63 protein-coding genes and 3 pseudogenes (1 of these 66 cut by a window edge) are annotated in these 88,089 nt (G+C 71.7%); 30 read left to right on the top strand and 36 right to left on the bottom strand.

Annotated elements, in window-relative coordinates; genetic code table 11:
• The 4 genes from IE325_RS27720 to IE325_RS46260 form a co-directional block, all read right to left on the bottom strand.
• Window positions 1–641 carry the 5' portion of a sigma-70 family RNA polymerase sigma factor gene (locus IE325_RS27720; RefSeq protein ID WP_190072803.1) on the bottom strand. 313 nt of this gene lie to the left of the window's left edge, so the window shows 641 of its 954 coding nt (coding positions 1–641); its start codon is at window positions 639–641; its stop codon lies beyond the left edge, outside the window.
• A 10-nt stretch (window positions 642–651) separates the two neighbouring features.
• Window positions 652–1,860, bottom strand: coding sequence for an NAD(P)/FAD-dependent oxidoreductase (locus IE325_RS27725; protein WP_190072804.1), 1,209 nt, complete (start codon window positions 1,858–1,860; stop codon window positions 652–654).
• A gap of 101 nt (window positions 1,861–1,961) precedes the next feature.
• The gene (locus IE325_RS46255; protein ID WP_229912075.1) at window positions 1,962–2,606 is read right to left on the bottom strand and encodes a hypothetical protein; all 645 of its coding nucleotides are present in this window, start codon (window positions 2,604–2,606) and stop codon (window positions 1,962–1,964) included.
• A 208-nt stretch (window positions 2,607–2,814) separates the two neighbouring features.
• Complete coding sequence (locus tag IE325_RS46260; protein ID WP_229912076.1) at window positions 2,815–3,147, bottom strand: DUF4158 domain-containing protein; 333 nt, start codon at window positions 3,145–3,147, stop codon at window positions 2,815–2,817.
• 121 nt (window positions 3,148–3,268) lie between these two features.
• On the opposite strand from IE325_RS46260, the pseudogene IE325_RS27735 reads away from it, so the two are divergent.
• Window positions 3,269–3,541 (top strand): annotated as a pseudogene (locus tag IE325_RS27735) (TauD/TfdA dioxygenase family protein); the annotation flags it as partial.
• A gap of 12 nt (window positions 3,542–3,553) precedes the next feature.
• Here the strand turns inward: IE325_RS27735 and IE325_RS27740 are convergent.
• Window positions 3,554–4,432 carry an alpha/beta fold hydrolase gene (locus IE325_RS27740; RefSeq protein WP_190072805.1) on the bottom strand — a complete coding sequence of 293 codons (879 nt, stop codon included), beginning with the start codon at window positions 4,430–4,432 and terminating at the stop codon, window positions 3,554–3,556.
• A 182-nt stretch (window positions 4,433–4,614) separates the two neighbouring features.
• Between IE325_RS27740 and IE325_RS27745 the strand changes: the two genes are divergently transcribed.
• Complete coding sequence (locus tag IE325_RS27745; protein WP_190072806.1) at window positions 4,615–6,048, top strand: glycoside hydrolase family 43 protein; 1,434 nt, start codon at window positions 4,615–4,617, stop codon at window positions 6,046–6,048.
• A gap of 114 nt (window positions 6,049–6,162) precedes the next feature.
• Here IE325_RS27745 and IE325_RS27750 read toward each other — a convergent pair whose 3' ends face one another.
• Genes IE325_RS27750 through IE325_RS27765 form a run of 4 tightly spaced genes read right to left on the bottom strand, consistent with a single transcriptional unit; the run spans window position 6,163 to window position 9,699 of the window.
• The gene (locus tag IE325_RS27750; protein ID WP_190072807.1) at window positions 6,163–7,002 is read right to left on the bottom strand and encodes an SDR family oxidoreductase; all 840 of its coding nucleotides are present in this window, start codon (window positions 7,000–7,002) and stop codon (window positions 6,163–6,165) included.
• Between the two features lie 28 nt (window positions 7,003–7,030).
• Window positions 7,031–8,221, bottom strand: a complete 1,191-nt coding sequence (locus tag IE325_RS27755; RefSeq protein WP_190072808.1) for an NAD(P)/FAD-dependent oxidoreductase — start codon at window positions 8,219–8,221, stop codon at window positions 7,031–7,033.
• A complete protein-coding gene (locus IE325_RS27760) occupies window positions 8,218–8,415 on the bottom strand; it encodes a ferredoxin (RefSeq protein ID WP_190072874.1) in 198 nt (65 codons plus the stop codon). Before IE325_RS27760 ends, IE325_RS27755 begins: the two co-directional genes overlap by 4 nt.
• Window positions 8,416–8,457: 42 nt before the next feature.
• A complete protein-coding gene (locus tag IE325_RS27765) occupies window positions 8,458–9,699 on the bottom strand; it encodes a cytochrome P450 (protein ID WP_190072809.1) in 1,242 nt (413 codons plus the stop codon).
• Between the two features lie 368 nt (window positions 9,700–10,067).
• Here IE325_RS27765 and IE325_RS46265 point away from each other — a divergent pair, with 368 nt between their 5' ends.
• From IE325_RS46265 to IE325_RS27780, 3 genes are all read left to right on the top strand, one after another.
• The gene (locus IE325_RS46265; RefSeq protein WP_229912077.1) at window positions 10,068–10,487 is read left to right on the top strand and encodes a hypothetical protein; all 420 of its coding nucleotides are present in this window, start codon (window positions 10,068–10,070) and stop codon (window positions 10,485–10,487) included.
• A gap of 94 nt (window positions 10,488–10,581) precedes the next feature.
• On the top strand, window positions 10,582–12,540 hold the full coding sequence (locus tag IE325_RS27775; RefSeq protein ID WP_190072810.1) for an AfsR/SARP family transcriptional regulator: 1,959 nt from the start codon (window positions 10,582–10,584) through the stop codon (window positions 12,538–12,540).
• A 168-nt stretch (window positions 12,541–12,708) separates the two neighbouring features.
• Window positions 12,709–24,312: a non-ribosomal peptide synthetase/type I polyketide synthase gene (locus tag IE325_RS27780; RefSeq protein WP_190072811.1), complete on the top strand. Its 11,604-nt coding sequence runs from the start codon at window positions 12,709–12,711 to the stop codon at window positions 24,310–24,312.
• On the opposite strand, the gene IE325_RS27785 is transcribed toward IE325_RS27780, so the two are convergent.
• The 3 genes from IE325_RS27785 to IE325_RS27795 form a co-directional block, all read right to left on the bottom strand.
• A complete protein-coding gene (locus tag IE325_RS27785; protein WP_190072812.1) occupies window positions 24,257–25,288 on the bottom strand; it encodes an LLM class flavin-dependent oxidoreductase in 1,032 nt (343 codons plus the stop codon). The genes IE325_RS27780 and IE325_RS27785 overlap by 56 nt on opposite strands.
• 91 nt (window positions 25,289–25,379) lie before the next feature.
• Window positions 25,380–26,882 carry a metallophosphoesterase family protein gene (locus tag IE325_RS27790; protein WP_190072813.1) on the bottom strand — a complete coding sequence of 501 codons (1,503 nt, stop codon included), beginning with the start codon at window positions 26,880–26,882 and terminating at the stop codon, window positions 25,380–25,382.
• A gap of 85 nt (window positions 26,883–26,967) precedes the next feature.
• A complete protein-coding gene (locus IE325_RS27795) occupies window positions 26,968–27,822 on the bottom strand; it encodes an MHYT domain-containing protein (RefSeq protein WP_190072814.1) in 855 nt (284 codons plus the stop codon).
• A gap of 243 nt (window positions 27,823–28,065) precedes the next feature.
• On the opposite strand from IE325_RS27795, the gene IE325_RS27800 reads away from it, so the two are divergent.
• Window positions 28,066–28,947, top strand: a complete 882-nt coding sequence (locus IE325_RS27800; RefSeq protein ID WP_190072815.1) for an arginase family protein — start codon at window positions 28,066–28,068, stop codon at window positions 28,945–28,947.
• Between the two features lie 101 nt (window positions 28,948–29,048).
• Entirely contained in the window at window positions 29,049–30,029 is a 981-nt protein-coding gene (locus IE325_RS27805) for an alpha/beta fold hydrolase (protein WP_190072816.1), read from the top strand.
• Window positions 30,030–30,035: 6 nt separating this feature from the next.
• Here IE325_RS27805 and IE325_RS27810 read toward each other — a convergent pair whose 3' ends face one another.
• Window positions 30,036–31,244: an MFS transporter gene (locus IE325_RS27810; protein WP_229912078.1), complete on the bottom strand. Its 1,209-nt coding sequence runs from the start codon at window positions 31,242–31,244 to the stop codon at window positions 30,036–30,038.
• Window positions 31,245–31,246: 2 nt separating this feature from the next.
• The gene (locus tag IE325_RS27815) at window positions 31,247–32,047 is read right to left on the bottom strand and encodes a DUF899 domain-containing protein (RefSeq protein ID WP_190072818.1); all 801 of its coding nucleotides are present in this window, start codon (window positions 32,045–32,047) and stop codon (window positions 31,247–31,249) included.
• Between the two features lie 166 nt (window positions 32,048–32,213).
• On the opposite strand from IE325_RS27815, the gene IE325_RS27820 reads away from it, so the two are divergent.
• Window positions 32,214–33,434, top strand: coding sequence for an MFS transporter (locus IE325_RS27820; protein ID WP_190072819.1), 1,221 nt, complete (start codon window positions 32,214–32,216; stop codon window positions 33,432–33,434).
• A 38-nt stretch (window positions 33,435–33,472) separates the two neighbouring features.
• Here the strand turns inward: IE325_RS27820 and IE325_RS27825 are convergent, their stop codons facing one another.
• The gene (locus IE325_RS27825) at window positions 33,473–34,360 is read right to left on the bottom strand and encodes an oxidoreductase (protein ID WP_190072820.1); all 888 of its coding nucleotides are present in this window, start codon (window positions 34,358–34,360) and stop codon (window positions 33,473–33,475) included.
• Between the two features lie 136 nt (window positions 34,361–34,496).
• Between IE325_RS27825 and IE325_RS27830 the strand changes: the two genes are divergently transcribed.
• The gene (locus IE325_RS27830) at window positions 34,497–35,351 is read left to right on the top strand and encodes a helix-turn-helix transcriptional regulator (protein WP_190072821.1); all 855 of its coding nucleotides are present in this window, start codon (window positions 34,497–34,499) and stop codon (window positions 35,349–35,351) included.
• Between the two features lie 18 nt (window positions 35,352–35,369).
• Here the strand turns inward: IE325_RS27830 and IE325_RS27835 are convergent, their stop codons facing one another.
• Entirely contained in the window at window positions 35,370–36,320 is a 951-nt protein-coding gene (locus IE325_RS27835) for a phosphotransferase (RefSeq protein ID WP_190072822.1), read from the bottom strand.
• Window positions 36,321–36,363: 43 nt separating this feature from the next.
• Between IE325_RS27835 and IE325_RS27840 the strand changes: the two genes are divergently transcribed.
• Entirely contained in the window at window positions 36,364–36,798 is a 435-nt protein-coding gene (locus IE325_RS27840) for a GNAT family N-acetyltransferase (RefSeq protein WP_190072823.1), read from the top strand.
• Window positions 36,799–36,837: 39 nt separating this feature from the next.
• On the opposite strand, the gene IE325_RS27845 is transcribed toward IE325_RS27840, so the two are convergent.
• Complete coding sequence (locus tag IE325_RS27845) at window positions 36,838–37,593, bottom strand: dienelactone hydrolase family protein (protein ID WP_190072824.1); 756 nt, start codon at window positions 37,591–37,593, stop codon at window positions 36,838–36,840.
• Window positions 37,594–37,718: 125 nt separating this feature from the next.
• A complete protein-coding gene (locus tag IE325_RS27850) occupies window positions 37,719–38,339 on the bottom strand; it encodes an L-threonylcarbamoyladenylate synthase (RefSeq protein ID WP_190072825.1) in 621 nt (206 codons plus the stop codon).
• Window positions 38,340–38,461: 122 nt separating this feature from the next.
• Between IE325_RS27850 and IE325_RS27855 the strand changes: the two genes are divergently transcribed.
• Window positions 38,462–39,994, top strand: a complete 1,533-nt coding sequence (locus IE325_RS27855) for a helix-turn-helix domain-containing protein (protein ID WP_190072826.1) — start codon at window positions 38,462–38,464, stop codon at window positions 39,992–39,994.
• Between the two features lie 124 nt (window positions 39,995–40,118).
• Here IE325_RS27855 and IE325_RS27860 read toward each other — a convergent pair whose 3' ends face one another.
• The 6 genes from IE325_RS27860 to IE325_RS27885 are packed head-to-tail and all read right to left on the bottom strand — an operon-like array spanning window position 40,119 to window position 45,467.
• Window positions 40,119–41,351: a cytochrome P450 family protein gene (locus tag IE325_RS27860; RefSeq protein ID WP_190072827.1), complete on the bottom strand. Its 1,233-nt coding sequence runs from the start codon at window positions 41,349–41,351 to the stop codon at window positions 40,119–40,121.
• Window positions 41,348–42,589: a cytochrome P450 family protein gene (locus IE325_RS27865; protein ID WP_190072828.1), complete on the bottom strand. Its 1,242-nt coding sequence runs from the start codon at window positions 42,587–42,589 to the stop codon at window positions 41,348–41,350. The genes IE325_RS27860 and IE325_RS27865 overlap by 4 nt, the downstream gene beginning before the upstream one ends.
• On the bottom strand, window positions 42,586–43,230 hold the full coding sequence (locus tag IE325_RS27870) for a GTP-binding protein (protein ID WP_190072829.1): 645 nt from the start codon (window positions 43,228–43,230) through the stop codon (window positions 42,586–42,588). The genes IE325_RS27865 and IE325_RS27870 overlap by 4 nt, the downstream gene beginning before the upstream one ends.
• On the bottom strand, window positions 43,199–43,564 hold the full coding sequence (locus IE325_RS27875; protein ID WP_190072830.1) for a DUF742 domain-containing protein: 366 nt from the start codon (window positions 43,562–43,564) through the stop codon (window positions 43,199–43,201). The genes IE325_RS27870 and IE325_RS27875 overlap by 32 nt, the downstream gene beginning before the upstream one ends.
• Window positions 43,561–43,983 (bottom strand): roadblock/LC7 domain-containing protein, encoded by a 423-nt coding sequence (locus IE325_RS27880; protein WP_190072831.1) that lies wholly within the window; start codon window positions 43,981–43,983, stop codon window positions 43,561–43,563. The genes IE325_RS27875 and IE325_RS27880 overlap by 4 nt, the downstream gene beginning before the upstream one ends.
• Window positions 43,980–45,467 (bottom strand): ATP-binding protein, encoded by a 1,488-nt coding sequence (locus IE325_RS27885; RefSeq protein WP_190072832.1) that lies wholly within the window; start codon window positions 45,465–45,467, stop codon window positions 43,980–43,982. The genes IE325_RS27880 and IE325_RS27885 overlap by 4 nt, the downstream gene beginning before the upstream one ends.
• 478 nt (window positions 45,468–45,945) lie before the next feature.
• Between IE325_RS27885 and IE325_RS27890 the strand changes: the two genes are divergently transcribed.
• The 7 genes from IE325_RS27890 to IE325_RS27920 all read left to right on the top strand — a co-directional run bounded on the left by IE325_RS27890 (window position 45,946) and on the right by IE325_RS27920 (window position 66,724).
• The gene (locus tag IE325_RS27890) at window positions 45,946–47,661 is read left to right on the top strand and encodes a fatty acyl-AMP ligase (protein ID WP_190072833.1); all 1,716 of its coding nucleotides are present in this window, start codon (window positions 45,946–45,948) and stop codon (window positions 47,659–47,661) included.
• 110 nt (window positions 47,662–47,771) lie between these two features.
• On the top strand, window positions 47,772–61,307 hold the full coding sequence (locus tag IE325_RS27895; RefSeq protein ID WP_190072834.1) for a type I polyketide synthase: 13,536 nt from the start codon (window positions 47,772–47,774) through the stop codon (window positions 61,305–61,307).
• A 54-nt stretch (window positions 61,308–61,361) separates the two neighbouring features.
• Window positions 61,362–63,689 (top strand): thioester reductase domain-containing protein, encoded by a 2,328-nt coding sequence (locus IE325_RS27900; RefSeq protein ID WP_190072835.1) that lies wholly within the window; start codon window positions 61,362–61,364, stop codon window positions 63,687–63,689.
• A complete protein-coding gene (locus IE325_RS27905; RefSeq protein WP_190072836.1) occupies window positions 63,686–64,816 on the top strand; it encodes an alpha/beta hydrolase in 1,131 nt (376 codons plus the stop codon). Before IE325_RS27900 ends, IE325_RS27905 begins: the two co-directional genes overlap by 4 nt.
• Before the next feature lie 63 nt (window positions 64,817–64,879).
• On the top strand, window positions 64,880–65,653 hold the full coding sequence (locus IE325_RS27910) for an alpha/beta fold hydrolase (RefSeq protein ID WP_190072837.1): 774 nt from the start codon (window positions 64,880–64,882) through the stop codon (window positions 65,651–65,653).
• A 77-nt stretch (window positions 65,654–65,730) separates the two neighbouring features.
• On the top strand, window positions 65,731–66,093 hold the full coding sequence (locus IE325_RS27915) for an ArsR/SmtB family transcription factor (RefSeq protein ID WP_190072838.1): 363 nt from the start codon (window positions 65,731–65,733) through the stop codon (window positions 66,091–66,093).
• On the top strand, window positions 66,086–66,724 hold the full coding sequence (locus tag IE325_RS27920; protein ID WP_190072839.1) for an SRPBCC family protein: 639 nt from the start codon (window positions 66,086–66,088) through the stop codon (window positions 66,722–66,724). The genes IE325_RS27915 and IE325_RS27920 overlap by 8 nt, the downstream gene beginning before the upstream one ends.
• Before the next feature lie 21 nt (window positions 66,725–66,745).
• Here IE325_RS27920 and IE325_RS27925 read toward each other — a convergent pair whose 3' ends face one another.
• Together IE325_RS27925 and IE325_RS27930 are read right to left on the bottom strand one after the other, a co-directional pair.
• Window positions 66,746–67,405, bottom strand: coding sequence for a response regulator transcription factor (locus IE325_RS27925; RefSeq protein ID WP_190072840.1), 660 nt, complete (start codon window positions 67,403–67,405; stop codon window positions 66,746–66,748).
• Window positions 67,402–68,589, bottom strand: coding sequence for a sensor histidine kinase (locus IE325_RS27930; protein ID WP_190072841.1), 1,188 nt, complete (start codon window positions 68,587–68,589; stop codon window positions 67,402–67,404). Before IE325_RS27930 ends, IE325_RS27925 begins: the two co-directional genes overlap by 4 nt.
• Window positions 68,590–68,717: 128 nt before the next feature.
• On the opposite strand from IE325_RS27930, the gene IE325_RS27935 reads away from it, so the two are divergent.
• Window positions 68,718–69,314, top strand: coding sequence for a DUF308 domain-containing protein (locus tag IE325_RS27935; RefSeq protein WP_190072842.1), 597 nt, complete (start codon window positions 68,718–68,720; stop codon window positions 69,312–69,314).
• Between the two features lie 236 nt (window positions 69,315–69,550).
• Window positions 69,551–70,685, top strand: a pseudogene (locus IE325_RS27940) (glycoside hydrolase family 10 protein).
• Window positions 70,686–70,744: 59 nt separating this feature from the next.
• On the opposite strand, the gene IE325_RS27945 reads toward IE325_RS27940, so the two are convergent.
• On the bottom strand, window positions 70,745–71,434 hold the full coding sequence (locus tag IE325_RS27945) for a lipoprotein (protein ID WP_190072843.1): 690 nt from the start codon (window positions 71,432–71,434) through the stop codon (window positions 70,745–70,747).
• 91 nt (window positions 71,435–71,525) lie between these two features.
• Between IE325_RS27945 and IE325_RS27950 the strand changes: the two genes are divergently transcribed.
• On the top strand, window positions 71,526–72,317 hold the full coding sequence (locus IE325_RS27950; RefSeq protein WP_190072844.1) for a maleylpyruvate isomerase family mycothiol-dependent enzyme: 792 nt from the start codon (window positions 71,526–71,528) through the stop codon (window positions 72,315–72,317).
• Window positions 72,318–72,348: 31 nt separating this feature from the next.
• Here the strand turns inward: IE325_RS27950 and IE325_RS27955 are convergent, their stop codons facing one another.
• The gene (locus tag IE325_RS27955; RefSeq protein WP_190072845.1) at window positions 72,349–72,975 is read right to left on the bottom strand and encodes an NADPH-dependent F420 reductase; all 627 of its coding nucleotides are present in this window, start codon (window positions 72,973–72,975) and stop codon (window positions 72,349–72,351) included.
• A 214-nt stretch (window positions 72,976–73,189) separates the two neighbouring features.
• Between IE325_RS27955 and IE325_RS27960 the strand changes: the two genes are divergently transcribed.
• Window positions 73,190–73,825 carry a class I SAM-dependent methyltransferase gene (locus tag IE325_RS27960; RefSeq protein ID WP_190072846.1) on the top strand — a complete coding sequence of 212 codons (636 nt, stop codon included), beginning with the start codon at window positions 73,190–73,192 and terminating at the stop codon, window positions 73,823–73,825.
• Window positions 73,826–74,561: 736 nt separating this feature from the next.
• Here IE325_RS27960 and IE325_RS27965 read toward each other — a convergent pair.
• On the bottom strand, window positions 74,562–74,768 hold the full coding sequence (locus IE325_RS27965; RefSeq protein ID WP_229912079.1) for an ester cyclase: 207 nt from the start codon (window positions 74,766–74,768) through the stop codon (window positions 74,562–74,564).
• 319 nt (window positions 74,769–75,087) lie between these two features.
• Window positions 75,088–75,303, bottom strand: a complete 216-nt coding sequence (locus IE325_RS27970) for a hypothetical protein (protein WP_190072847.1) — start codon at window positions 75,301–75,303, stop codon at window positions 75,088–75,090.
• A gap of 155 nt (window positions 75,304–75,458) precedes the next feature.
• Between IE325_RS27970 and IE325_RS27975 the strand changes: the two genes are divergently transcribed.
• A complete protein-coding gene (locus IE325_RS27975; RefSeq protein WP_268256375.1) occupies window positions 75,459–76,163 on the top strand; it encodes a helix-turn-helix transcriptional regulator in 705 nt (234 codons plus the stop codon).
• Window positions 76,164–76,853: 690 nt separating this feature from the next.
• On the opposite strand, the gene IE325_RS27980 is transcribed toward IE325_RS27975, so the two are convergent.
• Window positions 76,854–77,474: a TetR/AcrR family transcriptional regulator gene (locus IE325_RS27980; RefSeq protein ID WP_190072848.1), complete on the bottom strand. Its 621-nt coding sequence runs from the start codon at window positions 77,472–77,474 to the stop codon at window positions 76,854–76,856.
• A 401-nt stretch (window positions 77,475–77,875) separates the two neighbouring features.
• Here IE325_RS27980 and IE325_RS27985 point away from each other — a divergent pair, with 401 nt between their 5' ends.
• From IE325_RS27985 to IE325_RS27995, 3 genes are all read left to right on the top strand, one after another.
• Window positions 77,876–78,676 (top strand): SDR family oxidoreductase, encoded by an 801-nt coding sequence (locus tag IE325_RS27985; RefSeq protein ID WP_190072849.1) that lies wholly within the window; start codon window positions 77,876–77,878, stop codon window positions 78,674–78,676.
• Window positions 78,677–79,163: 487 nt separating this feature from the next.
• The gene (locus IE325_RS27990) at window positions 79,164–80,039 is read left to right on the top strand and encodes an IS5 family transposase (RefSeq protein WP_190072850.1); all 876 of its coding nucleotides are present in this window, start codon (window positions 79,164–79,166) and stop codon (window positions 80,037–80,039) included.
• 146 nt (window positions 80,040–80,185) lie between these two features.
• Entirely contained in the window at window positions 80,186–81,517 is a 1,332-nt protein-coding gene (locus IE325_RS27995) for a lanthionine synthetase LanC family protein (protein ID WP_229912081.1), read from the top strand.
• Window positions 81,518–81,537: 20 nt separating this feature from the next.
• On the opposite strand, the pseudogene IE325_RS46270 reads toward IE325_RS27995, so the two are convergent.
• Both IE325_RS46270 and IE325_RS28000 read right to left on the bottom strand, forming a co-directional pair.
• Window positions 81,538–81,780: pseudogene (locus IE325_RS46270) on the bottom strand (hypothetical protein); the annotation flags it as partial.
• A 40-nt stretch (window positions 81,781–81,820) separates the two neighbouring features.
• A complete protein-coding gene (locus IE325_RS28000) occupies window positions 81,821–82,036 on the bottom strand; it encodes a hypothetical protein (protein WP_190072851.1) in 216 nt (71 codons plus the stop codon).
• Window positions 82,037–82,376: 340 nt separating this feature from the next.
• On the opposite strand from IE325_RS28000, the gene IE325_RS46700 reads away from it, so the two are divergent.
• Together IE325_RS46700 and IE325_RS28010 are read left to right on the top strand one after the other, a co-directional pair.
• Window positions 82,377–82,508, top strand: coding sequence for a hypothetical protein (locus IE325_RS46700; protein WP_268256374.1), 132 nt, complete (start codon window positions 82,377–82,379; stop codon window positions 82,506–82,508).
• A gap of 52 nt (window positions 82,509–82,560) precedes the next feature.
• The gene (locus IE325_RS28010) at window positions 82,561–82,719 is read left to right on the top strand and encodes a hypothetical protein (RefSeq protein ID WP_190072852.1); all 159 of its coding nucleotides are present in this window, start codon (window positions 82,561–82,563) and stop codon (window positions 82,717–82,719) included.
• Window positions 82,720–83,494: 775 nt separating this feature from the next.
• Here IE325_RS28010 and IE325_RS28015 read toward each other — a convergent pair.
• Together IE325_RS28015 and IE325_RS28020 are read right to left on the bottom strand one after the other, a co-directional pair.
• On the bottom strand, window positions 83,495–84,241 hold the full coding sequence (locus IE325_RS28015; protein WP_190072853.1) for an ABC transporter permease: 747 nt from the start codon (window positions 84,239–84,241) through the stop codon (window positions 83,495–83,497).
• Window positions 84,242–84,259: 18 nt separating this feature from the next.
• Window positions 84,260–85,012 (bottom strand): ABC transporter ATP-binding protein, encoded by a 753-nt coding sequence (locus tag IE325_RS28020; RefSeq protein WP_190072854.1) that lies wholly within the window; start codon window positions 85,010–85,012, stop codon window positions 84,260–84,262.
• A 262-nt stretch (window positions 85,013–85,274) separates the two neighbouring features.
• On the opposite strand from IE325_RS28020, the gene IE325_RS28025 reads away from it, so the two are divergent.
• Window positions 85,275–86,501, top strand: coding sequence for a sensor histidine kinase (locus IE325_RS28025; RefSeq protein WP_190072855.1), 1,227 nt, complete (start codon window positions 85,275–85,277; stop codon window positions 86,499–86,501).
• Window positions 86,498–87,172: a response regulator transcription factor gene (locus IE325_RS28030; protein WP_190072856.1), complete on the top strand. Its 675-nt coding sequence runs from the start codon at window positions 86,498–86,500 to the stop codon at window positions 87,170–87,172. Before IE325_RS28025 ends, IE325_RS28030 begins: the two co-directional genes overlap by 4 nt.
• A 465-nt stretch (window positions 87,173–87,637) precedes the next feature.
• Here IE325_RS28030 and IE325_RS28035 read toward each other — a convergent pair.
• A partial coding sequence (locus IE325_RS28035) for a DNA-directed RNA polymerase subunit alpha C-terminal domain-containing protein (protein ID WP_308437687.1) occupies window positions 87,638–88,089 on the bottom strand: 452 nt, incomplete at its 5' end.

An 88,089-nucleotide genomic window follows, 5' to 3' on the forward strand; every position in this document is an offset into this window, starting at 1 on the left:
GCGCCGTCGGAGATCGCGGTCGCGTCGTCGGTGAGCAGTGCCACCAGCCGTTCGGTGCGGCCCGAGGCGGCGGCGGTGAGGAACTCCTCGACGATCCTGCGGGCGGATGCCGGGTCGACCTCCCCGCCGCGGCGGCGTGCGGTGGTGATGCGGTGCCGGGCCCGGTGGAGGTGCTGCTGGCTTGCGGGCTCGGTGATGTCGAGGATCTCGGCGATCTCGGCGTGGCTGTGGGAGAACGCCTCGCGCAGGACGTAGACGGCCCGCTCGATTGGTGACAGGCGCTCCATGAGCGTCAGCACGGCCAGGGAGACCGATTCGCGCTGCTCGAACGTGTCGGCCGGGCCGAGCATCGGGTCGCCGTCGAGGAGCGGTTCGGGCAGCCAGGCGCCGACGGCGCGTTCGCGGCGGGCCTGTGCCGAGCGGAGCCGGTCCAGGCACAGGTTGGTGACGACCTTGGTCAGCCATGCCTCCGGCGCCCTGATGAGCTGCCGGTCGGCGGCCTGCCAGTGCAGGAACGCGTCCTGCACGGCGTCTTCGGCGTCGGCGGCCGAGCCCAGCAGCCGGTACGCCAGCGAGGCCAGCCGGTTCCGGCTGGCCTCGAACCGACTGATGTCGAAGCGATCAGTGGCGGTGCTGTCCACGCGGACCACCCTAGGCGGCCACGCGAGGCGCCTTCGCGGCGGACCCGTCAGGCGCGGCGGCCAGGCGGTGCTTGCGCCTGGGCAGGCCGACGGTGGGGTGCTGGGCGCCCCACAGCCCGCCCCTGGTGAGTCGCTCCTTGATCCACGCAGGCTTCCGGCCGCCCTTGTACGTCGGCTTTGCCTGCCCTTCGTCGTCGACCTTCTGCAGGATCGCGTCCCGCCGCCCGAGGGTGATGTAGTTGTGCGTGTAGACCAGCTTGGTGCGCGCGATCTTGCGGCCGGTCAGGCGTCCCAATATCGCCTCGACGGCCTGCCGGCCGGTGTCGCCGCACGAACCGCAGGACATCGGCATCGGCCGGCCGTTGTCGCGGACGGCGTGGGCGCTGTCGCCGATGGCGTAGATGTCCGGGTGCGAGACCGATCGCATGGTGCGGTCGACGACGATTCGGCCGTTCTCGGTGACCTCCAGGCCGGCGGTGGCGGCGATGGGGTTGACCGCGAATCCGGCCGTCCACACGGTTGCGTCGGACGCCAGGGCGGTGCCGTCGGCGCACAGCACCCGCCCCGCTTCGACGGCTTCGACGGTGGTGTGCTCCAGGACGGTGATGCCCAGCCGGTCGCAGGCCCGGCGCAGGTGGCCGCGGGCGCCGGCGGAGAGCCGGGCGCCCAGCTCGCCCCGGGCGATCAGTGCAACCGACAGGCCGGGCCTGGCTTCGGCGATCTCGGTGGCGGATTCGATGCCGGTCAACCCGTCGCCGACAACCAGCACATTCCCGCCTGCGCCGGGGTTGTCAAGGCTGTCCAGGCGCTCGCGCAGGCGCAGCGCCGAGGGCCGGGAGGCGACATCGAAGGCGTACTCGGCCGCCCCGGGAACGCCGCGGACGTCGCCGTGGCTGCCGAGCGCGTAGACCAGCGTGTCGTAGCCGAGTTCACCGCCGCCGTCGGGGTCGGCCACGGCGACGACCCGGTTCTCGGGATCGACGGCGGTGACACGGGCCAGGCGCAGCCGTATCCCCGTGCCCGCGAAGACGTCGGCAAGCTTCGGAGCCTCGATCTCCCGGCCGGCCGCGAGCTGGTGCAGCCGCATGCGCTGGACGAAGTCCGGTACGGCGTTGACCACGGTGATCTCGGTGTCCGCAGGGGACAGTCGGCGGGCCAGGATCCCGGCCGTGTAGGACCCGGCGTAGCCGGCGCCGAGGACGACGATGCGGTGCCTCATGTGTTGCTCCTGTCTGTTCGCTTCCTCTTGGTGACTTGAGCGGAACAGCACCCCGATTGCTGACAGGAACTAGGTGTGACACGGGTCACAATATGGCAGGTTCATTGTGAGGCCGGCTGGGGGCCGGGCGCCCGATCGATGAAGTCCGGAAGTCCCTTCAGCAGCTTCATCGCGTCCATCACCGGCCGGTAGGCGGTGTTGTTGCACTTGAAGCCCAGGGTGTTCAGCAGCGGCGGCAGCATCTGCCGGTAGTACGAGCTGTACGACGACCGGAGCGTGGTGCGGACCTTGGCCTTGAAAACCTTCTCGTTCGCCTTCGCCTCGGCCACCAGCTCGCGCAGCGTCTTCTCCCCGACCACCGGGAACACGGCCCGGCGTACGACCTCGTCGGGCTTGTCGACGGCGGCCGGCGCCAGCTTGAAGAGGATGCCCTCTTTGCCGCGGACCTTCTTCAACTCGGCGGTGAGCTGGTTCTCCACCCGCCGCTCGGCGCGTGCGTTGATCTTGTGGACCAGAGCGACCAGCAGGTCGACCAGGGCGTCAGTGGGATACATCTTGATCGCCCGTGCCCGCCAGGCGGCCACCAGCTTCTCCGAGCAGTCCGTGAACAGCCCGTCGGCAAGCCCGAGGTCGCGCACGTCATTGAGCTTGGTGATCTCCGTCAACAGGGAGTCCAAGCCGACCGTGCCCGGGTCGCGCTTGAGCGCGGCCAGCAGGGCGGTACCCGCCTGGTTGTCCTCGGCCACCAGGGACAGCAGCCGAGCCGTACCCGCCCGGCCGAGGCGGCCGATCGTGCGGGCGCAGAACGTCTTCTCCCACTTGCCGCGCCGCGACGAGGACCTTCTCGACCCGGGTCCGGCCCGGCGGCTCGATCTTCCGGGCCCGGCACTCGACCAGCAGTGCCTCTCGCTGCCGGTCCTGCACCAGCTCGACCGGACAGACCTCCACGGCCAGTCACTCGGCCAGCGCCGTCTCGTCCGCGACCGTCGAGGGCCGGAAGCCCAGGGCCTCACGGATCTGCTCGCGGTGGTACTCGGCAGTCCGGCCGACCAGCGTGTACTTCGTGAAGTCGGTGGCCGGGACCTTCACCAGATCGGCGACGTACTCCACCGCGGCCGGCGGGACCTCCTCCAGCACATCGGGGAACCGGCCTTCCAGCTCGAAGAACTTCGCCAAGAGGCTGAAGCCGAGCCGGATCGTCCCGCTCTTGTTCGCCACCAGGTCCCAGTCGCCGTCTACCAGCGTCCAGTTCGCCAACAGCTCTTCTGGCGACCACTCTTGCCGCACGCCCGCCCCTTTGACCTCGATCACTCGATCAGACCAACGGCGACGTTCAAGACGGGGAAACGAGGCTCGTCCGGCTACCGCGACCTACTTTGCGGCTGGTGTCTGAGCTAGGACTCCAGGGCGGATCGCCGACCTCGCGCGGGCCGAAAGCGCGGCGATCCCGGAGATGCTGTTGACGCAGGCCGTGCGCCCCGAGTGCACGGTCCGCTTCCGCTGGGAGCCCGGGAGCGTCGCCTTCTGGGGCAACCGGGCCACCATCCACCTCGCCCCCGCCGACACCGCCCATCTCGACTTCCCCCGGACCATGCACCGGGTGATGCTCGCCGGGGACGTGCCGGTGGGGATGGACGGCAAGGCGTCGGAGGTGATCGTCGGGAGCGAGCCGGGGCGCTGATAGGAACGGAGCTCAGCGGGCCAGCAGTTCCCGCAGCGCCTTCGCGATGTCGTCCGGCGCCTCCTCGGCCATGAAGTGGCCGCAGGTCACCGTGGTGTGCCGGAGATCGGGCGCCCAGGCACCCCACAGCGCCGCCGCGTCGAAGCCGAGGGCCGCGCCCCAGTCCTGCTGGAGCACACCGACCGGCATCCGCAGCGTGCGCCCCGCGTCCCGGTCGGCCCGGTCGTGCTCGATGTCGATGCCGGCGGAGGCCCGGTAGTCGGCGACGATCGAGGGCACCGCCTCGCGGCAGGCCGCCAGGTAGGCCGCGCGGACCTCGTCCGGGACGGCCTCCCGGTCGGTCGTCCAGATGTCGAGGAAATGGCCGAAGAACGCGTCCGGCGCGGCACTGATCATGCGTTCCGGCAGGCCGGGCGGCTGCGCCATCAGATAGAGGTGGAAGCCGACCGAGGCCGTGACGCCCCGCATCACGTCCCACATGTCGAGGGTCGGCAGGACGTCCAGACACGCCAGGTGCGTCACCGCGTCGGGATGGTCGAGCGCGGCCCGGAACGCCACCAGGGCCCCGCGGTCGTGCCCGGCGAGGGCGAAGCGCTCATGGCCGAGCGCACCGGCCAGGGCCACGATGTCCGCGGCCATGGTCCGCTTGGCGTACACGGCGCCATCGGTCTCGGCGGGCTTGTCGCTGGCGCCGTAGCCGCGCAGGTCCGGGCAGATCACCGTGTGGTCGGCGGCGAGATCGACGGCCACATGGCGCCACATCAGATGGGTCTGCGGGAAACCGTGCAACAGCACGACGGGCGAGCCCGAACCGCCGACGGCCGCGTGCAGTGACACGCCGTCGGCGACCGGGACGCTGTGGTGATCGAAGCCGGGGATGACGGGAGGCATGGCTCCGCTCCTTGGATGTTCGTCGGGGGGTTGGGGCAACGCCTCGATCCTCCAGGGCGCGGATGAGCAGTGGATGAGCGGCGGGTCGGGGCCGTTCCTCTTGACACCCCCTCACACCCCTTCTAACGTCTGGTCGAATTTGCGAACGCCGTCCTGTATTTCGAACAGACAGGAACCCGCACATGCCCGCGCTTCTCTCGCGGCTGGCGGCGATATGCGCCGCCGCCTGCCTGCTCTTCACCTCCCAAGTCCTGGCCACGCCTCAACCGGCCGCTGCCGCCGAGCCGGGCTATCTGATGGTGCACTTCACCGGGGAGGGGTCGACCAACCAGCAGATGTACCTCTCGCACAGCCAGGACGGCGTGCACTGGAACGACCTCGACGGCGGCGGCATGGTCCTGCGCTCCACGGTGGGCACACGCGGGGTGCGTGACCCCGCCCTCGTCCGTGCCCCGGAGGGCGGCAAGTACTGGATCGTCGCGACCGACCTGTGCATCGGTTGCGGACAGTCCTGGGGCGACGCCCAGAACAACGGCAGCCGCAATCTGGTGGTGTGGGAGTCCACGGACCTGGTCACCTGGTCCCAGCCGTGGCTGCTGAACGTCGCGGGCGACATCCCCGACGGGCGCAACGCGTGGGCGCCCGAGGCGATCTGGGACCCGGCGACGAAGGACTACGTCCTGTACTGGGCGACGAACGCGACCCTCGACGGCGTGCTGAAGCACCGCATCTACTACGCGCGTACGTCCGACTTCCGCACGGTCACCACCCCGCAGCTGTACATAGACCGCCCCGGCACCCAGGGCATCATCGACACCCAGATCATCGAGACGCCGGCCGGCGTCTCCGACTACCGCTATGTCCGGGCCTCCGGCGACGGGCAGATCACGCTCGAAGGCAGCGACTCGATCCTGGGGACGTGGACCCGCCTCGGCGACCTCTCCGGCATCGGCCTCACCGGCTCGCAGGTCGAGGGCCCGATGTGGATGAAGTTCAACGGCCGTGACGAATGGGCCCTCTACCTCGACCAGTACGCCTCCGGCGGCGGCTACATGCCGGTCCTGACCACCGACCCGTCCGATCCCGCCGCCTACCGGAAGCAGACGGCGGGCAGTTACGACATGGGCGGCACCAAGAAGCGCCACGGCTGGATCCTCAACCTGACGGCCGCCGAGGAGAGCCGGGTGCTGGCGCGCTGGCCGGGCACCGTGGTCAACCGGCTCCAGTCGTACAACTTCCAGGACCGGTATGTGCGGCACGCCAATTTCGACGTGCGCATCGATCCGGGTGTCAGCCCGGCCGAGGACTCGGGATTCCGGCTGCGGACCGGCCTGGCCGGCTCCGGCACCGTCTCCTTCGAGTCGGTCAACTTCCCCGGGTACTTCCTGCGGCACGCCGGATTCGACCTCCAGCTCGTCCACAACGACGGCACCGGTCAGTTCGCCGCGGACGCGAGTTTCCGTAAGGTGGCTGGGCTCGCTGACTCGGCGTGGTCGTCGTTCCAGCCGTACAACTTCCCGGATCGGTACATCAGGCACTACGGGTTTCAGCTGCGGCTGGATCCGATCACGACGGAGGCGGGGCGTGGGGATGCCACGTTTCGTGTGACGAGCTGACATGACCGTTGGCGGCTGCGGGTGAGTGGGGGCTGGTCGCGCAGTTCCCCGCGCCCCTGAAAGAAGGGCACTGCAGCGGGCGGCCCTTCACAACCCGCAGCCGCGATCACCACCTCACCCACGCCGCATATGCCGCCTGATCCACGCCGCCTGACCGCCATCCACCAGCAGATCCGTTCCGGTGATGTACTGCGCCTGCGGCCCCGTCAGGAACGCCGCCGCGTCGGCGATCTCGCCCGGTGTGCCGGGGCGCTCCGCCCCGCAGGCGTCGAGCATCTGGAGCATGTGGTCGCCGGAGGCGCCGTCGGCCTCCGCCTTGGCCATGGCGGTGGCGATGACGCCCGGGCTGATGGAGTTGACGCGGGCCCCGCGCTCGTTCCAGGCGAGTGCGGCGGCCTGGACCCGCACCAGGTTGGCGCGTTTGGCGAGCATGTACGCGGCGATGGAGTCGTCCCCGAGGGCGGCGACCGCCGTCAGGCCGAGCAGTTCCTCCGCGGGAGCCGACGCGAACGCGGCCTCGTCCTCGGGGCCGATCCGCGCCATGTGGCCGGCCACGCTGGCGACGCAGACCAGCGAGGTGCCGCGGACGGCCACCTTCTCGAACGCCTCGATCACATACACCGTGCCGAGCAGATCGACGTCGAGGATCGTGCGCACCGACGCCGTCGCCGCGGACACGCCCGCGGTGTGCACTACGGCGGTGAGACGTCCCGCGTCGGCCGCGGTGCGGGCCAGCTCCTCGACCGACGCGCGGTCGGAGACATCGGTCGGCACGCCGCGCGCGTCATATCCCTCGGCGCGCAACGCTTCGACGGCACGGTCGAGCGGCTCACGGAAGGCGTCGGCGAGGATCAGGGTCCGCCCGCTGCCCAGCCGCCGCGCCACCGCGGTCCCCATGCCGCCGGCGCCGGTGACGACGACCACGTCACGCGCGTCGTCCGTACGGTTCTGCATGAACAACCTCCTTGTGATCGACTCGGGGTCAGGCCACCTCGGTGGCCGTGTTCTCGGGCCGCACCGCTTCCCGCCAGGTCGCCCCGCCGGCGATGGCCTGCCGCCAGGCACGGATCGCCTTGGGCGGCATGCCGACGGAGAGGACACCGGTCAGCCGCTGACCGGTGCGGTACGCGGCGAGGAACCGGCGATCCGCCAAGTCGCCCTCCACCACGGCGACTTCGTCGTGGCCGCGCAGATAGCCGTACGCCTGGACCTTCATGTCGTACTGGTCCGACCAGAAGTACGGCACCGGCGCGAACGGCCTGCGGGCCTCCGGCGCGGCGAGCAGGTTGCGGGCGGCCGCCATGCCCTGCTCGGCGGCGTTCGTACGGTGCTCGATCCGCATCGCCACCCCGAACAACGGGTTGTGCCAGCGGGCGACGTCACCGGCCGCGTACACGCCCTGGGCGACCTCGCAGTACTGGTCGCAGACCACCCCGTCGCCCACCGCGAGCCCGCTGTCCGTCAGCCACTCGGTGTTGGGGAGCGAACCGATGGCGACCAGGATCTCGTCGGCCTCCACCAACTCGCCGTCGGCCAGCCGCACCCCGTCCTCCGTCACCTCGGCGACGGTGACCCCGGTACGCAGGTTCACCCCGTGGTCGAGGTGGGCCTGGGACAGCACCCGGCCGACCTCGGTGCCGACGGCGTGGGCCAGCGGGACGGGCGCCGGTTCGAGCAGGGTCACCTCGCAGCCCAGGCGCCAGGCCACGGCGGCGGCCTCGGCCCCGAGGAACCCGGCGCCCACCACGACCAGGCGTCTGCCCGGACTCAGCCGGTCGCGCAGGGCGAGCGCGTCGTCCAGGCTGCGCAGGACGTGCGCACCCTCCCCGGGCAGCCGACGCGGTCGTACCCCGGTGGCCAGGATCAGCCCGTCGTACGGCACCCCCGAGCCATTGGCCAGACGTACCGTACGGTCCGTCACGTCCAGCCCGGTCGCCGCGAGCCCCAGCCGCAGATCGAGGTTGAGGGCGTCGAGGTCCGCGTAGGCGCGCAGGGGCAGTTGCTGGGTGCTCCACTCGCCGGAAAGGATCTGCTTCGACAGCGGAGGACGGTCGTATGGCGCGTGCGGCTCGTCTCCGACGAGGGTGAGCGTGCCGTCGTAGCCCTCCCGGCGCAGGGTCTCGGCCGCCGCGAGTCCGGCGGCCGAGGCACCCACGACCACGATGCGCCTCACTGGTCGACCAGCCGGATCGCCGCGGCCGGGCAGATGGCCACCGCCTCGCGCACTTCGTCGAGCAGTTCGTCGCCGGGGTGCTCCTCCAGGAGGATCGCCACGCCGTCGTCGTCCCGCTGGTCGAAGACATCAGGGGCGGCCATCACGCACTGCCCCGATGCCACGCACTTCGGTACGTCCAGTTCCACACGCATGCTCATCACCATTACCTCGGTTCTCTTCGTGGGGGGCGTGGGTCACCAGGCCACGGGCATGCCGTGCACGCCGTAGGTGGTGCCGGTGTGGTCGAACTCCAGGTCCTCGATCGCCGCGTCCAGGCGCAGCGTGGGGATACGGCGGTAGAGGGTGCCGTAGACGACCTGGAGTTCGAGGCGGGCCAGGTTCTGGCCGAGGCACTGGTGGGGGCCGTAGCCGAACGCCTGGTGGATCCGGGCCGGGCGGGTGAGGTCGAGGCGTTCGGCCTCGGGGAACACCTCGGGGTCCCAGTTCGCGGCATGCAGGTCGAAGATCATGCCGTCGCCCTTGCGGATGACGACGTCGCCGATCTCGATGTCGTCCTTGGCGACCCGGCGCACCCCGGTCTGCACGATGGTCAGGTAGCGCAGCACCTCGTCCACAGCGTTGGCGATGACCTTCGGGTCGTCGGTCTCGCGCAACAGGGCCAACTGGTCGGGGTGTTGGAGCAGGGCGAGGGTGCCGAGGCTGATCATCGTGGCGGTGGTCTCATGGCCGGCGATCAGCATCGCCACGCCCATGGAGACGGCCTCGGCGTGCGTCATCTCGCCGGCCTGGACCCGTCCGGCCATCTCCGACAGCACGTCCTTGCCGGGGGTGGCCGTCTTCTGCCGGATCAGGTTGTCCAGGTACGCGACCAGTTCACCGCTGGCCCTCCGGGCATCCTCCGGCGCCGCCGAGCCGTCCAGCACCAGGCTGCTGCTGCGCTGGAAGAAGTCGTGGTCGTCGTACGGCACGCCGAGCAGCTCGGCGATCACCAGCGACGGCACCGGCAGCGCGAACGCCTTGAGCAGATCGGTCGGGTTGGGACCGGCCAGCATCTCGTCGATCAGGTCGTCGACGATCTTCTGGATCGGCGCCCGCATCTTCTCGATCCGCTTGACGACGAACGGCCCGTTCACGGTCCGCCGCAGCCGCGTGTGCTCCGGCGCGTCCGTGTTGGTGATCAGCCGCGGGGTCACCGGCGCGATCTCCGCGCGGTGCGCGTTCACATACGGGAAGCCGGGGTTGAGGTCGTCGTCGCTGACCCGGGAGTCGGGCAGCAGGGCACGCTGGTCGGCGTGGCGGGTGATGAGCCAGGGGGTGCTGCCGTTCCAGATCTTCACCTTCGTGATCGGTTTCCCGGCGCGCAGCGCCTGCGCGGTGGGGGCGGGGGCCAGCGGGCACCCGGCCGCCCGCGGCAGCGGATACTCCGGCAGCGGCTCGGTCGCGCCGGTGACAGGGCAGGACAAGGCATCGGACATGGCATCTCCTCGATGAGGTGGGGGTCCGGAGACACGGCGGTCGAAACGCTCGACCACCAGCAGGGAAGCGGAGCGGGCTGACAACTTCGGGCCAGCACCCTGACAGCAACCTGACGTGACGCAGGTCATACGCCGAGATGGGCGACCTGGGCGGTATGCCCAGCCCCGCAGGGAAGCGGTGAACTTCCTGCCGCCAACGATCCCGTCAACGGCCCTTCCGCCACGAGGGAGCACACTCCCGAACGCGGGTGTAGCTTGCTCCACCATCGGTTCGGGAGTGCGCTCCCTCGTGACGCCGTACGGGCGACGGGATCGTGGACGGCGGAGATCACGAGAGCCGTCGAGCTCCCCGTACCGAAGGAATCCTCATGACGTCGAAATCGCCTCTGGCCATCGTGAAGTCGTTCGTCGCCGGTCTGCTGCTCTGGTCGTTCTTCGCCGCCGGCCTGGCCGCGAGCATGGGGGCCGGTGCGGTCCTGGACGGCACGGAGAAGAACGCGGCGACGTTCGCCGGTGTCGCCGTCGCGCTGGTGACCGGCGCGCGCATCACTAAGAAGCCGAGGATCAAGGCGTTTCTGTCGACGCGGCCGGTGCTGTGGTTCCTGTTCCTGTTCAACGGCGCCGTGGCGGTGGCCTCGTACTTCGCCATGGACGGTGCCAAGGGCATCGCGACCGCGGCCGGCATGGGTTTGGTCGCCCTGGGAGCGGCCGGCGGCCTCGTGGCCGGCCGCCGCCAGCCGGTCGGCGGGGCCGAGCGGGCGACGGCTGCTGGTGGGTCGACCACATGATCGGTCGGCGGCGCGGCGGACTATCGTGAATCACCGCGGACCGCGCATTCCGTCGGTGGCGGTTGACCCGCGACGGTGGAGGGCGGTGACAGACATGAGCCCTGGCTTCGGGGTGCTCGGGCCGGTGACGGCCTGGGACGCGGACGGCGACCCGATCGCCCTCAAAGGGCCGCGACACCGCTCGGTGCTGGCCCGGCTGATCGTCGCCCGGGGCCGCGTCGTACCCGTCTCGCGCCTGGTCGACGACCTCTGGTCGGACCCGCCCGCCGACGCCGTGGGCGCGGTGCGCACCTTCGTTGCCGCCCTGCGTCGCGCCCTGGAACCCGAACGGCCGCCCCGCACCCCGGCCCGGCTGCTGGTCACCGAGGGCCCGGGCTACGCCCTGCGTGCCACGCCGGACGCGGTCGACGCCTGGCGGTTCGAGCGGACGGTCGCCGACGCCGCGACGCTGCCGCCGAAGGAGGCGACCGTACGGCTGGAGGAGGCGCTCGGGCTGTGGCGCGGCCCCGCCTACGCGGAGTTCGCGGAGCAGCCGTGGGCCCGCGCCGAGAGCCGCCGCCTGGCCGAGCTGCGCCTGCACGCCGTGGAACTGCGCGCCGAGGCCCTGCTCGACCTTGACCTGGCCGAGCGCGCGGCGGCCGACCTGGAGGCCCACGCGGCCGAGCACCCGTGGCGTGAGAACGCCTGGCGTCTGCTTGCCCTCGCCCTGTACCGCACGGGTCGGCAGGCCGACGCGCTGGAGGTGCTGCGCCGTGCGCGGACGCTGCTGGCCGACCGGCTCGGCATCGACCCCGGACCCGGCCTGCGCGCCCTGGAGGGGGACATCCTCCAGCAGTCCGACCACCTCGCCCGCACGCCCGCCCACCCCGCCGGCCGGGTCTGGGAGCAGGTCGCAGCCGCCTACGACCGCGCCGTCGCCCCCGACGCCCGCGCCCGCCTGGAGTCCACGACCGGACTGCTGCGCAACCTCGCGCTGACCGGCGGCAGCGGACTGCCCGCCGCCCGCGAGCACCGGGTCGCCGCCGTGGCGGCCGCCGAGGAACTGGGCGATCCCGCACTGACCGCCCGGGTGATCGGCGCCTACGACGTCCCCGCGATCTGGACCCGCCTCGACGACCCGGAACAGACCGCGCAGGTCGTCGCGGCGGCCGAGCGCACCCTTGCCGCCCTGCCCGGCGAGGGCCACGACGCGGACCGGGCCCGGCTGCTCGCCACCATCGCCCTGGAGTCGCGCGGCACCCGGCTCGCCCGGGGCCCGCAGGCCGCCCGCCTCGCCGAGGAGATCGCCCGCCGCCTGGACGATCCGGCGCTGCTCGCGTTCGCCCTCAACGCGTCCTTCATGCAGTGCTTCCACCGCACCGGGCTGGCCCCGCGCCGGGACGCGATCGGTGCCGAGCTGATCGCGCTCGCCGCCCGGCACGGCCTGTCCACGTTCGAGATCCTCGGCCACCTCGTCCGCCTCCAGGCCCGCAGCGCCCTCGGCGACTTCACCACCGCCGACCACCACGCGGTCGCCGCCGACGCACTCGCCGCACGGCACGAACGCCCGCTCGTGGGCGTGTTCACCGGCTGGTACGCCGCGCTACGGCTGGACGCCGCCGGCCGGGCACCCGTGACCGAGGTGGAGGCGGCCTACCGCGACGCCGCCGCTCTGCTCGACGGCGCGGGCATGCCCGGCCTCGCCCACGGCCTGCCGCCGCTCGCCCTGCTGTGCCTGCGTGTCCGGCACGCCCGGCCCCTCGACTTCGACGCCCCCACCGACTGGGGCCCGTACGCCCCTTGGGCACGCCCCCTGCTCCTGCTCGACCAGAGCCGCCGGAGCGAGGCCCTCGACGCCCTCCACACGACGCCCGAACCACCCCGCGACCTCCTCCACGAAGCCCTGTGGTGTCTGACCGCCCGAGCGGCGACGGCCCTCGGCGACCGGCGGACCATGGAACGCGCCTACACCGCCCTCCTCCCCGCGGCGCACGAACTGGCGGGCGCGGGAAGCGGATTGCTCACCCTGGGACCGGTCTCGGCCCACCTGGCGGTGCATCCAGCAGGGCACTGACCGGATCACGGACCACGAACACCTGGCCGACCGGTCTCCTCACCAGTGAACCCATGGACGAGACTCGTCGTCGTACAGGTGAATGATCGACAACGCTCCTGCCGGGTACCCGACGTCGGCAGGGCGCGCCCGCGAGCCCCTCGCCGCGTGCGACGAGGAAGGAAGCACATGCCGACTGCCGGGCCCCGTACCGCCGACACGCTCCTCGACCTACTGCTCCACGCGGCCGAGGACACCCCCGGCCAGGTCGTCGTCCATGTCCGGGGCGACGGCGGCGAGCACCCGGTGACCTTCGCCGAACTGCGTGACGACGCCCTGCGCGTGGCGGGCGGCCTGCACGCGGCGGGACTTCGGCCCGGCACCCCTGTCCCCGTCCTCGCGGCTCTCGGCGAGGACTTCCAGCCGATGTTCTGGGGAGCGCTCGCGGCAGGTCTGGTGCCCGTGCCGCTGGCCCCCGAGGCACGCCGGGTGGCACCGGTGTGGGAGTTCCTCGGCAGGCCCGCCGTCCTCGTCGACGACGCCACCGAGGAACTCCTCCGCGAACTCCCGGAAGCGGTACGGGCCCTGCGGCTGGGCGAGTTGCGGACGGCCCGCCCGTTGCCCGCGCCGCTCCGCCGGGCGCCACAGGATCTGGCGTTCGTGCAGTTCTCCTCCGGCAGCACCGGCGACCCCAAGGGCGTGGAACTCACCCACGAGGCCGTCCTCGCCAACCTCCGCCAGATCCGCGCCGCGATGGCCATCACGTCCGACGACGTCGTGGCCACCTGGATGCCGTACTTCCACGACATGGGCCTGATAGGCACCCATCTGGTCCCCATGGCCGCCGGACTGAAGCAGATACGGCTGGAACCCCTCAGCTTCGCCAAGCGCCCCGCCCTGTGGCTGGAGTCGGTGGCACGGCACGGGGCGACCCTGCTGTCCGCCGCGAACTTCGCGCTCGCCCTCGCGGTACGGCGCGTGCCGGACAGCACCTGGACCGGCCTCGACCTCAGCCGCGTACGCCTGATGTTGGTCGGCGCCGAGCCCATCGCCCCGCGCGTGTGGCGGGAGTTCACCGCGAAGGCGGCACCGGCCGGGCTCGACGCCACCGCCATGCTTCCCGTGTACGGACTGGCCGAGGCCACCCTCGCGGTGACCGTGCCACCGCTCGGGGAGGTCGCCGCGCCCCTGTGCCTGGACCGCGGGGCGCTGAGCCGAGGCCGGGCCGTCGCCGCCGAACCCGGCCCGGACGCCGTCGAGTTCATGGACCTGGGCCGTCCCGTCCCCGACTGCGAGATCAGGATCACCGGCACCTCCGGCGAGCCGCTCCGCGACCGGCGGGTCGGCCATGTCGAGGTACGCGGTCCTCAACTGGCCCGCGGCTATCACCGCACCCCGGAATCGGCCACGTTCGCCGAAGGATGGCTGCGCACCGGCGACCTGGGCTTCCTCAGCGAGGGCCGGCTGTGTGTCTCCGGCCGGCACAAGGACGTCGTGTTCGTCGGCGGCCGTACCTTCCACGCAGCCGACTTGGAGGAGACCGCCGCCGCGACGCCGGGGCTGCCCAAGGGGACGGTGGCGGCCATCGGGTCCACTGACCCCGACACCGGCAGCGACCGGGTGGTGATCTTCGTACAGTGGGCGCGGCCAGCCCTCGCCACCGCGGTCGCGGTGCTGGACGCGGCGGCGGCCCGGGTCCGCGAGGCGTTGGGGCACGACGACGTACGGGTGCTGCCCCTGCCGCCCGGCGCGTTTCCCCGGACCACCAGCGGCAAGCTGCGGCGTGCGCTGATGCGCGAGCGGTTCGAGGCGGGCGCCTACGCGGCCGTCGAGGAACGGGCGGCGACCGCCCGGCGGGAACGGCGGCGTCCGCAGGGGGAGGCGCCGCCTGCGCGACGGTACATCGAGGACACGATCCGGGGGGCCTGGGCCAGGGCACTTGACCTCTCCCCGCAGGCCATCCAACGGGACGACCGGTTCTTCGCCCTCGGCGGCTCCTCGCTGAAGGCGATGGCGGTGCTGGGCGGGATCGAGGACGCCTTCTCCGTCACCGTGGAGCCGCGGGTGCTGCGCGACCACGACACGGTGGCCGCGCTGGCCGGGCATGTGCTGGCCCTGCTCGGCGATGCCGGCGGAGCGTCGGACCGCGAGGGAGAGGGTGCCCCGGCACCCGCTCATGGGCCGGTGGCCGTTCTCGGCATGGCCTGCCGCTTCCCCGGCGCCGAGACCCCCGAGGCCTTCTGGGACCTGCTCGTCTCCGGACGCGACACGGTGACGGCCGTACCGGAAAACCGATGGGAGGACGGCCACGGCCTCTTCGGGTCCTTCCTCCCCGACCCCGCGGACTTCGACCCCGCCCCCTTCGGCATGGACGACGAGGAGGCCCGCGCCACCGATCCGCAGGCAAGGATCTTCCTGGAGCTCGCCCACGAGGCCCTGGAGCGCGCCGGATACGCGGGGGCGCGCCGCGGCGGCCGCAGGGTCGGAGTGTTCGCCGCCGTCGGCGACAGCGGATACCGCGAGATCCTGGCCTCGGCCACCGACGGCGACCTGGCCGCCCACCCCGGCGCCCTCACCGGCAACCTGCCCAACCTGATCGCCGCCCGCCTCTCCCAGACACTCGACCTCAACGGCCCCGCCCTCGCCGTGGACACCGCCTGCTCCTCGGCGCTCGTCGCCCTCCACCTGGCACGGCAGAGCCTGCACAGCGGCGAGTGCGACATCGCCGTGGTCGGCGGCGTCCAGCTCGCCCTCACCCCGACCGGCCACCGCCTCCTCGCCCGTGCCGGCGCACTCTCCCCGACGGGCGCCGGCCGTCCCTTCGGCGCCACCGCCGACGGAATCGTCCCCGGCGAGGGCGGAGCGGCCCTCGTCCTGGCCCGCCTCGACGACGCACAGCGGGACGACGATCCGGTACTCGCCGTCGTTCGGGGCACGGCCGTCAACAACGACGGGCGTTCGCTGAGCCTGCTCGCCCCCAACCCGCGCACCCAGCGCGAGGTCATCACCAGGGCCTACGGCGAGTGCGGCATCGACCCCGACACGGTGTCGTACGTCGAGGCGCACGGAACCGGCACCCCGGTCGGCGACCCCATCGAGGCCCAGTCGCTCGGGCACGCCTTCCCGCCCCGCACGGACGGGCGGCCACGCCTCCTCGGCTCGGTCAAGGCCAACATCGGCCACCTGCTCAACGCCGCCGGCATGCCGGGCCTGGTCAAGACGGTCCTGGCGCTCCAGCACCGGCAGCTCCCGCCCTCCCCGCACACCACCCCGCCCGCGCCCTACCTGGAACGCGTCGCCCCCGGCTTCCGACTCGTCACCGAGCAGCAGACATGGCGGACCCCAGGACCCCTGACCGCGGGCGTCAACGCCTTCGGCTTCGGCGGCACCAACGCACACGCCGTCCTCCAGGAGACACCCGGACCAACGGTCTCCCCGGCGCCGGCCGCCGAAGGCCCGCACCTGCTCACGCTCTCCGCGCACAGCGCCGACGCCCTGCGCGCCGCCGCGGCCGACCTCGCCGCCCATGTGCGCGCACACCCGGAGCTGACGGAGGCGGACCTCTGCGCCACCGTCAACACCGCCCGGGACGACGGACGTCACCGCCTCGCCGTGGTCGCCGACGGAGACCTCGCGGACCGCCTCCACGCCGCGGACCTCACGGTGGCCCGGTCCCGGCCCCGCACGGTGTTCCTGTTGCCGGGCCAGGGCGCCCAGCGACCCGGCCAAGGGCGCGCCCTGTACCGGTCGGCTCCGGTGTTCCGCGAGGTCCTGGATGAGGCGTCGTCGCTGACGGGGCCCGTGCTCGGGCGCTCGCTCGCCGAGTGGTGCCTCGATCCCCGTGTGGATCCAGGTGAGTTGGCGAGGACGGAGGTGGCCCAGCCGCTGCTCGTCGCGTTCGGGGTCGGCCTGGCCCGGCAGTTGGCGCAGTGGGGTGTGTCCGCCGACGCGGTCGCCGGGCACAGTGTGGGGGAGATCGCGGCGGCCTGTGTCGCCGGTTCGCTGAGTCTGGCCGAGGCGGTCGGGTTCGCCGCGGAGCGTGGGCGGCTGGTGGGGGAGCTGGCGCCGCCCGGAGCGATGGCCGCGGTGAGCGGGGACGAGGACACCGTCGCCGACTTCGCCGGCGCGGTGAGCGTCGCCGCCGTCAACGGGCCCCGGCAGGTGGTGATCTCGGGCACCGAGGACGCCGTCGAGCACGCTCTCGCGGAACTGACGGCACGCGGTGTGGCCACGCGCCGGCTGCGGGTCTCCCACGCCTTCCACTCGCCGCTGCTGGAGCCGGTCCTCGCCCCGCTGGCGGACGCCGCGAAGACACTCACCGTGAAACCGGCGTCCGTACCGCTGCTCAGCACGGTCACGGCCGACTGGCAGCCCGATCTCACGCCCGGCCACTGGCGACGGCACGCGGTCGAACCGGTGCGGTTCGGGGCGGTGATGATGCGGCTCCTCGACGACGGCTACGACACGTTCGTCGAGCTCGGACCGGGAAACACCCTGAGCGGCGCGGTTCGCGCGGTGGCCGGCGGGCACGGCGCCCCCGATGTAGCGGTGCTGTCGACGGGACTCTCCTCGGCGGCAGGGCCTGACACGGCTTCCCGTGCCCTGCTGGAGACGGCCGGGCGGCTCTGGGTACGCGGAACGGCCCTGGACCGTACGGCCCCGGCCGCCGGGCGGCCGAGGGTGCCGGTGCCGACGTACCCCTATCGGCGGACCCGGTACTGGCCGGGCGGCACGGGCGCGATGGTGCGGCGGCTCGACTGGCGGGACACGCCTCTGACGACCGGCGACGGGCCCGGCGTGGTGCGGCTGCTAGGCGGCGACCGGGCGCTCGGGCGGGCGCTGGCCGAGCGGCTCGCCGTCCGTGGAGTGACGGTCCTGACCGACGACACCGCCGATGGACGGTCCGCGGACACCGTGGTGTGGCTGGCCGGAGACGAGGTCCCGCAGGACCCCATCGCCGCCACGAAGGCCACAGTCACCGCCCTGCGCCACACCCTCGACCTGCTCCCCGCCGACTGCTCCCGCCTGCTGGTCGTCACCGAGGACGCCTACGTCACCGGCACACCGCCGGAGCGGACGAACCCGGCGCAGGCACTCCTGCACGGATTCACCCTGGCGCTCGGCGAGGAGCACCCCGGGCTCGCCGCCCGCGCCGTCGACCTGTCGGGCGGCGACACGCTCGCGGTCCAAGTCGACGCCCTGGAAGGGGAGTTGTACGCGGCTCACGACCCCGGCGTCGTCGCTCGGCGGTCCGGGCGCAGGCTCAGCCGTACGCCTGCGGAGGCCCCGGCGGCGCTCGCCGAACTGCCGCCGGACGGCACCTACCTGATCACCGGCGGTGCCGGAGGGCTCGGTTCCGCACTCGCCCGGGACCTCGCCGGGCGCGGCGCGTGCGAGCTGATCCTGACCGGACGCTCCGCGACCGTGCCCGACGCACTGCTCGCCGAACTCCGTGCCCGGGGCGCGCGAGCCGTCTACCACGCGGCCGACGTGTCCGACGAGGCCGCCGTCGACGCGCTGTTCGCCGAACTGCCCCCGCTGGACGGGCTCTTCCACGCCGCCGGCAAGGTCCGGCCCGGCACGCTCCGCGCCAAGAGCGACGCGGAGATCGAGCAGGTGCTCGCCCCGAAGGTACGCGGCACGCTGCTGCTCGCGGAGGCGCTGCGGCGGCACGGCCAGGAACCGGCCGTGTGTGTCGCCTTCTCCTCCGTCTCCTCGGTCCTGCCCGGCCTCGCGGGCGCCCTCGGCGACTACGCGGCGGCCAACGCCTTCCTGGACGCCTTCGCCGCCGCAGAACGCGCGGCGGGCCGGCCCTGGCAGGCGATCGGGTTCGGACCCGTGGCCGACGCGGGGATGGCCGCTGGGGCACGACTGCATGCGACCGGCCCCATGACGACGCGGGACGCCATCGAGGCACTGCGGACGGCCGTCGCCACCGGAGCCGCCCACCTGCTCGTGACCACGCCGGACACGGCCGCCCACCCGGTCACCCGACACACCGCGCCCGCCCCCTCCCACACCACCGAGCTCATACGCCGCCTCCTCGCCGAAGCCCTCCACCGCGCACCGAAGACCATCGGCGACGACGAGCAATTCCTCAGCCTCGGCCTGGACTCCCTCACCGCCGTCGACCTCGCACGCCGCCTGGAGTCGGAAGTCGGGCTCCCGCTCCCCGCCACGCTGCTCTTCGAGTACCGCACGGTCGGCGAACTGGCCGCCCACCTCGGAACCCAGAGCAGCACTCCGGCACCCCTCACGAGCCCAGCTCACCAGACCCTCCTCACCCCCCTCCAACTCGCCTTCCTCACCACCGAAGCCCTCCACGAAGGCATCACCGCCTACGGCTACCTACGCCAGACCATCCGCGGCCCCCTCGACCCGGACCTCCTCGGCCGCGCCCTCGCCCAACTGGCCGCCCGCCACCCCATGCTGCGCCTGCGGATCACCGACGACGCCACGCCCGCGCACCAATACACGGCCCCCGCCGGGCCGACCGGCACCGCGCCCAGCTGGTTCGAGGTGCATGAGCCGGACGAGACCGCCCCATCCCTCTCCGACCTGGAACAGCGGCTGTACAACCGCCCGTTCGACCTGACCGCCGAGGATCCGATCCGCGCCGTCCTGGTCCGCAACCTCGAAGACGCCCACCTCCTCCTCGTCGTCCACCACAGCGCGGCCGACGGCTTCAGCCTCAAGGTGCTGTGCGAGGAACTCTGGTCGCTCTATACGGCCCTCGCCCATAGCCGCCCCGACGAACTCCCGCCCCCGCGCACCGAGTTCGCCCACTACGCGCATCACCTCACGGCCGAGCGCCGGTCCCCGGCCTTCACCCGGGACCAGCGGTACTGGCGCGACCGCGTCGCCGGGCGCAGGCCCGCGCCACTGCCGTACGACGGCGACCCGCAGGCCCTCCCGACGCCGCCGCTCACCCACCGTCAGTCGACCCTCGACGCCTCGCTCACCGCCACGCTGCGGGAGCTGGCCGCCCGGCACGAAGTCTCCCTCTTCCATCTGCTCCTCGCCGTGTACGGCCGCTGCCTCGCCCGCTGGGGCGGACAGCGGGACGTCGCCGTGAACGTCGCACGGGCCCGGCGTGAGGCACCGCTGCCCGGCATCGACCGGCTCGTCGGTCCGCTCGCCGACACGCTCCCCGTGTTCGTCACCGTCGACCCGGACGAACCCGTGACCGCCCTCGCCCAGCGGCTGCGGCACATCTGGCGCGAGGCCGAGTCCCACGCCACGCTCACCAGCCCCGACATCGCCGCGCTGCTGCCCGCCACCGGCCCGGCGCCGCGCACTGTCGCCCCGGCCGGGTTCAGCTTCGCCCGCTTCCCCGTGAGCCACGGCAGGGACTGGCCGGTCAGCGTGACCCCGACCGCGGCGGCCACCGCCTCCGCGGCGACCAGGCTCGGGCTGCTGTGCTGGGAGTCGGACGACGCCCTGCACTTCTCCTGGAACCACCCCGCGCACCTCTTCCGCCCCGAGACCGTCGAGCGCCTCGCGGGGGAGTACGTGCGAGAACTGCGGGCGGCGGTCGGGGAGTCCGATCCTCCCGCACGGGCACATGACGGCGACGAGGGCATCGTCGCCCGCCTGACCGCCCGCTTCCGCGCGACCCCGGCCGCCATCGCCGTCCACACCGACCACACCACTGTCACGTACGCCGAGCTCGACACCGCCTCCGCCGCCCTGGCGGCCCGCCTGCGCGCGAGCGGTGTACGCCCAGGCGATCTGGTCGGCCTGCTCACCGATCCCGGCGCGGACACGGTCGTAGGCGTGGTGGGCATCCTGCGGTCCGGCGCCGGCTGGGTACCGATGGACCCGACCCACCCCGTGCCCCGGCTGCGCGACCAGGTGACCCGCACCGGCGTCCGCGTCGTGGTCTGCCACACGCCGACCCACGAAACCGCCACCGCGCTGGACGGCACCACATCGGTCATGGCCGACGACAGCTCCCCGGCCGCACCGACCCCGGCCGAGCACCCGTCCCCCGACGCCACCGCCTACGTCATCTTCACCTCGGGTTCCACCGGCCGCCCCAAGGCCGTCCCCATCACCCACCGCTCCATGCTCAACTACCTCGACTGGTCACTCAGCACCTTCGGTTACCGCCCTGGAGACCGCCTCGTACAGACCGCGTCCGTCTGCTTCGACGCCTCCGTACGCCAGCTGCTGGCACCCCTGCTGGCCGGCGCCACCGTCCACACCCTCACCCGGGACCTACTACGCGACCCGGACGCACTCCTGGACAGGATCGTCAACGACCGGATCACGGTGTGGAGTTCGGTGCCGACGCTGTGGGAGCGGCTGCTGACCGCCGCCGAAACCCGGGCGACACCGCCCGACCTGTCGGCCCTGCGCTGGGTGCACGTCGGCGGTGAGGCGCTGCCCGCCGCGCACGTGCGCCGTTGGTTCGACCTGCTCGACGCCTGCGGGGGAGCGGCGGAGCACAGGATCTCCAACCTGTACGGGCCGACCGAGGCCACCATCAACGCGACCTGCCACATCATCCACACCCGCCCCGCCGACGACGTACGACACCTGCCCATAGGCCGACCCATCGCCGGTACCGAACTCGCCGTCGTCACCGAGGACGGACGCACCTGCGCTCCCGGCGAGGCCGGTGAACTGCTCATCGCCGGAACGGGGTTGACCCCGGGCTACCTCGGCGAACCCCGCCTCACCGCCGAGGCCTTCCTCGAACGCGACGGCCGCCGCTGGTACCGCAGCGGTGACCGGGTCCGTCGAACCCCGGACGGCGTACTGGAGTTCCTCGGCCGCCTCGACGACCAGGTCAAGGTCCGCGGCCACCGAGTGGAACTCGGCGAGGTCGAGGCCGCGCTCCTCACCCACCCCGACGTCGCCCGTGCCGCAGTACTGCTCGTCGACGGCCGCCTGGTCGCGTACGTCGAGCCCCGGACCGGAGCGGCCGAGCCGGACACGCGCGAGATCCGGGCCTTCCTGTCCCGCGTGCTGCCGCCGTACATGCTGCCCGGACGCATCCGCACCCTCCCGTCCATCCCCCTTACCGGCACAGGCAAGATCGACCGCAACCGGCTGGCACAGGAGACGGCAGCCGATGGCGAGGCACCGGAGCGGCCTGCCCCCGAACCCGCCACCTCGACCGAGCACATCGTGGCCCGCATCTGGTCGGCCCTGCTGGACACGCCCGACATCGCCCGCGACGACGACTTCTTCGCACTCGGCGGCGACTCCATCCTCGTACTCGAACTCTTCGCCCGCCTGCGCGAGGAACTGCCCGCAGTCCCACGCCCGACCACCGTCTACACCCACTCCACCCTCCGCGCGCTCGCGGCGGCGCTCGACACAGCCGTCGTGACCCCCGCACCACAAGCGGTCCCGATGCGTTCCGCGGACCCCTACCCCCTCACCCCCTCCCAACGGGGCTTCCTGCTCGCCGAGACCATCGACCCCGGCGCGGGCTCCGGTTGGCTCGCCCGGTTCCGTCTGACCGGGCCGCTGCGCCTCGACGTCCTCCAGCGGGCTGTCGACGTGCTCGTGGCCCGGCATCCGATGCTGCGCACCGTCTTCCCCGCGGGCGCCCGGCCGCCCGTGCAACAGGAGCTGCCGGACACCTTGCGCCTGCCCGTACAGACGGAGACCCTCGCCGACCCCGGCCTACTGGAGCAGCGCATCGCCGAGGAGGCGCGGCGCCAACTGGAGCCCTGGGCCTGGCCGTTGCTCCGGCTACGGGTGTTCACCCTGGCGCCCGCCGAGCACGTCCTCGTCGTGCACGCCCACCACCTCATCGGCGACGGCTACAGCGCCGCCCTCCTCACCAGGGAACTGCTCACCGCCTACGACCACCTCGACCGAGGTCTGCCCCACGGCCTGTCCCCGCTCGACGGCACGTTCCGGGACCACGTCACCCAGTCCGCCGTACGGCCACGCCCGCACGGCCCCGAGGCCGAGGAGTACCGCACCCGCCTGGGCGCGCCCTACACGCCGCCCGTGCTGCGTCGCCCGGCCACCGGGCAGCCGGGTTTCCACACCGCCGGGTTCACCCTGGACGCCGCCACGACCGGCGGGTTGCGCGCCCTCGCCCGTGCGGCGCACCGCACCCTGTACGCCCCCCTGCTCACCGCCTACTACCGCGCCCTCGCCGAACTCACCGGGCAGCGCGACCTGATGCTCGGGCTCGCCGTCACCGGACGCGAGGAGTCGACGGTGGACGCGCCTCGGGTGTTCGGCCCGTTCGCGGAGGCGGTGACGTTGCGTCTCACTGCGCCGGACGGCGTGGCCTTCGATGACGACTTGCGGCGGCTGGCCGCCGAGGTGGATCTGGCCAGGGCCGAAGGCCCCACCGATGTACGTACGGCGGCCGGACTGCCGTGTCACGCGCAGTTCTTCTTCACCTTCCTCGACTTCACCTCCCTGGGCTCCGAGACGGTCGGCGGTCTGTCCCTGCACGCCGACGACTCCTCCCTCGCTCCGCCACCGTTGGGTACGGATGTGTTCCTGGCCGTACGGCCGTCGGCGGACGGTAAGGGCCTGCGCGTCACTGTCCGGGCCTCGGCGGCTGCGCTCACCGCCGATGAGGTGACCGGGTTCGCCGAGGACATGCGGAGGCAGCTGGGCGATGCCGTACGCGGTCCCGGCCGCCGTCGGCGCCCGCAGCTCGACGCCGCGCTTGTCGGATACCTGCCCGCGCCCCAGCACCTCGCCGCCCTCGCCGGGCTCCCGCACGACACGCCCGGCCTCGGCCGCGAGGAGATCCGTGCGCTGCTCTTCCCGGACGGCCGCGCCAGGCTGCTCGAAGAGACCGACACCCCGCTCGGGAACTCCGGCTTCGTCGCCCTCCCGCTCTTCGCCGACGAACTCGCCCCGGCCGTCGACCTGGCGGCCCGCACCGCCCGCGCCGTCGAGCACGGCGCCGCACTGGGCGCGCGCTGCGTCTCGCTCGCGGGCATGATCCCGTCGCTGACCGGCTACGGCTATGACGTCCTGCGCGAGACCACGACCGGAGCGGCGATCACCACCGGACACGCGTCGACGACCGTCGCCGTGGTGAAGACCGTGCAGGCGGCGCTCACCGCGACCGGCCGCCGTCTCGAGGACCTGTCCCTCGCCGTCGTCGGCTGCGGCTCGATCGGCACCTCGTCGCTACGGCTGCTGCTGGCGACGTCCCCCGGCCCACCTGCCGAACTGCTGCTGTGCGACCTGCCCGGCAGCACCGGGCGCCTCGAAGCACAGGCGGCGGAGCACCCCGGGATACGGGTTCAGGTCGTCGAGTCGGGGCGTACGCTGCCCGCCGCCGTCTACGCCGCCGACGTGATCGTCACCGCCGTCAGCGGTGCGACGAATCTGCTGGACATCGACCGGCTGCGCCCCGGCACGATCGTGGTCGACGACTCCTTCCCGCACTGCTTCGACACCGCCCGCGCCCTGGACCGGATGGGCAGCCACCAGGACGTCCTGGTCGTCGGGGGCGGCCTGCTGGCCCTCGGCTCCACCAGGACCCGCCTCGCTGAGGACCTGCCGGCCGCGGCGAGCGCGGGCTTCGCCCTGCGGCCCGGTATCGAGGGCACCATGGCCTCGTGCCGACTGGAGTCACTGCTCCACGCGCACATCAACACGCCCGAACTACCCCTGATCCACGGCCTGGTGGACCTGCCCCGAGCCCTCGCGCACTGGGACGTGGCCGAAGCGGCGGGGGTGCGACCCGCACCGCTCCACCTGCTCGACCGCGTCCTCACCGACCGCGACGGGCTGCCGCTCAGGCCGCCGAACGCCACCCCAGCGCCGGACCCAGACGGGCCGCGATGTCGGTGAGGATCTGCACATAGTCCTCGTGCTCAAACGTGAACGGCAGCGCGAACGCCACCTCGTCCACCTCGCGGAACGCGGCGTGGGCGTGGAGGCGTTCGGCGATCTCCGCCGAGGTGCCGACGAGGTCCGGCGCGAACATCAGCCTTGCCGGACCCTGCGGTGACAGGGTGCGCGGGGTGCGCTTGGCGGCGTACTCCTCGTACTTCGCGCGCTGTTCGGGCGTCGCGGAGTCCGTGGGGATGACGACGAGGCCCTGGGAGACCCGGGCGTTCTCGCCGTCGGGGTGACGGTCGCGGAAGGCGCGGATGTGGGAGAGCTGGACCTGCGCGAAGTCCACAGCCACCTCATCAGACCCTTCCGCCTTGACGACGCTGCTGGTCAGGAAGTTCATCCCGTGCTCACCGGCCCACCGGGCGGAGGCCAGGCTGCCGCCGCCGTACCACATACGGCCGCCCAGGCCGGGGGAGTGCGGCTGCACCCGGTCCGAGAACACTTCAAAGCCCTCGACCCCGCTGAAGTCCGTGGCCGGCTTGCCCCGTACGAGGTCGAGGAGTCGCCGCACCCGCTCGTAACCGAAGTCCTCGACGTCGGCAGTGTCGGGGTAGAGGGCCTCCTTGACGCGGTCGTAGTGCATCGGCGGGCCCACGCTCACGCCCGGGTTGAGACGGCCGCCGGACAGCAGGTCGACCGTCGCCAGGTCCTCCGCGAGGCGCAGTGGGTTCTCCCAGCCGAGCGGGATGACCGCGGTGCCGAATTCGATACGGCTGGTGCGCTGCGAGGCCGCGGCCAGGACGGCTACGGGGGAGGAGATGCCGTACTGCAGATGACGGTGGCGGAGCCACGCGCTGTCGAAGCCGAGGCGTTCGCCCAGTTCGATGATCTCCAGCGTGGACTCGTGGCCCCGGCGTGGATCCGCCTCGTCGAAGAGGCCGATGGTGAGGAATCCCAGCTTGCGCAGCGGGCGTGAGGTCGGCGACATGGACTCTCCATCGTTGAACTTTCAATGGGCCTGTCCTGGTGCCAACTCGATCACGGCCCGAGGTGTTCCCCACCCCCACCCCCGCCCACGTTCACTTCAAGGGGATCGTCACCTCGTCCTCCACCGGCGGGTCCAGTTCCTGGGCACGGCTACCCGTCGCGGCGTAGCAGCGCAGGCGGACCGTCTCCGGGGTGACGTCCAGGCGGAGGAACTGCTTGAAGAACGGCGGACTGTACGTCGCCGAGCTCGGGGAGAAGAGCGAGGTGTAGATCTTGCGCACCGGGAGCCGGAAGCGCTTGGCCCGGTCGGGGCGGCGGCCGGTGCCCAGCAGGCCCGCGACCAGGCGGGTGCGCCAGGTGATGCGGGCGTCCTGGGGCGCGGCACGGCCCGGCTGGTACTGCAGCCGCTCGGCGATCACGGCCGTCGCCTCGGCCTCGCTGAGGGTGAAGAAGCGGCGCAGCCACAGTCGGCGGCCGTAGAGCTTGCTGTAGAAGGCCAGGGAGTCGCCGCGCAGCGGATAGCAGCGGAACTCCTTCTCGGTGACGTTCGCGATGTCGACCCGGGGGATGGTGTGGGTGGCGTGCATGAAGGCACCGCCGCCGCCCGAGACCACGTACTGGATGGTGCGGCCGTCGACCTGGACCGGGTAGCGCTGGTAGTTGTGGATGTCGCCGCCTATCGCCGCGACGTAGTGGTGCGCCGGGTCGCGGACTATCTCGTCGACGGTGCCGCCGCCCTCGATGGTGCAGGGGTGGTGCTCGCCGTCGACGTAGAGGGGCGAGCCGGTGATGAGGATCTTCGGGCGCGGGTTCTGCGAGACCTCGCGCAGCCATGCGCCTTGTTCGGCGTCGATGGTGCCGAGCAGTCCGGTGTCGATGCCTATGATCCGCACCGGCCCGGCGTCGATCGCCCAGTACGGTCCCGGCTGGACGGTCTGTTGGGCGGCGGTCGACCTCAACTGCCGTGCCTGGTCCAGACGTTGTCCGTCACCCTTGCGCGGCCGGTGCCACAGCAGCTGCCGCAGCCAGGCCCGGCTGAGGACGCGTGGCGCGGGCTCCGGTGCGAGGGGCGGGGCGTCGTCGCAGAAGACGCGCATGAACGCGCCGAGATCCTCGTACCAGTCGTGGTTGCCCGGTATCGCGTATATGGGCGCCCGATAGTCCTGGTACGGGCGGAAGAACTTGCTGCCGTAGTCGTCGGCGCTGCCCACCGGATAGATCACATCGCTGGCGAGGACGGCGAAGCTGGTGTCCTGGCCTGTCTTCAAAAGGCCCGGCACGACGGAGTACTGAGGGTCGTCGCCCTCGCCGGTGTCGCCGATGACCAGGAACGAGAACCGGTCGGGGTCCTCGCGCCGGATCACCTTGTCGGCGGGGGCGCCGGCGGCCGTGCGCTGAGCGACCCAGCGGCTTCGGGTGCGGCCCGTGGGGTCCCCGAACCAGCCCGCCAGCACACCATTGCGCGCGGCCCACAGCATCCGGGGGTCGAGCCAGGAGATCTTCTCGACCTTGCTCGGCATCAGCCCTTTGTAGCTGCCGAGTTCGGCGGCGCCCCAGCCGGCGCCTTCGGCGGTATCGCGTGAGGAGTCAGACACTTGTGCACCGTAACAATGATCTAGAGAACGCCGAGAGGGGGTGCGGGAGTACGGCGCGTCGGCGCACCCCCGCCCCCTCTTCCGGTCACCGCCTGCGAGCGTATGTCTTGCGGCGTGGCGGCTGTGCCCCGAACTCCGAGTCGGGGTGGGGCTGTTGGGCCGGGACGCCGCCCGGTCCCGGTTCGGTCTCTCCACGCCGCTCGACGTCGCCGAGGACGAGGAGCGGGTCGAACATCACGACCACTCCGGCCAGTACCAGGAAGATGACCGGCCCCAGCAGCATCGGCAGCAGCAGTGAGCTGGGCGAGTCGCCGGCCCACGAGGCGCCCGTCGCGCCGTGCAGATGGACACTGACGGCCGCCATGCCCGTGTAGTGCATCCCGGAGACCGCCACCCCCATGATCAGACTCGCACCGAGGCTGGTCAGGAAACCGCGGATGGTCACCGCCGCCCACAGCGCGGCCGTCGCGGCGACGATCGCGATCAGTACGGACAGCCCCACGGTGAGCACGTCGTACTCGATTTCGCCGTCGAGGCGCAGCGCCGCCATCCCCAGGTAGTGCATCGCCGCCACCCCTAGGCCGGTGATGACGCCCGCGCAGGTCAGCGCGCCCCGTCCGGCGCCGCGATAGCCGACGATGAACACGCCGATGCCGACCACGACGATCGCCACGGCGAGACTGAGGACGGTCAGCCCCGTGTCGTACCGGATCCGGGTCTCCTCGACCTGGAATCCGATCATGGCGATGAAGTGCATCGTCCAGATGCCGCAGCCGATCGACGCGGCGCCGAGCGCCAGCCAGCCCGGCTTCCACGACTGTCCGCCGGGCAGCGAGCGCACGATGCACCGCAGCCCCAACGCCCCTCCCAGGCAGGCCATCAGATAGGCCGCCAGCGGGGTCACCGCACCATAGCGGAACCCGTCAACCGTCCCTTGCATATGCCAACTCCCCCCAGAGTCATGGCCAGTTGTCGAGCAAGGTGTACGGGGCAAGAGAGCGTAAAGCAAGCGTTTACCGCCGGTAGCCGTTGAAGTCTGTATTACGGGGAGTCGGCTCCGGTCAGGGAGGGGTGAGATTCGGCCAGAGGGGGACCGGGGGCGGGTGGGCGTGCTAAGGGCACGAGTGGTGTCGGCCCGGTGGATGTGGCATACATGGACAGTGGTGGTGGAAAGGGGCCGGACATGCGGCAGCTCGCGGTCATCGAGGCGCCGTCCGTGCTCGGTCTGCGGCCGTCCGGGGTCGAGGAGCTGCCCCGGGCTCTGCTGGAGGCAGGGCTGCTCGAAGGTCTCGACGCGGTACGGGCCGGCCGCATCGAGCCCCCACCGTATGACGCGACACGCGACGCCACCAGCGGTGTTCTCAACCCGCACGGCATCGCGGAGTACTCCGTCCGGCTGGCCGACGTCGTCGGCGACGTCCTCGACGGCGGACGCTTCCCGGTCGTCCTCGGCGGCGACTGCACGATCCTGCTCGGCAACCTCCTCGCCCTGCGCCGCCGCGGCCGCCCCGGTCTGCTGTTCCTCGACGGCCACACCGACTTCTACCAGCCCTCGGCCGAACCGAATGGTGAAGCGGCCTCCATGGAACTCGCCCTGGCCACCGGGCGCGGCCCTCGGCTGCTCACCGACCTGGAGGGCCGCGGCCCCCTGCTGCGGGACGAGGACGTCGTGGCCCTCGGCTTCCGCGACACGGACGAATCGACCGAGGCCGGAATGCAGCCCCTGCCGACCGCGCTGCACGCGATCGACCTCGACGGCGTGCGCGCGGCCGGAGCGGACACGGCCGCACGCCGGGCCCTCGAGCGGCTGACCGCCGGTGCGAGCGACGGGTTCTGGGTGCACCTTGACGTCGATGTCCTGGACGACGCCGTCATGCCGGCCGTGGACTATCGGCAGCCGGGTGGGCTGAGCTGGGGGGAGCTGGAGAGTGTGCTGGTCACGGCACTGGGGGAGCCGGGGGCTGTGGGGTTTGACGTCACGATCTTCAACCCGCGGCTCGACCCCGACGGCAGGATCGCGGGGCAGCTTGCGGAGTGTCTGCGGCGGGCGCTGGCGGGATCTTGAGGAGACGGTCCCAGCGGCCTTTGCCGAACTGGCAAAGAAGCTCGCGACCCCTCTCCCGGCCAACGCAGGATGACGAAACCCGCGCAATCACGGAGGGAAACATGCCGTACACCGAGGTCATCCACCGCCTGGTCCCCACCCCCGCCGGCCGACTCCACCTCGCCGAACAGGGCACCGGCCCCCTGGTCCTCCTCGTGCACGGTTTCCCCGAGTGCTGGTACTCATGGCGCCACCAGCTCCCCGCCCTCGCGGCGGCCGGATACCGCGCCGTCGCCATCGACGTGCGCGGATACGGCCGCTCCTCCAGGCCCGACGCGCTCGACTCGTACCGGATGCTGGAGCTGGTCGCGGACAACGTGGCCGTCGTGGACGCCCTCGGCGAACGGTCCGCGGTCGTCGTGGGCCACGACTGGGGCGCGAACATCGCCGCCACCTCGGCACTGCTGCGTCCCGACGTGTTCCGCGCGGTCGGACTGCTGAGCGTGCCCTACACCCCGCCCGGCGGGCCGAAACCGAGCGAGGTGTTCGCGGGCATGGGCGGCCCGGAGGAGTTCTACGTCCCCTACTTCCAGCGGCCCGGCCGGGCCGAGGCCGAGATCGAGCCCGACGTCAGGGGCTGGCTCGCGGGCTTCTACGCCGCCCTGTCCGCCGATACCATGCCGGACGCCGACGCCCCCGACCCGCACTTCGTCACCCCCGGCGGCACACTGCGCGACCGGTTCCCCGCCGGCCGGCTGCCCGGCTGGCTCGACGAGGCCGACCTGGACGTCTACGCGGGGGAGTTCGAACGCACCGGAATGACCGGGGCCCTCAACCGCTACCGGAACATGGACCGCGACTGGGCCGACCTGGCCGACCACACCGGCGTCCCCCTCACCCAGCCGTCGCTCTTCCTCGGCGGCGCCCTCGACGCCTCCACCACATGGCTGTCCGACGCGATCGAGGCCTACCCGACGACCCTGCCCGGCCTGCGCTCCTCGCACATCCTCGACGGCTGCGGCCACTGGATCCAGCAGGAACGCCCCCAGGACACCAACCGACTGCTCACGGAGTGGCTCGCCGCGCTGCCAGGAGCCGTATAGCCGCGGTCACGCCCGCACCGGCACCGGCCGCCGGAGCAGATACCCGGCGGCCGTCAGGACCAGGACCGTCATACAGGCTATGAACACCAGCCCCGCCCCCTCCAGACCGATCGGACCAGTCAGCACCCCGACCCCGACGACCGGCAGGGAGATCCCGCCGTACGCCACCACGAACAGCGTCGAGATCACGGCCGCCCGCTGGTCCGCGGGGGACGCCTCGGCCACCGCGGACAGCGCCGCGCGGAACGACAGCCCCTGACCGCTCCCGCCGACGACCGCGCTCGCCACCACCAGCGCCAGCAGATCCCACCACAGCGCACCGGCGAGCAGCGCCAGGCCGACGAGGAGCGCCGCGCAGCCCAGCGGCAGCGACCGGCTCACCCCGACCCGTCCGACGGCCAGTTGCCCGGCGGTCGAGGCGAAGAAGGCCAGCGCGACGACCAGGCCGCTGACGGCGTGGTTGCGTTCGTCCAGGGACTCCGCGAGGAATGCCGGGCTGACCGAGGTGAACACACCGAACAGGGCGAACCCCACGAACGAGGCGGTCGCCGCCGGCCCGAACACGGACCGCACCTGCGGCGGCAGGCTGGGCCTCTGCGGCCGCACGCTGCCCGCCGGCCGCCGCTCCCGCACGGTCTCCGGGAGCCACAGCACCACCGCGACCGAGCAGGCCACCAGGGCCAGATGCACCACGAACGGCAGATACAGCGGCCAGGGAGCGTACTGCGCCAGCACCCCGGCGAGCAGCGGCCCACACCCCAGGCCGCCCATGTTGGCGGCGGTCGCCACGAACGTGGCCCGGGCGGCACCACCACGCGGCGCCAGCTCCATGACATACGCCGTGGCCGCCCCCGTGATCAGCCCCGCCGACAGCCCCGACAGCAGCCGCCCCACATACAGCCAACCGAGCGCCGTCGCGCCCAGGAAGCAGACGGCGCTCGCGGCCGCGAAGCCCAGCGCCGACAGGACCACCGGCCGCCGGCCCACGGTGTCCGAGGCGTTGCCCGTGAGCAGCAGCACAGCGATGACCGCGAAGGCGTAGACGGCGTACACCACTGTGACCGTCAGCTCGGAGAACCCGAACTTGTCCTGGTAGTGGCCGTACAGCGGAGTCGGCAGCGTGGTGCCGGCCATGCACACGGCGAACACCGCCCCCGCGAGCAGACACGCTCGCCACCCGTCGACCGCCCCTCCCGCGCGGTTCCGCCCAACCACCGTCAGACGTCGTACTCGTCGGGCAGCCGCATCCCGGGCCCGCCGACATTCAGGCCCAGCGGACGCGCCCGGCCCTTCGGCTCCTCCCACGCCTCCTGACGGCCCAGCGCGGTGAGATCGAGATACGGATAGCCGTTGTGGAACTCCTCGATCCCGCGCCCGTACGTGGAGTACGTGTGGAAGACGTCGTCCCCGACCCGCAGGAACGCGCTGATCCCCGGATAGTCGCCGCGCATCCACTCCTCCCACGGCGTCCCGACCTCGGCCAGTTCCTCCGCACTGCGCTGGTCGATCTCGACGGGGGCGACACGTTCGTCGACGGTGGCGTGGAAGTCGTAGTTGAAGTCGCTGCCGGCCGAGGAGTACCAGGGGAACGTCCAGCCCATGCGCTCGCGGTACGCCGCGAGCTTCGCGTACGGCGCCCGGGTCACCGCGACCAGGGACGTGTTGCGGGCATGCAGCTGGCGCAGCCTCACCGGGATCTGGTCGGCCGCCGACGAGCAACTGGGGCAGCCCGTGTCACGGGGATGCTCGGTGCCGTCGTCGTCGATGTCGTACGTCCACATGAAGTGGTGCATCACGAGCTGCGGGCGCCCCTCGAACAGGTCGGGCAGCGAGACCCGCCCGTCCGGCCCCTCGAAGGTGTACGGCTTGTCGACGCGGACCATCGGCAGCCGCCGCCGCTCGGCGTTGACCCGGTCGCGTGCCCGGGTGACCTCCTTCTCCTTGGCCAGGAGTTCCCTGCGGGCGGCCCGCCACTCCTCGCGCGACACCACGTCCGGCAGGTTCTCCATCGAAGTCATCCGAATGCTCCCTACGGTCTGGTGCTGCCGGCGGGCGGTCAGGACACGCCTACAAGCTTGCGCCCACCGCTCCAGGGCCGCACATGGGCGACCCGGCGCGGTTCGTCCAAGCGTCGCCGGTCTTTGTCCATGGGCCCGGTGCACGGCCGCGAGTGACTGTGGACCCATGAGCGAAATCGGCGCGCGCGACACGGACTTCCCCGCCCGCGAGTACCCACCCGAACGGCGACGGACACCGGCCGGTCTGATCGCGCTCGCCCTCGGCGGCTTCGGCATCGGGCTGACCGAGTTCCTGATCGCCGGGCTGCTGCCACAGGTGGCGAGGAGCTTCGCGGTGTCCGAGGCGGCGGCCGGCCGGCTGATCTCCGGCTACGCGCTGAGCGTCGCGATCGGCGCCATCGCCCTGACCGCGGCGACGACACGCCTGCCCCACAAGGTGACCCTGGTCGGCCTGCTGGCGCTGTTCGTCATCGGCAACCTGCTGTCCGCCGTCGCCCCCGGCTATGCGGTGATGATGCTGGGCCGGATCGTCGCGGCGCTGTGCCACGGCTCGTTCTTCGGCATCGGCTCGCTGGTCGCGCGCTCCCTCGTCGCCCCGGAGCGCAAGTCCCGCGCGGTGGCCGTCATGTTCGCCGGGCTGACCGTCGCCAATGTGCTGGGCGTGCCGTTCGGCGCGTGGGTCGGCGAGCGCTGGGGCTGGCGGGCGGCGTTCTGGGCGGTCACCGCGATCGGGGTGCTGGCGCTGGCGGGAATCGTCGCCCTCGTCCCCGGCCCGACGCGGTTGCCGGCGTCGCCGCCGAGTGGCGTACGGGCCCAGCTCCGCACGTTCCGCTCCACCCAGGTCTGGCTCACACTGACGGCCACCGCGCTCGGCTACGGCGGCATGTTCGGCGCCTTCACCTACATCGCCTACACATTCACCGAGGTCGGCGGCTTCTCTGCGACGGACGTCCCCTGGTTGCTGATGGTGTACGGCATGGGCCTCGTCGTCGGCAACGCGATCGGCGGACGCGCGGCCGACCACGACCGCGACCGCGCCCTCGTCCTCTCCCTCCTCGGACTCGCCCTCGTCCTGGCCGCGTTCGGACTGCTGGCCCACAACGCCGTCGCGTCGGTGGCCCTGACGTTCCTGATGGGCGTCACCGGCTTCGCCGCCGTACCCGGCCTCATCACCCGCGTCACGGACGCCGCCCACGGAGCCGCCCTGGCCGCCGGCGCCAACGTCTCCGCGTCCAACATCGGCAACGCCCTCGGCGCCTGGCTCGGCGGCACGGCCCTCACCACGGGCCTCGGCTACACCGCACCCCTCCACGTCGGCGCCGGTCTCGCCCTGGCGGCGGTGGCGGTCATGGGCGTGGCGGCATGTCGGGAGAGGGCCGCTCCGTGAGCCTGACCGCAGCCGGTCGATGGCAGGACACGTCGGCCTCACGGACGCGCCGTCACTCCACGCCCCCCGATCCCGTCCAGCTCGGCGACCGCGTCCTCGGGCAGCTCCAGCGCGGCGCCCGCGATGTTCTCGCGCAGGTGCCGCACCGAGGACGTGCCCGGGATGAGCAGCAGGTTCGGTGAGCGCTGCAGCAGCCAGGCGAGGGCCACGGACATCGGCGTGGTGTCCAGCCGCGCGGCGACCTTGTCCAGGGCGTCCGACTGCAGGGGCGACATGCCGCCCAGCGGCCAGTACGGCACATAGGCGATGCCCTGCCGCGCCGTGCTGTCGAGCAGCGCGTCGTCCTGGCGGTTGGCGATGTTGTAGAAGTTCTGGACGCACACGACGGGAGCGATGGCCTGGGCCTCGGCGAGCTGGTCCGCGTCGACCGTGCTCAGCCCGAGATGGCGGATCAGCCCCTGCTCGCGCAGCTCGGCCAGCGCACCGAACTGCTCCGCGATGGAGCCCGGTTCCGGCGAGTCGAAGCCGCCGACGCGCAGATTCACCACGTCCAGCGTGTCGAGACCGAGCCGCCCCAGATTGTCGTGGACCTGCTGCACGAGTTCGGCCGGGGTACGTGCCGGCAGCCACCCGCCCCGCTCGTCGCGACGGGCACCGACCTTGGTGACGATGTGCAGGCCCTCCGGATACGGCGCGAGCGCCTCACGGATGATCTCGTTGGTGACGTACGGACCGTAGAAGTCGGAGGTGTCGATGTGCCGCACACCCGACTCCACGGCCGTGCGCAGTACGGCGACGGCGGCCGCGCGGTCCTCGGGCGGGCCGAAGACGCCCGGCCCGGCCAGCTGCATGGCGCCGTAGCCGAACCGGGGGAGGGCGAGGTCGCCCATGCGGTAGGTGCCGCCGGGAAGCTCGTTGCCTGTCATGGTTCCCTTCCGCTCGCCGGTGTGTCCGGGAGCAGCTCCGACGCTAGGCAGACCGGGCGGAGACAGCGTGGGCCCCGGTCATCCTGGGGGCGACAGGACCAGGCACGCCACGCCGCCGGCTCGTAGCATCGACGACATGAGCAGGCCGAACGCGCTGGGGGAGTATCTGCGGGCCCGCCGTGAGCTGACCGACCCGGCGGACGTGGGGCTCCCGGTGGTGGGCGTACGCCGCACACCGGGGCTGCGCCGCGAGGAGGTCGCGACCCTCGCCGGTGTCAGCGCCGACTACTACCTGCGCCTGGAGCAGGGCCGGGACCGCAACCCGTCCCCGCAGGTGCTGGAGGCGCTGGCCCGGGTGTTCCGGCTGGACGAGGCCGCCACACAGCACCTGTTGAGCCTGTCCACGGCCCGCCCGGCCCCGGCTCGGAGGCCGCGCCGCGAGGTGGTGCCGGTGGGCATCCGACAGCTTCTCGACGCGATCGGCCTGCCGGCGTTCGTGGAGAACCGCATGTTCACCGTGCTCGCCGCGAACCCGCTGGCCACCGCCGTGTCACCCAGTATCAGGCCCGGGATCAACCGGCTGCACTCGATCTTCCTCGACCCCGCCGCGCGGGACCTCTACCCGGACTGGGAGCAGGCGGTACGGGCCCTGGTCGCCGGGTTCCGTACGTCCGTGGGCAGCGACGTCGACGACCCGAGGATCGTCCAGCTCGTCGGCGAGCTGTCGCTGGCCAGCGACACCTTCCGGCGACTGTGGGCCAGGCACGACGTCAGCGCACTCGCCGGAGGCACGATGCGGGTGAACCACCCGAAGGTCGGCATGCTGGAACTGCGCCGCGAGAAACTCCCCATCACCGACTCGGGCGGCCAGATCCTTGCGATCTATCACGCCGAGCCCGGCTCGGCCACGGCCCGCGCGCTCGACGCACTGCTTCCACCGACGTCCGGCGAGACACACCGCGGGACGGCACCGGACACGGGAAGCGCGTGAGGCCGGCCCCTCTTTGGGTCAGCCGGCCAGTCCTCCGGCGAACGCGGTCGTCCTCCACTGCTCGATGGTCGGCGTCAAGTACCCCCGCAGCGCGGGCAGTTGAGGTACGAGCGTCAGGGCGGCGATGATCCGCAGCATTCCCACCGCGTTCACGAACCTCAGGACGTCCTCGTCCAGCGGCCTCATGCCATTTGCGCGAGCCTGCTGGTCGTAGGCGGCTTCGAGCTCGGGCCCGAGCTGCGCCAGGTCCCACTCGACGGGCCCCAGCGTGACCAGCTCGAAGTCGGAGTAGAGGTCCCCGTCCACGCCGGAGAAGACGTTCGCGGGCGGCGAGTCGCCGTGGATGGGCTGGAGGTCGATGTGCGGGAACCGTTCCTCGAAGGTCGCGCGTGAGCGCACCAGCGGCGCCAGGACCTGCCACTCTCGGCGTGCGCGGTCCAGGTCCGCCGGATCGACGAGATCGGGACTCTCCGCGAGCGTGGCCAGGCCTTCCTCGATGAACTCCGGCTCGACCGCGGACAGGAACGACAGCTCACCCGGGTAGGTGCGCAGCGCCGCGTGCAGATCGGCGGTGATCGCCGCGTTCGCCGCGTAGTCCGTCCGCTTGTCCCGGTCCTCCTCGACGAACTGCCAGAACGTCATCGAGAACCCGTCACGCCGAACCGGCTCCGCCGGCACGAGCGGGCTCGGCGGGATCACCGGAACACCCTGACCCGCGAGCCACCGCGCCACGTCCAGCTCCGCCCGCTGACGGTGCGCCAGGGAGTCGAGGCTCACATGCCGCGACAGCACGGTGGGGATCCGGGCCACCACCGGCGAGGGCGCGAGATGGACGACGACGGAGAACAGCTCGTACAGCACCCGGGCATCGGTCACGGTGAGCCCGAGCTCCCGCCCCGCCGCGACGGCCGCCTCGGCAGCGGCGGCGGTGCGGCGGGCGATGTCCTGGGGCGTCAGTATCTCGGTCACGATTCGATCATCGCATCCACACCGGCGAGGTAGCGTGCCGATCGTGGATTCCTGGGACATACGCCCGGCCTCGTCGACGGACGTGGACGCGGTGGCCGAGCTGCGCGCCGTGGTCCTGCGCGCGGACCTGGAACGGCTCGGACGGTACGACGCACAGCGCGTGCGGCAGCGGCTGCGCGACGGATTCGACCCGGCGCACACCTGGGTGATCAAGGTGAACGGCACCTTCGCGGGCTGCGTCGCCCTGCGCCCGGCCGAGGACGGCCACTGGCTGGAGCACTTCTACCTGGCACCCCATCTCCAGGGCAGCGGCATCGGCACGGCCGTGCTGCGCGAACTGCTGGCGCGTTGCGAGCGCGGCGGCGTCCCCGTCCGGTTGAACGTGCTGCAGGGCAGCCCGGCTCGACGGCTGTACGAACGGCACGGGTTCACGGTCGAGAACGAGGACCCGGTGGACGTGTTCATGGTGCGCCCCTGAGCCCCTGCCGCGAACCCGTGCCGACCGCCGGCGCCGCGCTCAGAAGGTCCGCTTCAGCAGATCCAGCAGCGCCGCCCAGTGCCGCTCGGCCGCGGCCTCGTCGTACGCCGAGGTGTCGGCCTGCGTGTAACCGTGCTGGGCGCCCTCGTACACCTCGTACCGATGGCGCACCCCGGCCGCGGTGAGGGCGGCGGCGAGACGCTCCATCTGCTCCGGCGGCATCGACTGGTCGGCGTCGGCGTGCCCGAAGTACAGCTCCGCGGTGATGTGTTCGGCGACCAGGTGCGGGCTGTCCGGCGCGTCCGTGGCCAGCTGACCGCCGTGGAAGCCGGCCGCGGCGGCCACCCGGTCCGGGTAGGCGCCGGCGGTGCGCAGCGCGAGCCGGGTGCCCATGCAGTAGCCGGTGAGGGCGACCGGACCGTCCGCGATCTCGGGCCGCTCGGCCATCCAGCGCAGATAGGCACCGGCGTCCCGCACCACGAGCTCCGGCGTCAGGGCCTGTATGGCCGGGACGATGCTCTCGAACAGCTCCGGGCGCGCGGCGGGGTCGATGAACTCGGGCAGTTCGAAGACCGGGCTGCGCCCTTGACGGTAGAAGACGTTCGGCACCAGGACCGTGTAGCCGGCTGCCGCGAGCCGGTCGGCCATCGACCGCAGGTGCGGACGCAGACCGAAGGCGTCCTGGTAGAGAAGGACACCCGGCCGGGGCCGGCCGTCGTCCGGCCGGGCCAGGTACGCGTCCGCGACACCGTCCTCGGTGGGGATGTCGACGTCTGTTCCCTGTACGGAGGTCATGGGGGGTGCCTCTCTGCGCGGTCCACGGCGAACAGGTCTCGCGGACCCGGCGGAACCGGGTCCGCGCACATGCTTTCATGCACCAACCAACGTGCCCCGGCACCCCCTTGCGCTTGGGGTCCGCTTTACTCGAACCGGGACGTGTCGCCCGCCCCCTCGCGCACGACCTCGGCCTCCCCGGACGAGAAGTCGATCACCGTCGTGGGCTCGGTGCCGCAGTCGCCGGAATCCACCACCGCGTCCAGCACATGATCGAGACGGTCCTTGATCTCCCAGCCCTGGGTCATCGGCTCCTCCTCGTCCGGCAGCAGGAGAGTGCTGGAAAGCAGCGGCTCGCCGAGCTCCGTGAGCAGGGCCTGGGTGACGACATGGTCGGGGATGCGCACACCGACCGTCTTCTTCTTCGGATGCTGCAGCATGCGCGGCACCTCCCTCGTCGCGGGCAGGATGAACGTGTAGCTGCCGGGTGTCGACGCCTTGATCGCCCGGAACACGTCGTTGTCGATCCGCACGAACTGGCCGAGCTGCGCGAAGTCCTGGCAGACGAGGGTGAAGTGATGCCGGTCGTCCAGACGGCGAATGGTCCGGATCCGGTCGATGCCGTCACGGCTGCCCAGCCGGCAGCCCAGCGCATAGCAGGAGTCCGTCGGATACGCGATCAGCGCACCCGAGCGGACGCTCTCGGCGACCTGGGCGATGGTGCGCGGCTGAGGGTTGTCGGGGTGCACGTCGAAGTACTTCGCCATTCGCCGAGCCTATGCCCTGCACACCCGGGCCGGCGTTCGCCCACCCCGTGACTCATGGACTCGTGAGGTAACGTCCCCGGTCGGTACGCTGTGAATAAGTGCAGGACGAGGTGAACGCCGAAGTGGCTGGCAGAGAGGACGGCAACCGTCAGGCCGGGGTGGGCGGCGCCGACGGCTCGGACTGGGCGCAGGAGTTGCTGGATCACCTACGGCCGAACGGGCGGGACGTCCGCCGGGTCGTCGCCTGGCTCGCGGACGCCGTGCAGGGCATCGTCTCGCTCCAGGACGACACGGGCAGACTCCTCGCCGGCACTCGGCCACCGCTGGACGACCATCTCGTCGCGGGAGTCGCCGCGGGCCGTATCGCCTCCGCCGCCTGGGAGGGCGGGGGCCGCCATCTGCGCCTGGTGCGGGTGTCGTATGCGAACCCCGCCGCGGCGGGGGTCCTCGCGGTGTCGCGCGAGACGCCCTTCGACCGGCGCGCCTCCGACATCGTCACGCACACCGTCCAGGTCATCGAACTCCTGCTGAAGGCGGGCGAGACGACCGCCGCCGGACTCCGGCTCGAACAGGCCACCTCCGATCTGCGGCTGGCGATCCTGCAACTGCTCATGGTGGAGGACACCGTCTCGGCACGCCGCGTCGCCGCGGGACTGTGGCCGGGCCTGCTCGATACCGACAGCGCCTGGGTCCATGTCGTCGAGGGCAACGCCGAGGAACGCGACCGGCTGGCCGGGGAATGCATCGACGTCACCGGCGAGCGGGCGCTGGTCGTGCTCTGCCCGGCGGTGGACGAACACGTCATCGTCGTGACGCCCGGCGAGATGGAGGCCCGGGAACTCAGGACCCTCATAGGCCGGCGCCCCCGCACCTTCATCGGCGGCAGCGCCCGCCACAGCCTGGCCCGCACCGCCACCGCCTACGGACAGGCCGTCAGCGCCCTCGCCGTCGCCCACTTCCGGCCCGACAAGGCCGCGGTGTACGCCGAACGCACCCACCCCGAGCGGCTCATCGACCCCAAAGCTCTACGCGAGTGGACCGACCGGCTGCTGCGCCCCCTCGACACCCTGCCGCACCACACCCGCGCCGAACTGCTCGCCACCACCCGCCTCGGCCTGGAGTTCACCGCGGTCAGCGCCGCCAAGGTCCTCGGCGTCAGCCGCAACACCGTCCGCGCTCGCATGGAACGCGTCGAAACCCTCCTCGGCACGGACTTCACCGACCTGACCGCCCGAGCCGTGGTGCACCTCGCGCTCAACATCCAGGTGAGCCTGGCCGGCACATCCGCCGACAGCGGTCCTACGCACCCGGCGGCCGTGCCGCTGCGGGAGCTGATCGCCGGGCCCGCCATGCGCACCTGGGCGCGGGACGTCCTCGCCCGCCTCGACCAGGACACCCGGGACCTGCGCCGCACCCTGCGGACCTGGATCGCCGAGGGCGGCAACGCCGAACGGACGGCGCAGACCCTCGGCGTCCACGCCCAGACCGTCCGCGAACACGTCCGCAGCGCGGAACCCGTCCTCGAACGCCAGCTCCTGGCCGGCGGCAGCGATCTGTACGAGGTCGTCCTGGCCCATCTCGCCCTCGGTGATCTGGACGAGCCCGCGCTGCACCGGGCGAAACCGGGCCATCCGGACTCACCTGTGCACGGGTGAGTGCTCTCGGCGCCACAGTGGGCATCGACGCGATACCCAAGGCCCGTGTCGCAGACGTAAATTCGACTCTCCGCGGGGACACGACCGGAACGGGGGACCGGTCGGGTCCCCGCGCCGTGTGTGGTCAGCCGCGCAGCAGTACCGGGATCTCCTGCCAGCCGAACGCGATGAAAGACGGCACCTGACGCAGCTCCTCCGCGCCGGCGGCCAGCCGCAGCTCGGGGAAGCGGTCGAAGAGGGCGGGCAGCGCGGTCAGGGCCTCGACGCGGGCCAGCGGCGCGCCGATGCACCGGTGCACCCCGATGCCGAAGGCAAGATGGTCGTCCGCCCCGCGCGACGCGTCGAAGGTGTCCGCGTCGGGCCCGTAGTGGGCGGGATCCACCCCCGCCGCTGCGAACGTCGTGATGATGGCGTCACCGGCCGCGATCGTCACGCCACCGACCTCGATGTCGCTGACGGCGAACCGCAGCGGCAGCGCCGCGATCGACGGATGCACCCGCAGCGTCTCGTCGATCACCGCGTCCCAGCCGATCTCCCCGGACCGTACGGCGGCCAGCTGCTCGGGGTGGCTCAGCAGGGCCACGACCGCGTTGCCGATGAGATTGACGGTCGTCTCGAACCCGGCGCCGATCACCAGCAGCAGGGTGTACAGCAACTCCTCGTCGCTGAGCCGGTCGCCGTCCTCGTCCCGCACCCGGATCAGCTCGGTGGTCAGATCGTCCCCGGGATGCTCGGCACGGTGCGCGATCAGGGCCGGCAGCACCGTGCCGATCTGTTGCTGCACGAACGCCGCGTGCTCCGGACTCGGGTCGGAGGTGTCCATGATCGCGGCGATGAGGGTCCCGGTCGCCTCCCGCAACTCCTCGGGCACACCGAACAGTTCGCAGATCATCCGCATCGGCAGGGGATGGGCGAGACCGGCCTTCAGATCGACCTTGGACTCGCCCCGGTCGAGGGCGTCGAGCAGCTCCGCGGTGATCGCCTCCACCCGTGGCCGCATCAGCTCCGTGCGCCGCTGGGTGAAGCTCGGCGCGACCAGCTTGCGCAGCCGGGTGTGGTCGGGGCCGTACGTCGAGAGCATATTGACCACGCCGACCCAGCCCAGGATCCAGCCCCACGAGGGGTGTTCGCCGATCTCGGGCCACAGCCGCCAGTGCTGCCGCGGATCCTTGCTGACCCGGGGATCGAGGATCAGGTTCTTGAGCGTGTCGTAGTCCGTGGGCGCCCACGCGGGGATGCCGCCCGGCAGGTCCACGGGCACGATCGGGCCGGCGGCGCGCAGTCGGGCGCTCTCGCCGGGGATGTCGGCGCCGAACGGGTCGAGGGCGAAGCGGTCGGTGCGGTCGGACACGGTCACGAGGGAACTCCTGGCTGGTCGGGGGTGCTGGAGCTGAACCGGACGGGCAGCGAGGTCAGCGAGCGGTGGAAGGGGCCGGGCCGCCAGGTCAGGCTCGCCCGGGGCAGCATCGGCTCCAGGTCGGGCAGCCACTGGGTGAGCCGCTCGATCGCCTCGGTGACGATCAGCAGCGTGTGCTGGCGCACCGGGCAGGCGTGCGGGCCGGCCGACCAGGACAGATGCGAGGCGTCCCGGGGATGCCGGCCGCCGGTGACCTCCTTCTCCGCGAAGTGCGCCAGCGCCCCGTACGAGATCACCACCGGCACCGCCGCCCTGATCCAGGTGCCGTGGAAGGACACCGGGCCGCGCGCGTAGTGGATGCCGTAGTTCGCCAGCGGCGTCTCGTGGTGCAGCACCTCCACCACCGCGTCCGTCACGGGGCGGGCGCCGCTGGTGAGAGTGGAGTAGTACAGCGGGTTGCCGAGGATGCGGGACAGGGCGTTCGACACCAGGTTGGCGGTCGGCTCGTGCCCGGCGCCCAGGGTGAGGAACACCTGCCAGGTGACCTCCTCGGGGGTGAGCCCGGCCGGGTGGTCGAGGAGCCGGCTCGGCAGGTCGTCGCCCCGCTGCTCGGTCTTGGCCGCGATCAGCTCCAGCACATAGCCGCCGAACTCGGCCTCGCCCTCGGCCGCCTCGGCGCCGCCCTCCATCATCTTGCCCAGCGCGGAGTTCAGCCGGTCGCTCTGGCTGTCCGGCAGCCCGAACAGGCTGTTGAACACCAGCGCCATCAGCGGCCGGGCGAACTCGGAGACCAGATCGGCCTCGCCCTTCGGCCGGATCCGGTCCACCAGCACCCGCACCGCCCGGTGCACCCGCGCCCGCAGGTCGTGCGGTTCGATCCGGTCGAAGGTGTCGATCAGCGTGGTGCGGTACCGGACATGGGCCGCGCCGTCGGCGAACAGCGTGTTGGGTCGCCAGCGCATCATGCCCAGGACCGGCGAGTCGTCGGCGACCGTGGCCTCCCACGGCCGCGGGTCGTGCGAGAAGGAGTCGGTGTCGTGCAGCAGATCCAGCGCCGCCCGCCGGTCGGTGACGACATACGCCGGCACGCCAGGCGCCAACTCCGCCCAGCCGACAGGCCCTTGGGCGCGCAGGGTGTCGTAGTAGGGGAACGGGTCGAGGGCGAAGCCGTCCTCCCACAGACGTACGGGCGCCGTGCGGGAGAAGTCCTGCCTCGCTTCTCGGGAGTGGGTGGTCATCCGGTCACCGGCCCTCGGTTCTCAGGAGTCTGACGGTCAATCAGATGCTGGACCAGCGCGAGCAGCGCGTCGACGGACGAGTCCGCGTCCCGCGCGTCACACGTCACCATCGGGGTGCCCGCCTCCAGGTCCAGGGCGGCGCGCAACTGCGCCTCGGTGTGATGCCGGGGCGCGTCCGGAAACGCGTTGAAGGCGACCGCGTACGGCAGCCCCGACTCCTCCACCAGCCCCAGAACGTCGAACGAGGCGTCGATACGTCGGCTGTCGACCAGCACGAGCGCCCCGAGCGCGCCGTAGGCGATGTCGTCCCACAGCGCCCGGAACCGCTCCTGCCCGGGTGTGCCGAACAGATACAGCACGACCCCGCCCGGCAGGCTGATCCGGCCGAAGTCGACGGCGACGGTCGTCGTCGCCTTGTCCCGTACCCCGGCCAGATCGTCCAGCGGGGCGGACGCCTCGCTGATCGGTTCCTCGGTGTGCAGCGGACGGATCTCGGAGACGGAGCCGATCAGGGTCGTCTTGCCCACGCCGAACGGGCCGGCGACGAGGATCTTGACCAGGTCGCGGGCGGTGTCGGGCAGGTGGACGTCCACGGTCGCGGTCGCGGTGTCACCGGGGGTGCTTGAGGGCGCGAAGGCCATCGGCCACTCTCTTCAGCAGGTCGGGGTCGAAGCGGTCGGCGGTCGGGATCGGCGCTCTGGACGCCGCCAGGTCCCGGTCGATGAGCTCGCCCGCCAGGACCCGTACGGCGGACACCGGCAACCGCAGCAGCGCCGCCGCCTCCACGACCGTGAGCGAACCGTCGTCCAGGGCGTCCAGCAGGGCGAGTTGGGCCGCCGGAAGACCGGTCGGAGCGGGTGCGCCGGTGCTCCTGAGCACCGACAGCCGCTCCAGCTGGGGCCGACTGGGCCGGGCCACGCCGCCGGTCGACAGATACGCGGGAACCAGGGGGCGGCCGCCACGGCGGCCGGTCATGCCGACGCGCCGCCGTCGCCGCCTCGGGGCGCGGCGACCATCGCCTTCTCGCCCAGCCGCGCCACCTGCGAGTGCACCCGGTGCGCCAGCAGATCCAGACGGACTTCCTCGTCCCCGTACGCGGCCACACAAGTGCCGTGGTCCGTGGGCACGATCAGTACGTACCCGTGGTCCGACTCGATGACGACCTGGCGCACCTCGGCCCGCTCCCGGTCGGCGAACGCGGCCGCCGCCGTACGGCACGCCGCCTGCACGGTGCTGGTGATCGCCGCGACCCGCTCGGCCGAGGGCCGGGTCAGCGCGTCCGTGTACCCGGTCACCAGCCCGTCCCGCGTGAGCAGCACGGCGGCCACCACATGCGGCACTTGCAGGATCGGTTCGAGCACCCAGGCCGTGTCTCCCGTGTCGCGGCTGGTCATCGAGCCGTTCCCCCTTCATGGTCGTGATCATGGTCGGTGTGATCGGTCTCCCGCACACCATCCGATACGGCGCCGAGGGCGTCGATGCTCACGTCGCCCCCGTCGGCCGCCGAGCGGGCCGCGGCGGTACCGGCCTGCAACGCACCAAGCGCGGCGGCGGCCCGCTCCGGACGGCGGTCCTCGGGAATCGGCTCGGGCTCGGCGGGCGTGGCGGGCGTCGCGGTGGGCCGTGGCCGACGCCGACGCTGCGGCAGACCGCCGGTGTCGGGCGGGGCGTGATGTCCGGACGCGGTGTCGGAGGCGTCGTCGTGCTCGGCGCCGTATCCGTGGGCGGTGGGAGATGCGCCGGGGGACTCGGTGCCGGCCTCGCCGGACCCCTCCTTCCGAGAGGCTCGGTCGTCCCGGTCGGCCGGACGCGTGGAACGCGCCGCGCTCGCCGCCGGCGGTCGCTCCTCCGGGTCGATACGGCTCAGCAACTGGCTGTCGACCCGCAGCACCGCCCGCACCCCGCCGTACGGCGACGGCGAGGACAGGTCGACGCCCAGATCGAACTGCCGGGTCAGCTGCCCGATCGCGGCGAGCCCCATGCGCGGCGGATCGCCCAGCTCGGTCAGGAGAATCGGCTCGGATCCCGCCACCAGCCGCTGTGCGCGGGCGCGTTCCTCCTGGGTCATGCCCAGTCCCGCGTCGTCCACCGTGACGCAGACCCCGTGATGGACGTGCTCCAGATTCACCACGACGTCGGTGTCGGGCGCGGAGTGCCGCAGCGCGTTGTCGAGGAGCTCGGCGACGATGATCGCGACCGGCTCGACGGCGTGGGACACCAGCGCGGTGCCCGCCGTGAGGTGGTTGTGGATCCGGATCCGGTGGTAGCCGGCGAGCCGCGCCTGGCCGCCGGTCACCGCGTCCACCAGGTGCGACTCCTCACGGGCGAGCCCCACCCAGGCCCCGCACACCACGGCGGCGACCTGCGCCCGACGCAGCGACTGCTCGTTCTCGTGGTCGAGCCGGAACAGCGTCTGCGTCAACTCCGGGTCGTCGTACTTCTGTTGGAGCCCGCGCAAGGCGTCCTGGAGCCGGTACAGGGCCGCCTGGATCTCGCGGGTCGCCCCGCGCATGCCCGCCTGTGCGGCGGCGTCGATCCGGGTGCGCTGCGCGGCCAGTTCGACGCGCATCCCGTTCAGCACCTGCTCCAGCGCCGGGCCCAGCGGCGACTCCGCGATCCGGGGACTCAGCGGGCCCGGAACGGTCACATGGGAATGCGTCATCTGCTGGGCGGCGGCCGGGATCCGCCGGGCCGCGAGATGCTCGATCTCGGCGGTGAACCCCCGTGCCGCGCCGTCGAGTTGCCGACGCAGCGCGGCGATCTCGGCCCGCTGGCGCGCCTGTTGCCGCTGTGCGCGCAGCAGTCCGGCTCCCAACGCCAGTGCGGACACCATGCCGACGGCGAGACCGCCGGTGGCCAGGTCCGGTAATTCGATCATCGAATCGGTTTCCAGAGGTCGGTTCGGGGCGGTCGGGCAGAGCTGGCTCCGAGGGCCGTCGAGGCGCCGGTCGGCGGGCCGCTCGCAGCACAGTACACACCGTCATCGACCGATCTCGCACGGTCGACGGACAGTTCGCTTCGAAAGTGAAGGGACTCTGCTCGCTTCTGCGTCAACTGTCTGAAATGGGGTGCCGGCTGCCGGACCCCTGCTTCGTCGCCCCGCAATGGACACGTAGGGTTTACATTCGTTCGGGCTGTCGAACCGGTGGGGTTGCTATGGTGCTACTCGCCGGTAGCAAACTGGACGGGGGATGCCGGGAGTTGGTGCGTCAGCGCCATGACTCCTCGGCGGGGGGTCGGGCAAGGGGGCCGGGCCGATCGAGCGGTCAGCACGCGATTTTCGCGGCCGACGACCCGCATCTGATCCTCGAACTCCAGTTCGTCATTCAACGATGCAGACAGGTGAGACTCGCAACATGGTTCGATCCCTGGTCGATCTGCTCTCCCAGCACGCCGCCCACCACCCCGACCGAACCGCCTACCGCTACCTCGTCACCGGCGACTGCGACGGCGAGATCCAGGAGATGACCTACGGCCGGCTCGCCACCCGGTCCCGGGCCGTCGCCGCCTGGCTCCAGGAACGCGGCCTCGCCGGATCCCGCGCCATGCTGCTGTACCCGCCAGGCCTGGAGTTCATCCAGGGCTACCTCGGCTGCCTCGCGGCCGGCGTCGTCGCCGTACCGGGCGTCCCGCCGCAGGGCCGTGCGCAGAACCACCGTGCCCTGACCCGGATGAAGCGGCTGATCGCCGACGCCGACGCCAAGGTGATCCTGGGCGGACGCGAGGTGATCACGGCCCTGTCCACGATGGCCGAGCATCTGCCCGAGCTCGCGGATGTCACCTGTGTCGCCACCGAGGACATCCCCGACGAGGCCGCCGCCTCCTGGCGCGAGCCCGAACTCACCGCCGACTCGGTCGCCTTCCTCCAGTACACCTCCGGCTCCACCTCCGCCCCGCGCGGCGTGGTCGTCACCCACGGCAACCTCCTCGACAACGAGCGGGTCATCACCGAACGCATGGGGCACACGCCCGATGTCATCGCCGAGTACGGCCACGAGATGTTCGTCAGCTGGCTGCCCGTGTACCACGACATGGGCCTCATAGGCCCCGTCCTCAACACCATCCACCTCGGCGTCACCGCCACCCTCTTCTCACCGCTGCATTTCCTCCAGCGGCCCGAACGCTGGCTGACCGCAATCAGCCGCTACCGCCCGCACACCAGCGGCGGACCCAACTTCGCCTACGAGCTGTGCCTCAAGCACGCCACCCCCAGGCTCCTCGACGAACTCGACCTCAGCAGCTGGAAAGTCGCCTTCAACGGAGCCGAACCGGTACGCGCCGCCACCCTGCGTCGCTTCGCCGACACCTTCGCCCCGGCCGGCTTCCGCCGCGAGGCCCTCTACCCCTGCTACGGACTCGCCGAGGCCACCCTGATGGTCACCGGCAGCACGGTCCACACCCCGCCCACCCTGCTCGCCGCCCCCGAAACCGGCCCGCACGCAGGCCAGTCCGACGCCGCGGCCGTCAGCTCCGGCCGCCCCGGCCCCGACGTCACCGTCGCCATCGCCGACCCCGAACGGGCCGAGGAACTCCCCGACGGCGAGACCGGCGAGATCTGGGTGCGCGGCGCGAGCGTCGCCAAGGGCTACTGGCGCAACGCCCTCGCCACCCGCGAGACCTTCCGCGCCACCCTGACCGGCCACGAAGGCCGCTTCCTGCGCACCGGCGACCTCGGATTCCTGCGCGACGGCGAACTCTTCGTCACCGGCCGCCTCAAGGACCTCATCGTCATCGACGGACGCAACCACTACCCCCAGGACCTGGAACTCACCGCCGAGATGGCCCACCCGGCACTGCGCCCCGGCTGCACCGCCGCGTTCTCCGTCGAAGCCGGTGACGAGGGAGCGGGCGGCGAACAGGCCGTCCTCGTCGCCGAGATCGCCCCCGACGCTGCCTCCGAGGCCGAGAAAATCATCGACGTCGTCCGCAGCGGAATCGGCGACGCCCACGGAGTGTCCGTGCGCGACGTCGTCCTGGTCCGGCCGGGCACCATCCCGAAGACCTCCAGCGGCAAGATCCAGCGCCGCGCCTCCCGCGCCGCCTACCTCGACGGCACCCTCGCGGCGATCTGACCGCCAGCCCCTTCGTCGTACGCCGACGAGACCTAGCCGTACGACCGACGGAGCCCGCGCCGTCGTACGGCCGCCCGCCCCTTGCCCGCATCCACGAGGACACCTCTCCCATGCCTGCGCACGAGTCCCCGAAGCAGTCCCCCGAGCCGACCCTCACCACCGAGGAGGACGTGCGGGTCTGGCTGGAGTCGGCCGTCGCCGAGGCGGCCGGGCTCGAACCGCCGACCGTCGACCCGGACCGGCCGATCGCCGAATTCGGCTTGGGATCACGGCAGTTGGTGACCCTGGCGGCGGAGCTGTCCGCCTTGACGGGCCGCGGCCTGGATCCGTCCCTCGTCTTCAACCACCCCACGATCGCGGCGCTCGCGCAAGCGGTGTTCGACGACACGCCCGCACCGACTCCGCATCCGGTGGCGGGTCCCGTGCCGGTCGGCGACGACATCGCCATCATCTCCATGGCCTGTCGTTTCCCGGGGGACGCCGACAATCCCGAGGCGCTGTGGCGGCTGCTGGCCCAGGGCGAGGACGCCATCACCGAGGTACCGGCGGGCCGTTGGGACACCCACGGGCTGCACGACCCCGACCCGGAGGCCACCGGCAAGGCGTACTCCCTGTACGGCGGCTACCTCTCCGGCATCGACCGCTTCGACGCGGCCTTCTTCGGGATCTCCCCGCGCGAGGCCGCCGCCATGGACCCCCAGCAGCGGCTGCTCCTGCAGACCGGCTGGGAGGCGATCGAACGGGCCGGCATCGTCCCCGAGACGCTCAACGGCAGCTCCACCGGCGTCTACATCGGCCTCTACGACAGCGGATACCTGGCGTCCGCCGCCCTCGACCAGCTCGACGGGCACGTCGGCACCGGCTCCGCGTCCAGTGTGGCCTCCGGGCGCATCGCCTACACCCTCGGCCTCCAGGGCCCCGCCGTCACCGTCGACACCGCTTGCTCGTCGTCCCTGGTCGCCCTGCACCTGGCGGCACGGGCGCTGGCGGCCGGGGAGTGCGACCTGGCGCTGGCGGGCGGCGCGACGTTGCTGGTGACGCCGCGTGGGCACGTCGAGTTCAGCAGGCTGCGCGGGCTTTCGCCGTCCGGGCGATGCAGCCCCTTCTCGGCGGACGCCGACGGTGTCGTGTGGGGCGAGGGCTGTGGAGTGCTGCTGCTCAAACGGCTCGCCGACGCACGCCGTGACGGCGACCGGATCCTCGCGGTCGTCAAGGGCTCGGCCATCAACCAGGACGGCCGCAGCCAGGGGCTCAGCGCGCCCAACGGCCCCGCCCAGGAGCGGGTACTGCGCGCCGCGCTCGACGCCGCCGGGCTCCGGCCGGCCGACCTGGACCACATCGAGGCCCACGGCACCGGCACCCGCCTCGGCGACCCCATCGAGGGCCGCGCCCTGGCCGCCGTCTTCGGCCCCGACCGCCCCGCCGACCGACCCCTCGGCGTCGGCTCCCTCAAGTCCCACATCGGCCACACCCAGGCCGCCGCGGGCATCGCCGGCGTCATCAAGTCGGTACTGGCGCTGGGGCATGAACGCATACCGGCGTCCCTGCACGCCGGGACCCCGACCGAGCACATCGACTGGGCGCACAGCGGGCTACGGCTGCTGAGCGAGGGTCAGGACTGGTCGCGGGATCCGGAGCGGGTACGGCGGGCGGGGGTGAGCGCCTTCGGGATCAGCGGGACCAATGCACATGTGGTGCTGGAGGAAGCGCCCGAGGACCAGGATCAGCCTCCCGGCGACCTACCCGCGCCGACCCTCTTCCCGCTCTCGGCCCGCACCCTGCCCGCCCTCCAGGGCCAGGCCGACCGCCTTCGCCAGACCCTTGAGCAGCACCCCGAGCTGCCGCTCCCCGCAGTCGCGGCAGCGCTCGCCCACCACCGCACCCACTTCGAGCACCGAGCCGTCCTCCAGGCCGGCGACCGCGAGGAACTCCTCACCGCCCTGCACGCCCTCACCGAGGACCGCCCGGACACCGACCTCACCGTCGGCCCCGAACAGGCCCTCCCCGCGGGCAAGGTGGCATTCGTCTTCCCCGGCCAGGGATCCCAGTGGCCCGGCATGGCACGCGATCTGCTCGACCGCGACCCGGTGTTCGCCGACGAACTCGACCGCTGCGACGCCGCCCTGCGCCCGTTCACCGACTGGTCGGTGACCTCGGTGCTGCGCGGTGACGCGGGTGCCCCGGGCCTGGACCGCGTGGACGTCGTCCAGCCGGTGCTCTTCGCCGTCATGGTGTCGCTGGCCGCCGTGTGGCGGGCGCGCGGCGTAAGGCCGGACGCTGTCGTCGGACACAGCCAGGGCGAGGTCGCCGCGGCGTGCGTCGCCGGGGCGCTCAGCCTCAACGACGCCGCGGCCGTGGTCGCCCTGCGCAGTCAGGCTCTGACCGAACTGTCAGGCACCGGGACGATGGCCGTCGTCGCTCTGCCGGCCACCGAGGTCGAGGCTCAACTCGCCGAGGGCGATGGTGAGATCAGCATCGCTGCCGTCAACAGCGGCCGCTCGACCGTCATCGCCGGCGCCGTGGACGCCGTCGAAGCCCTGCTCGCCGACCTCGACCGACAGCAGATCTTCGTCCGCCGCCTCGACGTCGACTACGCCTCCCACAGCGCCCAGGTCGAGCCGCTCCGCCCCACGATCCGCGACGAACTCGACGGCGTCACCACCTACCCGACGTCCGTCGCCTGGTACTCCACCGTCACCGGCGAGCCCGTCACCGACGAACTCGAAGCCGAGTACTGGTACACCAACCTGCGCGAGCCCGTCCGCTTCGCGCCCACCGTCGAGCGCATGGTCGCCGACGGCTACCGCCACTTCGTGGAGCTCGCCCCGCACCCGTCCCTGCTCACCGCCCTGCGCACCATCGACGAGGACCTGGTCGCGGTCGGCTCCCTGCGCCGCGATGAGGACGGCCCCGCCTGCCTGGACCGCGCCGCTGCCGAACTCCACGTCCACGGACGACGGATCGACTGGCGCCGCCTCGTCCCGCCGACGACTCCGGCGGACCTTCCGACGTACGCCTGGGACGAGCAGCGCCACTGGATCGAGCCTGTCGGCACGGCCGCCGCCCCCGGCCTCTTCGACCGCGCCGCGCACCCATTGCTAGGCATCCAGCTCCAATCGGCGGACGAGACCCGCTGGACCTTCCGCAACGAGTGGTCCCCGGCCACTGCCGAATGGCTGCCCGACCACAGCGTCTTCGGCCGGACCGTCGTCTCGGGCACCACCGTGCTGGAACTCTGCCGCGCCGCCGTGTCCGTGGCCCGCCCCGACTCCGCCGCCGATGTCACCGACCTGCTCCTCCTGGCCCCCCTGACCCTGTCCGCCAGCGGCACGGTCGAGGTGTCCGTCGAGGTGGTCACCGCCGGGGCCGTGCCGGAGATCACGGTTCACAGCCGCCCGCGCGGTCAGGACGCCGTGGACTGGACCCTGCACGCCACAGCGTCCGCGGCCGACGACCCAGCCCCCACGCCGGCCGACGAGCCCCCGACCTGGCCCGAAACCGCCGAACCGGCCTGGCACGACGACACCTACGCCCGCCTGTCCGAACTCGGCCTCGGCTACGGCCCCGCCTTCCAGGGCGTACGCCAGGCAGCCGCGACCGGCGACGGCACCCTGCTGGCCCGCCTCGCGCTGCCGCCCGTGGCCCGTGACACGGCCGACCCCTACCCGGTGCACCCGGCGCTCCTTGACGCAGCCCTCCAGGTGGCCGCAGCCTTCGACGACCGGCGGGTTCTGCTCCCGGTCGCCGTGGCCCGCTGCGTCCTGCCGCCCGGCGGGGCGACCGAGCTGACCGCGGCCGTACGCCGGACCGGCGGCTCCGACACCGACGTCACCCTGGACGTCACTCTGTGGGACGCCGACGGATTCCCGGCCGGGCGTCTGGAGGGCGTACGGCTGCGGGCCGCGAGTCCGGCCGACCTGAACAACGGATCGGAGAACGGGCGGCATCTGTACGAGGTGGCGTGGACGGCGGTGGCGGAGACGCCCACCCAGGCCGACACCGTCGTACGGCATTGGCCGAACCCGTCGGAACACGCCTCTGCGGCATATGAGTTGGCCACCACCGCCCTCGCCGAGCTGCAGGCGCTCATCGCCCTCCCGCCGGACGAGGCGCCGGCCCGCACCCTCTGGGTGACCCGCGGAGCCGTCGCGGCGGCGGACGGTGACACGGTTCCCAGGCTCGCCCAGTCGGTGCTCTGGGGCCTGGCCCGCAGTGCCCGCGCCGAACACCCCGACCTCGGGCTGATCCTCCTCGACCTTGAGGGCGAGGAGGAACCGCCGCCGCTGCCCGCCGATGAGCCTGAACTCTCCCTGCGGGATGGCCAGTTGCTGGCCCCGCGTCTGATACGGGCTCGCCCCGCACCGAGCCCCGGGCGTATCCCCACCGACGGAACCGTACTGATCACCGGCGGCCTCGGCGCGGTCGGCCGTCACCTCGCCCGCATGCTCGCCGAGAACGGTGTCCCGCGCCTCCTGCTGACGTCCCGTCAAGGCGCCGACGACCCCCGCGCGGCCGACGTCACCGCCGAACTCACCGCGCTCGGCGCCGAGGTGGAGATCGCCGCGTGCGACGTCGCGGACGCGGCGGCCGTGGCAGCCGTACTTGAGCGCACCGAGGTTCCCCTGCGCGGCGTCGTGCACTGCGCCGGAGTACTCGCCGACGGCGTGGTCGCCGAGCTGAGCGCCGAGCGCCTCGCCGAGGTGCTGCGCCCGAAGGTCGACGGCGCCGCCCACCTGCACCGGCTCACCGCCGATCAGCCTCTCGACCTGTTCCTGCTGGTGTCGTCGGCAGCCGGAGTCATCGGCAACGCGGGCCAGGCCAACTACGCCGCCGCCAATGTCTTCCTCGATCAACTCGCCCATCACCGCCGCGCGTTGGGCCTGCCCGGCGTCTCGATCTCCTACGGCGCCTGGGCGGGGGAGGGGCTCGCCGCCCAGCACGCCGACCTGGAGCGGATGGCCCGGCTCGGCCACCGCGCCCTCACCCCCGAACAGGGTCGCGAACTCACCGAACTCGCCCTGCGTCGCGACACCCCCCACCTGGTCGCCTCGGCCCTGGACCTGCCCCGGCTGAGGGCCGCCGCCCCCGCAGACGCCCTGTGGCGCACCCTGCTTCCGGCGGCGCGGACGGGCAGCCGTACGCTGGCCGACCGTCTGGCCCGGCTGGATGAGCCCGAACGCGCCGCCCGTGTCCTCGCCCTGGTCCGTGAGGAGGCCGCCCTGGCGCTCGGGCTGCGTTCGGCGGAGTCCGTCCGCCCCGACCAGCCGCTGCGCGACCTCGGCATGGACTCGGTGACGGCGGTCGACCTGCGCAACCGCATCAGCGCCCGCATCGGCACCAAGCTCCCCGCGACGCTCCTCTTCGACCACCCCACACCGGCCCGACTGAGCGCCCACATCCTGACCGGCGTTCTGAAGACCTCGCTTCCACGCCCCCAGGCGGCCGCGCCCGTACGCGACGCGGACGAGCCCGTCGCCCTCGTCGCCATGGCCTGCCGGCTTCCCGGCGGAGTCGGCGACCCGGATGCCCTGTGGCGCCTGGTCGCGGAGGGACGGGACGCGGTCGGACCCTTCCCGGCGGGGCGTTGGGACGTCGAGTCGCTCTACGACCCCGACCCGGACGCGCCCGGCAAGTCCTACGCCCGCGAAGGCGGATTCCTCGACGACATCGAGTCCTTCGACGCCGGGTTCTTCGGCATCACCCCGAAGGAGGCCGCCGCCATGGACCCGCAGCAGCGGCTGCTCCTCGAAACGGCCTGGGAGTCGCTGGAGCGCGCCGGAATCGTGCCCGGCGACCTGGCGGGCAGCACCACCGGCGTGTACGTCGGCATGTTCGGCAGCGACTATCTGTCCGGCACCCGGCTCGACCAACTCGACGGATACGTCGGCACCGGGTCCGCCCTCAGCGTGGCCTCCGGACGCCTCGCCTACACGTTGGGGCTGAACGGGCCCGCGCTGACCGTCGACACCGCGTGCTCGTCGTCCCTCGTCTCCGTGCATCTGGCGGCACAGGCGCTGCGCGCGGGCGAGTGCGATCTGGCGCTCGCGGGTGGCGTCACCCTGATGGTCACGCCGCAGACCTTCGTCGAGTTCAGCCGACTGCGCGGACTGTCGCCGACCGGCCGCTGCCGCTCCTTCTCCGACGCCGCCGACGGTGCCATCTGGGCCGAGGGCGCCGGGATGGTCGTACTGAAGCGACTGAGCGACGCCCGTCGGGACGGCGACCGTGTCCTCGCCGTCCTGCGCGGCACCGCCGTCAACCAGGACGGCCGCAGCCAGGGCCTGTCCGCACCCAACGGCCCCGCGCAGGAGCAGGTCATCCGCCGCGCCCTGGAACAGTCCGGATTGCGGGCCGTCGACATCGACTACATCGAGGCACACGGCACCGGCACCACCCTGGGCGACCCGATCGAGGCGAACGCCCTCACCGAGGTCTTCGGCGCCTCCCGCACCGAGGGGCGCCCCCTGTACCTGGGCTCGCTCAAGTCCAACGTCGGCCACACCCAGGCCGCTTCGGGCGTCGTCGGGCTCATCAAGGTCGTGCAGTCGCTGCACCACGAGACCCTGCCGCGCACCCTGCACGCCGACACACCCAGCCGGCACGTCGAGTGGGCCGACAGCGGACTGCATCTGCTGCGGGAGGCCGTCGCCTGGCCCGCGTCGGCCCAGCGGGTGCGGCGGGCGGGCATCAGCGCCTTCGGTATCAGCGGCACCAACGCCCATGTGATCGTGGAGGAGGCGCCCGTGGTCGTACGTGATTCCGGGAACGCACCTCCCATTGTACGCGACTCCGCCGACGAACCTCCCGTCGGCAAGCGCCTGTTCGTCCTGTCCGGCCGCGGCGAGACGGGTCTCCGTGGACAGGCCGCCGGACTCGCGCACCACCTCGCCGCCGACGACTCCGCCGCTCTGCCGGACATCGCCCACACCCTGGCCCACCACCGCACCCACTTCGAGCGGCGCACCGTCGTCGTGGCCGAAGACCGGGACGAACTGCGTTCCGTGCTGGGCGAGTTGGCGTCCGGGCAGATCCCGCTCCCCCCGCTCCGCGAGGAGCAGGCCGGCAAGGTCGCCTTCGTCTACTCCGGGCACGGTGGTCAGTGGCCCGGTATGGGGCTCGACCTGATGCGGGATTCTGAGGCGTTCCGTGCGGAGCTGACGCGGATCGACGCGGCGGTGCAGCGGCACGCCGGGTGGTCGGTGCTCAACGCGCTGCGGGCACCGGAGGAGTTCTCGCCGCTGGAGCGGACCGAGTATCTGCAGCCGACGCTGTTCGCGGTGAACGCGGCGCTGACGGCCGCCTGGCGCGAGCTGGGCATCGCCCCGGACGCCGTGACCGGGCACAGCCTGGGCGAGATCGCCGCCGCGTACGGCGCGGGCGCCCTCACCCTGGACGACGCCGTGGCCGTGGTGACGGGGCGGGCCCAGACCGTCGTACCCGTCGCGGGCAAGGGCGGCATGCTCTCCCTGGACCTGCCGCGTCCCCGCGTCGAGGAACTCCTCGCGCCCTACGCCGACCGGCTCTTCGTCGCGGCCGTCAACAGCCCGCACTCCACGGCCGTATCCGGCGCCGCCGACGCCTTGGCCGAGCTGCGCCGTAGCCTCGACGAGCAGGGCATCGAGGCCCGGTCGCTGTCGACGCCGTTCGCCTCGCACACCCCGCTGATGGGCGCGCTGCGCGACGAGCTGCTCGACCGCCTCTCCGGCGTACGGGGTACACAGACGGGCACCCCGCTGTACTCGACGGTGCTCGCCGAACCCGTGCCCGGCGACCGCCTGGACCCCGAGTACTGGTACGCCAACCTCAGCGAGCCCGTCCGCTTCGCGGAAACGATCCGTCGCATGCTGGACGACGGCTACCGCTACTTCGTGGAACTGAGCCCGCACCCCTCACTCCGCCCTTCCATCGAGGCCGTCGCTGCCGAGGCCGGGATCGACGCGGTGAGCGTCGGCTCGCTGCGCCGCCAGCACGGCGGACAGGACGCGCTGCTCGGCAGGCTGGGGGAGCTGTACACGGCCGGGCACGCGCCCGACTGGTCGGCACTGTTCTCGGCGGGCCGCCGCGTCGACCTGCCCACCTACGCCTTCGCCCGCGAACGCCACTGGCTCGCCCCCGCCCCGGCCACCGCGTCCGGCGCCTCACCGCTCCTCGGCACCCATGTCGAGGCCAGCGACGAAGCCGACCGGCACCTCTTCCAGAGCGAGGTGGACCTGCGCGACAGCCGCTTCGCCTATCTGACCGACCACCGCGTCACCGGCGAGGTGTGGCTGCCCGGCGCCGCCTTCCTCGACATGGCGATGGAGGCCGCGCGCACGGTGCAAGAGGATGTACGGCTCGTGGACGTGAGGTTCCTGACGCCGCTGCGTCTGGACGAGACCCGGGCGTCCCGACTCCAGCTCGTCCTGAGCCCCGCCGTCGACGGCTTCCGGGACTTCACGATCGCCTCGGCGCCCGGCGGCGGCGAGCGGCGAGCGAGCTGGGAACGCCATGTCGCCGGACGCATGGCTACCAACGGCGCCTCAGTTGAAGCCGAAATCGCCGCACTCCGGGAACGCTGCACCGAACAGGTCGACCTGGCATCCATCTACGGCGGTCTCGCCGCCCTCGGCATCGAGTACGGCCCCGCCTTCCGAGGCCTGGAGTCCGGCCACCGCACCCACTCCGCCGCCGTCGCCCGACTCGCCGATCAGCCCGCCGCCGGCCACCTGCTCCATCCGGCCGTCCTGGACGCCGCCTTCCACACGGCCGCGCTGCCCGCCGACGCGCCGCAGGGAAGGGCCTTCGTGCCCGCCGGAGTCGGCCGGCTCCACCACACCGGACTGCGCACCACACCCACCTGGGTCACCTGCGAGCTGCGGTCCGTGTCCGGCGACACCGCGACACTGGATCTCCGCCTGTACGACGCCGACGACCAACTAGTCCTCGCCGCCGAGGAGTTCGAACTGGCCGCGCTCTCACCTCTCGACGGAGCGCTCTTCGAGACCCGCTGGCAGCCCCGCCCGACCGCCGCCGAAGCGCCTGCACGCGGCAGCTGGCTGATCCTGGCCGACGAGTCGGGCACGGCGGCCGAACTCGTGGAGCGGCTGGGTTCCGAGGCGCCGTATGTGGTCGCCCGCAGGGGGCGTTCGTACGCCGTCGAAGGCCCCGGCCGCTACGTCCTCGACCCCGCCGACCCCCAGCACCTGGCCCGACTGCTGGACGAGGCCTTCGCCGATCAACCACCCGCGCGCATCGTCCAGTTGTCCGCCCTCGACGCCCCGGCGATCGAGGACGCGGAGACGGCGGAGGAGGCGGCCCGGCTGTGCTGCCTGAGCACCCTGCACCTCGTCCGCACACTCGCCGACCGCGCGCAGGGCACGCCGCCCCGTCTCTTCGTCGTCGCCCGGGGCAGTCAGGCCGCCGGTGACAGCACCCAGGTGGCGCACCCTCAGCAGGCGCTCGCCTGGGGCTTCGGGCTCGCGGTGGCGCAGGAGTACCCGGAGCTGCGGACCACCCTGGTCGACCTCCCGCCGACGGATGGCGCCGACGCCCTGTGGGCCCAGCTGCGGCACGCCGACGACGAACGGCTAGTCGCGCTGCGTGGGTCTGGACGTCTGGTGCCCCGCTTGACCCGCACCCGTCCCGACGACAGCGGACAGGGCACCGTCACCTCCGACGGTGTGTATCTGATCACCGGTGGTCTGGGCGGCCTCGGGCGAGTCATCGCCGAGCGGCTCGTCGGACGCGGCGCTCGACGGCTGGCCCTGATGAGCCGTAGTGCGCCCGGCCAGGAGGCCCTGGCGTGGATCCGCACGCTCGAACAGCGTGGTGTGACCGTGCAGTTGGCGCGTGCGGACGTCGCCGACCGCGACGGGCTGACGGCCGCCCTGGACGCCGTACGCCACGCGCTCGGCCCGATCACCGGAGTCGTACACGCGGCCGGTGTCCTGGACGACGCCACGATTGCCAACCTGACCGACGAGCGTGTCCTGCGCGTCCTCGGCCCCAAGGTCCTCGGCACCGCACTGCTCACCGAACTCACCCCGGACGCTGCGGACTTCGTACTCTTCGCATCCGTTGCCGGTCTGCTCGGCTCGGCCGGACAGAGCCCGTACTCGGCGGCCAACGCCTTCCTCGACGCCTGGGCCCACCACCTCTCCCGCGCCGATCGACGGGCGCTGAGCCTGGACTGGGGAGCCTGGTCCGGGGTCGGCATGGTGTCCGAATCCGGCACCCGCGAGGCCGAGACGGCCCGTTCGGGCCTGGTCGCCTTCTCCGCGCAGGACGGCGGCGAACTGTTCGAGCGCGTACTGGGCACCGCCCGCCGCCAGCTCGCCCCGCTCGCCCTGGACTGGGAGATGCTGGCCCTCGACCCCGACGCGGCCCGCACCCGCCCGATCCTGGCCGACCTGGTCACCGTCCCCACGGCCGCCTCCGGCGCGGACGACCTCGTCACCAAGGTCCTCGCGGCGACGACCGACACCGAGCGGGCCGTACGACTGGAGGCATACGTCCGCGCCAGGATCGGCGAGGTCTCCGGCGGTGCGGTCCAGGTGTCCGCGACCACAGCCCTGAAGGAACTCGGCCTCGACTCCCTCATGCTCGTGCGCCTGCGCAACGCCTTCGCCCGGGAACTAGGCGTCGAACTCCCCGCCGCCACCGTCTTCTCCGCCGCCGACATCCGAGGCCTCGCCGAGGCCCTCACCACGGCCCTCCCCGAACGGAAGACGACGGCGCAGGACGTGCCGGAGCACGCGATCGAAGTCCCGGAGACCGAGACGCACCCCGCGACCCGCGACGTCGTACGGCTGCTCCGCAGCGCCCAGCCCGGCATGCCCGACGCCGCCCACGCCGTCGGCCTCGCGGTCCGCCTCACCACACCCACCACCCGCGAGACACTCACCGCCCTCGTCACCCGCCTCACCGCACGCCACGCGGCCCTGCGCACGGCCATCGTCACCGCCCCCGAGGGCGGACGCCTGCTCCAGGTCGACCGCGAACTCCGGGAACCCCCGCTGCGGTGGACGGTCGTTCCCGACGACACCGCCCTCGACGCGGCCGACCGCCTGCGCGCACTCCTGGAACCGCCGTTCGACCTCGCCGCCCCGCCCCTGTGGCGATTCGAGCTGCTCGACGGCGGTGAGCGCGGCCAGATCCTGGTGTACGGCGCCCACCACGCGGTCAGCGATCTGCAGTCGCTGCTTCTGGTGGCGGGTGAGATCGACGCCGAACTCTCCGGCGAGCAGCTCGGCGACACCGTCACCAACCGCGACATCCAGCTCCTGATCCAGGCCCAGCGGCACGACGAGAAGGCGGTCGGGCGCGCCGACGCGGGCGACTGGCGCGAGGCGTTCCAGGGCAGCGAACGCCTCGACCTCACCCTGAGCCGGCCACGTCCGCAGACCCGCTCCTACCGCGCGGGCAGCGTGACCGTGGCCATCCCGGACGGGCTCACGGATCGGATCTCGGCCGCCGCGAGCCGCCTCGCCGTGACGCCCGCCGCGTTCTGCCTCGGCACCCTCACCGTCCTGCTGGCCAGGAAGCGCGAGCGTGAACGCTTCGTCCTCGCCGTGCCCGTGGACACCCGCATACACGCCGACGCCTACGACGCGGTGGGCTTCTTCGGTGTGCCGGTGCCCTTCCCCGCCGAGGCGGGCGAGGGGGAGCGGATCGAGGAGGTGCTGCGCCGCACGGACGGCCGCCTTGAGCGGGTGCTGACCAAGGGCGCCATGTTCTCCGACGTGCTGCCGGTGCTGGCCGGAGAGGGGCTGTACCGGGCGAACGCGCCGCTGGTGGAGGTGTACTTCAACTATGTGCGCGCTGCACGGAGGTTGACCGGGCTTGAGGTGCTGCCGGCGGGGACGGGCCACTCCGACCTCGACCTGATGATCACCATGACGCCGGACGCGGGGCGGATCCGCCTCGACCACAACCTCGACATCCTGGACGCGGGGGCCGTGGCCGAGCTGGGGGAGGAGCTGCTGGGGCTGCTCGCGGAGGCTGCTGAGGATGCGTCGGGGCCGGTGCGTACGGAGATGGCCGCCACGGATGATCCGTCGGTGCCTACGACTACGACGTCGACCGCCGCCGAGCCTGCCACGCTCGCCCTCGCCGCCTCCTTCGCCCTCGGCAATCTGCCCCAGATGTGCGAGACGGCGATCGGCGATGGTGTCACTTCCGTCGCGGAGGCGCCGTACCACCACGTCCTGGCCGCCCTGCGCGACCCGTCCGGCGTCTTCGCCGACCCGGCCACGACCGTCGGCGTCGTCCTGTTGCGGGCGACCGACCTGCAACGCTTCGGCCCGATCGACGACACCCTGCTCGCCGAGCTGCGCACCGCCTACCCGGCCGCACTGCGCGCGGTCGCCGAGCGCACCCGCAGGCCGCTGATCGTCGGCCTCCTGCCCACCGCACAGCGCGAGGAACGCCTGGAGCGTTGGGAACGGGAGGTCGCCGCCGAACTGGCCGACACACCCGGCATCGCCGTCCTCGGCCCCGACGACTGGACCCGCCACCACCGGGTCGAGGAACCCTTCGACGAGCGCACCGAACACCTGGCCCACCTCCCCTTCACCCCGCAGTTCCAGGCGGCCGTGGCCCTGCGTCTCGCCGAGGTCGTCCGGGCCGTACGACGCCCCGCGCCGAAGGTGATCGCCGTCGACGGCGACGAGACCCTGTGGGGCGGCGTGGCCGGCGAGATCGGCCCCGAGGCCGTGGATCTGACCGGCCCGCGGGAGCGGTTGGGGCACCGGCTGCTGCAGTGGCGCTCGGCGGGCGCGCTGCTGGTGCTGGTCAGCAACAACGACGAGGACACCGTCCGTGCCGTACTGGACCGCCCGGACAGTGTGTTGAAGGCGGACCACTTCAGTCTGCTCTCCGCGGAGTGGGGCCCGAAGCCGACCCGTCTCGCCGAGGCGGCCCGCACCCTCAACCTCGGTCCGGACAGCTTCCTGTTCCTCGACGACAACCCCGCCGAGATCGCCAAGATGCGGGCCGCGCTGCCGCAGGTTCTGTCACTGACCTGCCCGCCGGTGGCCGAACTACCGGAGTTCCTTGGCCGGTTGTGGCCGCTAGTTCCGGCTGCCGCCACTGCCGAGGACGCGCTGCGGGCCCGGTTCTACGAGCAGGAGCGGGAGCGGGACGCGGCCAGGGAACAGGCCGGATTCGAGGAGTTCCTGGAGCAGTTGGAGCTGGAGGTCGAGGTCCGGGCGCTGTCCGATGCCGATGTGCAGCGGGCCGAGCAACTCGTGCGCCGCACCAACCAGTTCACCCTCCGCGCCCGCTCCGCAGACGGCGGTGATGTCGCCCGCTGGCGCGAACACGGCGAGATCTGGACGGCGTCCGCCCGCGACCGCTTCGGCGACTACGGCCAGATCGGCCTCCTCGCCCTGCGCCATGAGGGCGACCAACTCGACGTCTTGGCCTGGCTGATGAGCTGCCGCGCACTCGGCCGGGGCGTCGAGGAACGGCTCCTGCAATGGCTCGCCGACCGTGCCGACGAACTGCGCTGCGCCAAGGTCCGCCTGACCGCGGAACGCACCGAGCGCAACACTCCGGCCCGCCGACTGCTGGCGGCGCTGGGCGGGGCCGACCCCGACGACGACCGACTGGACGTCGTGGTCACGCCGGAACACCTGAGGACGTTCCGCTCCTGGCGGCGCGCATGACGTGCGTGCGGACGGCAGCGAGGAAAGGGCAGGGCAACACCGTGAAGGGCTCTCATGCGTGAGATGAACGAGAACATGTCGGCAGCCGCCGGCCGACGGGCCACCGAGGAGGCGATCGAGCGGGGCGGCGGTGTCGGGCTGACGGTGTCCGAACTGCTGGCCAAGGTCCAGGTCAAGGGGGTGGCCGAGGCCGTGGCCCCGCCTTCGCCGGCCCACCGGGCCCCATCGCCGGGACCTCGTGATCTCACCGAACTCGCCACCGCCGTCGCAGCCGTGGCCGGCCGCTACGTCCCGGCGGGCCGACTGGCACTCGATGCCGACTTCTTCGACGCCGGGGGCACCTCCGTCAACGCCGTCGAGCTCGTCTCGGCGCTGGAGGGCGAGCTGGGCGTCGCGGTCGACCTGGACGAGGTGTTCGCCGACGCCAGGCCGGTCGCCTTGGCCAAGCGGCACCTGGCGAGCACGGGAGCCGCCATCGCCGTACCGGAAACGGAGGCGGTTCAGCCTCCGCCGGTCGCCGCCGCGCCGGTCACCACCCCGCCGGACTCCACGGCCCGCCCCGAGGACCTCACCCAGATCCTCGCCGATCTGGCCCTCGCCGACCGGCTCCCCTTCACCGCCTCGCCCGAGCCGCTCCCGCCCCGCCGCGTCCTGCTGACCGGCGCCACTGGTTTCCTCGGCAGCCATATGCTGCTTGACCTGCTGCGGCACAGCGACGCCCATGTGTACTGCCTGGTCCGGGCGGCGGACGAGGAGGCGGCCACGACCCGGCTCGGCGAGGCGCTCAAGAGCTACTCGCTGCCCTGGTCGTCGGAGGTCCGCCGCCGTATCACGGTGCTGCCCGGCGACATCCGCCACCCGCACCTGGGCCTGTCGGACGACACCTGGCACACCCTCGCCCACGAACTCGACAGCGTCGTCTCGGTCGCCGCCGCCGTGGACTTCCTGCGCGGCTACCAGTCGCTGCGCACCAGCAACGTCCTCGGCGCCCTCACCCTCGCCGAACTCGCCGCGACCGGCCGCCCCAAGCCGCTGCACCACATCTCCTCCATCGCCGTCTTCAACGAGGTCGGCATCCCCTCCATGGGCGAGGACGACCCCCTCGCGCACATCGACCGGCTCGTCGCCGGTTACGACCAGACCAAGTGGGCCGCGGAGGTCGCCCTGCGCCGCGCCCGGGACCACGGCCTGGTGGTGACCGCGCTGCGGCCGGGCGGCATCGGCGGCCACAGCAGGACCGGTGCCTACAACCCCCAGGACCTCAGCAGCGGCCTCATCTCGGCCTTCGGCCGCTTCCGTACGGTCCCTGCCTTCCGCTACCTCAACGCGGCACCCGTCGACTGGGTCAGCCGTGTCGCCGTAGCCGCCATCTGCGAGCCCGACGCGTGGGGGTTCGACTACAACCTCACCGGCGTGCCCAACACCCTCGACGACGTCGTACGGGACATGGCCTTCGGCGGTATGCACGTCCGCGTCCAGGACTGGGACGAGTGGCGCACCGACGCCCTGGCCCGCCTGGAGGCCGACCCGATTCCCGAACTGGCCTTCCTCAGCCGGGTGTTGCAGAGCCCGACCGCCCTGAAGCTGTGCGAGGCGACCCTGAAGGGCCCGGCCGCCGTGGCCGAGCGCACCAACACACTGGTCGAGGCCCTCGGCCTGCCGCCCGCCGCCCGCTACGACGCCCGGGCCCAGGTGAAGACCTTCGAGGCCCTCGCCCACGACGGCCTGGCCCGCCTCCCGCAGAAGGACGACCAGCCCTACCTGTGGTTCACCGAGACCACCACGGGCGGCGTCGGCCCCGTCGCGGGCACCCCCGACACCCCCTGCTCGATGGCCCTCACCCTCTCCATCGCGAGCATGCACCAGCTGGTGTCGGAGCGCAGGGTCGACGTCCGCGGCGAGGTCACCTGCCCGGCCCTGCACCACGAGCCCCTGACCGTGGCACGCGGCGACATCTGGATCCGCCCCGACGAAGGCATCCCGCACCAGCACGGCCTGCGCCACCAACTCCTTCGCTACCGCCTGGAGTTGACGGACGCCGACGGCGGACGCTGGTGGCTGGAGGGCCACAAGTACGCCCGCGCCCGCCGCGACGTCTGGCGCCAGACCCGCGCCCTCACCGTGGAACTCGGCCGCGAGGGCGAACCGGCGAGTCTCACGGGCGAGGTCGTCGTCCCCGCCAATTCCTACGTACGCGACCAGATCGACGGCATCAAGGTCGACCCCCGCCTCACCAGCCAGGAGAAGCGCGCCGCCAAGCTCACCTGGCTCGCCTGGTTCGGCCTCGAAATGGGCCGCGGACTGCTCGGCCCCTTCGCCCGGGCCGCCGCGGACCTGCTCGACCTGCGCCGCACCCAGACCCCCACGGAGCACCACCGATGATCTTCCGGACCACTTCGCCGAGGCCCACCCTGCGCAAGGTCAGGACCACCACGGCCCCGCGCCCCCTCCGTCACCGCCTCGACCCGACGAAGGTCGAGGAGATCCCGTTCACGGCGAGCGACGGCGTACGCCTCGGCCTCACCCGCATCGACCCCGGTGAGCGGGGCCACCCCGCCGTGCTGCTCCTGCACGGCCACACCGCCTCGGCCGACATGTTCCTGCTGCCCGAGACCCGCAACCTGGTCGACGTCCTCCTCGACGAGGGCTACGAGCCCTGGCTCCTCGACTGGCGCGGCAGCTGCCGACTGCCGTACAACGAGACCGGCCGCCGCTACACCTATGACGACGTCGCCCTGTACGACATCCCCGAGGCCGTCGCCCACATCCGCACCCGCATCGGCGACCGCCCCCTCTTCGCCGTCGCCCACTGCATCGGCTCCCTCACGCTCTCCCTGAGCATGACGGCGGGCCTGGTCCCCGGACTGGCGGGCGTCGCCTCCCAGGGCGTCTTCCTCACCCCGAAGCTCGCGGGCCGCACCTCGCTGCGCATGACCCTCGCCGGGGAACTCCTCAAGTCCCGCATCGACCACATCCCCGTCGACTTCCGCAAGGTCGGCCTGTGGTCGAAGTACACCCCGCTGTTCGCCCTGGCCTCCCGCAAGGCCGACTGCCCCGACCCCACCTGCCAGATCCTCCACAACTCGGCCTGGGGGACCGGCGCCTCCCTCTTCGTCCACGAGCACCTGACCGACACCACCCACGGCAGGCTCGCCGAACTCCTCGGCCCCGCCCCGCTGTGGATCCTGCCGCACCTGCGCCGTATCGAACTGGCCCGCACCGTCGTCCGCTGGCACGACACCGACCACCGCTACCGGGCCCTCCCGCAGAACGCCCTCGACGCGGCCGCCACCATCGACACCCCCGTGCTGCTCCTGGCCGGCAGCGAGAACGGCCTGTGGCTCGACTCCCAGCAGCTGTGCCACGACGTCCTCGCCCGCCGCCAGCCCCAGCTGGACGTGACGTACACCGAGATCCCCGGCTACGGCCACCTGGACACGTTCCTCGGCAGGGGAGCCGCCCTGGATGTGTTCGGACACATTCTCGATTTCCTGGGCGAACGCCGGTGACTACGGCCCACCTGGCCGGATACCGTACCGGTCAGTAACCGCAGCGCATGCCAGGAGGCGACCATGCCGCAGCTCGAAGTCGACGGCGCGACACTGACGTACGACGACGAGGGCCCCCGCGACGGCGAGGGTGTGCCCCTGGTGTTCGTGCACGGCTGGACGGCGAACCGGCACCGCTGGGACCACCAGGTGACGCACTTCGCCGAGAAGCGGCGCGTCGTCCGGCTCGATCTGCGGGGCCACGGGGAGAGCACCGGGGCGGGTGCGCGCAGGGTCGACGACCTGGCCGAGGACGTGCTGGCCCTCCTCGATCACCTCAAGATCGAGCGGTTCGTGATCATCGGCCATTCCATGGGCGGCATGATCGCCCAGACCATCGCGCTCGCCCACCCGGAGCGGGTCGAGCGCATGGTGCTGGTGAACTCCATCGGGAAGATGGCCTACAACCGCGGCCGCGCCCTGCTGATGTCCGCCTCGACCCTCGTCCCCTTCAAACTGTTCGTCGCCACCAACATCCAGCGCGCCTTCGCCCCCGGCTACCCGCGCGAGGAGATCCGCGAATACATCCGCGCCTCCGCCGGCACCCCGCGCGAAGTCGTCATGACGCTCTACGGCGCCATGCGCGCCTTCGACGTCCTGGACAAGGTCGGACAGATACAGGCCCCGACCCTCATGGTGCACGGCTACCACGACATCCAGCTGCCCCTGGCCCAGATGCTGCGCATGGCCAAGGCCTACCCGGACGCGGTGGTCCGCGTCCTGGACGCGGGCCATGAACTGCCGCTGGAGAAGCCCGCCGAACTGACGACGGCACTGGACCGGTTCCTCACCGCCTAGCTCGACAGACACCGCGACCGGGCCTCGGTCCATGGTCCTTATTTAAGCGTTGCCTTATATAAGTGGAGGCTGGCATAGTGAGGACCGTGCACGCCTTCGATGTGCTGGGTGATCCGGTGCGACGCCGGATATTGGAGCTGCTCGCGGCAGGCGAGCAGGCATCGGGCGACATCAGTGCCGTGATCCAGGACGAGTTCGGGATCTCTCAGCCGGCCGTCTCGCAGCACCTGCGGGTGCTGCGCGAGAGCGGCTTCGCGTCCGTGCGCGCGGAGGGCACCCGGCGGCTGTACGCCGTCGACGCCGCGCCGCTGCGGGAGGTGGACGCATGGCTGGAGAGATTCCGCGGTTTCTGGGAACAGCGGCTCGATGCCCTCGGAACGGAACTCGCGCGGGGCAAGCGCGAACGCAGACTCAGAAAGGAAGCGAACGAGGATGAGTGAGATCGTCGACGAGCTGAACCGTCTGCACCGACAGGTCGGTGTACGGCAGGTCGAGGCGGGCGAGGCCCGCACGGTGCTGCTGCGGCGCACCTACGACGCCGATGTCGCCGACGTGTGGGACGCGGTGACGTCGCCGGAGCGGATCAGCCGCTGGTTCCTGCCCGTCAGCGGGGAGTTCAAGGTCGGCGGGCGCTACCAGCTGGAGGGCAACGCCGGTGGCGAGATCCTCGACTGCCAGGAGCCGAGCAGACTGCGGGTGAGCTGGCTGTACGGGCCCGACCCGGGGTTCAGCGAGGTGGAGGTGCGGCTCACGGCGGAGGGCGAGGAGCGCACGGTGCTGGAGCTGGAGCATGTCGCGGTGGTGCCGGACGAGTTCTGGGGGCAGTTCGGGCCGGGAGCGGTGGGTGTCGGCTGGGACCAAGGGCTCCTAGGGCTCGGCATGCACCTCGCCGGGGGCGGGATGACCCAGGAGGAGGGCCAGGCGTGGCAGCTCTCGGACGAAGGGAAGGCGTTCGCGACGCGGTCGGGTGAGCTGTGGGGCGAGGCCTACGCGGCCTCGGGGGCCGCCGAGGAGGTCGTGACGGCCACCACGGCGGCGACGATCGCGGCCTATACCGGCGCCGCGTCCTAGGCGAATGAGTCGGAAGGCGATTCAGGGGTAGAGGCCGGCCCGGAAGGCGAAGGAGACCAGCTGGGCTCGGTCCCGGGCGCCGACTTTCGTCATGGCTCGGACCGCATGCGTCTTCACGGTGAACGGTGACACGGACATCTGGGCCGCGATCTCGTCGTTGCCGAGACCGCTCGCGACCAGAACGACCACGTCCCGCTCCCTGGGGGTCAGAGCACTGAAGCGGCGCAGCAGTTCCTTGTCGATCAGCGGGGGCGGACTGTCGGTCATGTGACCAATGAGCGCGGCCGTCGCGGCGGCCGACAGCGCACCGCCACCACCCACGACCTCGGTGATTCCGGCGACGAGTTCAGCGGGGCTCATGGTCTTGCTCAGGAAGCCGTTGGCGCCCGCGCGCAAGGCGGCGAGGACGATGTCGTCCTGGTCGAAAGTGGTCAGCACGATCACCCGCGTCTTCTCGGGCGGATGCTCCGCGCGGATCCGGCGGGTGGCTTCCACACCGTCGATGCCGGGCATCCGGATGTCCATCAGCACCAGGTCGACGGGATACTCCCGGAGGAAGGGGACGACCTGGAGCCCGTCGGAGAGATCCCCCGCCACGACGAGACTCGGGTCGAGCCGGAGCATCGCCCGGATCCCGGCCCTGATCTCGTCCTGGTCGTCGACGATCAGAATCCGTGTCATCGGACGACCTCTCCCAGCGGGCTGAACTCCGCGTGGACCCGGAATCGCCCGTCGTGACTGTCGATCGTCAGCCGTCCGCTGGAGGACTCGACGCGTTCGCGCATCCCCACGAGTCCGAGTCCGCTGCCCGGGTCGGAGCCGTGGGGTGAGTGACCGACGCGGTTCTCCACGGTGACGCGGATCCTGCCGTCGTGCTCGCGGACATCCACCGTGGCCGTCCCCTCCCCGTGCCGGTAGGCATTTGTGAGCGCTTCCTGGACGACCCGGTAGACCGTCACGCCGACGCTCGGCTCCACGAAGCCGGCCGGGATGTCGATGGAGGGCCGGACGTCGAGGCCGATGCTCTCGAAGGAGGCGATGAGTCCTTCCAGGCCGCTCAGCGCCGGGGTCGGCCGGAGCGCCTCGTCGCCGGAGACGTCGTCGCCGAGGCGGAGGAGCGCGAGGATGCGCTGCGTCTCGACGACGACGGTACGGGCGCTGGACCTGGCCGAGACGAGGGCTTGCCGGGAGGACTCGGCGTCCTCGGGCAGCCCCATCTCCGCCACACCGAGGTGCACGCTCAGCATCGCGACCTGGTGGCCGATGACATCGTGGAGGTCCCGGGCGATACGGAGACGTTCCTCGGTCACTCGTCGGGTGGCTTCGATCTCGCGGGTGGCGATGGCGATCTCGGCCCGTTCCTCCAGGGTCCACCAGTGCTCCCGATGGATGCGGAGCGCGGCCCCCGTCGCACCTCCCGCCATGGCCGAGAACAGGGCGGCGGCTCCCACGACGGCACCGCCACGGAACCCTCCGACCGTCATGAACGCCCCCAGGAAGGACGCCGCCACGATGCCGGTCGCGACCAGCGGCTGCTTTCCCCCGAGGGTGACCGAGAACAGTACGAGCACCGCCATCATCCACACCGACAGGGGGTCGTGGCCCACCGCCGTGACGGCGAAGGACGCCGCACTCGTCACGACCAGCCCTGCCCACGGCCTCCACCACGAGAGGGCGACACCACCACCGGCGAGGAGCACGGACAGAGCCGTCGGCCAGTCCGCCCCCCTCACCATCGCCGCCACGATCTGCCCGGTGAACACCAGCCCTGCCACCGCATAGGCGACCCGGTGCAGCACCTCGGGGTGGCGGACCCACAGTGGTGCCGCGGGTCGCCCGTCCTGATCGTTGTGCGCCTTGGCCATGACCCGATTCTCGTTCACGGATTCTTCGGCCGCGTACTTCGTTCGAAGTACGCGGCCCCTCCCGATGCCGCTGAGACTCATCGGCGAGGCACCCGCCTCACACCGTCACGCTCACAACGGGAGACCCGATGACGCAGTCCACCGCGACAACTCCGACAGCCTCGGCCACGACGACGCCCTCCGGGCTCCCGTCGCTCCACCTGATCCGGGTCGTCTTCTCCCTGATCTGGGTGGCACTGGTCTTCGCGACCTCCGCCTCGCTCGTGTCGACGGACAGTCCCACGGCGATCGCGGCCGTGCTGCTCGTCGTCTACCCCCTGTGGGACGTGATCGCCACGGTCCTGGAGCGTCGCCTGGCCGGCACCGGCTCCACGAGCCGCGTCAGTACCGTCAACATTGGCCTCGGCCTCGCCACCACCGCCGGAATGATCGTCGCCGTCGTCTCGACCATCGGGACGGCTCTGCTCGTGTTCGGCGTCTGGGCCCTCCTGTCCGGAGCCCTGCAGCTCGTCGTGGCGATACGGCGCCGGCGCACCGTCGGTGCCCAGTGGCCGATGGCCATCAGCGGCGGACAGTCCGTCCTCGCCGGTGCCACCATCGCCGCCACGTCCGCCTCGGCGACGAGCAACCTGTCCACCGTGGCCGGATACTCGGCGTTCGGCGCCTTCTGGTTCCTGGTCTCCGTCATCGCCCTGAGCATCCGCGGCCGACGCGAGAAGCGTTGACCGTCGCCGTTGGAACCACTGCCTCTCCAGTCGACTCCTGTCGGTGGTTGTGCGGCCTGTTGACGGCTGAGGATGCCGCTTCTCTGTTCTGCCGCGACATTCGGAAATCCGTCCGAAACTTTTGAAGCAGGGTAGAAGAAGCAGAAGGGGACATGATGGCAACCCCCACATCCATCGAGCCGCCTCCTGAGCGCCGGCCCCGGCGTTCGCGCACCCGCACCGCACTCGCTCTCGGTATGGCCGGCCTGCTGGCCTCGGCCGGTGTCACCGCCCTCACGGGCACCGCCGAGGCCGCGAGCACCCTTGGCGCGGCGGCCGCCGAGAAGGGCCGCTACTTCGGCGCGGCCGTCGCCGCCAACCACCTGGGAGAGGCGCCGTACGCCTCGACGCTCAACACCGAGTTCAACTCGGTGACGCCGGAGAACGAGATGAAGTGGGACGCCACCGAGCGCACCCGCGGCAGCTTCACCTTCGGCTCCGCCGACCAGATCGTGAACCATGCCCAGAGCCGGGGCATGAAGGTCCGCGGCCACACACTCGTCTGGCACTCGCAGTTACCGAGCTGGGTCGCGGGACTCGGTACCGCCGACCTCAGATCGGCGATGAACAACCACATCACCCAGGTCATGCAGCGCTACAAGGGCAAGATCCACTCCTGGGACGTCGTCAACGAGGCATTCCAGGACGGCAACAGCGGCGCCCGCCGCAGCTCGCCCTTCCAGGACAAGCTCGGCAACGGCTTCATCGAGGAGGCGTTCCGCACCGCCCGCGCCGCGGACCCGGCCGCCAAGCTCTGCTACAACGACTACAACACCGACGGCGTCAACGCGAAGAGCAATGCCGTCTACAACCTGGTCAGGGACTTCAAGTCCCGTGGCGTGCCGATCGACTGCGTGGGCTTCCAGTCCCACTTCAACAGCGCCTCACCCGTTCCGTCCGACTACCAGGCCAACCTCCAGCGCTTCGCCGCTCTCGGCGTCGACGTACAGATCACCGAGCTGGACATCGAGGGCTCGGGCACGGCCCAGGCCAACAACTACGGCAATGTGGTGCGGGCCTGCCTCGCCGTCTCGCGCTGCACCGGCATCACCGTCTGGGGCGTCACCGACAAGTACTCCTGGCGCGCGAGCGGCACACCGCTGCTGTTCGACGGCAACTACGCCAAGAAGCCCGCGTACGGCGCGGTGCTGAGCGCACTCGGCGGCTCCCAGCGGCGCCTGTACGGCGACGTACAGCAAGGCCGAGGAGTGGAGTGACCGCTTCAACGGCAAGGTCACCATCACCGCCGGGAGTTCGGCCATCGGCGGCTTCACCGTCATGAAGAACGGCAACAGCGCGGCCCCGGCGGTCGGTTCCTGCACGGCGTCCTGACCGGTTCCGGATGGGTTCGGAGTCCGGCGCGGGCGCCCGCGCCGGACTGCCGACCTCGTTCAGGCGGTGCGCAGCGTCCGCTTGGCGAGCTCGTACGCCGGCAGCATCGCCCGGTGCTCGTCGGTGTCCATCCCGCCGAGGTGGATGACGACCGGGCCCTGCTTCGTGGTGACGGCCAGCGCGGACTCCTCCTTCGTCTCCTCCAGGAGCTCGCTCGTGACCAGGTACTTCACCTCGGTACCGGTGAGCCCGCCCGCCTCGAACGCGCTGTACTTGGCCTTGCTCACGCCCTTCTCCGCTGTGAGGAATGCCTCCAGCACGGCTCGGGCGTCGTCGTCACCCGCCTTGCCCTTCCAGACACGGATGAAGCCGATGTTCCCCGCCGGCTTGGCGTCGACCTCGCAGGCGGCGACGACCGGGTCCTGGCGCAGGATCGCGTCTAGCACCTCCTGGGCCGCCTCGCCCCCGCCCTCCGTGGAACCCTCCTCCCCGGTGTCGATGGCCTCCGCCTCCCAGTCCTCGGCGATGTCGAACGTCACGGGAAGCGGGCACGCCGAACCGGCCGCGCCGATCGTGCCCCCGCTCTTCACCGCCGTATCGCCCGCATCCGATGTGCCGTCCGCGGCCGCGTCGGCCGACGCCGACGTCCTCGCGTCGTCCTCCGCCGCCCCCGAACAACCCGTCAGCACCACGGCCAGCAAAGCCACCTGGGCCAGCCGACGTCGTACGGATCCCGCCCCCACCAGCATCTTTCCCGCTCCCCTCCCGATCTTGCTCAGGCGGCACACAGTATCCGAGACCACTGACAGCGCCGACCGGGCCCTGCGGCATCATGAGGCGATGACCTCGCTGACCTTCGAGCGCCACTGCGACGAGATCGTCTCCCAGACCGAACAGCTCACCGCGCACGTGCGCGACGCGGACATGAAGGCCCCGGTGCGCACCTGCCCCGGCTGGAACCTCGGCCAGCTGCTGCGGCACGTGGGCGGTGACCACCGCTGGGCGGAGGAGATCGTCCGGACCCGGTCCACCGGGCCGGTCCCCGACGGCCTGGTCAACGACCTCACCGCCTACACCGACGAGGACGCCGCCGTCCTGATCCCGTGGCTCACCGAGGGCGCGGCCCGCCTCAGCGCCACCCTCCGCGCCGCCGGACCCGACGCCCGGGCATGGAACCCCTCCGAGGAGGGGTCGGCGCCGGTGGCGTTCTGGGCGCGGCGCATGACGTACGAGACCGTCGTGCACCGCGCGGACGCGGCGCTGGCGGCCGGGGCCGTGTTCGTGCTCGACGACGATCTCGCCGTCGAAGCGGTGGAGGAGTGGCTGGAGTACTCCACCTTCCCCGAGGCGTTCGAGCACCGACCGGACCTGCCCGACCTGCTCGGCCCCGACCGCACACTGCACTTCGACGCCGCCGACGCCGGACAGTGGCTCGTCGACCTCACCGGCGAACGGCCCGTCTGGCGCCCGGGATCCGACGAGGCCACCGCCACCGCACGCGGCCCGGCGACGGATCTGCTCCTCTACTTCTACAAGCGCCCCGCACCCGCCATGGAGATCAAGGGCGACGAGGCACTGCTCGACCTGTGGCGGACTCGCGCGGGGTTCTGGCTGGAGGCGCCGGAGGGGTGAGCCAGACAGCGGGGGTGGCGGCCGCGTGGGCTTAGCCGGCGGTGCGCGTCACCACGTTGATGTTGAACGCGTGTGCGCCCAGACCACCCGCGATGCCCATAAAGAGCAGCGCGAAGTGCTCCTGCCCGCGTGCCGTGGTGATGCCCCCGATGTCGAGCTGGGACGACGTTGGCCAGCCCAGGTCGGTGAGCAGGCGGCCGGTGGTGCGCTTGGCCTCGGGGTCGTCGCCGGAGAGGAAGACGGTGCTGGGGCCGTCGAGGCTGTCCGGGGCGATCATGACCGTGGAGTCCATCGTGCACAGTGTCTTGACGACGGGGGTGAGGGGAAATGCCTCCTGGATCTGTTCGCCCAGGCTGCTGTTGGGGTGCGAGAGCTCGGTGTAGTCGTCGGAGAGACCGACGCCCACGTCGATCAGGAGCTTGCCCGCGAGCACCGTTTCCCCGATGGAGCGCAGCACCTCCACCGAGACGGTCCCCGGGGTGGCGTTGACCAGTACCTCCGCGTGGGTCGCCGTCTCGCCGAGGCCCGCCACCGGCAGGCCGAGGCCGGTCCGTTCCTTCGGTTCACGCGAACCGAGCAGCACATCGTGCCCTGCGGTCCGCCAGCCGTGGGCCAGCGCTCGTGCGACATTGCCGGTGCCGAGAATTCCTATACGCATGGTCCGACGCTATGCGGGGGCGCGACCCGGTGGATCGGGCGGCGGACCCGGATGGACCGGCACCAAGGTCGTACTCCTGAGGCCTCACTCACGCCAGGATTTGCCGAAATGGCAATCCTCTTTGTCGTCTGTCGAAGTGTCCCGCAGGCTTCATGAGCAGGGGACCGGGCTGCCGCCCGAGTCCCGTCCACGCACCTGCGCATCCGGAGGCGACATGACCGAGACCCATCCCCAGACGGCCGCCGACTTCTGGGAGGCCCGCTACCGCGACGGCGGTCGGTTGTGGAGCGGTCGGCCCAATTCGCTGCTCGTGCGCGAGGTCAGCGACCTCCCGCCCGGCCGGGCCCTCGACCTCGGATGCGGCGAAGGGGCCGACGCGGTGTGGCTCGCCTCGCGCGGCTGGCGGGTCACCGGCGTCGACATCTCCCACACGGCACTGGAGCGCGCCGCTCTGCATGCCGCCGAGGCCGGCGTCGGCGACCGTACGGTCTGGGAACGCCACGTCCTGGGCGAGACGTTCCCCGTGGGCCCGTTCGACCTGGTCAGCGCACAGTTCCTGCAGTCGCCGGTCGAGCTGGACCAGCAGCGGGTCCTGCGGCAGGCCGCCGACGCCGTCGCGGCGGGCGGCACCCTGCTGGTCGTCATGCACGGGGGCTGGCCGTCCTGGCAGACCGAGCCGCCCTTCGATGCGGAGTTCCCGACGTTGCAGAGCGTCCTCGACGAACTCGCGCTGCCGGAGGCGGATTGGACCGTGGAGACGCTGGAGGCCGTGCGCAGCCCGCACAGGTCCCCCGACGGCGAGGAAGGCTTCCGGTACGACAACGTGTGGCGCATGCGCCGCGCCGCCTGACGTACCCGGCTGCACCGACACCTCGCCTAGTGCCCGGCGTATGGCCTGACTTGTCTACCGCTCCATATTCATGCAGGTCAGGGCCATGCTTCGCGATGAAGTAAACGCTTCAGGTCGATTCCGGGTCGAATTCACTCTCGCGTATCGTCTGCCGCGCCCCAACTGTCGGGGATAGGAAGGTCATTTCGGGCGCTCTGTGGATGTAAGGGTGGTTGGAAGGTGGAGGGCGGCAGGGGCGGAGAGTTTCGAGCGCACTCACAAGTACCGTCCGGTGTGTCCTTTGCGGAGCGGGCTGATGCAACGTGGCAGCCACGGGTTGGATCCGGTGCCACTCAATGGACTTGTTTCCGATGACGCATCATGTGGAGTGCGTCGCGATCCTTGAACCGGTGGCTAAGGGCTCCTGACCTGCGGTTTTGCTCGCGCGCATTATGTGCGGTGTGGGCGTTACGGGCGATATCTTGACGCTGAAATGACGCTCGTGACGCTCATATGACGCTCGTTCTGATGGGGTGTCAGGCGTGTTGGAGTGCTGGTCGGGCGACCTGTGGCGGCGGGGAAAATGGGTGGCTCTTCTGCTAAAGGGGCCCCTGCGTCCCGACGGAACGCGGGATCCCGGGACAGCCATATCGACGCGGCGTGCGGCACGTTGGTTCGGGTGGTGAGCGTCAGAGATTCGAGAGTCCCCGATAGCCCTCCTTGTGAGCCGGCGTACGTTCCATCCTGAGGGCATGGCTCACATGGCGTATTCGACGATCTCGAAAGAGGCGCCGGAGGGCGGAACGCCGAGCCACTCCTTCACCGGGGTGCCGGTGTTGGTCGCGCGCACGGCGATCCGGTCCCGGTCGAACAGCAGCTCCTTGACCTCCCGGTCGAGGTCTGGAACGGCGTCGATTTCGTGCTTCAGGACCGGGATGACGTCGTCGGCGATGAACTCGTCCATGCCGGCGAGCTCGTGGCGTTGAGCGCCGCCACGTAGCGCAGGTACCACTCCTTGAGGGCCGGGTCGGTCATCAGGTTCTCCTTTTGGGTCGTCGGTCCCGCGAGGGGGCCGTCGGGAAGCCGCGGGGACTGGTGCCCCGCTCGACTCACCGCTGACGTTAGGAACGGCGATGGTGGCCGCCCAGAGTCCTCTTGAGCCCGGGGGGTGACAGGGCACCCCCTGAGGAACGTCCTGCTTGGTGGCGGAAGCTTCGGAACCGGGCGCGTCAGCGAGTCCGGCCGTGCAGGTGACGTTCACCATCGCCTCATGAGGGTGACCGTCACCGGCACAAGGCCGAGAGCAGTGCGGCGCCCGCGATCGCCGCGATACCGCCGATGAGCAGTGGCGTGCTGTCCGTGGCGAGGTCGACGACAATGCCGCCGACGACCGCGCCGAGGGTGCTGCCGAGGTTGGAGGCGGTCACAAGGACCCCGCCGATCTGCTCCAGCTGTGTCGGCCGGGTCCGGGATCCCCAGCTCATCAACGTGGTCGGCACACCGCCGAACCCGAAACCCATACCGCTGCCGCGGTGAACAGGCCGCCCATCGAACTGCTGGCAACGAACATGAGGAGCATCCCGACGCCGACTACTCCCGGGAACAGGAGCACGCCCACTCGGGGGCGCACGGTCGGCCAGGGGGCCGCTGAGAGCTGTGCCGAGGAAGAGAGCGATGCCGAAGACGAGCAGCAGCACGGCGAAGCCACCACTGTCGATCCCGGACAGGCTCTCGGCGGCCGGTCGAGGAAGTGGCCATGCTCGCCGGCGTCAGTGCGGACTACTACCTGCAACTGGAACGGGGCCGCGACCGTAACCCGTCACCCCAGGTGCTCGAGTCGATCGCTCGCGTCCTGCACCTCGACGACGAGGCCCTTGCCCATATGCTCACGCTCGTCACGGACGTTCCCCGCCGGCGCAGGCGCCGACCGCGTCAGCGGACTCCGCCGCCGGGCGCGCTGAAGCTGTTGGCTTCCCTCGTCCAGCCCGCGTACATCGAGAACCGGTACTTCGACGTACTGGCGTCCAACGCCCTGGCCCGAGCCGTCGACCCCCGTCTGACCGTCGGTGGCAACCAGCTCCGGGAACTCACCGGAGAGCTCACACCGGCCAGCCCCCGGTTCCGTCAGCTCTGGGCCAAGCATGAAGTGCGGGGGCAGACCGGGGGCGTCGTACGTTTCGACCACCCACAGGGCGGGGACCTCGCGCTCAACCGGGAGCGCATGAGCATCGCCGGTGCCGAGGGCATGATGCTTGTCGTGTTCCACCCGGAACCCGGATCCAGCGACGCGGACAAGTTGAAGCTACTGGCCTCTGCAGCCATGCCCTCCCCGACCACCTCGCACAAGGAACTCGCATGACCACGATCGGAATCATCGGAGCAGGCCACGCATCCGGGCCACGATCCTGCTGCACAGGAGCCGGCCCGCCGGGGCCCCGGACCGCCTGGCGCTGCCGGTCTCGAGCGACTTCCCCGAGGCGGTCGAGCTGGTGACCCGGCTCAACGACCAGTTCGGGTACGACATCGTCGACAGCGGCCCGTTGAGCGAGTCCTGGCGGTTCGGCCCCGGTACCCCCGCGTGGCGCCGTGCCGATGGTACGAGGGAGGGGGGACAGGGCCGCGAGGAACTCGTCCGCAACCTGAAGGCAGCGACCCGGCCGCGACCGGAACAGTAAATGTTCTTGGCCGGCTTCGCGGAGACCCTGGCGGCCGGCGTCGACCCGCCGTGGGGTGACAAGAACCCAGGCGGAGTGTCCCTGTTCGGGTAGGGGCGAAGGCGGTACGGGCACCCTCTCGCGGATCATGGGAGTGTCGAAGTCGCATGAACACTCGCCAAGTCCGTGCCTGCTCCCGCACATCCCTCGTGCCCGTGGCGCCGCTGCTCGAGGTGCGGGTGCTGGGCATCGAGGAGACCCACCGGGGACACACGAAGTGGGAACAGGACCACCACCGAGCTGACTTGGCGCGAGTACATCACCCACGTGGCCATCGACATGTCGGCCACCCGAAAGCCAGGCCGCACCCGACTAGCTGGAACGCCCTGTGTGCGTCAGTCGCGCGTCCGATTTGGCAGCCAGCATTCCAGTGCCGTGTCGGCGATGTCCTGGAGTTCGTCGCGGCCGAGACCGCTGGCGGCCTGGACGGCGATGCCGAACGCCACCGTCATGATGTATCGGGCGAGCCGTCGGGGGTCGGCGTCGCGCGGCAGATCGCCCTCGTCGACGGCCCGCTGGAAACGCTCCTCAACGCGTAGAGCCGAACTGTTCCGCCACTCGACCAGCATGTCGTGCGCCGGCCGCCCCACTTCGCTCGACGCCAGCGCGCCCTGCACGCCCAGGCATCCCTCGGGGCCGCCGGGGCGCGTCGTGGTCCGAACCGCCCCGCGGAGAATCGCCTCGGCCACAGCTCGCGCGGTCGGCTCCTCCAGGGCGCGCATCCCGTAGTCGGCCGGGCCCTCGGTGTAGCGCTCCAGAGCTCTGCGGAACAGTTCCTTCTTGTCGCCAAAGGCTGCGTACAGGCTTGGCTTCGTGATGCCCATGGCCTTGGCCAGACAGGTGAGGCTGACCCCCTCGTATCCCCGTTCCCAGAACACCTGCATGGCGCGCTCGAGCGCCTCGTCGATATCGAATTCCCGAGGCCGACCCATGACGACGCTCCGTGAACCAGCCATCTCTGCAGCGTACTCCACCCCCTGAGCAGCGATCGGTACCGAATTCCGTACCGATTGGAATGGAATCTTGTGCCCTCGGCTCCTCCTCCCGGCGGCAGTCGTCACGGAGGTTCGTGGAAGGCGTCATCGCAGGTCGATCGCCGTCCGAGTGCACGTACTCCGCGGTTCGGGGTGACGCGGAGGTCGGCCGGTCGGTCACGCGGGAGCACCTGCTGTCGGTGGTTTCCCGGGGCTGCGTGCGGCACGGCCCGCGTCGCTCAGGTGACAACTTCTATTCCACTCGGAATAGAAGTCTCAGAGTCGAGGTTCCCCCTTCGAGGCAGCTGCCCCGACGAGAGCGCGGGAGCCTCCCACGTCATCAGTACCTATCACCGCCCGATCCAGGGCGAAGGAAAGGCATCATGTCTGACACCGACCTGCGCGACATCGAAGCGCTCGACGCCCGTAAGTCCGACGGCATCGCTGTTGTCACCGGCGCCAGCCGCGGCATCGGGGCGGCGATCGCCAGCCGTCTCGGCGCCGACGGGTACACAGTCGCAGTCCACTACCGCCAGGACGAGGCTGCCGCGGCCGACGTCGTCGGGAAGATCATCGCGGCCGGTGGCACGGCGTTCTCCTTCGCCGCCGACCTGGCCGAACCCGACACCGGCACCGCCTTCTGGGCTGCCTACGACGCGGCAGCGGGCGCGCTGCGCGACGTGCCCGTGCGGGTGCTGGTGAACAACGCCGGGATCGTCGTGAACGGTGTCATCGAGGAGACCTCCGCCGAGGACTTCATCCGCCTGCAGCAGATCAACACCACCGCGCCGTTCCTGATCATCAAGGCCGCCCTGCCGCGCCTGGCCGACGGCGGACGCGTGGTGAACGTCTCCACGGGCGCCACCCGCATCCCCATACCCGGCATCATCGGATACACCATGTCCAAGGGAGCCCTCGAAGCTCTCACCCTCCCGCTCGCCCAGCACCTCGGCCCACGCGGCATCACCGTCAACGCCATCCGCCCCGGCACCACCGACACCGACATGAACGCCGACTGGTTGCGCGGTAACTCCGAGGCTGTCGCCAACATCGTCGGGCTGCGCGCGCTCCGCCGCATGGGAGGACCCGCCGACGTCGGCGACGTCGTCGCCCTTCTCGCCTCCCACGACGCCCGGTGGATCACGGGCCAAATCATCGACGCCACTGGCGGCGAGCGCCTGTAGGCGGTACCCCTCCGGGGACACGGGCGAGATCCGAGTCGCGACACAGCCGACACCCGACGAGAACCCGGCCGCCGGTCGGGCTCTCGGAGGTGCGGTGACTCCGGGTGGGGCGAGGGTCGGTTGCGGGCGTCACATTCCGGGTTGTCGTATGGCCTGGGCGTCGATCAGGTAGTTCATCTCGTAGAAGCGTCCGTCACGGACCTTGTGCGGGCTCGTTCTGATGGAATGTCAGGCGTGGTGGGATGCGGGCGTGTTGGGATGCTTGCCAGGCCGTCCGTAGTGGCCGGGGAAACAGGTGGCTCGTCCGCGGAACGGGGCCCTGCCTTGGCCGGTGGGCCCAGGCCAGCGGGATCGACGCGGCATGCGGCATGCCGGTCAGGGCGAGCGTCAGCGGCCCGGCGTTCGCGGGGCTGCGAAGGATTGGCGCGGCGGACCGATCCAGGCCGTGTATCGAAAGTGGATCTTGGACTGTGAATGATCACAGTTCATGGGTCGGGGTGATCTCACGGACGAGCAGTGGGCGGTGTTGGAGCCGTTGCTACCGAAGGGTATGAGGGCGGGGCGGCCGCCCGTCCGGTCCCGGCGGCAGTTGATCGACGGCATACGCTTCCGAGTTCGGACCAGGGTTCCGTGGCGGGACGTCCCCGTCGAGTACGGACCGTGGGGCCGGGTCTACGACCTCTTCCGCAGGTGGCAGCGGAACGGAACCTGGCAGCAGATCCTTACCCGGCTCCAGTCCCTGGCCGACGCGAAGGGTGCGATCACGTGGGACCTGACCGTCGACTCCACGGTCTGCCGCGCCCACCAGCACGCGGCCGGAGCCCGAAGGCAGGGTGGCCTGCAGAAGGAACCACCGGGCGGTGTCTTCGCCGAGCCCGGAGACCACGGACTGGGACGCTCACGCGGCGGGTTCACCACCAAGCTGCACCTCGCCGTCGAACAGGGCCAAAAGCCCATGTCGATCGTGATCACGGCCGGGCAACGCGGGGACTCGCCGCAGTTCGAACCCGTACTGGAGAAAGTCCGCGCGCCCCGCATAGGGCCGGGCCGGCCACGTGTCCGTCCCCGTCGGGTCCGCGCCGACAAGGCGTACGCCTCCCGCAGAAACCGCGCTTACCTGCGGCGCCGCGGAATCCGCTGCACCATCCCCGACAAGGCCGACCAGGCACGCAACCGCCAGAAGCTCGGCTCCCGCGGCGGCCGACCACCACGTTTCGACCCGGCCGACTACCGCAAGCGCCACGCGGTCGAGTGCGGGATCAACCGCCTCAAGAGGCACCGCGCCGTCGCCACGCGCTACGACAAGCTGGCGGTCCGCTACGAGGCGACCGTCCTGATCGCTGCTATCAACGAGTGGCTGTGATCGGCACCCGTCGCGCGACGGCCTCGAAGCAGGGCTGCGTGACCTGAAGGCGGCCGCGGAAGCCGGTACTCAGGACCGCCGGAACCGACAGACCGGCGACACCCCGCCGAACGGGCTGCTCATCCGGGGGGTTGTAGCGTGACCGGATGAGGAGCGACGTATATCGGGACGTGGGCGAGGCCGCCTGGTCGTGGGTGCTGGACCACGTGCGCGAGGCCGAGGGCCCATGGCTCGTGCAGGCGGTGGTGGAGGGCGGTCCGGAAACCGTGTCGCCGCCACAGGACCGCGATTCGCTGTACGCGGGGATCGCCGGCTTGGCCCCGGTGCTGGCCGAGATCGCGCAGTACCGGGAGCTGAGCGCGCGGGAAGCGGCACTGGCGACCGGCATCGTGACCAGGCTGTCGGCACAGGCCGGGCAGCGAACGGAACCCTCGCTGTACGACGGCCTCGCAGGCGACGCAACGGCGCTCAGACTGCTCGCCCCGGGCGAGGAAGCGGTGGCAATGCGGCGGCTGGCCGCCCTGACGACCGGCGACGGATGGAAGACCACCCTCGATTTCGAACCGGGCTCCGACGCGCCCCTCACCGACGTCATCATGGGGACCGCGGGCGTCGTGATGACGGCGGTCTGGGCGAAGAGCGAGTTCGCAGAGGCGATCGCGACCACGGGAGGCGAGGCGCTGCTGCGGGCGGCGGACCGTACGGAAGCGGGCCTCGACTGGGGCATGACGCCGGGGAGACCGTCGAGGGCACCGAACTACTCGCACGGAACCGCCGGCATCGCGGCCGCACTGGCGGTCGCGGGCACCGCCCTGGACCGTCAGGACTTCATCGAGGCCGCGGTGGAAGGCGCCCGGCACGTCCTCTCGGTGGGGTCCTTGGAGGACGCCGGTTTCGTCGTCCCGCACACGATCCCGCCGTCGAAACGGGAGGTGGAACCAGTGACGTACACGTGGTGCCACGGCCCGGCGGGCACCTCGCACCTGTTCACCGCACTGGCGCACGCAGGGGTCGTCGAGGTGGCGGGCCATGACGTCGACGAACTACGGCACCGCTGTATGACCTCGATCCTCACCTCGGGCCTGCCGCAACGCCTCCGTCCCGGCTTCTGGGACAACGACGGCCGCTGCTGCGGAACGGCAGGCGTCGGAGACGTCCTGCTAGACGCCGCCCAGGACTGCCGGGCGCCGCAGCGGAGGCAGACCCTGCTGCGGGCCGCGCACCGGATGGGCGATGCGCTGGTCGACCGGGTCATCAGGGATGATTCGGGCGCCCGTTGGCGCTTTCTGGAACACCGCGAGGACCCGCCGCTGCTGCCGCCCCAGACGACGTGGATGCAGGGCGCGGCAGGCATCGCGGCCTACCTCCTGCGCCTCGCCCGGTACGGCGAGAGCGGCCCCGACGCCCCGGTCGTGGACCGCCCGGACCAGTGGTGGGCCGTGCCGGCGCACCTGCGGAGTACTCGCACGGACTCATGAGCGAGTGGTGGCCTCATTCGCAGCACCTCAACGGGACCGAAGGCGCCGGCAGCCTGGTCCGGGTACTCGCGGGAGGGGGGAACCGCATGGACCGGCGTGGAGGGGAACGCACGTTCAGCCTGCCGCTGGAGACGCCTGACCTTCATGTCATTGACGGGCTTGCACGGGTAGCCCTCCAGCATCCCTCCGTAGGTCCAAGACATTCGCAGCTCGGTGAGTTCGATCGAACATCCAGACGAGAGGGCTATGTGGCTCAGTGACATGCCGACACCCTATGTGCAAGATTCACTTCCGATACACGGCCTAGTCAGTCCCGCGGTCCAGGACGCGGCGGGCCGCTTCGGCCTCTGCTGCCGGCGGTGACAGTTCGTCCAGGGTGTCGAGCTCATCATCCGCTTCCAGTTCCCGTTCCCAGGCCGCCGCAAGGCGTTCTTGCTCCTGGCGCGGTTTGGCGCCGATGGCCTCGCGCGACTTGGGGTCCAGGGCTGCCAGGAATCGTCCGACCGGGTCCGTGGTCATACGGTGCTCCTTGCCGCAAGAAGGGGTGACGCCCTGCCCCAGCATGACTGAACACTCACCCGCCTGCCGCCTGACACTGCCGGGGAACACCCCGTTGGCCTCTTCGCGGCCGGATCAGAGGCGGCTGGCAGACCAACACGGATCAGCGCGAGTGCCGGGCCGAGCAGCTTCTCGCCGTCGGGTCTGGAGCCCATGTCCGGTTGCTGCACCCCGAACGGAAGCTGCCCCACCCGCACCGCCGCCGAGGTCGTCTACAAGGTCGAGGGCATCGGCAGCGCGCACTGCCAGGGTGTCGTGTGTCGTCACCGATGCCGTGCGTGCTTTCGATGGCGTCACGGCCGTGGAGCTCGAGATCGGGACCGGGCTGGTCACCGTGACGACTGCCGCCGAGGCCGGTGAGGCGTTCGACGCGCTGATCGCCGCGACCGTCGACGAGGCGGGCTACGACTTCGCGGGCCGCGTGCCCGCGTGAACCCCTGACCGTGCCGGGTGTCACCCGGCCCCGGCCCGGTCACCCCCCTTCAATGCCCGCGCTGACGAACGGATTCAGCGCCGCGTTCCTCGACGCCGCGATCATCGCGGCTGTCGGCGGAATCGTCACCCTCCTGGCCATGCGCACCGAGAGGTCCGTCGCGGCAGCGCAGCCCCAGCCGCAGGCGGAAGAGCGGATGGGCGTCAAGTAGGGGAACGCCGCCGTAAGCGGTACGGAAGCAACCACACCACGGCGTCCGCTGTCCCGCCGGGGCGGCGGACGCCTAGCCCTCGAAGGGATCCGACGATGATGCGATGGCCGACGCCGTCCGGCCGTCGGGGAACGCAGGAAGAACCAGCGGCCTCCTGGGCCGCACTGTGCAGAGGGGCCGATCATCCCCTGACGCGTATGGCGGCTGTCGCCCTGCTCCAGGCCCTGGCCTCGTATCTCGGCGAAGCTCGGTCGGCGAACTGTTCCTGCCCGACCTCCCGCGGCTGAGGGCACGGAGCGGGGTCGGTCATGCGGCCGGTCGGCGGCTCCAGCCGTGCGTGTGGCGGCCCCATAGGGTCAGGGCCGCTCGAGTTTCACGGCGACCGCGGCCATAACAACTCCCCGAGACCCAGCCCGTCCGGCGTGGCGCGAAGAGCAGCGCGCCAGTCGGACCCGCCGGTGCGGCGATGCCGACGGCCACAAGTGGGAGAGGCCGCAGTCCAGGACGGTCTCGAACGGCGCGCCGAGATCGGCCGGTTCGCGGTCGTCATGGCGTAGGAAGCGCGCCGTGGGCCGCGAGCCCGTGCCTTGTCCTCGACGGTGCACAGGGCGCGGGCGACGAGCAGCATCTGCGCTGGTTCGTCCGGGCCACGGTGGACGAATGCGGCCGTCTTCCTTACGATCCGGCTCCCGCCGGGAAGGGCAGACGCGGCGCTTTCCCGCCGTTTCGACGTCCGGCATTCGCGCGCATCCCGCAGCGGCTCTGAACTGCTGGGTCAGGACACGTCGCGGCGTACGCTCGTGGTGACGGCGAGTACCGCGAAAACGACGGTGTAGACGGCGAGGACGGCGCCGCCGCCCCAGCGCGGCAGCAGGTCCGCGGTCGTCATGGCCTCGGTCCCGGCGCCGAGCGCCCGCCCGGCGTTGAACGGCAGCCAGCGGGCGAGGTCGCCGATCAGCTGGCCGACGATGCCTTCGACGAGGGCGACCCACGCCAGTGCGACGGCGACCGCGCCGACGAGGCTGCGGACGAGCGCGCCGACCCCCACCCCGATCGCGGCGAACGCCGCGTTCCAGGAGATGCCGCCGCCGATCGTGGTCCACATCGACGAGTCCGACCACTCGAAGGACACTCCCTTGTCCGCCCACCAGGCGGCGGCGACGCCGAGACCGACGAGGCTGCTCAGCACGCCGGACACCGCGCCGAGGACGCCGTGGACGACGAGCTTGGCGCCGATGACGCGGCCGCGTGCGGGAGTGCTCAGATAGGTGTCGGTGATCGTCTTGTGCCGGTACTCCCCGGCGACCGCGAGGATCCCGAAGACCAGCGTGAGGATCGAGGTCACGCCCACGTGCGCGAGCGCGCCGCTCTGCGCGGCCGTGTCGAGCGCTTTGTCGGTGCCGGTGGAGACCACCAGGCCGCTGACACCGGCGATCATCAGCAAGGGAGATGCGGCCAGGAGGAGCCAGGGGCTGCGGACCGTGCGCAGCTTCAGTGCTTCGGTGCGGATCAGGGTGTGCATGTCGTTCGTTCCTCGCGCTCAGCGGTGGGCCGGTGCCGTCGTGGCGCCGGTCGCGGGGTCGGTGTCCGGGGCCGACGTCAGCCGGAGGAACGCGGCTTCGAGCGTCTCCCCCTTCGCGGTCAGCTCGGTCAGCGGTCCCGCGTAACGCAGCGTGCCGCCGGCGAGGATGACCACGCGGTCGACGGTCTGTGCCACCTCGCTCAGTACATGGCTGGACATCAGCACCGTGTGGCCCTCATCGGCCAGGTCGCGCAGCAGATCCCGCAGATCGGCCATGCCGGCCGGGTCCAGCCCGTTGGCGGGCTCGTCCAGGACGAGCACCTTCGGTTCGCCGAGCAGGGCCGCGGCCAGTCCCAGCCGCTGGCGCATCCCCAGCGAGTAGCCGCCCACGCGTCGGTGCCCGGAATCGGCCAGGCCGACCCGGTCCAGCACCTCCTCGACCCGCGAGCCCGGGATGCCTCCGGCCAGGGCGAGGATCCGCAGGTGATCGCGGCCGCTGCGGCCGGGGTGGAAACCGGTGGCCTCGAGGACCGCGCCGACGGCCCGCCTCGGCTCCGTCAGCTCGGCGTATCGGCGGCCGTCGATCAGGGCCCGGCCCGCGGTGGGCGTCACCAGGCCCAGGAGCATGCGCAGTGTGGTGGTCTTGCCGGCCCCGTTCGGACCGAGGAACCCGGTCACGACTCCGGGCTCGACGTCGAAGGTCAGGTCGTCGACCGCGGTCACCGTGCCATACCGCTTGGTCAGGCCGTCGATCGTGATGCCGCCGCTCATCGCGTCCGCCGGCACGGGATCGGTGGAATGGTCGCGTACATCGAAGGTCTTCCCTTCCCAGGTGCCAATGACTTGCTCTCGGCGCCCGGCATCGGGCGCCGACATCACCCTCCCGGGCCCGGCGTCGCGCGTCGTCGGGTCGGCACGGTAAGCGCGGCTACCGCGGACGCGGTGATCACGAGGACGGCTACCGCGCCCGCGGTACGTCCGGCTGCCGCGCAAGACCGACGGCGGTCCGTGGGAGGCCGCCTATCGTGAAGGCATGAACCCCCTCGCCCACCTGCGTCAGGCCGGCCGTCGGCATGCGCACCTGGCGGACGCGGCGATCGCCCTGGCTGTCTTCGCCGCCACCCTGCTCACCGCCTTCGCGGGGCGTTCTGCGGCGGCCGGGGGCCACAGCACCGCGGCGATCGTCGCCGCCGCGCTCGGCTGCGGCGTGCTGATCGGGAGGCGACGGCGCCCGCTGGTCGCCCTGGGGGTCAGCGCGGCGGCCGCGGAAGTCTTCCTCGCCGAGAGCGGCGGCAACAGCGGGGTACTGATCCTGCTCGCCCCGTTGATCGCCCTCTACACCGTCGCCGATCTGGTCGAACGCCGCCCCGGTCTGATCCTGGGCAGCGCAGCGGTGGCAGCGCTCGCCCTCCTCCACGTCGTGCACAAGCCGGCGTTGCTCGGCCCGCAGAACCTCGCGTTCATCGCGCTCGGCGGCCTGGCGATCGCGGCCGGAGACTCCTCTCGCAACCGCCGTGCCTACCTCGCCGAGGTCGAGCGGCGCGCCGAGCGCGCGGAACGGGAGCGCGAGCTGGACGCGCGGCGCCGGATCGCCGAGGAGCGGCTGCGCATCGCCCGCGACCTGCACGACGCCGTGGGGCACCAACTCGCGCTCATCAGTGTGCAGTCCAACGTCGCCGGGCAGGCCCTCGCCAGCGATACGGCGGCGGCGGGCGAGGCCATCGCCCATGTGAAGGCCGCCAGCCGCAAGGCCCTCGGGGAACTGCGCGACACCGTCAGCCTGCTACGACAGCCCGGAGACCCCGCCGCCCCCACCGCGATCCCCGCGCCAGGACTGGACGGCCTCGACGAACTCCTCGCCTCGCTGCGCACCTCCGGCCTGGGCATCGACCTGCGCGTCGACGGCAAGGCGGTACCCCTGGCACCCGCGGCCGATCTCACCGCGTACCGCGTGATCCAGGAGTCACTGACCAACGTCTACAAGCACTCCAGCCGACAGCAGGCACGCCTGACGCTCAGCTACGACCGGCACGAACTGCGCATCAGCGTCGACGACCCGGGAGGCGAGCGCACCGCCGACGGGCATGCCGACGCCGCCCGCCCGGTGCCGGCCGGTCGGCACGGCATCGCCGGCATGCGCGAACGGGTCCTGGCACTCGGCGGGCACTTCACCGCCGGCCCGCGCCCGGGCGGAGCGTTCCAGGTGATGGCGGACCTGCCCTACCAGCCCCTCGACCTCGCCCCGGAGCCCGCGCCGTGACCATCCGTGTAGTCATCGCCGACGACCAGCCCCTCGTGCGCACCGGTTTCAAGGCCCTGATCGAGCCGGCGCCGGACCTGGAGGTGGTCGGTGAGGCCGGTGACGGACGCGAGGCGGTGCGACTGGCCAAAGCCGCGCAGGCGGACCTGGTGCTGATGGACATCCGCATGCCGGTCCTGGACGGCCTCGCGGCGACCCGCCTGATCACCGGGGACGAGGACCTCGCCGGGGTGAAGGTCCTGATCCTGACCACCTTCGAGATCGACGAGTACGTCTTCGAAGCACTGCGGGCCGGGGCCAGCGGCTTCCTGGGCAAGAGCGCCGACGCGGAGGAGCTCCTCCAGGCGGTCCGCACGGTCAGCCGCGGCGACGCACTGCTGTCTCCCGCCGCGACCAGAACCCTCATCAGCCGCTTCCTCGCCACTCCCGCCGCACCGCAGCCCCTGGACGAGGCGGCCCGTCGCGGTCTGGACGCGCTCACCGGGCGCGAACGGCAGATCACCACACTCGTGGCGACCGGTCTGTCCAACGACGAGATCGCCGCGCAACTCGTCCTCAGCCCCGCCACCGTCAAGACCCACGTCAACCGAGCCATGGTCAAGGTCGGCGCCCGCGACCGTGCCCAACTCGTCGTCTTCGCCCACCGCAGCGGCCTGGCCGAATCGCTGTAGCGCGAGGCTCCAGCGCATGCGACTCCAACGCCGCGCAGGGGTGGTACCCGGCGACTTGACTGTTCTCCATGCCGCTCGGGCGGGAGTGCCGGCTCGCGCGGTGGCGTCAGGCGGGTTGTGGGGTCGTGCGTCGGGCGCCCCAGTGGCGGGTACGTCGTCGCCCGACAGCCTGCCTATGACGTAGATGACGAACGAGACCGTCGTGACGTAGGGGCTGATGGGGATGCTGCTGCCCAGGGCGAGCAGGATGCCGCCCTCGATCGAGAGCACGGCGAACGTCACGGCGGGGATTCCGGTGGGGGTGGGGACGGCGGTGGGGGTGGCAGTGGGGGCGACTGACCTTCACAGGCTCCTCCACCGCAGTGGACAGCGCACTGGAGCGCCGGCGCGTATGTTCGGGATCTTGATCCGCTCAGTCGGTTACCGGCCATGCCGAACCCCCGCCAGCCCCCAGGAGCGCAGCGTTCAGTACTGCTCGGTCTCCACGAAGCCCGCGTCCGCGTTGTCGTCCGCGCCGAAGGCAGCGGCGGTCGGGTCGAACCCGGGCGGGCTGTCCTTCAGGCCCAGGCCCAGGCCGGCCAGCTTCGCCTTGACCTCGTCGATGGACTTCGCACCGAAGTTGCGGATGTCCAGCAGGTCCGCTTCGGAACGCGCCAGAAGCTCACCCACGGAGTGGACGCCCTCACGCTTGAGGCAGTTGTACGACCGAACGGTGAGCTCCAGCTCCTCGATCGGCAGTGCCAGATCAGCGGCAAGGGCTGCGTCCGTCGGGGACGGGCCCATGTCGATGCCCTCGGCGTCGATGTTGAGCTCACGGGCAAGCCCGAACAGCTCGACCAGCGTCTTACCAGCCGACGCCATGGCGTCACGCGGACGCATCGCCTGCTTGGTCTCGACGTCGACGATCAGCTTGTCGA

Source organism: Streptomyces lanatus, from assembly GCF_014655715.1.
GTDB classification, from domain to species: domain Bacteria; phylum Actinomycetota; class Actinomycetes; order Streptomycetales; family Streptomycetaceae; genus Streptomyces; species Streptomyces lanatus.

What these genes read in the sequence shown, in the direction of transcription:
- IE325_RS27725 (WP_190072804.1), bottom strand. Translation starts at nt 1,860, where the DNA reads ATGAGGCACCGCATCGTCGTCCTCGGCGCCGGCTACGCCGGGTCCTAC.
- IE325_RS27740 (WP_190072805.1), bottom strand. Translation starts at nt 4,432, where the DNA reads ATGCCTCCCGTCATCCCCGGCTTCGATCACCACAGCGTCCCGGTCGCC.
- IE325_RS27745 (WP_190072806.1), top strand. Translation starts at nt 4,615, where the DNA reads ATGCCCGCGCTTCTCTCGCGGCTGGCGGCGATATGCGCCGCCGCCTGC.
- IE325_RS27750 (WP_190072807.1), bottom strand. Translation starts at nt 7,002, where the DNA reads ATGCAGAACCGTACGGACGACGCGCGTGACGTGGTCGTCGTCACCGGC.
- IE325_RS27760 (WP_190072874.1), bottom strand. Translation starts at nt 8,415, where the DNA reads ATGCGTGTGGAACTGGACGTACCGAAGTGCGTGGCATCGGGGCAGTGC.
- IE325_RS27765 (WP_190072809.1), bottom strand. Translation starts at nt 9,699, where the DNA reads ATGTCCGATGCCTTGTCCTGCCCTGTCACCGGCGCGACCGAGCCGCTG.
- IE325_RS46265 (WP_229912077.1), top strand. Translation starts at nt 10,068, where the DNA reads ATGACGTCGAAATCGCCTCTGGCCATCGTGAAGTCGTTCGTCGCCGGT.
- IE325_RS27775 (WP_190072810.1), top strand. Translation starts at nt 10,582, where the DNA reads ATGAGCCCTGGCTTCGGGGTGCTCGGGCCGGTGACGGCCTGGGACGCG.
- IE325_RS27780 (WP_190072811.1), top strand. Translation starts at nt 12,709, where the DNA reads ATGCCGACTGCCGGGCCCCGTACCGCCGACACGCTCCTCGACCTACTG.
- IE325_RS27785 (WP_190072812.1), bottom strand. Translation starts at nt 25,288, where the DNA reads ATGTCGCCGACCTCACGCCCGCTGCGCAAGCTGGGATTCCTCACCATC.
- IE325_RS27795 (WP_190072814.1), bottom strand. Translation starts at nt 27,822, where the DNA reads ATGCAAGGGACGGTTGACGGGTTCCGCTATGGTGCGGTGACCCCGCTG.
- IE325_RS27800 (WP_190072815.1), top strand. Translation starts at nt 28,066, where the DNA reads ATGCGGCAGCTCGCGGTCATCGAGGCGCCGTCCGTGCTCGGTCTGCGG.
- IE325_RS27805 (WP_190072816.1), top strand. Translation starts at nt 29,049, where the DNA reads ATGCCGTACACCGAGGTCATCCACCGCCTGGTCCCCACCCCCGCCGGC.
- IE325_RS27815 (WP_190072818.1), bottom strand. Translation starts at nt 32,047, where the DNA reads ATGACTTCGATGGAGAACCTGCCGGACGTGGTGTCGCGCGAGGAGTGG.
- IE325_RS27820 (WP_190072819.1), top strand. Translation starts at nt 32,214, where the DNA reads ATGAGCGAAATCGGCGCGCGCGACACGGACTTCCCCGCCCGCGAGTAC.
- IE325_RS27825 (WP_190072820.1), bottom strand. Translation starts at nt 34,360, where the DNA reads ATGACAGGCAACGAGCTTCCCGGCGGCACCTACCGCATGGGCGACCTC.
- IE325_RS27830 (WP_190072821.1), top strand. Translation starts at nt 34,497, where the DNA reads ATGAGCAGGCCGAACGCGCTGGGGGAGTATCTGCGGGCCCGCCGTGAG.
- IE325_RS27845 (WP_190072824.1), bottom strand. Translation starts at nt 37,593, where the DNA reads ATGACCTCCGTACAGGGAACAGACGTCGACATCCCCACCGAGGACGGT.
- IE325_RS27850 (WP_190072825.1), bottom strand. Translation starts at nt 38,339, where the DNA reads ATGGCGAAGTACTTCGACGTGCACCCCGACAACCCTCAGCCGCGCACC.
- IE325_RS27865 (WP_190072828.1), bottom strand. Translation starts at nt 42,589, where the DNA reads ATGACCACCCACTCCCGAGAAGCGAGGCAGGACTTCTCCCGCACGGCG.
- IE325_RS27870 (WP_190072829.1), bottom strand. Translation starts at nt 43,230, where the DNA reads ATGGCCTTCGCGCCCTCAAGCACCCCCGGTGACACCGCGACCGCGACC.
- IE325_RS27875 (WP_190072830.1), bottom strand. Translation starts at nt 43,564, where the DNA reads ATGACCGGCCGCCGTGGCGGCCGCCCCCTGGTTCCCGCGTATCTGTCG.
- IE325_RS27880 (WP_190072831.1), bottom strand. Translation starts at nt 43,983, where the DNA reads ATGACCAGCCGCGACACGGGAGACACGGCCTGGGTGCTCGAACCGATC.
- IE325_RS27885 (WP_190072832.1), bottom strand. Translation starts at nt 45,467, where the DNA reads ATGATCGAATTACCGGACCTGGCCACCGGCGGTCTCGCCGTCGGCATG.
- IE325_RS27890 (WP_190072833.1), top strand. Translation starts at nt 45,946, where the DNA reads ATGGTTCGATCCCTGGTCGATCTGCTCTCCCAGCACGCCGCCCACCAC.
- IE325_RS27895 (WP_190072834.1), top strand. Translation starts at nt 47,772, where the DNA reads ATGCCTGCGCACGAGTCCCCGAAGCAGTCCCCCGAGCCGACCCTCACC.
- IE325_RS27900 (WP_190072835.1), top strand. Translation starts at nt 61,362, where the DNA reads ATGCGTGAGATGAACGAGAACATGTCGGCAGCCGCCGGCCGACGGGCC.
- IE325_RS27905 (WP_190072836.1), top strand. Translation starts at nt 63,686, where the DNA reads ATGATCTTCCGGACCACTTCGCCGAGGCCCACCCTGCGCAAGGTCAGG.
- IE325_RS27910 (WP_190072837.1), top strand. Translation starts at nt 64,880, where the DNA reads ATGCCGCAGCTCGAAGTCGACGGCGCGACACTGACGTACGACGACGAG.
- IE325_RS27920 (WP_190072839.1), top strand. Translation starts at nt 66,086, where the DNA reads ATGAGTGAGATCGTCGACGAGCTGAACCGTCTGCACCGACAGGTCGGT.
- IE325_RS27925 (WP_190072840.1), bottom strand. Translation starts at nt 67,405, where the DNA reads ATGACACGGATTCTGATCGTCGACGACCAGGACGAGATCAGGGCCGGG.
- IE325_RS27930 (WP_190072841.1), bottom strand. Translation starts at nt 68,589, where the DNA reads ATGGCCAAGGCGCACAACGATCAGGACGGGCGACCCGCGGCACCACTG.
- IE325_RS27935 (WP_190072842.1), top strand. Translation starts at nt 68,718, where the DNA reads ATGACGCAGTCCACCGCGACAACTCCGACAGCCTCGGCCACGACGACG.
- IE325_RS27945 (WP_190072843.1), bottom strand. Translation starts at nt 71,434, where the DNA reads ATGCTGGTGGGGGCGGGATCCGTACGACGTCGGCTGGCCCAGGTGGCT.
- IE325_RS27950 (WP_190072844.1), top strand. Translation starts at nt 71,526, where the DNA reads ATGACCTCGCTGACCTTCGAGCGCCACTGCGACGAGATCGTCTCCCAG.
- IE325_RS27955 (WP_190072845.1), bottom strand. Translation starts at nt 72,975, where the DNA reads ATGCGTATAGGAATTCTCGGCACCGGCAATGTCGCACGAGCGCTGGCC.
- IE325_RS27960 (WP_190072846.1), top strand. Translation starts at nt 73,190, where the DNA reads ATGACCGAGACCCATCCCCAGACGGCCGCCGACTTCTGGGAGGCCCGC.
- IE325_RS27965 (WP_229912079.1), bottom strand. Translation starts at nt 74,768, where the DNA reads ATGGACGAGTTCATCGCCGACGACGTCATCCCGGTCCTGAAGCACGAA.
- IE325_RS27980 (WP_190072848.1), bottom strand. Translation starts at nt 77,474, where the DNA reads ATGGCTGGTTCACGGAGCGTCGTCATGGGTCGGCCTCGGGAATTCGAT.
- IE325_RS27985 (WP_190072849.1), top strand. Translation starts at nt 77,876, where the DNA reads ATGTCTGACACCGACCTGCGCGACATCGAAGCGCTCGACGCCCGTAAG.
- IE325_RS27990 (WP_190072850.1), top strand. Translation starts at nt 79,164, where the DNA reads ATGGGTCGGGGTGATCTCACGGACGAGCAGTGGGCGGTGTTGGAGCCG.
- IE325_RS27995 (WP_229912081.1), top strand. Translation starts at nt 80,186, where the DNA reads ATGAGGAGCGACGTATATCGGGACGTGGGCGAGGCCGCCTGGTCGTGG.
- IE325_RS28000 (WP_190072851.1), bottom strand. Translation starts at nt 82,036, where the DNA reads ATGACCACGGACCCGGTCGGACGATTCCTGGCAGCCCTGGACCCCAAG.
- IE325_RS28010 (WP_190072852.1), top strand. Translation starts at nt 82,561, where the DNA reads ATGCCCGCGCTGACGAACGGATTCAGCGCCGCGTTCCTCGACGCCGCG.
- IE325_RS28015 (WP_190072853.1), bottom strand. Translation starts at nt 84,241, where the DNA reads ATGCACACCCTGATCCGCACCGAAGCACTGAAGCTGCGCACGGTCCGC.
- IE325_RS28020 (WP_190072854.1), bottom strand. Translation starts at nt 85,012, where the DNA reads ATGAGCGGCGGCATCACGATCGACGGCCTGACCAAGCGGTATGGCACG.
- IE325_RS28025 (WP_190072855.1), top strand. Translation starts at nt 85,275, where the DNA reads ATGAACCCCCTCGCCCACCTGCGTCAGGCCGGCCGTCGGCATGCGCAC.